At 58.9% G+C, this 115343-nt stretch carries 101 protein-coding genes, 13 tRNA genes and 4 pseudogenes (2 of these 118 only partly in view); 50 read left to right on the forward strand and 68 right to left on the reverse strand.

The genetic code is table 11. The annotated features are described in order from the left end of the window. The 5 genes from ACTG20_RS13050 to ygfK form a co-directional block, all read right to left on the reverse strand. On the reverse strand, window positions 1-188 hold the start of the coding sequence (locus ACTG20_RS13050) for a nucleobase:cation symporter-2 family protein (RefSeq protein WP_194496384.1). 1336 nt of this gene lie to the left of the window's left edge; only the first 188 of its 1524 coding nucleotides appear in the window; it begins with the start codon at window positions 186-188; its stop codon lies off the left edge, out of view. Between the two features lie 95 nt (window positions 189-283). Beyond that, entirely contained in the window at window positions 284-3181 is a 2898-nt protein-coding gene (locus ACTG20_RS13055) for a molybdopterin-dependent oxidoreductase Mo/Fe-S-binding subunit (protein WP_206692018.1), read from the reverse strand. After that, the gene (gene ygfM / locus ACTG20_RS13060; protein WP_194496383.1) at window positions 3178-3954 is read right to left on the reverse strand and encodes a molybdopterin-dependent oxidoreductase FAD-binding subunit; all 777 of its coding nucleotides are present in this window, start codon (window positions 3952-3954) and stop codon (window positions 3178-3180) included. Before ygfM ends, ACTG20_RS13055 begins: the two co-directional genes overlap by 4 nt. 80 nt (window positions 3955-4034) lie before the next feature. Next, a complete protein-coding gene (gene ssnA / locus ACTG20_RS13065; RefSeq protein ID WP_194496382.1) occupies window positions 4035-5363 on the reverse strand; it encodes a putative aminohydrolase SsnA in 1329 nt (442 codons plus the stop codon). 30 nt (window positions 5364-5393) lie between these two features. Beyond that, the gene (gene ygfK / locus ACTG20_RS13070) at window positions 5394-8504 is read right to left on the reverse strand and encodes a putative selenate reductase subunit YgfK (protein ID WP_194496381.1); all 3111 of its coding nucleotides are present in this window, start codon (window positions 8502-8504) and stop codon (window positions 5394-5396) included. A gap of 136 nt (window positions 8505-8640) precedes the next feature. Here ygfK and ACTG20_RS13075 point away from each other — a divergent pair, with 136 nt between their 5' ends. After that, on the forward strand, window positions 8641-8868 hold the full coding sequence (locus ACTG20_RS13075; protein WP_194496380.1) for a hypothetical protein: 228 nt from the start codon (window positions 8641-8643) through the stop codon (window positions 8866-8868). A 109-nt stretch (window positions 8869-8977) separates the two neighbouring features. Here ACTG20_RS13075 and mocA read toward each other — a convergent pair whose 3' ends face one another. Next, window positions 8978-9643 (reverse strand): molybdenum cofactor cytidylyltransferase, encoded by a 666-nt coding sequence (gene mocA, locus ACTG20_RS13080; RefSeq protein ID WP_439987713.1) that lies wholly within the window; start codon window positions 9641-9643, stop codon window positions 8978-8980. Between mocA and yqeC the strand changes: the two genes are divergently transcribed. Together yqeC and yqeB are read left to right on the forward strand one after the other, a co-directional pair. Then, window positions 9642-10490, forward strand: a complete 849-nt coding sequence (yqeC, locus tag ACTG20_RS13085; protein WP_194496378.1) for a selenium cofactor biosynthesis protein YqeC — start codon at window positions 9642-9644, stop codon at window positions 10488-10490. The two genes, mocA and yqeC, sit on opposite strands and share 2 nt — an antisense overlap. Before the next feature lie 27 nt (window positions 10491-10517). Next, complete coding sequence (yqeB, locus tag ACTG20_RS13090; protein ID WP_194496377.1) at window positions 10518-12110, forward strand: selenium-dependent molybdenum cofactor biosynthesis protein YqeB; 1593 nt, start codon at window positions 10518-10520, stop codon at window positions 12108-12110. Between the two features lie 103 nt (window positions 12111-12213). Here yqeB and ACTG20_RS13095 read toward each other — a convergent pair whose 3' ends face one another. The 7 genes from ACTG20_RS13095 to ygeW all read right to left on the reverse strand — a co-directional run bounded on the left by ACTG20_RS13095 (window position 12214) and on the right by ygeW (window position 20989). Beyond that, window positions 12214-13299: a calcium/sodium antiporter gene (locus ACTG20_RS13095; RefSeq protein WP_042011257.1), complete on the reverse strand. Its 1086-nt coding sequence runs from the start codon at window positions 13297-13299 to the stop codon at window positions 12214-12216. A 160-nt stretch (window positions 13300-13459) separates the two neighbouring features. After that, entirely contained in the window at window positions 13460-14383 is a 924-nt protein-coding gene (locus tag ACTG20_RS13100; RefSeq protein ID WP_194496376.1) for a DMT family transporter, read from the reverse strand. Window positions 14384-14554: 171 nt separating this feature from the next. Continuing rightward, window positions 14555-15487 carry a carbamate kinase gene (gene arcC, locus ACTG20_RS13105; protein WP_194496375.1) on the reverse strand — a complete coding sequence of 311 codons (933 nt, stop codon included), beginning with the start codon at window positions 15485-15487 and terminating at the stop codon, window positions 14555-14557. 95 nt (window positions 15488-15582) lie between these two features. Beyond that, window positions 15583-17007 (reverse strand): dihydropyrimidinase, encoded by a 1425-nt coding sequence (gene hydA, locus ACTG20_RS13110; protein WP_194496453.1) that lies wholly within the window; start codon window positions 17005-17007, stop codon window positions 15583-15585. Between the two features lie 114 nt (window positions 17008-17121). Further along, entirely contained in the window at window positions 17122-18339 is a 1218-nt protein-coding gene (locus ACTG20_RS13115) for a YgeY family selenium metabolism-linked hydrolase (protein WP_005336806.1), read from the reverse strand. Window positions 18340-18464: 125 nt separating this feature from the next. Beyond that, entirely contained in the window at window positions 18465-19664 is a 1200-nt protein-coding gene (gene dpaL / locus ACTG20_RS13120; RefSeq protein WP_194496374.1) for a diaminopropionate ammonia-lyase, read from the reverse strand. Window positions 19665-19801: 137 nt separating this feature from the next. Then, window positions 19802-20989 (reverse strand): knotted carbamoyltransferase YgeW, encoded by a 1188-nt coding sequence (ygeW, locus tag ACTG20_RS13125; RefSeq protein ID WP_005336811.1) that lies wholly within the window; start codon window positions 20987-20989, stop codon window positions 19802-19804. A 605-nt stretch (window positions 20990-21594) separates the two neighbouring features. On the opposite strand from ygeW, the gene ACTG20_RS13130 reads away from it, so the two are divergent. Then, window positions 21595-22188 (forward strand): hypothetical protein, encoded by a 594-nt coding sequence (locus tag ACTG20_RS13130; protein ID WP_194496373.1) that lies wholly within the window; start codon window positions 21595-21597, stop codon window positions 22186-22188. Between the two features lie 40 nt (window positions 22189-22228). On the opposite strand, the gene ACTG20_RS13135 is transcribed toward ACTG20_RS13130, so the two are convergent. Next, the gene (locus ACTG20_RS13135; protein ID WP_194496372.1) at window positions 22229-23233 is read right to left on the reverse strand and encodes a Wadjet anti-phage system protein JetD domain-containing protein; all 1005 of its coding nucleotides are present in this window, start codon (window positions 23231-23233) and stop codon (window positions 22229-22231) included. A gap of 212 nt (window positions 23234-23445) precedes the next feature. Here ACTG20_RS13135 and ACTG20_RS13140 point away from each other — a divergent pair, with 212 nt between their 5' ends. Next, a complete protein-coding gene (locus ACTG20_RS13140; protein WP_194496371.1) occupies window positions 23446-24687 on the forward strand; it encodes an esterase/lipase family protein in 1242 nt (413 codons plus the stop codon). A gap of 488 nt (window positions 24688-25175) precedes the next feature. Further along, on the forward strand, window positions 25176-25379 hold the full coding sequence (locus tag ACTG20_RS13145) for a hypothetical protein (protein WP_194496370.1): 204 nt from the start codon (window positions 25176-25178) through the stop codon (window positions 25377-25379). Window positions 25380-25458: 79 nt separating this feature from the next. On the opposite strand, the gene ACTG20_RS13150 is transcribed toward ACTG20_RS13145, so the two are convergent. The 11 genes from ACTG20_RS13150 to cmoM all read right to left on the reverse strand — a co-directional run bounded on the left by ACTG20_RS13150 (window position 25459) and on the right by cmoM (window position 37562). Continuing rightward, entirely contained in the window at window positions 25459-26289 is an 831-nt protein-coding gene (locus ACTG20_RS13150) for a hypothetical protein (RefSeq protein ID WP_194496369.1), read from the reverse strand. A 49-nt stretch (window positions 26290-26338) separates the two neighbouring features. Continuing rightward, window positions 26339-26842 (reverse strand): peptide deformylase, encoded by a 504-nt coding sequence (gene def / locus ACTG20_RS13155; RefSeq protein WP_043850871.1) that lies wholly within the window; start codon window positions 26840-26842, stop codon window positions 26339-26341. Then, window positions 26842-27324 carry a GNAT family N-acetyltransferase gene (locus ACTG20_RS13160; protein WP_194496368.1) on the reverse strand — a complete coding sequence of 161 codons (483 nt, stop codon included), beginning with the start codon at window positions 27322-27324 and terminating at the stop codon, window positions 26842-26844. The genes def and ACTG20_RS13160 overlap by 1 nt, the downstream gene beginning before the upstream one ends. A gap of 138 nt (window positions 27325-27462) precedes the next feature. Beyond that, window positions 27463-28089, reverse strand: coding sequence for a DJ-1/PfpI family protein (locus ACTG20_RS13165; RefSeq protein WP_139402034.1), 627 nt, complete (start codon window positions 28087-28089; stop codon window positions 27463-27465). 118 nt (window positions 28090-28207) lie between these two features. Beyond that, a complete protein-coding gene (locus ACTG20_RS13170) occupies window positions 28208-28705 on the reverse strand; it encodes a GNAT family N-acetyltransferase (protein ID WP_043850873.1) in 498 nt (165 codons plus the stop codon). Window positions 28706-28879: 174 nt separating this feature from the next. Then, window positions 28880-29470: a hypothetical protein gene (locus ACTG20_RS13175; protein ID WP_194496367.1), complete on the reverse strand. Its 591-nt coding sequence runs from the start codon at window positions 29468-29470 to the stop codon at window positions 28880-28882. 104 nt (window positions 29471-29574) lie between these two features. Continuing rightward, window positions 29575-29961 carry a septal ring lytic transglycosylase RlpA family protein gene (locus ACTG20_RS13180; protein WP_194496366.1) on the reverse strand — a complete coding sequence of 129 codons (387 nt, stop codon included), beginning with the start codon at window positions 29959-29961 and terminating at the stop codon, window positions 29575-29577. A gap of 258 nt (window positions 29962-30219) precedes the next feature. After that, window positions 30220-34647, reverse strand: coding sequence for a chromosome partition protein MukB (gene mukB / locus ACTG20_RS13185; protein WP_194496365.1), 4428 nt, complete (start codon window positions 34645-34647; stop codon window positions 30220-30222). A gap of 3 nt (window positions 34648-34650) precedes the next feature. Continuing rightward, window positions 34651-35370 carry a chromosome partition protein MukE gene (gene mukE, locus ACTG20_RS13190; RefSeq protein WP_005345759.1) on the reverse strand — a complete coding sequence of 240 codons (720 nt, stop codon included), beginning with the start codon at window positions 35368-35370 and terminating at the stop codon, window positions 34651-34653. Then, the gene (gene mukF / locus ACTG20_RS13195) at window positions 35351-36685 is read right to left on the reverse strand and encodes a chromosome partition protein MukF (RefSeq protein ID WP_064335976.1); all 1335 of its coding nucleotides are present in this window, start codon (window positions 36683-36685) and stop codon (window positions 35351-35353) included. Before mukF ends, mukE begins: the two co-directional genes overlap by 20 nt. A 100-nt stretch (window positions 36686-36785) precedes the next feature. After that, window positions 36786-37562, reverse strand: a complete 777-nt coding sequence (gene cmoM, locus ACTG20_RS13200; RefSeq protein ID WP_031227571.1) for a tRNA uridine 5-oxyacetic acid(34) methyltransferase CmoM — start codon at window positions 37560-37562, stop codon at window positions 36786-36788. A gap of 101 nt (window positions 37563-37663) precedes the next feature. Here cmoM and elyC point away from each other — a divergent pair, with 101 nt between their 5' ends. The 3 genes from elyC (at window position 37664) to pfkA (ending at window position 40446) form a co-directional block, all read left to right on the forward strand. Beyond that, complete coding sequence (gene elyC, locus ACTG20_RS13205; RefSeq protein WP_194496363.1) at window positions 37664-38434, forward strand: envelope biogenesis factor ElyC; 771 nt, start codon at window positions 37664-37666, stop codon at window positions 38432-38434. 135 nt (window positions 38435-38569) lie between these two features. Beyond that, the gene (gene tpiA / locus ACTG20_RS13210; RefSeq protein WP_005336839.1) at window positions 38570-39325 is read left to right on the forward strand and encodes a triose-phosphate isomerase; all 756 of its coding nucleotides are present in this window, start codon (window positions 38570-38572) and stop codon (window positions 39323-39325) included. Window positions 39326-39474: 149 nt separating this feature from the next. Next, the gene (gene pfkA, locus ACTG20_RS13215) at window positions 39475-40446 is read left to right on the forward strand and encodes a 6-phosphofructokinase (RefSeq protein WP_005336840.1); all 972 of its coding nucleotides are present in this window, start codon (window positions 39475-39477) and stop codon (window positions 40444-40446) included. A 1625-nt stretch (window positions 40447-42071) separates the two neighbouring features. Here pfkA and ACTG20_RS13220 read toward each other — a convergent pair. Continuing rightward, the gene (locus tag ACTG20_RS13220) at window positions 42072-43313 is read right to left on the reverse strand and encodes a dicarboxylate/amino acid:cation symporter (protein WP_005352303.1); all 1242 of its coding nucleotides are present in this window, start codon (window positions 43311-43313) and stop codon (window positions 42072-42074) included. Between the two features lie 270 nt (window positions 43314-43583). Here ACTG20_RS13220 and ACTG20_RS13225 point away from each other — a divergent pair, with 270 nt between their 5' ends. From ACTG20_RS13225 to ACTG20_RS13235, 3 genes are all read left to right on the forward strand, one after another. Further along, a complete protein-coding gene (locus ACTG20_RS13225; protein WP_167556500.1) occupies window positions 43584-43868 on the forward strand; it encodes a pyrimidine/purine nucleoside phosphorylase in 285 nt (94 codons plus the stop codon). Between the two features lie 154 nt (window positions 43869-44022). After that, a complete protein-coding gene (locus ACTG20_RS13230) occupies window positions 44023-45408 on the forward strand; it encodes an L-serine ammonia-lyase (protein WP_113740008.1) in 1386 nt (461 codons plus the stop codon). 275 nt (window positions 45409-45683) lie between these two features. Next, window positions 45684-47054: an L-serine ammonia-lyase gene (locus ACTG20_RS13235; protein ID WP_005336844.1), complete on the forward strand. Its 1371-nt coding sequence runs from the start codon at window positions 45684-45686 to the stop codon at window positions 47052-47054. An 854-nt stretch (window positions 47055-47908) separates the two neighbouring features. On the opposite strand, the gene ACTG20_RS13240 is transcribed toward ACTG20_RS13235, so the two are convergent. Continuing rightward, window positions 47909-48187, reverse strand: a complete 279-nt coding sequence (locus ACTG20_RS13240) for a YcgL domain-containing protein (protein WP_005360946.1) — start codon at window positions 48185-48187, stop codon at window positions 47909-47911. 107 nt (window positions 48188-48294) lie between these two features. On the opposite strand from ACTG20_RS13240, the gene minC reads away from it, so the two are divergent. From minC to mtgA, 5 genes are all read left to right on the forward strand, one after another. Further along, on the forward strand, window positions 48295-49014 hold the full coding sequence (gene minC, locus ACTG20_RS13245; RefSeq protein ID WP_013723728.1) for a septum site-determining protein MinC: 720 nt from the start codon (window positions 48295-48297) through the stop codon (window positions 49012-49014). Window positions 49015-49032: 18 nt separating this feature from the next. Continuing rightward, the gene (gene minD, locus ACTG20_RS13250; RefSeq protein WP_005336847.1) at window positions 49033-49845 is read left to right on the forward strand and encodes a septum site-determining protein MinD; all 813 of its coding nucleotides are present in this window, start codon (window positions 49033-49035) and stop codon (window positions 49843-49845) included. Between the two features lie 2 nt (window positions 49846-49847). Beyond that, window positions 49848-50114: a cell division topological specificity factor MinE gene (minE, locus tag ACTG20_RS13255; protein WP_005336848.1), complete on the forward strand. Its 267-nt coding sequence runs from the start codon at window positions 49848-49850 to the stop codon at window positions 50112-50114. Window positions 50115-50311: 197 nt separating this feature from the next. After that, window positions 50312-50638, forward strand: a complete 327-nt coding sequence (locus ACTG20_RS13260; protein ID WP_194496362.1) for an HI1450 family dsDNA-mimic protein — start codon at window positions 50312-50314, stop codon at window positions 50636-50638. Continuing rightward, on the forward strand, window positions 50623-51414 hold the full coding sequence (mtgA, locus tag ACTG20_RS13265; RefSeq protein WP_194496361.1) for a monofunctional biosynthetic peptidoglycan transglycosylase: 792 nt from the start codon (window positions 50623-50625) through the stop codon (window positions 51412-51414). Before ACTG20_RS13260 ends, mtgA begins: the two co-directional genes overlap by 16 nt. 3 nt (window positions 51415-51417) lie before the next feature. Here the strand turns inward: mtgA and ACTG20_RS13270 are convergent, their stop codons facing one another. Further along, complete coding sequence (locus ACTG20_RS13270; protein ID WP_256689486.1) at window positions 51418-51546, reverse strand: hypothetical protein; 129 nt, start codon at window positions 51544-51546, stop codon at window positions 51418-51420. A 147-nt stretch (window positions 51547-51693) separates the two neighbouring features. Here ACTG20_RS13270 and ACTG20_RS13275 point away from each other — a divergent pair, with 147 nt between their 5' ends. Continuing rightward, complete coding sequence (locus tag ACTG20_RS13275) at window positions 51694-52017, forward strand: HI1450 family dsDNA-mimic protein (protein ID WP_194496360.1); 324 nt, start codon at window positions 51694-51696, stop codon at window positions 52015-52017. 55 nt (window positions 52018-52072) lie between these two features. On the opposite strand, the gene ACTG20_RS13280 is transcribed toward ACTG20_RS13275, so the two are convergent. Then, window positions 52073-52384 (reverse strand): DUF1289 domain-containing protein, encoded by a 312-nt coding sequence (locus ACTG20_RS13280; protein WP_005360950.1) that lies wholly within the window; start codon window positions 52382-52384, stop codon window positions 52073-52075. Window position 52385: 1 nt separating this feature from the next. Continuing rightward, window positions 52386-53246 (reverse strand): CvfB family protein, encoded by an 861-nt coding sequence (locus tag ACTG20_RS13285; RefSeq protein WP_234915352.1) that lies wholly within the window; start codon window positions 53244-53246, stop codon window positions 52386-52388. Between the two features lie 231 nt (window positions 53247-53477). Here ACTG20_RS13285 and ACTG20_RS13290 point away from each other — a divergent pair, with 231 nt between their 5' ends. The 4 genes from ACTG20_RS13290 (at window position 53478) to ACTG20_RS13305 (ending at window position 55861) form a co-directional block, all read left to right on the forward strand. Beyond that, window positions 53478-54692, forward strand: a complete 1215-nt coding sequence (locus tag ACTG20_RS13290; protein WP_194496359.1) for a UPF0149 family protein — start codon at window positions 53478-53480, stop codon at window positions 54690-54692. A 170-nt stretch (window positions 54693-54862) separates the two neighbouring features. After that, the gene (locus tag ACTG20_RS13295) at window positions 54863-55327 is read left to right on the forward strand and encodes a MarR family winged helix-turn-helix transcriptional regulator (protein WP_005336856.1); all 465 of its coding nucleotides are present in this window, start codon (window positions 54863-54865) and stop codon (window positions 55325-55327) included. Between the two features lie 2 nt (window positions 55328-55329). Continuing rightward, a complete protein-coding gene (locus ACTG20_RS13300; protein WP_019445848.1) occupies window positions 55330-55518 on the forward strand; it encodes a DUF4250 domain-containing protein in 189 nt (62 codons plus the stop codon). Between the two features lie 163 nt (window positions 55519-55681). Then, complete coding sequence (locus ACTG20_RS13305; protein ID WP_043820293.1) at window positions 55682-55861, forward strand: hypothetical protein; 180 nt, start codon at window positions 55682-55684, stop codon at window positions 55859-55861. 183 nt (window positions 55862-56044) lie between these two features. Here the strand turns inward: ACTG20_RS13305 and ACTG20_RS13310 are convergent, their stop codons facing one another. Further along, complete coding sequence (locus ACTG20_RS13310) at window positions 56045-56632, reverse strand: FMN-dependent NADH-azoreductase (protein ID WP_162506373.1); 588 nt, start codon at window positions 56630-56632, stop codon at window positions 56045-56047. A 274-nt stretch (window positions 56633-56906) separates the two neighbouring features. Between ACTG20_RS13310 and ACTG20_RS13315 the strand changes: the two genes are divergently transcribed. From ACTG20_RS13315 to ACTG20_RS13330, 4 genes are all read left to right on the forward strand, one after another. Further along, a complete protein-coding gene (locus ACTG20_RS13315; protein WP_232354353.1) occupies window positions 56907-57749 on the forward strand; it encodes a DMT family transporter in 843 nt (280 codons plus the stop codon). A gap of 84 nt (window positions 57750-57833) precedes the next feature. After that, window positions 57834-59012: a formate-dependent phosphoribosylglycinamide formyltransferase gene (purT, locus tag ACTG20_RS13320; RefSeq protein WP_439987715.1), complete on the forward strand. Its 1179-nt coding sequence runs from the start codon at window positions 57834-57836 to the stop codon at window positions 59010-59012. Between the two features lie 126 nt (window positions 59013-59138). Further along, window positions 59139-59798 carry a hexitol phosphatase HxpB gene (hxpB, locus tag ACTG20_RS13325; protein WP_194496357.1) on the forward strand — a complete coding sequence of 220 codons (660 nt, stop codon included), beginning with the start codon at window positions 59139-59141 and terminating at the stop codon, window positions 59796-59798. A gap of 272 nt (window positions 59799-60070) precedes the next feature. Continuing rightward, window positions 60071-60274, forward strand: a complete 204-nt coding sequence (locus tag ACTG20_RS13330) for a CPXCG motif-containing cysteine-rich protein (RefSeq protein ID WP_005336871.1) — start codon at window positions 60071-60073, stop codon at window positions 60272-60274. Window positions 60275-60448: 174 nt separating this feature from the next. Here the strand turns inward: ACTG20_RS13330 and ACTG20_RS13335 are convergent, their stop codons facing one another. Further along, window positions 60449-61066, reverse strand: a complete 618-nt coding sequence (locus ACTG20_RS13335; protein WP_021229990.1) for a riboflavin synthase — start codon at window positions 61064-61066, stop codon at window positions 60449-60451. A gap of 102 nt (window positions 61067-61168) precedes the next feature. Continuing rightward, the gene (locus ACTG20_RS13340) at window positions 61169-62071 is read right to left on the reverse strand and encodes a DMT family transporter (RefSeq protein ID WP_194496356.1); all 903 of its coding nucleotides are present in this window, start codon (window positions 62069-62071) and stop codon (window positions 61169-61171) included. 130 nt (window positions 62072-62201) lie between these two features. Between ACTG20_RS13340 and ACTG20_RS13345 the strand changes: the two genes are divergently transcribed. The 7 genes from ACTG20_RS13345 (at window position 62202) to ACTG20_RS13375 (ending at window position 64573) form a co-directional block, all read left to right on the forward strand. Further along, window positions 62202-62408 carry a YaeP family protein gene (locus ACTG20_RS13345; RefSeq protein WP_005336882.1) on the forward strand — a complete coding sequence of 69 codons (207 nt, stop codon included), beginning with the start codon at window positions 62202-62204 and terminating at the stop codon, window positions 62406-62408. Between the two features lie 148 nt (window positions 62409-62556). Then, entirely contained in the window at window positions 62557-63936 is a 1380-nt protein-coding gene (locus tag ACTG20_RS13350) for an MATE family efflux transporter (RefSeq protein ID WP_040069252.1), read from the forward strand. A 159-nt stretch (window positions 63937-64095) separates the two neighbouring features. Continuing rightward, a tRNA-Val gene (locus ACTG20_RS13355) sits at window positions 64096-64172 on the forward strand. Between the two features lie 11 nt (window positions 64173-64183). Then, window positions 64184-64260, forward strand: a tRNA-Val gene (locus ACTG20_RS13360). Between the two features lie 18 nt (window positions 64261-64278). After that, window positions 64279-64355, forward strand: a tRNA-Val gene (locus ACTG20_RS13365). A gap of 26 nt (window positions 64356-64381) precedes the next feature. Beyond that, a tRNA-Val gene (locus tag ACTG20_RS13370) sits at window positions 64382-64458 on the forward strand. Between the two features lie 38 nt (window positions 64459-64496). Further along, a tRNA-Val gene (locus tag ACTG20_RS13375) sits at window positions 64497-64573 on the forward strand. Between the two features lie 164 nt (window positions 64574-64737). Here the strand turns inward: ACTG20_RS13375 and ACTG20_RS13380 are convergent. The 6 genes from ACTG20_RS13380 to fadR all read right to left on the reverse strand — a co-directional run bounded on the left by ACTG20_RS13380 (window position 64738) and on the right by fadR (window position 70259). Then, window positions 64738-66573: a sigma 54-interacting transcriptional regulator gene (locus ACTG20_RS13380; RefSeq protein WP_047437723.1), complete on the reverse strand. Its 1836-nt coding sequence runs from the start codon at window positions 66571-66573 to the stop codon at window positions 64738-64740. Between the two features lie 283 nt (window positions 66574-66856). After that, window positions 66857-67321, reverse strand: coding sequence for a hypothetical protein (locus tag ACTG20_RS13385; RefSeq protein WP_439987717.1), 465 nt, complete (start codon window positions 67319-67321; stop codon window positions 66857-66859). 175 nt (window positions 67322-67496) lie between these two features. Continuing rightward, window positions 67497-68381, reverse strand: coding sequence for an AEC family transporter (locus ACTG20_RS13390; protein ID WP_005345962.1), 885 nt, complete (start codon window positions 68379-68381; stop codon window positions 67497-67499). A gap of 12 nt (window positions 68382-68393) precedes the next feature. Next, complete coding sequence (locus ACTG20_RS13395) at window positions 68394-68951, reverse strand: YaeQ family protein (protein WP_042055890.1); 558 nt, start codon at window positions 68949-68951, stop codon at window positions 68394-68396. 188 nt (window positions 68952-69139) lie between these two features. Continuing rightward, window positions 69140-69280: a TIGR02808 family protein gene (locus ACTG20_RS13400; protein ID WP_005345965.1), complete on the reverse strand. Its 141-nt coding sequence runs from the start codon at window positions 69278-69280 to the stop codon at window positions 69140-69142. Between the two features lie 265 nt (window positions 69281-69545). Next, on the reverse strand, window positions 69546-70259 hold the full coding sequence (gene fadR / locus ACTG20_RS13405) for a fatty acid metabolism transcriptional regulator FadR (RefSeq protein WP_026034983.1): 714 nt from the start codon (window positions 70257-70259) through the stop codon (window positions 69546-69548). 333 nt (window positions 70260-70592) lie between these two features. Between fadR and nhaB the strand changes: the two genes are divergently transcribed. After that, complete coding sequence (nhaB, locus tag ACTG20_RS13410) at window positions 70593-72173, forward strand: Na(+)/H(+) antiporter NhaB (protein WP_005360973.1); 1581 nt, start codon at window positions 70593-70595, stop codon at window positions 72171-72173. Window positions 72174-72271: 98 nt separating this feature from the next. Further along, entirely contained in the window at window positions 72272-72793 is a 522-nt protein-coding gene (gene dsbB, locus ACTG20_RS13415) for a disulfide bond formation protein DsbB (RefSeq protein WP_005336895.1), read from the forward strand. Between the two features lie 78 nt (window positions 72794-72871). Here the strand turns inward: dsbB and ACTG20_RS13420 are convergent, their stop codons facing one another. The 3 genes from ACTG20_RS13420 to uvrB form a co-directional block, all read right to left on the reverse strand. Further along, on the reverse strand, window positions 72872-73519 hold the full coding sequence (locus ACTG20_RS13420) for a DedA family protein (protein WP_040069761.1): 648 nt from the start codon (window positions 73517-73519) through the stop codon (window positions 72872-72874). Between the two features lie 179 nt (window positions 73520-73698). Next, a complete protein-coding gene (locus tag ACTG20_RS13425; RefSeq protein WP_043820318.1) occupies window positions 73699-73956 on the reverse strand; it encodes a YkvA family protein in 258 nt (85 codons plus the stop codon). Then, complete coding sequence (gene uvrB, locus ACTG20_RS13430) at window positions 73953-75965, reverse strand: excinuclease ABC subunit UvrB (RefSeq protein ID WP_194496355.1); 2013 nt, start codon at window positions 75963-75965, stop codon at window positions 73953-73955. Before uvrB ends, ACTG20_RS13425 begins: the two co-directional genes overlap by 4 nt. 133 nt (window positions 75966-76098) lie before the next feature. Between uvrB and ACTG20_RS13435 the strand changes: the two genes are divergently transcribed. Beyond that, a tRNA-Asn gene (locus ACTG20_RS13435) sits at window positions 76099-76174 on the forward strand. A gap of 471 nt (window positions 76175-76645) precedes the next feature. On the opposite strand, the gene ACTG20_RS13440 is transcribed toward ACTG20_RS13435, so the two are convergent. After that, entirely contained in the window at window positions 76646-76810 is a 165-nt protein-coding gene (locus ACTG20_RS13440; protein ID WP_162515106.1) for a hypothetical protein, read from the reverse strand. A 137-nt stretch (window positions 76811-76947) separates the two neighbouring features. Between ACTG20_RS13440 and ACTG20_RS13445 the strand changes: the two genes are divergently transcribed. After that, window positions 76948-78633 (forward strand): aspartate:alanine antiporter, encoded by a 1686-nt coding sequence (locus ACTG20_RS13445; RefSeq protein WP_005336899.1) that lies wholly within the window; start codon window positions 76948-76950, stop codon window positions 78631-78633. 311 nt (window positions 78634-78944) lie between these two features. On the opposite strand, the gene fabB is transcribed toward ACTG20_RS13445, so the two are convergent. Continuing rightward, window positions 78945-80156 (reverse strand): beta-ketoacyl-ACP synthase I, encoded by a 1212-nt coding sequence (gene fabB / locus ACTG20_RS13450; RefSeq protein WP_194496353.1) that lies wholly within the window; start codon window positions 80154-80156, stop codon window positions 78945-78947. A gap of 90 nt (window positions 80157-80246) precedes the next feature. Between fabB and mnmC the strand changes: the two genes are divergently transcribed. Then, entirely contained in the window at window positions 80247-82265 is a 2019-nt protein-coding gene (mnmC, locus tag ACTG20_RS13455) for a bifunctional tRNA (5-methylaminomethyl-2-thiouridine)(34)-methyltransferase MnmD/FAD-dependent 5-carboxymethylaminomethyl-2-thiouridine(34) oxidoreductase MnmC (RefSeq protein ID WP_194496352.1), read from the forward strand. A 95-nt stretch (window positions 82266-82360) separates the two neighbouring features. On the opposite strand, the gene ACTG20_RS13460 is transcribed toward mnmC, so the two are convergent. Continuing rightward, window positions 82361-82957 (reverse strand): DUF922 domain-containing protein, encoded by a 597-nt coding sequence (locus ACTG20_RS13460; RefSeq protein WP_194496351.1) that lies wholly within the window; start codon window positions 82955-82957, stop codon window positions 82361-82363. 183 nt (window positions 82958-83140) lie between these two features. Continuing rightward, window positions 83141-83605 carry a hypothetical protein gene (locus tag ACTG20_RS13465; RefSeq protein ID WP_194496350.1) on the reverse strand — a complete coding sequence of 155 codons (465 nt, stop codon included), beginning with the start codon at window positions 83603-83605 and terminating at the stop codon, window positions 83141-83143. Window positions 83606-83800: 195 nt separating this feature from the next. On the opposite strand from ACTG20_RS13465, the gene dcuC reads away from it, so the two are divergent. The 5 genes and pseudogenes from dcuC to ACTG20_RS13490 all read left to right on the forward strand — a co-directional run bounded on the left by dcuC (window position 83801) and on the right by ACTG20_RS13490 (window position 90258). Then, entirely contained in the window at window positions 83801-85153 is a 1353-nt protein-coding gene (gene dcuC, locus ACTG20_RS13470; RefSeq protein WP_194496349.1) for an anaerobic C4-dicarboxylate transporter DcuC, read from the forward strand. Between the two features lie 91 nt (window positions 85154-85244). Then, a pseudogene (locus tag ACTG20_RS13475) lies at window positions 85245-86889 on the forward strand (bifunctional metallophosphatase/5'-nucleotidase). 189 nt (window positions 86890-87078) lie between these two features. After that, window positions 87079-88722 (forward strand): hypothetical protein, encoded by a 1644-nt coding sequence (locus ACTG20_RS13480; RefSeq protein ID WP_194496347.1) that lies wholly within the window; start codon window positions 87079-87081, stop codon window positions 88720-88722. A 143-nt stretch (window positions 88723-88865) separates the two neighbouring features. Further along, window positions 88866-89369 (forward strand): M48 family metallopeptidase, encoded by a 504-nt coding sequence (locus tag ACTG20_RS13485; protein ID WP_005333421.1) that lies wholly within the window; start codon window positions 88866-88868, stop codon window positions 89367-89369. Between the two features lie 26 nt (window positions 89370-89395). After that, a pseudogene (locus ACTG20_RS13490) lies at window positions 89396-90258 on the forward strand (DUF2927 domain-containing protein). A gap of 176 nt (window positions 90259-90434) precedes the next feature. Here ACTG20_RS13490 and ACTG20_RS13495 read toward each other — a convergent pair. Then, window positions 90435-90686, reverse strand: coding sequence for a DinI family protein (locus tag ACTG20_RS13495; RefSeq protein ID WP_439987719.1), 252 nt, complete (start codon window positions 90684-90686; stop codon window positions 90435-90437). A gap of 74 nt (window positions 90687-90760) precedes the next feature. Further along, window positions 90761-93196 carry a DNA polymerase II gene (locus ACTG20_RS13500; protein WP_439987720.1) on the reverse strand — a complete coding sequence of 812 codons (2436 nt, stop codon included), beginning with the start codon at window positions 93194-93196 and terminating at the stop codon, window positions 90761-90763. Between the two features lie 204 nt (window positions 93197-93400). Between ACTG20_RS13500 and ACTG20_RS13505 the strand changes: the two genes are divergently transcribed. After that, complete coding sequence (locus tag ACTG20_RS13505; protein WP_439987721.1) at window positions 93401-93892, forward strand: prolyl-tRNA synthetase associated domain-containing protein; 492 nt, start codon at window positions 93401-93403, stop codon at window positions 93890-93892. After that, a pseudogene (locus tag ACTG20_RS13510) lies at window positions 93893-94321 on the forward strand (GNAT family N-acetyltransferase). Window positions 94322-94396: 75 nt separating this feature from the next. On the opposite strand, the gene ACTG20_RS13515 reads toward ACTG20_RS13510, so the two are convergent. The 4 genes from ACTG20_RS13515 to ACTG20_RS13530 form a co-directional block, all read right to left on the reverse strand. Beyond that, a complete protein-coding gene (locus ACTG20_RS13515) occupies window positions 94397-95257 on the reverse strand; it encodes a PA4780 family RIO1-like protein kinase (protein WP_439987722.1) in 861 nt (286 codons plus the stop codon). Between the two features lie 195 nt (window positions 95258-95452). Then, on the reverse strand, window positions 95453-96448 hold the full coding sequence (locus ACTG20_RS13520; protein ID WP_439987723.1) for an LpxL/LpxP family acyltransferase: 996 nt from the start codon (window positions 96446-96448) through the stop codon (window positions 95453-95455). A 150-nt stretch (window positions 96449-96598) separates the two neighbouring features. Further along, complete coding sequence (locus ACTG20_RS13525; protein WP_439987724.1) at window positions 96599-97588, reverse strand: lipid A biosynthesis (KDO)2-(lauroyl)-lipid IVA acyltransferase; 990 nt, start codon at window positions 97586-97588, stop codon at window positions 96599-96601. A 195-nt stretch (window positions 97589-97783) separates the two neighbouring features. Beyond that, window positions 97784-98776, reverse strand: a complete 993-nt coding sequence (locus tag ACTG20_RS13530; RefSeq protein WP_439987725.1) for a TDT family transporter — start codon at window positions 98774-98776, stop codon at window positions 97784-97786. 102 nt (window positions 98777-98878) lie between these two features. On the opposite strand from ACTG20_RS13530, the gene ACTG20_RS13535 reads away from it, so the two are divergent. Then, a complete protein-coding gene (locus ACTG20_RS13535; protein ID WP_439987726.1) occupies window positions 98879-99784 on the forward strand; it encodes a LysR substrate-binding domain-containing protein in 906 nt (301 codons plus the stop codon). Between the two features lie 96 nt (window positions 99785-99880). On the opposite strand, the gene nfo is transcribed toward ACTG20_RS13535, so the two are convergent. The 5 genes from nfo to ACTG20_RS13560 form a co-directional block, all read right to left on the reverse strand. Further along, a complete protein-coding gene (nfo, locus tag ACTG20_RS13540; RefSeq protein ID WP_439987727.1) occupies window positions 99881-100723 on the reverse strand; it encodes a deoxyribonuclease IV in 843 nt (280 codons plus the stop codon). 307 nt (window positions 100724-101030) lie between these two features. Then, window positions 101031-101360, reverse strand: coding sequence for a YbaB/EbfC family nucleoid-associated protein (locus ACTG20_RS13545; RefSeq protein ID WP_005333445.1), 330 nt, complete (start codon window positions 101358-101360; stop codon window positions 101031-101033). Window positions 101361-101474: 114 nt separating this feature from the next. Next, the gene (gene dnaX, locus ACTG20_RS13550; protein ID WP_194496339.1) at window positions 101475-103997 is read right to left on the reverse strand and encodes a DNA polymerase III subunit gamma/tau; all 2523 of its coding nucleotides are present in this window, start codon (window positions 103995-103997) and stop codon (window positions 101475-101477) included. A gap of 172 nt (window positions 103998-104169) precedes the next feature. Then, window positions 104170-104715, reverse strand: a complete 546-nt coding sequence (gene apt / locus ACTG20_RS13555) for an adenine phosphoribosyltransferase (protein ID WP_005352403.1) — start codon at window positions 104713-104715, stop codon at window positions 104170-104172. Window positions 104716-104849: 134 nt separating this feature from the next. Continuing rightward, window positions 104850-105227, reverse strand: coding sequence for a YbaN family protein (locus ACTG20_RS13560; RefSeq protein ID WP_005352406.1), 378 nt, complete (start codon window positions 105225-105227; stop codon window positions 104850-104852). A 123-nt stretch (window positions 105228-105350) separates the two neighbouring features. Here ACTG20_RS13560 and dusC point away from each other — a divergent pair, with 123 nt between their 5' ends. From dusC to ACTG20_RS13575, 3 genes are all read left to right on the forward strand, one after another. Next, window positions 105351-106283, forward strand: a complete 933-nt coding sequence (gene dusC, locus ACTG20_RS13565) for a tRNA dihydrouridine(16) synthase DusC (protein ID WP_194496338.1) — start codon at window positions 105351-105353, stop codon at window positions 106281-106283. A 97-nt stretch (window positions 106284-106380) separates the two neighbouring features. Continuing rightward, window positions 106381-106749 carry a TraR/DksA family transcriptional regulator gene (locus ACTG20_RS13570; RefSeq protein WP_005333451.1) on the forward strand — a complete coding sequence of 123 codons (369 nt, stop codon included), beginning with the start codon at window positions 106381-106383 and terminating at the stop codon, window positions 106747-106749. A gap of 160 nt (window positions 106750-106909) precedes the next feature. Then, window positions 106910-107629, forward strand: coding sequence for a substrate-binding periplasmic protein (locus ACTG20_RS13575; protein WP_194496337.1), 720 nt, complete (start codon window positions 106910-106912; stop codon window positions 107627-107629). A gap of 117 nt (window positions 107630-107746) precedes the next feature. Here ACTG20_RS13575 and yjjG read toward each other — a convergent pair whose 3' ends face one another. The 9 genes from yjjG to ACTG20_RS13620 form a co-directional block, all read right to left on the reverse strand. Next, window positions 107747-108427 carry a pyrimidine 5'-nucleotidase gene (yjjG, locus tag ACTG20_RS13580; RefSeq protein WP_005361017.1) on the reverse strand — a complete coding sequence of 227 codons (681 nt, stop codon included), beginning with the start codon at window positions 108425-108427 and terminating at the stop codon, window positions 107747-107749. A 14-nt stretch (window positions 108428-108441) separates the two neighbouring features. Continuing rightward, entirely contained in the window at window positions 108442-109941 is a 1500-nt protein-coding gene (locus ACTG20_RS13585; RefSeq protein WP_136502211.1) for a M17 family metallopeptidase, read from the reverse strand. A gap of 171 nt (window positions 109942-110112) precedes the next feature. After that, window positions 110113-110189 (reverse strand) — tRNA-Met (locus ACTG20_RS13590). A gap of 88 nt (window positions 110190-110277) precedes the next feature. Continuing rightward, window positions 110278-110354 (reverse strand) — tRNA-Met (locus tag ACTG20_RS13595). 88 nt (window positions 110355-110442) lie between these two features. Then, window positions 110443-110519 (reverse strand) — tRNA-Met (locus ACTG20_RS13600). A gap of 87 nt (window positions 110520-110606) precedes the next feature. Further along, window positions 110607-110683, reverse strand: a tRNA-Met gene (locus tag ACTG20_RS13605). Window positions 110684-110770: 87 nt separating this feature from the next. Beyond that, window positions 110771-110847, reverse strand: a tRNA-Met gene (locus ACTG20_RS13610). An 88-nt stretch (window positions 110848-110935) separates the two neighbouring features. Next, window positions 110936-111012: transfer RNA gene (locus tag ACTG20_RS13615), tRNA-Met, on the reverse strand. Between the two features lie 95 nt (window positions 111013-111107). Then, window positions 111108-111184, reverse strand: a tRNA-Met gene (locus ACTG20_RS13620). 196 nt (window positions 111185-111380) lie between these two features. On the opposite strand from ACTG20_RS13620, the pseudogene glgX reads away from it, so the two are divergent. Then, window positions 111381-113443: pseudogene (glgX, locus tag ACTG20_RS13625) on the forward strand (glycogen debranching protein GlgX). Window positions 113444-113551: 108 nt separating this feature from the next. On the opposite strand, the gene ACTG20_RS13630 reads toward glgX, so the two are convergent. Both ACTG20_RS13630 and ACTG20_RS13635 read right to left on the reverse strand, forming a co-directional pair. Then, window positions 113552-114271: a hypothetical protein gene (locus ACTG20_RS13630; protein WP_194496335.1), complete on the reverse strand. Its 720-nt coding sequence runs from the start codon at window positions 114269-114271 to the stop codon at window positions 113552-113554. 197 nt (window positions 114272-114468) lie between these two features. Next, window positions 114469-115343, reverse strand: the 3' portion of a protein-coding gene (locus tag ACTG20_RS13635) for an ATP-dependent endonuclease (RefSeq protein ID WP_194496334.1). 763 nt of this gene lie beyond the right edge of the window; only the last 875 of its 1638 coding nucleotides appear in the window; its start codon lies off the right edge, out of view; it ends in the stop codon at window positions 114469-114471.

Here is a 115343-nt window from a genome sequence, read left to right on the forward strand (position 1 = left end):
ATGGAGACCAGATAGGCGGTGATCTCGGTAGAGAGGCCCAGGGCGCCACCGACGATCAGCGCCGGGGTCACCATGGGGACAAAAATAGCCAGCAGATGGGTCACTGCGCCCATCAGGGTTTGATAAAACGGGGGTTTGTCTTCCAGCTCGTAAATAAGATCCGAGTGCTTGCGTGTTGTTTTAGACATCGTGTTTGTCCCATCACACAGAATGTAGGCGGATTACTCATTCCGCCGTCAGGCGCTGGGGGCGAGCTTGCGCCCGCCCCTCACCTTTTCTTTTGTTATGCCGACACGTTTTGCTCCAGCTTGCCCAGTTCGCGCAGGATCTGCTCCGGCGTGAAGTGCCACTTGCGCAACCAGACACCACAGGCGTCGTGGATGGCGGTGGCGATGGCGGGCGCCGCGCCGTTGACCCCGATCTCCGAGATGGACTTGGCGCCGTAAGGGCCGACCTTGTCATCACTCGGTACCAGGAAGGCCCGGAAGTCGCGCGGAATGTCGCCAATCTTGGGCGCGCCATAGCTCTTCAGATCCCGAGTGAGCGGAATGCCCTTGCCGTCGTAGCAGATCTCCTCGGTCAATGAGTGGCCGATGGCCCGCATGGTCGCCCCGTAGATCTGGCCGAGCGCCAGTTCCGGGTTGATGGGGGTGCCGCAGTCGAGCAGGGCGTAGAACTTGTCGAGCCGGATCTCGCCGGTTCTGACGTTGACCGCCACCTCGGCGAAGTTGGCCCCGTACGGGAAGGCAAGCTCAGAGGTGATGTAGCTGGCGGTGCCCACCAAGATACCGAAGCCGGTACCGGTCTCGGCCTTATGGGCCAGCTTGGCGAGGCTCACCTCCCCCAGCTTGCCGCGCACCACGCCCGGGAACGCCAGTTCAACATCTGCTACCGGCTCGCCCAGCATGGCGGCGCCGTGGAACAGGATCTTCGCCTTGAGGTTCTCGGCCGCCATCTTGGCCGCATTGCCGGAGAAGCAGGTACCGGACGAGGCGTAAGCCCCCTTGTCGAACAGGGCGTGGTCGGTGTCACCGGAGATCACATGCACATCGCTGAGCGGGCAACCGAGCACCTCGGCGGTCAGCTTGGCGACCACGGTATCGAGGCCGGTGCCGATATCGGCGCCACCGGAGTGAACGATAAAGGTGCCGTCAGATTCCAGCTTGACCATGCAGTTAGCCTGATCGATGTCCGGGATCCCCGATTTTTGCATGATGATGGCGACGCCACGACCGATGCGCCAATCCCCGTCGGCGGGTTTGGGGCTATCCCAGGCGATCAGCTCGCGACCTTGTTTGAGGATGGGTTCGAGGGCGCAGCTGGCGGCGTGGGGCACAGAAGTCGGCATCTTGCCCTCGCCGATGGCCCCCAGCACCTTGAGGATGTCCCCTTCGTGCACCCGGTTGTGCTCCACCATGTCGAGCTGGTCGATACCCAACTGCTCCGCCAGCTCGGCAATCGCCATGGTCAACGCGAAGTTGCCCTTGGGCGCGCCGTAACCCTGATAGGCCCCAGTTGGACAGATGTTGCTGTAGTAGGTGTTGACGGTAAAGCGCACGTTGTCGCACGGATAGAGCGGCAGGGAGAGCGCCGGGCCGTTGCTTGGCACCGTCAATGAGTGGTTGCCGTAAGGGCCGGTGTTGGCACGAAAATCCATGTCGATGGCGGTGATGGTGCCATCTTTCTTGGCCCCCACTTTCACCTTCACCTTGGCCACGTGGCGGGAGGTGTTGCTGATGAACTCCTCTTCACGGGTGTAGCGGAAGGTGACCGGACGGCCGGTGACTTTTGTGGCCCAGGCGCACACCTCTTCCAGCAGGATATCCTGCTTGGAGCCAAAGCCGCCCCCTACCCGCTCCTTGATCACGTGCACCTGATGCTGCTTCATGCCGACGATGCGCGCCACCTGACGGCGCACGTGCCACGGCACCTGAGTGGATGCATGAATGACCAGACGATCCCCATCCATGTAGGTGAAGCAGATGTGCGGCTCGGTCGGGCACTGCTGGGCCTGGGTCGATTCGTAGGTGCGTTCGACTATCTCGTCCGCCTCGGCAAAGCCTTTTGCCACGTCACCAATCTGGCCATGAACGCTGGCGGCCAGGTTCTCGTGGGGGCGGGAGCCGATGGGGAAGTTGATGATCATGTGCTCGTCGCCGCGGCGCACCGAGCAGGCGTTCTGCTGCTCGAGATCCGCAGGCGCACCGGCCATGTAGACAATGGGCTCGTCGTGGACCAGCGGCGCATTGGGAGCCATCGCCTCATCGATGGTCATGACCGCAGGCAGCACCTGATACTCAACCTCGATGAGTTTCAGCGCTGCCAATGCGATGGCTTCGCTCTCGGCCACCACAGCGGCAACACGATCACCGACATGGCGCACCTTGCGGCTGAACATGCGGCGATCGAGCGGTGACGGCTCAGGGGCACTCTGACCACCCGGGGTGTAAAACACATCCGGGCAGTTGAGGTGGGTGATGACATGCACGACGCCCGGCAGCGCCTCGGCGCGGCTCACATCGAGTTTGGTGATCACCGCATGAGGATGGGGACTGCGCAGCATCTTGATGATCAGTGCATCTTCAGTAACCCGATCCTCCACATAGCAGGGCTTGGCCTGCACCATCTTGGCGGCGTCCACTTTTGGGCAGCTCTTGCCGATATGGCGCAGATCGTCGCGAAACTCCGGGGCGATCTGGCACAGGTAATCGGGATCCTTCATCCGTGAGCAGGCAAGTTCGATGGCCTGATAGAACTGCTGATAACCGCCATCGCGGTGAAACAGGCCCGAGAGGGCATCGTCGATTTGATCACGGGTGGGCTCGGGGTGGCGATCAAGCAGGTCGGTGACGATGAGCGCGGCGGCCGGATCGTTGTAGCCGGACTGCACCACGCCCACATCCACCATTGCCTGCTGCACCAGACTGAGCTGGTTCCAGCTGCCCAGCGACTCGGCGGTGCGCACTTCTGATCCATCCAGCTGGGCGGCGATCAGAAGGGAGGCGTTGATCACCTTGCCGTTGAAGAGAATGGCGTCGGAGCCGGCGAAGCCGAAGCCGTCGTCGCTGTTGCGCACCGAGTGCATCCGGCACTGGTTGAACAGCACCCGCTGGGCATTGTCACCGGCCTTGCAGATGACGGTGCGCAGGGCACCGTTCAGGGTAAAGTTGAGTTCCATCATGCTTGCACCTCCTGCTGCTGGCAGTCCACCAGCAGATCCGCCACTACCACACCGGTGATATACCGCTTGTAACTCACGCTGCCCGCCAGATCCTCACGGGGCGCAATCAGCTCGCTCACGGCGGCTTCCAGCGCGGCATCGTGCAGATCGCGGCGCTCCAGATCACGCAAACGCATCGGCTGCGGGGTAACGCCAGCGACGGCCACCCGCATCTCGCCAATGCTGTCGAGGGCCACGGCGGCGGTCATCACCGCCAAGCCATCGGCGTTGCGGCTGATGCGGCGAGTGGCGCAGCGCAATTCAGGCTCCGGCAGCACAACTCCGAGCACCAGGGCATTGCGCTGGCCCGCCAGATAGGCGTCGATGGGTTGCAGCAGGTTGTTCTCCAGCACCACCACGGCTTCGAGTACCAGCAGTACCGGCAGCAAGGGTGAGTCCTGCTGCTGGCAGGCAATTTCGCCGCCGAGGGTGGCCTGATTGCGCAGATGGCGGGAGTAGACAAACCCCAGCGCGTCGCACAGGGCGGCCGGGGTACGGGGATCATCTTTCAGGGTCTGCAGGGTGACGGTGGCGCCGATATGGAGCTGGCCGTGCTGCTGCTCAATCTGGTTCAGTCCCAGCTTGTCCAGTGAGATAGCGACCTTCTTGTCGGTGCGGGTCGGGGCGGCGTTAAGCTTGCTGCCGCCACCCATATAGACGGCGTCGTTGCCGAAGCTGGCCTTGAGTTCCAAAGCCTGACCCAGTTGCTCGGGTCGGAAGAATTGCTCAATCATGTGTCGTCCTTACTCTTGCTGCCCGCCGCCGGGAAAATCCACAGGGCGGGCAATCCGGTCCAAAACTGTGGAAGATGGCTCTAGGCCAGCTGATCCATCCGTTGCCACAGGCGGCTCGCCACCTTGCTGGCCTGCTCATAAATGGGCGCGACATCGAACGGGAACTCGCGATCCTGATAGACCATGCGCCCCTCCACCATCACGCTGTTGACGCTGTTCGATCCCATACCAAAGGCGAGATGGCCGCCGAGGTTGCGCGGCGCCAGCGGGGTCGGTGCGTCGTAGTCGCAAATGGTGAGGTCGGCCTTGTAGCCCGGCTCCAGGCGGCCAAATTTGGCACCGAAGTTGCGCTCCAGCAGGGTGTTGCCGTTCCAGAGGAAGCGGGCAAAGCTGTCGGGCCACAGGGCGCCACCGGCATCCTTGTGCTTGAAGTAGGCGAACTTGAGTTCTTCGAGCATGTCGGAGCCGATACCATCGGTGCCAAGCGCCAGATTGCGATACTCCGGCAGGTGCCTGTTGTAGCCCACATGGTTGTTCATGTTGGAGCGGGCGTTGTGCACCAGGAAGGCATCGCGGCTGTTGAGCAGCTCAATATCGGCCGGGCTCAGGTAGATACCGTGGGCGACAAGCGACTTGCTGTCGATAAGGCCAAACTCGTCCAGCCGGGCGATGGGCTCCTTGCCATAGTGGTGGTGGCCGTGGGCCATGTCGTAGCGGTCTTCCGCCACATGGATATGCAGACCGCGACCGGTGACCTGCACCGCTTCGCGCAGCATGGCGAGCCCCTCGTCGGGCACGGTGAAGGGGGCGTGGGCGCCGATATGGGCCTCCACCAGATAGGGTTCGTTCCCCTTGGCTTTGGCCGCATCGATCTGTTGGGCGAACAAGATGTTCTCCTCCACCCCGGCCTGCAGCTCGGCGAGGCCGCCGTTGCGATCCGTGGTCTCGAAGCAGGTCATGCCGCGCAGTCCCGCCTCTACAAACCCTTTGCGCAGCACGTTCAGGGAGCCCTTGATGAAGTTGGGCGAGGCGTGGTGGTCGATCACCGAGCTGCAGCCGCTCTTGATCGCCTCCAGCGAGCAGATGAGGCCGCTGTAGTAGAGGGACTCCTCATCGAGCGCCCGATCGAGCCGCCACCAGAGGTTTTTCAGAGTGGAGATAAAGTCCGGGCAAGGGGCAATATTGGCCATGATCCCCCGCGACAGGCCTGAGTAGAAGTGGTTATGGGCACAGACGATGCCCGGCATCACCAGCTTGCCCCCCATCTCCCGATAGTTGGCCTCCGGGTAGAGGGCCCGCAGATTGGGCCCCACCGCTTTGATAAGGGTGCCTTCGATGGCGATATCCACCCCTTCCAGCACCCGGGTCGGCTCCAGCTGGACAGCGGTGACGTTCTTCAGAATAAACATGGTTTGCTCCTTCGCTTATTCGTTGTTCGCTCAGGCCTCGACGGCCCCCAGCAGGTAGTGGTGATAGGCATGGACATGGCTGATGATCCGGCACATGTCGCCAAGGGCCGCTGGCGCATCCTTGATCCGGCTCTGGGCGTCGATGGTCAGGCGATAGGTCTCGCCACCCTGACGCACCCGCAGCTCGCCACCGTCAGCCAGATAGAAACCGGGGTTGCGGCTGTTGTCGAAGTCCTCGGGCAGACTGAAGATGGTGACCTTGTCCTGATAGGGCTTGCCCTGCCACGGGCAGAACTGGGCGCAGTTGCCACATTCGTTGCAGTAGGCATCCAGGTGCAGGGTCTGGAACTGATCCTTGAAACCCGGCACCGCAATCGCGACGTTGGCCCGGTTGGGGCAGACATCCACGCACTTGCTGCAGAGGTAGTTGCACTCGAGGCAGCGGTGCGCCTCTTGCGCCACGAAGGCATCGCGCTCGCTCTTGTCAACCATGGTGACGGCGATGCTCCCCTTGCGGCGATAGATCTCATCCTTGCCCGATGGCTGGGTGGTCACTTCACTCTGCTGGCTGGCGATATGCTCGCGAGAGAGCACCAGATCCGCGGCGCGGCGGGCACCACCGATGGCACCGACGATGGAGGACGGGCCGCTCTGCACGTCACCGATGAGGAAGACGTTGCGACGGCTGGTTTCGCCGGTCTGGCTGTCCACCTCGGGCCAGCCATCGCTGCCAAGAGGAATGCCCATCGCTTTCAATACTTCGCAGTCAGGCTGCTCGCCGATGGCGGTGATCAGGGCATCCATCTGCATCACTTCGGTCTGCTCGGTGGGCACCGGACGGCGGCGGCCCTGCTCGTCAGGATCCCCCAGCGCCATCATCCGCACGGTGAGCTTGCCATCTTTCTCAAAACGCTCCGGATTGGTGAGGAAGCAGAAACGTACCCCATCCTCCACTGCTTCCAGATACTCCTCGCGATAGGCGGGCATCTCTTTTTCGCTGCGACGGTAGATCACGGTCACATCGCTGACACCCGGCACCTTGAGGGCGGCGCGGGCGCAGTCCATGGCGGTGTTACCGGCACCGATCACTGCCACATGGCGGCCCAGCGGCAGCGGTTTGCCCTGATTGAAGCTGCGCAGGAAGTTGAAGGACTTGTAGACCCGATCATGCCCCCCTTCGAGGCGCATGCCGCCATTCTTGTCGGCGCCGATGCCGACGAAGACATAGGTAAAGCCCTGGGCGTGCAGCTTGTCGACGGTGAGCGCAGGATCGCAACCAAACTCGAACTTGACCCCGTGAGCGGCGACAAAGTCGATGTCGTGCTGGATAAGCTCAGCCGGAATGCGGAACTCGGGGATGATGTGTTTGACCACGCCACCGGCATCGGCTTCACGCTCGAACACGGTGACCGGATGACCGGCACGGGCCAGGAAGTAACCGGCGGAGAGACCGGCCGGGCCTGCACCTATTACCGCAACCGGGTGCTTGTCACCGCTGCCTGCCGGCTTGTGCCAGCGGGCCTTGTACCCTTCCCAACCGCGCTCCAGCGCCACTTTCTTCAGTTCTCGGATATTGAGCGCGCTGTCGTAGTCGAGACGGGTGCAGTTGTACTGGCACTGGTGATCGCAGATATGGCCGGTGATGGCGGGCAAGGCATTGCGCTGATAGATAAGCTCAAGGGCTGCGACATACTCCCCCTCGCCCATCAGGCGAATGTACTCGGGGATATCCTGATGCACGGCGCAGGCGGTGACGCAGGGTGCCACATAGCAGTCGGTCAGCGGCAGACCACCGCCCACTTCGATCCGATCCTCGGACTTCCACTCCTTCTGGGTGTAATCCATGGTGAGGGCCTTGGCGGCCAGCGCTTCCAGCTTGGCCACATCCACATGAGCCATGCCCCAGCTGTCAGAAGCGTCGATCTCTTTGAGGCACTCGATCTGGCGCAGATAGCCACCCGGCTTGAGCAGGTCGGTGGCCATGGTGATGGGACGAATACCGGTCTCGAAGATCTCCGCGATATTGAACTTGCTGGCACCACCCGAGTAGGAGATGGGCAGCTTGCCATCGAAGGCGCGAGACAGCACGGCCGCCACGTTGATGGAGAGCGGGAACAGCGCACGGCCGGACATGTACATCTCATCCCCCGGCAGCGCCCCTTTGCGGTTGATGGTGCCCAGGGTGTTGGTCAGCTTGACCCCGAAGGTAAGCCCCTTCTCGGCCCCCAGCGCCATCAAACGGGTCAGCATCGCCTTGGCCTGATCCAGCTTGAGGTCGTGATCGAACGACGCTTCGCTCAGACCAATGTAATCAAAGCCACAGGTATCGAGGATCTCGCGCACCCGCGGGTAGCCCAGCAGGGTCGGGTTCAGTTTGACGAAGGTGTTGAGCCCCTTCTCTTCCAGCATGTAGCGGCAGATGGCCTCAATTTCGTTCGGCGGGCAGCCATGCATGGTAGAGAGGGTGACGCCATGCACCAGATTGGCCGGGATACGATCCACCAGCTGTTGCAGGCGATCGCGGCGCGCCCCCAGCCCCAGCTCGGCGATAAACTGCTCGTCGGCCACGATGTCACGTACCACCTGCTGGTACTCGGCAAATTTCGGACTTTGGCTTGCATCCATCAGGCTGTGGATGAACTGCTGCATCGGTGGCTGTTTGATGCCATCGAGGTTGTAACCCACGCTCATGTTGAAGATGAAGGACTTGGCCTCTCCGTCGAGGCGGGGATCGAACACCTCTTCCAGCAGGTAGAGGGCAAACCAGGCTTTCAGATACTCGTCAAACGCCTTGGGCAGGGTGAACTCGGTGGACCACTCAGTGTTGAAGCACTCGTCTTCGGCATCGATGCAGGGCTTTTCCAGTTCGAGACGGTCCAGGATCTGCACCGTCTTGAGCTCGATAAAGCGCCCGCCGGTCAGCCAGGAAGTGACGATGTTCTGGGCCAACTGGGTATGGGGGCCGGCTGCCGGGCCAATGGGGGTCTCGCAGGTTTCACCGAACACCTTGATCTTGCGCTCGTCCTGCTTGCGATAGAATTGCGCGGCGGGAATACCGAAAATGCTCTGACTCTCTTTATATTCCGCAAAAATACGGGTCAGCAGGTTCTTGAACGGAACGGGTCGCATAATATCGCCCATGGCTATCTCCTTGCAGCTGTTCTGCCCATTGGCAGCATGAATAAATGGGGTATCCCGCACGGGCATTACCCCTTGGCAAGGAGAGGAGCAACTATCAGGCCACTCCATCGGCAAAACTATTTTTTAGGGTAAAAGCGTGAGATGGCTCGAATTAATGAAGGCGGTTTGGCATGTCGCCATTATGATTGATGAGAGTGGTTCTCACTCACTTGAAATTTTATTCAAGGCAATGCCAGAGAAAAATGAAAAGTATCAAATCGGCAGCGATAAATATCACTTTGATAGGGTAAAAATCATCCAGCATTATCGCAAGCAAACCCCGGACAATATGGCCGGGGTTTGCTTAAAAGTCACTGCTATATAAAAGGCGGTCGTCGCTATTTCGGTTTATCCAAAGGCTGCGAGATGACTCGGCGTTACCGCCCCGCTGGCTGCCATTGCACGCAGAGGGAGGTGGGCCCCAACGATGCGACTCAGCCCTGCTCGGTCGTAAACTCGTCGGCAGAACGCAGCTCCAGTTCGCCACGGATCAGCGCCTGATATCGCTCGGGGGTATCGATATCAAAGAGGATGGCAGGACTCTCGACCGGTATGGTGCGATGGGGGCGTTGCAGCAACCAGCGGCGCACCGAACCCTGTACCGGCGCAGCTGCCAGCTCCCTTGCGAGGGATTTTGGCAGCAAGACCGGGTGGCCCGCCTCCCCCTCAAAGCTCGGGAACAGGGCGAACTCTCCGCGTGCCTGCCACAACTGTTGGTAGACCTCGCACGGGATACAGGGCAGATCCCCGTGGCTGATAAAGAGGTAGTCAGCATCGCTGGCCGCCAGAGCGCAGCGGATGGAACTGCCCAACCCCTGCTCATAGTCAGGGTTGTGGACGATGAGGATGTCTGGGCGATTTCCATAACAGGCAGCGAGCTCGGCCCCGCGATGGCCCACGACCAAAATAATCCGGGAGCAGAAGGCCAGGGCATTTTTGAGACTTGCATCAAGAATTGTCCCCGAGCCATAAGGTAGCATCATTTTCCATGCCCCCATGCGGGATGACAAACCTGCTGCGGTAATTATACAGTCACACTGTTCACGCCCCCGAGCCTGCACCTTTTCATTCACCTCGCTATTTATTTCGGTCATTGCCATGTCCTTGCCACACTCTGTTATTCACGCGTTTCCGGATATTGGTTCGCTTTTAAATCCACTGCTTGAAAATAGTGACAACCATACCACGCTAATTAGCCTCTGCGGGGCCGGTGGAAAAACCAGCACCCTGTTCTGGCTGGCGGAATATTTTTATCAACAGGGTAAAAGGGTGCTAATTACCACCACCACCCGGATGTTTCTGCCTGCCCCGTCACACTATCGGGAATTGATTATCGAGACGGATCCCGTTCGTCAACTTACCCGCTGTCAGGCGCTACCGGATGGCCCGGCGCTGGTTGCCCTGTTCAGCCATCTCGACGAGCGCACCGGAAAGGTGGCGGGCCCCACGCCCCAGCAGATTGATCTCATCAAGGGGCAGCAGCGCTTCGATCTCATCCTGGTCGAGGCGGATGGCGCCCATCACAAGTTATTGAAAGTGCCCGCTTTGCACGAACCTTGCATTCCTCAGCACAGTGATTGGGTGATCGCCCTGACGGGCGGCGCCATGGTGGGGGCCAAGGCCGACCCGCAGCAGATCCACCGCTGGGCAGAGCTTCAGGCCCTGTGCGGGATAGAGGCCGGTGACCCCCTCGACTGGGCGCTGTTTCACCAGCTGCTCTGCCACCCCGAGGGGCTGTTCAAGGGCACCCCGGCCAGGGCGCGCCGGATCTGGTTTATCAATGGGGATTATCAAAATGAGGCGTCGTGGCTCGATGAATTGATAAAGCTGCATAGCCGCCACCCCGAGATCCACGCCATCTGGCAGGGGGCGGTTCGCGAACCACAACCCATTCGCCTCGCACTCGGTTACTTCGCTCAGGATGAGGCACAGCCGCCTCGCCCATGATGGTTTAAGGATAAGAAGAGGTACCTTATGAATCTGTTTGCACACGCAGCCCGACTGGAACAGGAGAACACGCCGTTTGCCATGGCCCAGATCATCGAGAGCCGGGGCTCTACCCCCCGCCATCAGGCCCAGATGCTGGTGATGGCCGATGGCCAGATCCTCGGCACCATCGGCGGCGGCATGATCGAGCGGCTGGTGATCGAAGAGGCCGTGGCGGCCATTGCCGAGCGCAAGCCGCGCATCTTTCACGGCCGGATGGCCCGCAACGGCGAACATGCGGTCGGGTCGGACTGTGGTGGCGCCATGTCGGTCTATATCGATGTCTACGGCCTGCGCCCCCGTCTGGTGCTCATTGGTGCCGGTCACGTCAACCGGGCGCTGGCCCATGCTGCGGCACCGCTCGGTTTTGATATCCATGTCGGCGACTGTTTTGAAGGGAGCCTCAACCCCGATCACTTCCCCGTCGGCACCCATCTCAAACAGGCCGATACCATCAGCGCGGTGATCGAGGCGCTGGCCATCGAGCCCACCAACTTCGTCATCATCGCCACCAACCATCAGGACAAGGAGGCGCTGGAACGGCTGATAAGCCGTCCCCTCGCCTATCTGGGGCTGCTCGCCAGCAAGCGCAAGGTGCAGACCTTCTCCCAGGCGCTGCGCCAGCAAGGGGTGAGCCAGGAACAACTGCAGCGGCTGCACGCTCCCATCGGCTACAACATAGGTGCCGAGACCCCCGAGGAGATCGCCATCAGCATCCTCGCCGAGCTGCTGCAGGTGAAAAACGGCAAATCGGGTGGTCTGATGCAGGATGACGTGCGCCTCAAGCGGGATCAACTGGTGGTGATGCGTGGCTCCGGCGATATCGCCACCGGGGTGGCGCTGCGGCTGCACAATGCCGGTTTCAAGGTGGTGATGCTGGATCTCGACAAGCCCACGGTGATCCGCCGCACCGTCGCCTTCGCCCAGGGGATGTTCGATGGCGAAACCAGTGTCGAGGGTGTGCGCGCCAAGCGGGTCGAGAGCGTTGAGCAAGCGTTCGAGCAGCTGGATCGGGGCATTATCCCGCTGCTGGTTGACCCCGACTGTGCCACCCTCGCCGAGCTCAAGCCCCGCTATCTGGTGGATGCCATTTTGGCCAAGCAGAACCTCGGCACCCACAAGGAGATGGCCCCCATCACGGTGGCACTCGGCCCGGGCTTTGAAGCGGGGCGCGACTGCGATGCGGTCATCGAAACCAACCGCGGCCACCATCTGGGCCGGGTCATCTATCAGGGCCCTGCCCAACCCAACACCGGCATTCCCGGGGTGATCGAGGGACACTCTGCCCGCCGGGTGGTGCGCGCCCCCGCCCCCGGGGTGATGAAGAGCCTGATCAAGCTCGGTGATCTGGTGCAGGAGGGAGATGTGATCGCCCATGTGGGGGACGCTCCCATTATCGCGCCGCTCTCCGGCATGGTGCGGGGGCTGCTCAGCGATGGCATCGAGGTGCCAGTCGGCTTCAAGATTGGCGATATCGACCCCAGAGGCGAGCGCGCCGATGCCACCACCGTCTCTGACAAGGCCCGCGCCATCGGCGGCGCCGTGCTGGAAGCCATGATGCATCTGGCCCAGCACCGATAACGGCTCTTCGCGTCCCCCTCACCAAGCAAAAGCCCCTCCATGATGGTGGGGCTTTTTTCCGCCTGTCGGTTGATGCAGCTCCTTTACATCAGGGGAACCTGCATCACGACCGGGTTCGTTGCAATCGCCAGGCCCGCACCGCCAGCACAACCAGAGTGATGGCGGTGAGCGGCAATACAAAACCGGTTAGTGCTGCGCTGAACTGACCTTGCAGCGGACTGGATGTAGCGTGGAGGATCAGCCAGCAGGTGTAGCCGATGTAGTAGGCCAGAAACAGCGCCCCTTCCCAGCGGGCGATGGTGTAACCGGTAAAGAAGATGGGCAGGCAGGCAAGCGCCACCGCAATCATTACCGGAATATCGAACTGAAGGGCGGTGGCCGACACTTCAAGCCCACCGGGAGTGACGATGGAGGTAAGCCCCAGCACGCAGAGGATATTGAAGATATTGCTGCCCACCACGTTACCCACAGCGATATCCCGCTCCCCGCGCAGGGCTGCAACGATGGAGGTCACCACTTCGGGCAAGGAGGTACCGGCCGCCACTATGGTCAAGCCGATGATCAGATCGCTCACCCCGAAGTAGTGGGCAATCTCAACCGCACTGCCAACCAGCAGGCGGGAGCCGAGGATCAGCAGACCCAGACCTGCGGCAATAAAGAGCAGATTGCGCAACCAGTTGCCCGCCGTACTCGCTTCACGGGTACCAAACTCCTGCTCGTACTCCGCCTGCACCGCTTTGTTTTCCCGTCGACTCTGGACAAAGAGAAACGCGGTGTAGGCGATGATGCCGGCAAACAGCAGCGCCCCTTCCAGTGGTGCAATACGGCCATCGTAGCCCAGCAACAACACCAGAAAAGAGACCACTATCATCAAGGGCACATCGAGACGTACCAGTTGCTGGGAGACGGTCAACGGTACGATCAGTGCCGAAATACCTAAAATAAACAGCACGTTGAAAATATTGCTGCCGACCACGTTCCCCACAGCTATCCCTGCCTGCCCCTCGAGGCCAGACTGGATGCTCACAGCCAGCTCGGGAGCACTGGTCCCAAAGGCCACTATGGTCAATCCCACCACCAGTGGCGATATCCCCATCATGGTGGCGAGGCGAGATGCGCCCCGCACCAGAGATTCGGCCCCCACCACCAGACACACCAGGCCTACAGCCAACCACACCAGCGTCATCATACGGTCTCATCCTTGCCGTTAGGTTCGTTGAAATAATCACAATAAATCAGATACCTGTGCTCCAGCACAGTCAGACCACGCCATTGTAACGAGGGGCTGGTCCCCTGTCGCGGGCTCTTTTGAGTGCCGTTTATCGTGCCACTGGCAGCCCAGTCACCACTCAACCATGCTTGATGCGAGTCTCCCCCGCCACAGACACCACGGAGCGTTTGCCCTTGCGGCTAATCACCAACAGCGCCAACACGATAAGGGCGATACCGCTCCCCTCCACCGGCCCCGGATTTTCGCCGAGCAGCCACCAGGAGAGCAGCACACCGGTCACCGGCACCGCCAGAGTGCTGAGACTGGCGATACCCGCTGGCAGTTTTTGCAGCACAAACAACCAGAGACTCCAGGCGATGGCGGTGGCGAAGATGGCGCTATAGGCCAGCGCCCCCATCACGTAGGGCTGCCAGTCGATGGGGCGCTCCGGCACCAGCGCCGCCACCAGCGCCATCACTATGGTTGCGTAGATCATCTGCCAGGTGGTGAGGGACATCAGATCCACCGCGGGATAGCGGGCATACATCCGCTTGGCGATGATGGCGCTAATCCCCCAGCAAATGCCGGAAGCAATCCCCAGCAGCGCACTCTTCATGGAATCCAGATGCAATTGCCAGGGCTCGATCACCAGCAGCAGACCGCAGGCAGCCACCCCGACTGCCAGATAGTGGAGCTTGCGCATCCGCTCGCCGAGAAAGAGCGCCGCGAAGATCACCACCCAGAACGGCATGGTGTAGCTCAGAATGGCCACCTTGCCCGCACCGCCGCTGATCAGCGCCCACTGGGCCAACCCCACCATGCCGCAGCTCTGGAACAGGGCGATGGCGAAGGTATAGCGAAACGGGGTGGGTTTGAGATAACGGCGACCGCGCAGGGCCAATACCAGCAGCAGAACCAGAGATCCGCACAGGCAGCGCAGGGCGGTGAACTCGAAGGCCCCCGCGTAAAGCATCACCTGCTTCATCACGATCCAGCTGTAACTCCAGATGGCGGTGAGCAGGATCAATCCCACCAGCGCCGCCATATTGATCTTTCCGCTCATTTGCTTGTTACTCACCTCTTGTCACTCATTGCGCCGGTTCAACTCTCGACGTCTTGCCCGCGCTTGAAGGCGGCCATCTTACGCCGCTCATCCTCCGCTGACCATGGTCGCCCCGAAATGAACAAGGGGGCCAACGGCCCCCGCAATCACACTCAACCCAAGCTGGAACGCCTAGCGGCTGATAAGGGTTCCCGTCTTGCCGGCAATGCCGTCGGCGGCCTTCTCCAGCAAGGTGATCAGGGATTTACGCCCCGGCATGGAGGTCGCGAACGAGAGCGCCGCCTCCACCTTGGGCAGCATAGATCCCTTGGCAAACTGCCCCTGCTCGATAAAACACTGGGCATCTCCCACGCTCAGCTGATCGAGCCACTGCACATCGGGTTTGCCGAAGTTGATGGCCACTTTCTCTACCGCGGTAAGGATGATCAGCATGTCGGCGTCAATCAGTTCCGCCAGCTTGGCACTGGCCCAATCCTTGTCGATCACCGCACTGGCACCGCGCAGGTGATTGCCCTCCCGCAGCACCGGAATGCCGCCGCCACCAACGGTGATCACCACCTGACAGGCAGCCAGCATGGCGGAGACGGTCTCTTTCTCGATGATATCTACGGGTTTGGGAGATGCGACCACCCGGCGATAGCCACGGCCGGCATCCTCTTTGAGCCGCTCCCCCTTGGCCATCAATGCTTCGGCCTCCTCCTTGCTGAAGAAACCGCCGATGGGCTTGCTCGGGTCGAGGAAGGCGGGATCGTTTTTATCCACCTCCACCTGGGTCACCAGAGTGGCGACCGGCTTGTGGATGCCGCGTTCCAGCAGGGCTTCACGCAGGGCATTTTGCAGGTCATAACCGATATAACCCTGACTCAGGGCCACGCAGACCGACATCGGCAGATGGGGGGACTTGGGCTCGTGGCGGGCCGCCACTTCGAACGCCTGCTGGATCATCCCTACCTGCGGGCCGTTGCCGTGGGTCACCACCACCTCATGCCCCTGGGCGATAAGGTCGGCAATGGTGCCCGCCGTGCTCTGCACCGCCTTCATCTGCTCGGGCAGGTTGTTGCCCAGCGCATTGCCACCAAGGGCCAGTACGATTCTCTGTTTCATCTTGTTATCTCCAGTGATGGGACAAGCCGGCGCAATACCGGCCCACCTTTCGTTGTTCAAATAACCTCGTGACTTTGCGGGATGCGAACTGCTTGTCAGCCTGCAACCGCGGGGCAAGGCGAGTGCAGCTCCGGCGCCAACGCCGGATCAAAGGACGCTCTGGCCAGAAAGCGGCCATGCCCCCGTTGTCCGGTAAACTCGCCATCGCGAGCGACTATCTCGCCGCGACTCAGGGTCATTCTGATCTGGCCGGGGCAGCGCATCCCCTCGTAGGGGCTGTAGTCGCCGTTGTCGTGCAGCGCGGCGTGACGGATCAGGGTCTCGCCACAGGGATCCATCAGCACCAGATCGGCGTCGGCCCCCGGTTGCAAGTTGCCCTTGCGCGGCCAGAGGCCAAACAGGCGCGCCGGGTTGGCGCTGGTGAGGGCCACGAAGCGGGACGGCGAGATGCGCCCGCCCAATACCCCGTGGGCAAAGAGCAGCAGCATCCGGTTCTCGACGCCCGGCAAGCCGTTGGGGCAGCGGCTGAAATCGCCCCCCGAGAGGGTCATGCGCTGGGCGTGGGAGAAGTTGCAGTGATCGGTCGCTACCGTATCGATGTCACCCGCAGCGATGCCGACCCACAGCTTGTCCTGCTCGCGGCGCGAGCGCAGCGGCGGGCTGAGCAGATAGTCGACTCCGTTCTCCCGGTAGTAGCAGGAATCATCCAAAAGCAGATATTGCGGGCAGGTCTCCACCCAGACCGGCTGACCCTGACGACGCGCCAGTTTCAGATACTCCAGTCCCAAGCCATTGGAGAGGTGGACGATATAGAGCGGCGCATTGCCAGCGAGCCCCGCCAGATTGATCATCCGGGCCACCGCCTCGGCTTCGCACTCCAGTGGGCGGCTTTGCGGGTGATACCAGGGTTCATGGTGACCGGCGGCCAATAGGGCCGCGCGGCGCGCCGCGATGGCGGCATCGTTCTCGGGGTGGACGGTGGCAAGCGCCCCCACCTCCTTGAGGCGGGCCAGGGCGCGCAGCACGTCGTGGTCCCCCAGCTTGTACTGGTAGGTGAGGTAGAGCTTGAAGCTGCTGATCCCCTCCTCCTGCACCATGGCGGCCATCTCGTGGAGGATGGCGTCATCCACATGCTGGACAACGCCGTGAAAGCTGTAGTCGACCACTGCCTGCTCGGCGGCGTAGTCGTGATAGCGGGCCAGCTGGTGATGCAGGTTGCACCCAGCCGGGCCAAATCCCATGTGATCGACGATGGTGGTGGTGCCACCACAGGCGGCAGCACGGGTACCGCTGAAAAAGTCATCGCAACTGCGGGCAATGCCGACATCGATGTTGAAGTGGGTGTGGACGTCGATGCCGCCCGGCATCACGTAGCAGCCGCTGGCATCGATCACGTCGGTCTCGCCATCGGGCTGGATAGCGGCGGCGCGCTCGAGGATCACCCCGTTCTCGATCAGCAGATCCTGACGATATTCACCCTGCGCATCGACCAACACACCGTTTTTGATCAGCCGTTTCATCCCCACCACCTCGAACATCACTTCAAACAGCAAAACCCCGCCTCAACACAGACGGGGCACTTGCCACACTTGCGACAGCCGGGCGGCGATGGCAGTCACCACCCGGCAGTCCCCTTACTTGTCCAGCTCGGCCAGATAGAGCATGGGGATCACGGCGTACATGGCGGCGCACTTGACCAGATGCTCTTTCCAGGTCTTCTCGTTCGGCGCGTGGGCTTCCGGCTCTTTACCCGGGCCAAAACCGATGACCGGAATACCGTGGCGACCCATGATGGAGACACCGTTGGTCGAGAAGGTCCACTTGTCCACCACCGGCTCCTTGTTGAACAGCTCGCGATAAGCCTTGGAGAGGGTTTTGACGGTGATGTGATCCTCTTCCACCTTCCAGGTCGGGAAGTAGCACTCGGTCGGGTAGACCAGACCGGTGTAGGCCGGACGGTCGTACTGATACATGGAGACCTCGGCACCGGCGGCTTGCACCGCAGGCAGGGCGCGGATCTCATCGAGCGCCCCTTGCCAGGTTTCGCCCCAGGTCAGGCGGCGGTCGATGGAGACGGCGCAGCTGTCTGCCACGGCGCAGCGGCTTGGCGAAGTGAAGAAGATCTCGGAGACGGTCAGGGTGCCCTTGCCGAGGAAGTCGTCATGACCGAGGTTGTGGCTGAGCTCCTGCAGCTCGCCGAGGATCGGGCCCATCTTGAAGATGGCGTTGTCACCGCGCTCCGGTGCGGAGCCGTGGCAGCTCACCCCCTGCACCTCGACGCGGATCTCCATGCGGCCGCGTTGGCCACGGTAGATCTGGCAGTCGGTCGGTTCGGTACTGACCACGAACTCGGGGCGGATCTTGCTCTGCTCGATGATGTACTGCCAGCACAGACCGTCGCAATCCTCTTCCTGGACGGTACCGGTCACCAGCAGGGTGTACTGATCTTCCAGCCCCAGATCCTTGATGATCTTGCCCGCATAGACCATGGAGGCCATGCCGCCTTCTTGGTCAGATGCGCCACGGCCGCCGATGATCTCGTGATCTTCCATCCCCTCATAGGGGTCGAAGGTCCAGTTGGCGCGGTTGCCGACACCGACGGTATCAATATGGGCATCCATTGCTATCAGGTGCGGGCCGTGGCCGATATAGCCCAGCACGTTGCCCATGGGGTCAATCTCGACCTTGTCAAAGCCAACCTTCTCCATCTCCTGCTTGATGCGCAGCACTACGCGCTCTTCATCGCAGCTCTCGCTCGGGATGGCGATCATATCGCGCAGGAACTGACTCATCTCGGCCTTGTACTGGTAGGCCTTCTCCAACACCATTTCAAACGGAATTTGCTTGCTCATTGTGATTCTCCATAACAACTGAGAGTGCGCGGCCTGTTCATCGGCAGCGCCCTGTGCCCGTTACCGCGCCCCGTCGGCGAGGCGCGATCAATGCTTCAATTCGTGTCTCTGCTCTGGCGGGAGAGTTAGTCGCAGGCAGGATGCTTGCCTTCCCACACCACTTCCCGGTAGTGGGTCATATCGGTGTCCCCTTCGGTGTTGATGATGAGTACGACCGAGTTGCTATCCAGCCCCAGACGTTCCATCAGCGCCGCGCGATCCGGGTGGTGACGCACTGCCGCCAGCACGCCGGTACCGACCGAGCCGGATTCGCCGGAGATGATGCGGGGGTCATTACCAAGGGGGTTGCCCAGCACCCGCATGCCCAGCGCCGACACCTTGTCGTGGCAGGAGATAAACTGGGTGGTGCAGCTTCTGAGCAGCGGCCAGCCGAGCGGATTGGGTTCACCGCAGGCAAGACCGGCCATGATGGTGCGCATGTCGCCCCCCACGTTGACCATCTCCCCCGCCACACCGGAGCGGTAGATGCAGTCGGCCTGATCAGGCTCGACCACGATGCTGTGCAGGTTTCTTGCCCCGAAGCAGTCCACCAGATAACCGAGCACACCGCCCGCCAGCGCCCCGACCCCGGCTTGCAGCAGCACGTGGGTCGGCTGCTTGATGCCCATATCCTGCATCTGCTCGACCGCTTCGTCGGCCAGGGTGGAGTAACCCTGCATGATCCAGGTCGGGATCTTGGTGTAGCCCTCCCAGGCGGTGTCCTGCACTATGTGCCAGCCGCGCTCTTCCGCCATCTTCATGGTCAGGCGCACGGTATCGTCATAGTTCATGTCGGTGACGATGCACTCGGCACCGAGATTGAGAATGTGGTCAACCCGCTCTTGAGCGGAGCCCTTGGGCATGTAGACCACCGCATGCTGACCCACCTGCTTGGCGGCCCAGGCAACGCCGCGACCATGGTTGCCATCTGTGGTGGTGGCGAAGGTCATCGGCTCCTTGATGTTGCGTTTGATGAGATCGAAGGAGAAATCCTCGATGGCCACCCCGTATTTTTCACAGAGCAGGTTGGCGATGGCATAAACGCCACCCAGCATCTTGAAGGCATTGAGGCCAAAGCGCTTTGACTCGTCCTTGACCAATATATTTTTCACCCCGATATAGGCGGCCAGCTCTTTCAGGTCGCACAATGGGGTCGGCTCATAACCGGCCAGTTTTTTATGAAAGGCACGAGCCTTTTGTGCTTCAACACGGGAAAACAGCGGTGATGGCTCGGCGGTAAAAAAGCGGTTATCGGCAATATCCATCTTCAGAGAAAATTGGGACATGCTTACCTCACTAGGCGTTACCAGACAAAGAGCTGCCTCGCCGGGAGATCCGTTATTCAGATACCACGGAGAGAAAACTCAAAATAATGGGTTCGACAGTGTGGGCAGGATGAATCTTCACCCTGCCCTGCCGTTATTTATTTCACCCGCTTTTGCGCCTCTTTAATCAGATTTTCCAGGGTTTCTGCCGGGGCGGAGAATTTACGGGCCATGATCATGGCGGCGATAATATAGGGCTTCCAGCTCGCCTCTTTGTAAGTGGCGATACGGTATTTCTCGAATACCCCTTCGGTTACTTCCCCTTCCTTGCAGGAGACACCGGAAATATCGGCCGGCAGGCAGTGCATATAGAGCGCCTCGCCCCCCTTGGTGAGCTTCATCATCTCCTCGGTGCAGTGCCAATCCTTGTGCTTGGCGTTCTGCTCAAGGCAATGTTTCTCCAGCTCTTTGAGGCCGGCGTGGTCATTGGCGCGCAGCAGTTCGGTACGCTGCTCCATCACCTTGTAGGGGGCCCAGGACTTGGGATAGACGATATCGGCATCCTTGAACGCCTCTTCCATGGAGGTGACCTGACGGAAGCTGCCACCGGAGGCCTTGGCATTCTCCTTGGCCACTTCGATCACGTCCGGGATCAGGTCATACCCTTCCGGATGGGCCAGGGTCACGTCCATACCGAAACGGGTCATCAAGCCGATGATGCCCTGGGGCACGGAGAGCGGCTTGCCGTAGCTGGGGGAGTATGCCCAGGTCATCGCAATCTTCTTGCCCTTGAGGCTCTCCAGACTGCCGAAGTGCTCCTGCAACCAGGCCAGATCAGCCATGGACTGGGTCGGGTGATCAATGTCGCACTGCAGGTTGACCAGCGCCGGACGCTGGGGCAGCACCCCCTTCTCGAACCCTTCATCCAGCGCCGCCCCCACTTCGCGCATATAGGCGTTACCGGCACCGAGGAACATGTCGTCACGGATCCCGATGGCATCGGCGCAGAAGGAAATCATGTTGGCGGTTTCACGGACGGTCTCGCCGTGGGCGATCTGCGATTTGCCCTCGTCCAGATCCTGCTGGGCCAGACCGAGTAGGTTCAGCGCAGAGGCGTAAGAGAAGCGGGTTCGGGTGGAGTTATCGCGGAAAACCGAGATACCGAGCCCGCTGTTAAACAGTTTGGTGCAGATATTTTCGGCGCGCAGGGTCTTGAGGGATTCGGCCAGTTTCAATACCAGCTCCAGCTCCTGAGGCGTTTGCTCCCAGGTCAGCAGAAAATCTTTTTCATGCAGGTTGGATTTGAGTGCTCTGATCTCTTTGATTAATTCGTTAACTGCTTTCATCGTTCGCCCCAATCATTGGATGAGATATGGATAGCTCCCCTTTCACTCACGATGTCACCAGCATCCCGGTTGTGGGTGAGCGCGTCGGTTAGCGTCGATATGAGGCAATCAATAACCGTGCCAAACCAATAAAATGCAGGCAGATATTAATAAATGGCGAAAGTGTGTGATGCCACCCACAAAATCAGCGGCTATTTCAGCCGTTTATTCAATAAAAAGATGAGCGGATCAGCCAAGCCAAAAAATAGCAAGGTGATAATAATCAGAGACGATATCTCGGCATCGGTGAGAATTATCATCAAAGGTCAGTTTCAAGGGCTGAAATGATATCAGCGGGGCTGTCGTTATCATTATGATAATGCCGTGCAGCGACTTGCTCTTTTGTTACGACCTCTTCTGCAGAAATGTCTCGGCCATCTCGCCTCCCCTGCACTCCCGTATCACCTCTCGCCTTATCTTCCGGCCACATCGCTGGGCGCGGTTGGCCCAAGGTGCTAACGTGAATACGCCAGCTGTGCATCTGTCGGATGCTCAGGAGAGGCCGACGTTCACTACCGCAACTGCGCGGATGAACCTGCATGACTTACCTCTTTGAGGGATTATCTATGTCCAGGAATGCTGCTCTGCTCATCACCCTGACCCTGCTCGGCATCACCCCTGCCCACGCCATCAGCGCCAAATATGCCGAGCAACTGGAGCACTCCGGCTGCACCCAGGTCACCGAGGCGCAAGGCTGTGACATTCACAAAACCAAAGCGGAAAATGCCAAGGCGGGATTTGGCACGGCCGCCCCGGCCGCGGAGGGCGGTCTGAATCTGAGCTATGAGCAGAAGCTGGAGCGCTCGGGCTGCACTCAGGTGAGCGAGCTTAATGGCTGCGATGTCAACAAAACCAAGGCTGAGAACGCCGCAGCCGGTGTTGGCAATGCTCCGGCCGCGGCAACCAGCGCCAGTCCCTATGCGGGCAACTGGATCGCCACCTTCCCTCAAACCGGCGCCACCGTGGCCAATATCCGCATCGATGGCAAGGATCAGGTGTGGGTCAACGACAAGAAGGTCAATGCCAAGAAATCCGATGGCGCGCTGGTGTTCAAAGATGGCATGGTCATCTACACCATTCAGGGGGATCGCCGCATCAAGGGTGAAGATGGCTGGGTCGATAATGATGCTGGCACCAAGGGGCCCATCAACGCCAAGTAAGCAGCTGACCACAAATGACGGGGAGCGCGGGCTCCCCGTTTCACACCTGATTGCCCATCTCTTCCAATGACCAGCTCCGCCACTGAGGAGTCAGAATTAATACCTCCTGCTCCAGCCAAGTCCCGTCTGTGATCAGTTTCTCGAGCCAGGGAACACCTGCCGGCGTGCTATGACCATCGGCCTGATCAGCCTGCGTCGTCACACGCCAGGGCACCTTGCCACTGTCCGTCGCAAAGGTGCGTACCGGACGGGCATAGTGCTCCAGATAAGGTTGCAACTCACAGGGGAGCCAGAGCATGGCAGGACGCTGTAGCTCGCGCGCCAGCTCGATGGCAATATCGATACCCCGTTGATCGAGATCGCCAAAATGGGCCCACTGCACGCCCGCAGGCAGCAGCGGGATCAGCTGTTTGGCCAGAGTGGTATTGCGACCGGGGGCAAAGAGCAGCAGTTGCCCGGGTTGCAGCGGGTAGTCGACAAAGGCTCCCTTGTTCTCCACCATAATGACCCGCTCCCCCTGCCAGCCGATGGCAGCCAGCGTGCCCAGAGTCCGCTCCGGCAACGCCAACTCCCCCAGCAGCGCCATCATTGCCGTCATATCGTGCTGCTGACCCTGCCGATCGACCAGTGAGAGCGGTTCGAGGGTACGGATGCGGATCACCTCATCCTGCGTGAGCGACAATTCCGCAAGCAGTGGCGCTGCCAGGGGTGCTGACCGCGAATTCTTGCTGTCCCCATGCCAGAGGGCATAAAAACAGGCCTGATTGAGCAGTGTTGGCAAACTCACTCCCAGACGTTGCAGCAGCTCACCCTTGTCCGGTTCGGGGGGCGCTGCCCGTGCCAGTTGTCCGGTCAGATAAGTCCGCCCCGCGTCGGTCAACACATAATGAGCACCTCGGCCAACCGGTTTGATCCCGCCCACCGCCTGCAACAGCTCCTTCAGCTCCCTACCATGCCGACTCTCAAGAGAGCAGCCCTTTCCGTTCTGGCTATCGAGCAACCGTGCACACAAATCCTGTACCCGCACCTCATCAAACAGCGACATCCTCACCTCTCCATATGGCTTCATATGACGAAGTAGAGGTGATTTTCCCTACCATTACCGTGACCGGCTTCGCAAGCGGTTCTTATCAACCCCGCCATGCATGGCCCGTTACTGGTAAACCTGCCACAAAGGGCGCAAGCTGGTTTGATATAGAGATACATTGCGCTCTTCGCGGCACGACAACGCGACACCCGCTTTCACAAGGGCTTGCCATGACCGACGCCACAGACCCATCGCCATCCTCTTCCTGGCATCTTTCGGATATCCGCGAGCTGGCGCAACTGCTGACTCTGGCGCTGCCCGCCGCGGTAGAGATCACCGAAGCGGTACATCAGGCGATACTGAGCGGTATGGGGCTCAAGGGACGAGATGAGGGAAAAACAGCCGGGATCACCGGGCTGGTCTACAAGGGGGTACATGGCGCCGCCAACACCCTGGGCAGTGGTATCAACCAACTGCTCAGCCGGCTGCCAGCCACACCGCCGCCCCACCATATCCCCGAAACCCCGAAACGTGCGGCCCTGATCGCCACGCTCAACGGCGTGTTGGGGGACAAGCTGGTCGAGCACCACAATGCCCTCGCCACCCCTATGACACTGCGCTATCAGAGCAAACCCCTCGATTGGCAAGCGATGCCGGAGGATCTACCCCGCGAGGGACGGGTGCTGCTGATGATCCATGGCCTCTGCATGAACGATCTGCAGTGGCAGACCGAGTATCAAGGCAAGCCGGTCAATCACGGAGAGCAACTTGCCGCCGTGCTTGGCTATCAGCCTCTTTACCTGCGCTACAACTCGGGCCTGCCCATCGCACAAAACGGGCAGCAACTGGCCATGTTGTTGGAGCAACTGCTCGCCCACTGGCCGGGAGAGCTCAAAGAGATAACGATAATGGGCTACAGCATGGGTGGACTGGTTGCCCGCAGCGCCTGCCACCATGCCAACCAGGCCGGGCTTACCTGGCTTGCGCACCTTGCCAACCTGATCTTTCTCGGCACACCACACCACGGCGCGCCGCTCGAACACGCCGGACACTGGCTGGAGCAATTGCTGCCCGCCACCGCATACAGCGAACCCTTCGTCAGGCTGGCGCGGCTGCGCAGTGCAGGCATCAAGGATCTGCGCCACGGCAAGGTGATCGAGACGCTCGTCCCACCCAATCCCGCCGCGCCCTCGCGCGATCCCCGCGTCCCACTCCCCTTGCCCTGTGGCGTCAACTGCTATGCCATTGCCGCGACCACTGCCGCCAAGCGCAGCCTGCTGGCTGATCGGCTGATTGGCGATGGACTGGTGCCGCTACGCAGCGCCCTCGGCCAGCACAACGAAGCGCGCCATCAGCTGGCTTTTCTTCCTGCCCATACCCTGATTGTCTATCGCACCAGCCATATGGCCCTGCTGGCCAACCTGCGGGTTGGCCAGCAACTGCTGCGCTGGCTCAGCCCCTTGCAGTTATAGCGAGCTGGCTATTAAAGCAACAGAGTGCTGGTTCACAAAGGAGCCCTGTGGCACTCTGGGACGTCAAAGGGAAGACCCACACTGACACCTGATGTGTCCCCACTGCAAAGGAGCGCCACCGATGGCCAAAGCAAGCAAGAAAGAGATCAAGAAGAAGATCGCCGCTCGTCTTGAGAAAATTGCCAAGCATGAAGGCAAGATCAAGAAGCTGAAGAAGGCCCTGAAGTAGGGCCCATCGCATAAGAAAAACCGCCAATAGGCGGTTTTTTCATCCTCCTTTAGCCCCTTTAGCCCCTTTACCATCATTTTGATACCAATGGCCTTGATGTAAACGCCTCAAGCGCACCTCAGCAGAACAACCCGACTGAAACCACGCACGTTCTCATCACCGCTATTTGGTCTAACAGCGCCAATCGGGCGCCGCGCGCGCCCATGCCAGCAACTACCTTCAACGGAGTGTTTGATATGAGCCAGCAGTGGAGCGCCATATGTACTCTTACACCCTCACCTTCAAGGAAGATGTCGATCGCCTGACTGCCCCCGAGCAAGAGATCACCTTGCAGAGCCCCGCTCAGGCGGGGGATTTTATTATCCTCTCCGACGGCAGCCGCCATCAGGTGATGTTTGTCACCCACAGGGCCGACTACAGCAGCCTCTATCTCGATAAAGGGGTCAGGGTGCCGCAAAGCTAGCGCAGCTCATCTCTCTATTTTCGAAAGCAAAAGAGCGGCTCCCGGCCGCTCTTTGATCTCTCTTTATGTGGATTTGCTGTCACAGCACCTTGATCACCGGTTGGTGCACTATCTCGACGTCATTTTTATAGACCACCAGCTCACCCGGTGGCACGCCTCGCTCACCCAGCACGGTGACGACGCACTCGTAGCGATAGGGGCCGCTCGTGAAGAGGTAGGTATGATTGCCCCCCGACCCCTCCACCCTGACGGTGCCATTTTTCAGCACCAGATCCGGCTTGTCGGCGAGCGTCTTGCCCTTGGCCCAGGAGGCGTAGCGATAGTGGCCATCGTCCAGCTCGTCGATGCGGATGGTAAATTTCTCGGTCTGCCACATCAGCGCGGGGCTCTTGTACTCCCGCACACTGGGATGCAGACCGCTCTTCTGCCTGGCGATAAGCTCGGCTTTCAATTTGGCGGCCTGCGCCGTCTGATGATTGATACCGATCACCTTGCCATCAAAATCCATCCAGACCTCGCCACTGCCGAGCATGATGCCGCGCCAGCCCATGGTCTGCCAATCCTGCCCGATCCGGGAGGTTGCGATGCTTTTTAATATGGCGTCATCAAATACCTCGTCAAAACGGGTCAGCATCTCCGCCGGGGTTTTGATGGTGGGAATGGGATACTCCTGCTTGAAGGGGTACTTCATCTGGTTGGCAAGTGCCTGATGATCACGGGCTTCTGCCGCATCGACCAACTGCTGCACAAAGGGGCGATATTCGGCCGGCAGCTGCTCTTCGTCGGCTGATACGGGGAGAGCGACCCACAATGTTCCCAGCAACAGCAGGGCCTTCAGCCCATAACGTCCCCGCACCTCATTGCTATTGCGGCCAAACAGTGCCCTGACATTCCATCTTGCCACTTTCATTCTGCCTGCTCTCCACATAACTAAAACGGCCAGCCACTATCCGCAAACATTAGCTGGCGGACTTGAGCGATTTTTTAACTCGTTTGAGTGCCATCTGCCGCTTGAGCGGTGACAGGTAATCAATGAACAAGTTACCATCCAGATGATCAATTTCATGCTGCATGACAATGGCCAAAAAATCGCTGCTCTCGATGGTGATCGGATTACCTTTTCGATCCAGTGCAGATACCACCACCGAGCTGTAACGCTCGACATCCGCATAATAATCCGGCACGGAGAGACAGCCCTCTTGTCCAAGCACCTTTTCAGTACCGCTTATCACTTGTGGATTAATCAAAACCAGCGGCTGATCCCTGCTCTCAGACAAGTCGATAATAACGATCGCCTCTTTACGCCCGACTTGAGTTGCGGCCAAACCAATCCCGTTTTCCGTCGCATACAGGGTCTCCAGCATGTCATCGATCAGCCCCTGTACGGTAGCGATATCCTCAACTCGCTCGGCCTTGATCCTCAACCTGGGGTCGGGAGCCGTCAAAATATTCAAAATCGCCATCACAACTCTCCATTAACCACTTTTTTCAATCCGAGGTCACAGCCCAACGGCCGGGACATGGAGACAAACGCCTGCTCCTCTTCGACCACGCTGTAACCAAGGCGCTCATAAAACCGTATCGCCCCATGGTTCTCTCTGAAGCTGGACAGGGTGACCCGGCATTTGCCCTCACGCTCAGCCTCCTGATGCAGCCGTTCCATCACGGCAGCGCCAAGCTGCCGTCCCTGATACTGAGGGAAAATGATCAGCAGATGAACATGCAGGGCATCCTCATATGGCTTGCGACATAACAGACCAATACGTTCTCCCCCATGCAGGATCCACGAAAACCATTGCGGCAAATATGAGCTGGCTAGCCGTTCGCGTTGAAATTGGTCATCCCAGCCAAAGAGCGCCTCAACATAGGGAAATATTCCCTGTTTCACGGCAGTAAAGACCTGCTCAAATTCACTTTGCGGCACATTAATCAGCTCAATATCCATCTCTTTCCCTGCTCAAGCCATATTGAAAAAATAAACAAACTGATAAATTATTAAGACATACTGATAGCCACAAAGATCTACCCTGAGCACTCAATATAAAGCACCAAGCTATTTTTACTTCAACAAGAACTCGTACATTTAGCAGATACCACCTTCGAGAAACCCCATCCCCTCTTTAATTTTTTCTAGATTGGCTTTTGAGGTAAGCATCTCCACGACAAGAAACGCAACGTCCATTGCAGTGGACGGGCTACGTGAAGTGATAATATTCCCATCGATAACGATAGGTTGATTCAGTACCTGTACACCATACTCTTGCATCTGTTGTTGCCGTTTCTGACTCAGATGATAAGTCGTACCATTGCGACCGCTTAGCACACCACTTTTGGCAATAGGCAATGCCCCCACGCACACCGAAGCAATAACTTTTCCCTTGACATCAAAATCTTTAATCCATGCCAATAGCCTTGGATCATACGCATCATCATAAAAGCCTGCACGGCTCATACCTCCCGGTATTACTAGGGAATCAAACTCTTCGATATCTATTTCATCAAACAGACATTCCGGTTCGATCGTAAAATTCCATGCACATTTAACTCGTTGGTGAAAACCAACTGTAGTTAACTGTATGGGCTCAAGGCCATAAGTTGTCGTCCAACCAAAGGCATCTGTAAATACTGATGCCTCATACTCTTCAACCCCATTACACAAAAATAGAATTACTTTTGAATTTCGCTTCCTTTCTGAGTTCACTCTATCCATCCTGTAATCAACATGAACTAACATTTGCCACAAAACACTTTAATAACCGTTGCATGGTAATATACCATGCTAATTTTTCACGAAGAAAGGCAATCAAAACTCTAAATTGTGACATAACTTAAATCAGCTTAGCCATTAAGTATTCATCAACATATTCACCATCAACTTTCATCGAGTTTCGCTTTATTCCCTCGACCTCAAAACCACAAGCGTGATAAAGAGCACAAGCTCGGACATTATGACACATGACATTTAACTCCATACGGGTAAAGGCCCGCGCGGTTGCCCACTCTTCCAGCGCAGAAAACAACTGTTTACCAAATCCCTGTCCGGTTGTGGATTGTTGAATACCGATAACACAATACAAGACATGTTTGTTACGATTTGCTGGTTGACCAATGCCGACAATAAAGCCAGCAATCTCATCGAGCTCTGCCAGTACCAGCATGACTTTGTTGTTTGCATCAACAAACGATGCCAATATTTGGGCTTGTTCAACCTCTGTCGTAGTGCGCTCTCCCGGCTCATAAAGCATAAAAGTTGTTTCACTGTCGAGTCGGTTCATTAACGCCAAGACATTGTGTGCATCAGATACACATACTTTTCTCACTTCCATCTGATGGCCTCAGATTTAATAGTTAATGTCAAGTTATACATATATTTATGAAGCTTTATCGCTTTTATATCATCTAAAGTTATCCACTTCCAGTTGTTCGATATTAAAGAACCTCAACCTTTACCTTGATAACACCTTCGAGAATATTGGCGATGAACTATTTAAATATGACGATTACTCTGCTGTCGCCCCCTTGTGGCAAGCCAGAGCCACAATAGCTAAGGAGAGGATGGTCAGTATCAACAAGTGCTTGGCCAGCCATTCGTCGCTTGGCCTATAACGCAGTAGGCCTTTGTACGTATTTTCATAACTTATCAAGACCTGCTCACCTTCCTGCACCTGCCACGCCTGTTCGAAATAAAAGGGCCACCAAAATCTGTAATAAAGCTGACTCCAGACCGTGACCCGTTTTCCTTTTGCGGCAAGCAACGCTGCTTTGTTATAGATACTACCTCGATAGGCTATTTCCTCTCCCGAGTCCGTCAGGATCCTGATCGCGGAGTCATGTGCAGTACGGAGGGGCTTATAAACCTGCACAAGCACTCCCTCATTTTTCGTCAACTGTTCCAGCGGCAGGATGGGGTTAAGCAATTCAACGTAAAAAAACACGCTCCAGAAGCCCGCCATGATGGCTATCGCCACCAGAAACTTGGTCCACCATTTCTGCATGGCACGGACGCCGAACACACGCCAGAACCAGGTGGCTTGAATACGTGCCTTCGTCATGCGCCATTGTTTGCGAAACGCGAAAATGTCCATAGTCATGCTTTATTCATCCCTGTGTATGTTTAAAGCCGCCATCTGCTGCAAGGACATTACGATCTGCAGAGCCCATCATATTCCACCAAACTCTGCGACATCGTAAGTGGTCACAGCACCTCAACCTTTACTTTGATAATCCCGTCGCGAATATTGCTGATGGCACTAAACGCAGATTTGGAGAGATCGATAATACGCCCGTTTTTAAAGGCGCCGCGGTCATTGACCTTGACCACTACACTCTTGCCGTTGGCGAGGTTGGTGACCCGCACCATGGCGCCAAAGGGCAATTCCATATGGGCGGCGCTATTGAGGTTGTTGCGATAGAGCTCGCCGCTGGCGGTCTTTTTGCCGTGATAACGGTCAGCATAATAGCTGGCGTAACCGGTTTCGCTATAGCCGCGCCAGCTGCCGCCGTGGCTCTCGTCATAACGGCTGCTACAGGCCGCCAGCAGCAGGCAAAGAGATAACAGCAGCCCTTTCTGGATATATTGCACCTTCCCCTCTCCTCTCTTCTTTTTTCACTCTGCGCTATTTTTGCATCTTCGATACGGCCGGTGACGCTGGCGACACGCTTGCAGGCGGGAGCTCTCACCTTGCCATAGCTCCAAGGCACTCACCATGTTACTCGCCTTGTTGTCAGGCAGCAGCGACGGTGCGGCTACTTTGCCATATCTTCCATGTAAAAAGGGAGGCAAATGCCTCCCTTTAACCTATTTACCGGTCATCCCGTATCGGGATGGGCCAGAGACCTCTCAGGCAATCAGCTTGTCATCGCTAAAGCCGAAGCCGCGCAGACCCACCACATGCACATGCTCGTGCTTGCCCTGCACCTTGCGGATGAGCTTGTAGGTGGTGCCCTTCTCGGGGCTGATGTTCTCCGGCGCCGCGATAAGCAGCTGCATATCCTGCCGCTCGCACAGCTCGAACAGGGTGGCGATGGATTTGCCATCCAGACGGGCCGCTTCGTCGAGGAACAACAGACGGCAGGGAGCGATATCCTTGCCGCGCAGACGGCGGGACTCCTCCTCCCAGCTGATCAGTACCATCAAGAGGATGGCCTGACCGGTACCGATCGCCTCACCGGTGGAGAGCGCGCCGCTCTCGGCCCGCAGCCAGCCATCGGCGCCGCGCTGCACCTCGATCTCCAGCTCCAGATAGTTGCGATAGTCGAGCAGCACGTCGCCCATCACCTGATAGCTGCGATCCCCCTGCTCGATCTGCGGGTTCAGGCGCTGGAACAGCTTGGCCATCGCCTCGGAGAAGCTGAGCTCCTTGTCGGCGAACAGATCGTTGTGCATGGCAGTTTGGTCGGCCAGTGCCGTCAGCAGACGGGTGTGGGCCTCGCGGATATTGACGTTGAGGCGCACCCCGCGCACCAGACCGAAGGCGATGTTCTGCAAGCCCTGGTTGAGCACCCGGATGCGGTTCTGCTCGCGGCGGATGATGTTGGTGATCTTGGCCGCCACCTCGTGGGAGGAGAGCGACAGATGGGTTTCCCGCTGCTTGAGCTCGTCAGCCAGACGGGCCAGCTCGATCTCCATCTCCTCGATCGCCTCAACCGGATCATCGGAGCGGATGATGTCGTTGCGGATGCGATCTTTAAGGTAACGGTAGACCTGCACGTAGAAGGCGACCTTCTGCTCGGTGCTGCGGTTGCCCTCGGAGAGACGCAGCGCATCGCGCAGGGCCTCGTCGTGGGCTACCGCCACCCGCAGGGCGCCGAGGGCCTTGTCTGACATAGAGCGCAGCTCGTCGCTGTCAAGGTACGCCAGCTCACGCTTGTTGAGGCGCTTCTCGACATCAGTCTCCCGCGCCAACCGCACCACCCGCGACCAGCTCGCCTTGTGACCCACCAGAGATTTACGGGCGCTGTAGTAATCCTTGCCTTCCAGCTTGAGACGACCGCCGAGGGATTCGATCTCGCGCTTGGTGACCTGCAACTGGGCCTCGGCGCTGGTGCGACGGGAACGGGTGCGGATCAGCAGCTCTTCAATCTCTTTCTTGTGGGCGCGCGCCTTCTCTTCCATATCGTCAGAGAGGGTCAGCCCCATGGCCGCCAGCTCCTGCTCGAACTCGGTCAGGGTCTGGCGCTTGGCCTCGACGCTGGAGTTAAGCGCAGTGCGCAGCTGCAACGCCTCGGTGTGGCGCTGGGCAATCTGCTTGTGCTGCTCGCCAGCGGTGCGGGCCGCCAGCTCAGCCGCTTTCAGCTTCTCTTTGAGTCGCTCGCTCATCTCGGAGGCCTTACCCAGCAGGTCTTGCGCATCCTGATAGGCAAAGTGCGGCAGGCGGGCCACCAGCTGATCGAGGGCGTAGCACCGGCGTTTCTGCTCGGCCAGCAGGTCGCTCACCTCATCATAGGCGGCCTGCAGCGCGGCCAGATCCTGCGGATCTTGACGCAGCACCTGCACCATGGTTTCCAGCTTCTCCAGCGACTTGCCGTGTTTGGCGATAAAGGCTTCGGCCTGTTTTAGCGCTTCCACATCGGCGTGAGCCGCCTCGAGGCGAGCCGCCAGCTCTGTCTCGGCAAACAGGTGGGCAAACGGCAGCATCCCCTGTACCAGCTGGATATGGCGGGTCAGCTGGGCGGCGGCCGCTTTGGCATCACTCAGCTGCTTGTCGCACTCACCGATGGCCCCTTGCAGCGCGCGCAGCTCGGCCTGTTTGGCCTGCACTTCGGCTTCCGGGTCGGGGCGGAAGGCGATATCCAGATGCTGGCCGATAAAGTCGCGGAAGTGACCGTAAAGACGGTGATACTTCTGCTGCTCGAAGGCGGCCTTGGCGTAGCCCTCGATGAGCCCTTCGCGCTCAAGGTCGAGCTGCTCGATCCGTTTTTCCCGCGCAGCGCGGCCAAACAGCGGCAGCTCGGGGTAGCGGGAGAAGCGCACTTGACGCTTGCTGGTGCGCACCAGCACGGCGTCCCCCAGCTCGTCCGCTTCCACCAGATCTTCGTCAAAGGAGTCGGGGTTGCCCTGAATCAGGTAGATATCTTCCGGGCAATCTTCCAGCTTTTTCAGCCGCTCGATGGCGCCTTCGAGGTCGAGCACCACCAGGGCGCTGCGAGCCGGGCCGTAAAGCGCGGAGTAGTAAGGGGCATCATCGATGGAGATGTCATCATAGACATCGGAGAGCAGCACGCCCCCCACCTGCTCGGCGATGCGGGCAAGGCGGGGATCCGCCTCGCCGGCTCCCAACTGCAGGTTGCGAATTTGCAGCTCCAGCGCCTGTTTCTGCGCCGCGATGCGGTTACTCTCCTGCTCGAACTCGCGCTCCTTGTCGAGCACTGTCTGCATACCAGCCGAAAGCTCTTCGGCTGTGGCGAGCGGCAGGCCGCTCTGCTCGCGCAACTGCTCGAGTTTTTCAAAGGATTTGAGCCAGCGCGGCGCCAGCTTGGTGAGCTCCGCAATATCACGGCCGAGCTGGGTGCCCTGATGCTCGAGGCTGGCGCGGCGCTGGTTCACCTCCGCCTGCTGCTCGGAGAGCTCCTCCTGACGGGTGCGCTGGGCTTCGAGGAAGATCTCCAGCTCATCGCTGCTGGCAATCAGCTGGCCAGAGGCCTGCTGCAGCTCGTCGCGCAGCTTGAAGAGATTTTTCTGGCTTTCGCTCTCTTTCTCTAGGCGAGCCAGCGCGGCGCGCAGCCCCTGCCCCTGGGCAATGCGAGCCTTGTCTTCGATGTGACGCTTGAGCAGCGCCTGTGCGGTGGGCCAGGCGGCCTCGCGCACTGTTTCCGGAGCGATGCTGAGCAGCAGCGCCAGCGCCGCTTCGTGCTCGGCCACCGCCGCCTTGGCCAGCGCCAATTGTTGTTCGGCCCCCAGCACCCGGCTGGTGAGGCTCTGCTCGGCGCTACGGAACTGGTGCAGGGTGTCGCTCGCCTGTTCGGCGGTCAGCCCCGGCAGCTCGCACTGCTCGCGGGCAGCCTCCAGCGCCTGCACCGCCTGACGGTACTGGATGGCGCGGGTCTGCTGGATATCGAGCGCCTGCTGGTAGTCGGCCAGCTGGGTCTTGAGGCTGTCTACCTCGGCCTGCGCCAGCTCCTTGCGCTCTTCCACTTCCAGCAGTTGGCCGTGGATCTCCTCCACCACCGCTTGCTGCTGCTCGAGTTTGTCAGAGAGACCCGCCAGATCGGCGCGGTACATCTCGATCTTCTTCTGCAGGCTGACTGCGGCCATCACCTTGGCCAGATGCTCGGAGGCAGACTCCAGCTCGTCGGTCAGCAATTTCTCGCGGTTGGTGAGCTGCTCCACCTCGTCGGCCAGATAGATGGCGCGCTGCTTCTCTTCGGCCAGAATGCGGCGCTTGTCGGCCAGCTCCTGGCGCGCCTTGAGGGCCAACTCGGAGAGGCGGCTCTTCTCGGCGGCGTTGCGCACATAGTCCGCTGCCACATAGTGGGTGGTCTCGGTGATCAGGTTCTTGAACAGATCCCGCTGACCCTGGGTCTCCTTGATGGCCTCCAGCGTGCGGCGGTTTTCATAGATAGCCGCCTCCATGTCTGCAAACGCCTTGCGCACCCCGGAGTTCTCCGGCAGCAGGTACTCTCGCAGGGAACGGCTGATGGACGAGGAGATGCCGCCGTAGAGGGAGGCTTCGATCAGGCGATAGAACTTGCCGCGATCTTTTTGATCACGGAGCTTCTTCGGGGTGATGCCGAACTCGAACATGAAGTTGTGATAGTCGGTCACCGTATTGAATTTGGCGACTTTCAGCGCTCCCAGCTCGGCGGCCGCCCCTTTCAGGTCGGTAAAGGCGCGTACCCGCCCCTTGCCACCATCGAGCTTCTCCAGCAGCAGATCGGTCGGTGCCAGATTCTCCGGCACATCCACCAGCGCGAACGGGGTGATGTTGACCTTGTTGTCGCGGTTGGCCACCTGTTCGAGGTGAACGCCGACCCAGATCCGCTGCTCGCGGCTGTTCATCACTTCCAGAAGTGAGTAGCAGTGGCCGCGCTGCAGTTTGCCGTAGAGCCCCTTGTCACGGGAGGCGCTGCTCGATCCCGCTTCCGTGGTGTTGCGGAAATGGAGCAGTGACTGGTCGGGGATGAGCGCCGCGATAAAGGCCGCCATGGTGGTGGACTTGCCCGCGCCGTTGCCGCCGGAAAGGGTAGTGACCAGCTGGTCGAGATCGAAGGTCCGGGCAAAGAAGCCGTTCCAGTTGACCATGGTCAGGGATTTGAACTTGCCTCGCACCGGTTATACCTCCAGATCCAGTTGTTCTTCATCGAGATCCGCCTCGATGTCATCAAAGAGCGAGTCGCTGCTCGGCATTTCGTCGTCGTGGAAGATGGCTTCACCCTCCTGGATCATCCGCAGCTGAACGGCGCGCGGATCTTCATCGGAGCGCACATCGGCGGCGAAACGGAACACCGATTCGTTGACCCGGAATTTATCCCCGTTGCCAAGGGCGGTGATCATGCCAAGGCGGCGCAGACGGCGCATGGAGGTACGGATCTTTTCGAGCAGCTTCTTCTTGTCGAGATCGGTACCGCCGGAGCGGCTGTTGACCATCCGCAGCAGCTGCTTCTCGTCGGCGAGGCTCAGCACCTCCTCCTGCAGCTCAGCCATGGCGAATACCCCTTCCGAAGCCAGACGATCCGGGCTCAGGTAGAGATAGCAGAGCACCTTGCCCACCAGCATATCGAGCTCGGAGAGCACAGTGGTGCCGATGTCGGAGCTCGGGCGCGGACGCAGGTAGAAGAAGCCTTCCGGCGCCTTGATCAGCTCCACCTGATAGCGGCCGTAGAAGATCTCCAACTCGCTGTGATATTCGACCAGCGCCGAATGCTGCTCGAACTCGTCGGCACTGATGTGGCGACCGGAGCGCAAGGCGGTGTCGATGCGCGGAAACAAGGGGTTGGCAATCGCCTCTGCGAGCCGCAGCGGCAAGGGAAACTCAGTATTGATCAATGACATAGGCCTGAACCTTGGATCCAGCTTGGTTAATGGGTTTCCATGCGGGTTGGCGATGCAGTTCGCGCTCGCCGCTGGCATGGCCCAGGCGCACGGCCTGGTCGATCAGAAGACGCGCCACATCGAAGTGGGCATGAGCCGGGTAGTCCAGCAGGTATTCCCGCAGCACATCGGCCAAGTCCAGCTGCTGCCCCTGCTCGGGGTAGCGGGCCAGATAGCGCTCGATGCGCTCGGCCAGCTCCTGGTTGATGTCCACCATCTCGACATACTCCATCTCGAGTGGCACCTCACCGGTCACCTCCTCGTCGTGGATAGCGATGGTCTCGTCGCGCAGCTCCAGCAGACGGGGCTCTTCGGCCACCCGCAGCTGCCAGTTGTGCTGCTCGAAATTGCGGATGGACTCGCGCAGCCGTTGGCTGAAGGCGCGGTTCTTGTCCATATCGATGGCGTTGCGGATAAATTTGTGGACGTGTCTGTCGTAGCGGGACCAGAGCTCGATGCACTGCTGACCCCAGCTGGTGATGACGTCAAGCCGCCCTTGCAAGGCGTGAGTCAGCTCCTCGACGTGGAACAGATCATCGCGCCCCTGCGCCGCTTCCTGAATGTTGAGCAGCCCCGCCTGCAGGCGGTGGCCGGCAGCGTCCAGGGTATCCTGCAGCTCGCGCAGGGTCTGGCCGGTCTCGTGCAGCAGTTTTTCGCAGCTGTGAATGGCATCGACCCAGTTCTGGGTCAGAAGGGCCGCGATTTCGCTTTTGACCTGATTCTGCTGCTCATCCATGGCGCGCTGGGTGAGATCAATTCGCCCCAAGGTCTCTTCCAGCGAGAAGGTGAGGCGCGGCAGCACCTCGGCATCCCACTGCTCGCGGGTGTTGGTCTCGAGCGCCGCCTTGCGGGCGGTGTCGAGCTCGGAAGCCAGGTGTTCGAGCAGAATGGAGAGCTTGATGGAGTCAACCTGACGCTGATCCATAAAGAAGTCGACGATGCTCACACCCAGGCGCGACAGACGGTAGAGACTCTCCCCCGCCACCATGTCGGTGTTGAAACGTGACAGCAACTGCTGGCGAATGAGATCGTTGATGGCGTTGTTGGCGCGACCGGTGAGGGTCTCGTCCATCTGGCCGAAGGCGCTGCTGACATAGCCAAAAGCGTCGTGCAGCGCCGCCTCCGACAGGTCCGACTCATCTTCGGACAGGGTCTTGATTGCAATCAGAAAGGCCAGCCGGTCGGTTGGCAGGCTCAACGCCAACCCCTCCTGCCTGACCCACCCTACTAGCTCCGGCAAAGAACGCTCTGGCAGGGTACGGGATGTACTCATCATGATGTTGTCATCTCGTTGTTGTATTGGGCGCAAAATCGTGCGCGCGGCTACATCCGGTAGCATCGAAAACATGGTTCACATCGACCTGAACAGCGAGCAATCAGCTGGCCGGCTTCTGGGCCATCACATGGATATAGCGACCGAGGGCGACAAAAGGCTCCTGACGGCAATATTGCTGCTCCATGGCCAGCAGATCGTCGAACTTCTCCACCTGATCCTGCTTGTGACGCATATAGTCGTGGATCACCCGCACCCCGGTCTTGCCGATGATGCGCAGCCCCCCGCGACCAATCCAGTCATAGACCTGCTCCGGCAGCTGGGGATTGGTGGGCGTAAGCGCAGTCTGGCGCTTCTTGCGAAGGCCAAGGCGCACATAGTCAAAATTGCCCACCACCAGGCTCTGGAACAGCAAACCATGACGGTTGTAGAAAAGCAGCGACAGTATGCCCCCGGCATTGACGAAAGGGAACAGACCCAGCAAGGTCTGGCGCGGCTCGGCGAGCCACTCCAGCACCGCATGGCAGAGCACCAGATCAAAGGTCCCGGTCACGTGTTGCTTCAGATCCTGAATGGGGCAATGGATGAGACGAATTTTGTCTTCCAGCCCCTTCTCGGCGATCTGGCTGCGAGCCAGTTCCAGCATTTCTGCTGACAGATCGCACAGCTCCACCTGATGGCCCATGGCCGCCAGCTTCTGGGCGAAATAGCCAAAACCGCCCCCCGCATCGAGGATGCGCAGCGGTCGGTTGCCAAGGCGGGCCAGGCAGGCTTCGATGTCGCTCCAGACAATGGTGGTGCGGATGCGCCCCTTGGTGGAGTCGTAAATGTTGCGGGCGAACTTGTCGGCGCGCCCGTCAAAACTCTGATCGTGCTTCAAGGAGAAACTCAACATTAGCGCCACAGGGTTGTGGCCATCCCAAAAAAGAGAGGTATTCTGTCACATCCCGAATTTGCTGAAAACTCAAGGAAGTGTCTGCCGTGTTTGTGATTAAAAAGTGGCTGGGTCAGCTGCTGATGCCGCTCCCCTTCTCCCTCTCCCTGCTGCTGGTCGCCCTGCTGCTGCTCTGGTTCACCCGTTTTCAGAAAACCGGCAAACTGCTGGCCACTCTCTCGCTGCTCATTGTGGCCCTGATGGGGATGCGGCCGGTGAGCTATGAACTGGCCCGCGGGCTGGAGCAGACCTACCCGCCGTTCGAGGTGAGCCAGCATCCCAACATCGATGCCATCGTGGTGCTCGGCAACGGTCATGTCAGCGATCCGGCGGTACCGATGCGCAGTTGGCAGAACAATATCTCGCTGGCACGGACTCTCGAAGGGGTTCGCCTCGCCCAGGCCTATCCGGACGCCGAGCTGGTTTTCTCCGGCTATGTGTCGGGGGATACCCTCTCCAATGCCGAGGTCAATGCCCGGATGGCCGAGAGCCTCGGCATATCCCGTTCGCGGATGACGTTGTTTGAAAACAACAAAGACACTCATGATGAGGCGGTCAGTATCAGTCGTCACCTCAAGGGAAAAGAGGTGGCGCTGGTCAGTTCGGCCACCCATTTACCCCGGGCCATGGCCCTCTATCAGGGTCAGGGACTCAATGCCGTGCCGGCCCCCACCGATTACACCGCCAAGCAGAGCCAGGTACCCCAGCCCCTCTACAGTTATTTACCCAAAGGGCGTTATCTGATGTATTCCGAAGCTGCCATCCACGAATGGATTGGGGTATGGTGGGCTCGCTTGCGGGGGCAGGTTAACGAATGAGCGATCAAGCGTTTCATTCCTGATTTGGATCAGGAAAGCGAAAAAAAATTACGTCATTTGCCGCCGGGTCAGCTATCTTGGGCTCGGTTCAATTCATATAATGTCGCGCAATCAAATGCCTAGGAGATATACAAGATGAGACAGCACCTGGTAATGGGTAACTGGAAACTGAACGGCACCAAAGCTTCTGTAGAAGCTCTGATCAAAGGACTGACCCCGGCTGCTGCCGCTCATCCTTCTGTGCAAGTCGCCGTCTGCCCGCCGGTTATCTTTTTGGGTCTGGTTGAGCAACTGACCGCTGGCAGCAAGATTGCCTACGGTGCCCAGAACGCTGACGTTCACGAGTCTGGCGCCTTCACCGGCGAAAACGCCCCCTCCATGCTGAAAGCCTTTGGTTGCACCTACTCTCTGGTCGGCCACAGCGAGCGTCGTACCCTGCACGCAGAGACTGACGACGTGGTTGCTGCCAAGTACGAAGCGATCCAGAAAGGCGGCCTGGTGCCGGTTCTGTGCATCGGTGAAACTCTGGAGCAGTTCGAAGCCGGCGTGACCAAGAACGTGGTTGAGACCCAGCTGAAAGCTGTTATCGACCGTTGCGGCATCGCCTCCTTCAACAACGCCGTTATCGCTTACGAGCCGGTATGGGCCATCGGTACTGGCAAGACTGCCACTCCGGAGATCGCTCAGTCCGTTCACGCTCACATCCGTCAGTACCTGGCCGGTTTTGATGCCGCCGTTGCTGCCAAAGTACAGATCCTGTACGGCGGTTCCGTCACTGGCGCCACTGCAGCCGACCTGTTCGGTCAGCCGGACATCGACGGTGGCCTGGTCGGTGGTGCGTCCCTGAAAGTGGACGACTTCTCCCAGATCATCGCAGGCGCTGCCAAGTAATCGCTGATTACGGCAAAGAGAGGGGCTCGTCCCCTCTCTTGTATCGCTTTTCCTATGGTGGCCCCCGCATCCCATATGAAAGCCGATATAGTAAAAGTGGCTTGTCTATTTAAACATTCGTATTTGACAACTCAGATCCAGAGGCACTCATGACCAAACAAATCAAACGTATTGGTGTTTTGACCAGTGGTGGCGACGCACCGGGTATGAACGCAGCCATTCGCGCCGTGGTTCGCGCCGGTTTGCATCATGGCCTGGAAGTTTATGGTATTTATGATGGCTACCTCGGCCTGCACCAGGATCGCATCGTCAAGCTGGAGCGTCACAGCGTCTCCGACGTGGTGAACCGTGGTGGTACTTTCCTCGGCTCCGCCCGTTTCCCTGCCTTCAAAGACCCCGCAGTGCGCGCCGAAGCAATCGAAAACCTGAAAAAGCACGGTATCGATGCGCTGGTCGTCATCGGTGGTGACGGCTCCTACATGGGTGCCAAGAAGCTGACCGAAGAGGGTTTCCCCTGCATCGGCCTGCCGGGCACCATCGACAACGACATCGCCGGTACCGACTTCACCATCGGCTTTGATACCGCCCTGAACGTGGTGGTTGACGCCATCGACCGCCTGCGCGACACCTGCAGCTCCCACCACCGTATCTCCGTGGTCGAGATCATGGGCCGCCACTGTGGCGATCTGGCCATGTCCGCCGCCGTTGCCGGTGGTGCCGAATATGTGATCGTACCGGAAGTGGCTTTCGACAAAGAGAAGCTGCTCAAGCAGATTAAGGAAGGCGAAGCCAAGGGCAAGAAGCACGCCATCATCACCATCTGCGAGCACGTTACCGACGTGAACGCACTGGCCAAGGACATCGAAGCCCTGACCGGTCGTGAAACCCGCGCCACCATCCTGGGCCACATCCAGCGTGGCGGTGCCCCGACTGCCCGTGACCGCATCATGTCCAGCCGTATGGGTGCTTACGCCGTTGAGCAGCTGCTGGCTGGTCACGGTGGTCGCTGCGTCGGTATCCAGCGCAACGAGCTGGTACACCACGACATCATCGACTGCATCGAGAACATGAAGCGTCCGTTCGATCAGGAGCTGTACAACCTCTCCACCACCCTGTTCTAAGCCACGCGGCTTTTAACCGGCTGTTGATGACAAAAACCCTCCATCGGAGGGTTTTTTAATATCTTGCAAAAACGGGTGCATCGGCACGCTTTGTGCCCCTCACCATACGGGTTGCCTGATCCCCAACCCTTGCGCCATCTGACTGATCGTTAACGTCCACCTCCTCGCACCAACCGATATCAGCCAAAGATACCGTTCCGATATTGCCGTGGATGTTTTATCACTGCGAACCGGATTGTGTTGAACTGTGCTCTGTCGCCCCTGAAACGAGCTTGTTCAGCCTCCTCGTCATACGCCGCTTTTTATATCTCAATCTTGTAGAAAGGATTCAGATATCTTATCCAACCATGCTCCGGCTCTGATCTCGTATTGCAATCACATGACTCACGCTGGTGCATCGCCCACACAAATCGCTGCTCGCGCCCAGCCCAGCCCAGCCCAGCCCAGCCCAGCCCAGCCAGAGAATACGCCTCTGGCCTATTGCGCACCTCACTCTTGCTGCGGCCATGTCTATTCCGAGGCCAACGGGGAAATTGGCGGTGATAAAACAGCCAGCTGCTACTGTGTATCCCCCCGATGTACGGCTCTCATCCCTATGAACCCAGTGTATTGCTGTAAAAATGCTGAGACTCCGGCCTGATAAAGTCATGGTACGACAAGGGCTGGCAACAAGATTTTCTCCATAGACTTCTTTTGGATGGGCTATCTACGTCAGGAATCGTCAAATCATTGCCTTGCGCACTTTTTATGGCCTCAATGACACTATTGCGAGGGTGAAAACTTATAAAACGCCACTTGAGCTCCATACAAAGCCCTTTCACCAAACCAACCAACAGCTCACCAACTAATTGAATTTAAATGAAATAACCATAAAAACAGAATTTTGAATGCCTAACATACAATGGCAGGTGATAAAATAAGCTCAATATGACAAAAATAGCCATCTCAACCAACAACACACATAAAGTAGCTATTTTATCAATTTACACCTTGTTTTACCCCCTTGATATGGTATCTTGACTACATCAACCAACAACTTAGGGAGAGAAAAATGAAAGAGTTTGTCGTTACTGCCGTTTTCACGGTGTTTTTCACCCTGGTTGCTGTCTCTCTGCCCTCACTGTCACAGTTCTGAGCCGGATAGAGAGGCATCAATCCGGACCGACCCTCTTTGCCATGTCTGTTTAATCGCCACCAACTGGCGCTTTTCAGTAATAATGCCGAGATGGTCAACATAGATATGATTTCATCACGTTGACGCTGTTTCTTTCGCCACAAGGGTGTAACCAGGATGGTTTAACCACACTCTGTTTGGATGGAATAGAACTAGCAGCAAATCATATCCGAGGGGAGCAAGGCTCCCCTTTTTGTTACCCGCCGTTTGACAATCCCCTACCCCAGCATCACAACAGGCCGGTTGACGCCATACGGCCCATGTCCACAACTGATGTTTTCCCCTCCTGTACTCTCCATTCAACACAGCTACATCCGTCAGCAATCTCTTGTGCACACCTTTGCTCTGATACTTGTCCAGCAGATATAAAAAAGCCCCCGCTATCATGGCAGGGGCTCGCGTTACGCAGTATCAGCTTAGGGCTGTTATATCTCAGTCCAGCTCAAAGCAATTATGCCTTGTTCCAGCGCTGCGGGTCATATTCCGGGCTGAATCGGTCAACAATGACAGCACAGGCCGCATCGCCGGTGATATTGAGGGAAGTGCGGATCATGTCGAACAGACGATCCAGCGCGAACAGCAGCGGCAACCCTTCGATGGGGATCCCGGCCGCCAGCAGCACGGCAACCACCAGGAAGCTTGGGCCCGGCACACCGGCCTGGCCGATCGCCCCCAGAGTGGAGGTCACAATGATGGCCGCCCAGGCACCAACGCTCAGATCGATGTTGTAAACCTGCGCGAAGAAGATGGCGACCAGACCGTAATAGATGGCGTTGCCGCTCATGTTGATAGTGGCACCCAGCGGCAACACGAATGAGGCGGTCGCGTTGGTCACTTTCAGATCATGCTCGCAGGTCTCCATATTGACCGGCAGGGTCGCCATGGAAGAGGCGGTGGAGAAGGCCACGATCTGCGGCTTCTTCATGGCAGAGAGGTACTTCATCACCGGCGTGTTGGAGAACATCATCACCAGCAGCGGATAGACCACGAAGCCGAAGATGAGGATGGCAGCCACATAGACCACGAACAGCTTGAGTACCAGGGTCAGCACATCGAAGCCATAGGTTCCGATGGCTTCCGCCATCAGACCGAACACCCCGAGCGGCGCGATGATCATCACCTTGTTGATCATCCAGACGAAGGCATCCACCAGGGTATTGAGCCCATCGACCAGCGGCTTGGCCCGCTCGCGCGGTTGTTTGGCCAGCGCAATGCCGAGGAACATGCAGAATACCAGGATCTGCAGGATGTTCGCTTCGTTGAGTGAGTTGAATACGTTGGTGGGGATCATGCCAAGCAGGGTGGCGACTGCATCCGGCAGCGCCCCTTTATCGGCGTAGTCACCGCCAAACATGGAGGCAACGGAAGCGAAATCGACCCCGACACCCGGTTTGAAGATCTGCCCCATCACCAGCGCCAGCAACACGGCCAACGCGGAGGTCACGAGGAAGAAGGCCAGCGTAGCCGCACCGATCTTGCCCGCAGCCGGGCTGGCGCCCAGATTGGCGGCGCCGGAGAGGATGGCTACCGCCACCAGCGGGATTACCAGCATCTTGATCAGCTGGATAAACAGGGTACCGAGCGGTGCAAACACGGTGGCTTGTTCACCCATGAACGCGCCGACCACTGCGCCCAGTACCATGGCGACCACAACCTGGAAGCCGATGTTTTTAATGAGTCCTTTAGTTAACACAATATGTTCCTTTATGTAGCAAAATTCACACTTTTCCCAGTGCAATTAACCAAACAGGGGAATGAGCGGCTGCCCATTCCCCTGTTTGCGCGTGTTATCTCACATTTAATTGCTGTTTTAAATCAGCAAATCATTAACCTTGGCTATTAATAAGTTTGCGAAAAAGTGAAGATTCAAAGCGGTCTCGGCGATTTTTACCTCATCCCCCATGACAACTGGCAAAAGATTGTGCTAGTTTGGCTGCACAAACGTACACACAGGGATGTAAAGATGCTGAAAGTTAACGAGTATTTCGACGGAAATGTAAAATCCATCGGTTTCGAACAAAAAGGCGAGAAATCAACCGTCGGGGTGATGAACGTCGGTGACTACCTGTTCAACACCGCCGCCCCCGAACGGATGACAGTGATCAAGGGCGCCCTCACCATCCAGCTGGCTGATGAAGATGAGTGGCACACCTACAGCCAGGGTGAATCCTTCCTGGTGGCCGGTCACTCCTCCTTCAAACTGGAAGTGAAAACCCCCACAGCTTATCTGTGCGAATTTCTCGACTGATCAGGCCGGTTGAAGGGGATCAGCCCCTTCAACCTTCTTGGGCAATCCCCAGCCCCATTATCTGTGTCCATGTCACAGCACCGCACATCCCCGCTTTCCATCCACGTCAAAAATCCTAGAATAAACAGACATAAACCATCACCGGATTGATGTCATGATCAGCGTGTTTGACCTGTTTTCCATCGGAATTGGCCCCTCCTCTTCCCATACTGTCGGCCCCATGCGTGCATCCTATGCTTTCGTCCAGCAGCTCAAGCTGCAAGGCCATCTGCCACAGGTCACGCGGGTCGAAGTGGAGTGTTACGGCTCGCTGGGCCAGACCGGCAAAGGGCACGGTACCGGCAAGGCAATCATTCTGGGGCTATCGGGCTTTGAACCGGAATCGGTCGATATCGATGCCATCCCCGCCATTCTGGCTCGAGTGGAAAAGGAACAGAACCTGCAGCTGGCAGGCGAACAACCAAGCCATTTTCCCCGCACCGGTGCCATCATCTTCAACCGCCGCAAGACCCTGCCAGCCCACACCAATGGCATGACTCTGCGCGCCTTTGATAAAGAGGAAAACCTGCGCTTCAGCCAGACCTACTACTCCATCGGGGGCGGCTTCATCATTGAAGAGAGCCACTTTGCCACGGCCAAAGAAGAGGCTGCCAAGTCCGATGCCGAACACCCAGTTCCCTACCCGTTCGACAGCGGCGCCCAACTGCTGGCCCACTGTCAGGAGAGCGGCCTCTCCATCTCGGGGCTGATCCTGGCCAATGAGCGGGTCTTTCGCAGCGATGAGCAGATAAAAGCGGGGCTGCGCAAGATCTGGCAGGCGATGCAAGGCTGCGTCGAGCGAGGCTGCAAGAGCGAAGGGGTGCTGCCGGGCGGCCTCAAGGTTCGGCGCCGCGCCCCGGGGCTGTTCCGCCAGTTAAGCTGCGAGACCAACTTCAACAAGGATCCGCTGATGGTGATGGAGTGGGTCGATCTCTTTGCGCTGGCGGTCAATGAAGAGAACGCCGCCGGTGGCCGGGTGGTCACCGCCCCCACCAATGGCGCTGCGGGCATCATCCCCGCCGTGCTGCACTACTACGATCGCTTCGTGCACAAGGTGGATGACGAGACGCTGATCCGCTACTTCCTCACCGCGGCTGCCATCGGCATCTTATATAAGAAGAACGCCTCCCTCTCCGGGGCCGAAGTGGGCTGTCAGGGTGAAGTGGGCGTGGCCTGCTCCATGGCGGCCGGCGCGCTGACCGAACTGCTGGGGGGCAGTCCGGCCATGGTGGAGAACGCCGCCGAGATCGGCATGGAGCACAATCTCGGCCTCACCTGTGATCCCATAGGCGGACTGGTGCAAGTGCCCTGCATCGAGCGCAACGCCATGGGGGCGGTCAAGGCGATCAATGCCGCCCGCCTCGCCCTGCGCGGCACCGGCGAGCACAAGGTGTCGCTCGACAAGGTGATCAAGACCATGTGGGAGACCGGCAACGACATGAAGACCAAATACAAGGAGACGGCCCGTGGCGGCCTCGCCGTTAACATTACCGAATGTTAAAAAACGGCAAATGACTCCATTTGGTTCCGAAATGCCCGGCATCGCCGGGTATTTTTATGGGCAAACGCTTAACAAAATGGATAAGCACAAAAATAAATTTTATACTCGCGCCTCAGATTCAACAAAAATAGATCTATTTCAACTTTTTTTAGGTCCGGAGCCGTTACACTACGGTTATCTGGTTCTGTGACCTGCGCTGACAAGCGCGTTCCATGGATCTCCCAAATTTCTGTGAGTGGGCATGCCGCCCCCTTCTACCCTGAGGTAATAGTGACATGATCAGCGTTTTTGATATCTTCAAAATCGGTGTAGGCCCCTCTTCTTCCCACACTGTTGGCCCGATGAAAGCGGCCAAACAGTTTGTTGACGAGCTGCGCGCGGGCGGCAAGATCCGCGATGTAACCCGGATCAATGTCGATGTCTACGGCTCCCTCTCCTGGACTGGCAAAGGCCACCATACCGACACTGCCATCATCATGGGCCTGGCTGGCAACCTGCCGGAAAATGTCGATATCGATGCCATCCCCGAGTTTATCTCCCGTGTTGAACAGACCGAGCGCCTGCCGATCGGCCTGCACTGCCACACCGTCAGCTTCCCGCGTGACGCCATGGTATTCCACGACGAAGCCCTGCCGCTGCACGAAAACGGCATGAAGCTGACTGCCCTGATCGAAGATGAAGTGGTTTACAGCAAGACCTACTACTCCATCGGTGGCGGTTTCATCGTTGACGAAGAGAACTTCGGCAAGGCTGACAGCGGCGACATGTCCGTACGCTATCCGTTCAAGAGCGCCGCTGAGCTGGTTGCCCACTGCAGCCAAACCGGTCTCTCCATCTCTGCCCTGATGATGGAAAACGAGAAGTGCTTCAACACTCCGGAAGAGATCTACAAGAAGTTCGGCAAGATCTGGAACACCATGCGCGAAGGTATCGAGCGCGGCTGCCGTACCGAAGGCGTTCTCTCCGGCCCGCTGCGCGTACCCCGTCGTGCCGCACCGCTCTACCGTCAGCTCAACACCAACGAGAACCTCTCGAGCGACCCGATGAACATCGTTGACTGGGTCAACATGTTCGCTCTGGCCGTGAGTGAAGAGAACGCTGCCGGTGGCCGCGTGGTCACTGCCCCGACCAACGGCGCTGCTGGTATCATCCCGGCCGTACTGGCTTACTACGACAAGTTCATCCAGCCAGTTGGCCGCGACGAATACACCCGCTTCTATCTGGCTGCCGGTGCCGTCGGTATCCTCTACAAGATGAACGCCTCCATCTCCGGCGCCGAAGTGGGCTGTCAGGGTGAAGTGGGTGTCTCCTGCTCCATGGCCGCTGCCGGTCTGACCGAGCTGATGGGTGGTAGCCCGGAGCACGTCTGCGAAGCTGCCGAGATCGGCATGGAACACAACCTGGGTCTGACCTGTGATCCGGTTGCCGGTCAGGTACAGGTGCCTTGCATCGAACGTAACGCCATCGCAGCCATGAAAGCGGTCAACGCCTCCCGTATGGCCCTGCGTCGTACCTCCAAGCCGCGCGTCTCCCTGGACAAGGTGATCGAGACCATGTACATCACCGGCAAGGACATGGACTCCAAGTACCGTGAAACCTCCCGTGGCGGTCTGGCCATCAAGGTGATGCAGGTTGCCTGCGAATAAATAGGGTTTGCGACCCTCATTTGAACAAAGGCGGGATATCCCGCCTTTTTTATTGCCCGAATGGGATGCTGGGTACTGATACCGGCATACCGACCATTTCACTGTAGGGCGTCGCTGATATACCCCTGCTACGCCACCGCAATGCGGATTGCCTTGTCTGCATACCTCTCTAATTACATACCTTGATTAACTCTTCTCAATGCATTGAGAGAGACATTACGCCCCTACATGAAACCTGTACCTGCTATCTTGCCCCAGCCACGATTTCACAACTAATCGATATCGAGATGGCCCCTCATCTCAATATCCCCCTTTGGTCATACCCTTGTTTGGCAAGACGCGGTTACCACTCCCCCTGCGGATTATCACGCCGCCACATTGATTGCCTCCTATGTGGCACTTTCGTGATCAGGGCAAACAATCAAGTACACAAACAGGGGGTTAGCTCATCATTTTGGCCACAGCACATCGCGCAAACTGGTTTTAGCACCGTTATCACCGCCCTCTTTACGCGCCCTTTGATGGACAACTCATCACGCAGTGGAGGCCAAAAAAGCGCCCAAGGAAGAGGCTGAAAATAATCGATGAATGAGCCAATAGCCGTTGAAATGGAGGATATGAGTACGCGCCACTCGCTATTTTTGTGAGCGCCAGCAAAGGTTGAGGATATGGTGTTGGGAGCAGATTGACTTTCTATTTAAACAGCGAAAAGTGAATATCACCAAAGGGAGGGTTTAATTTGGCCAGATCCTGTCACGGGATTATCGCAGGCCACCTCTCCGGGGCCGGAATGCGTCATGCAGAGTCACAAAGAATTAGCCCCGCAGGGCAGAACACACAACGGGGCTGGATATTCAGGATGGTTTTTTCAGGCTGGCCTTGTGCTGCTCCAGCAAATTCTCGGGGGGCGGCGGCACCTGCAGGTAGAACCCCTGGTTGGTCAGCGCGGCCATCACCTTGCCGACATCAGCCAACCCCAAGGGCTTGGCCGGATCCAGCTTAGTCATCAGCACCAGCTCGGGACGCCCGAATGCGCTCAGCAATGGCTCGGGAACGCGGGAGAAATCCTCTCTTTTTTCAACAAAAAGGTAGGTCTCGGCTTTTTTGCGACTTTTATAGACTGCACACAACATGGAAATTGATATAATCCGACGAGTTTATTGCCTCTGATGGGGGCAAACTATAACATCAGGAATTGAATAACAATAACGGATTAGCATCTCTGCCTCGGGGAAGATTCATGGTTGAGCGCGATAACGAATTGAAAGGGACCACCTTCACTATTTCTGTGTTGCATATCAGCGATGGCGAGCCTGAGCGGATACGTCAGTTGTTGGCCGAAAAAGTGGCCCAGGCACCCTACTTTTTTAATTGTGCGCCGCTGGTGATCAATGTTTCCCGACTGGAACATATTCCCGATTTCGAACAGCTCAAGGAGCTGGTGGAGTCCGAAGAATTTGTGCTGGTCGGCATCACGGGGGCGCGCAGTGAAGAGATGAAGACAGCCGCCAAGGCGGTGGGACTGGCCGTGATGGCCTCGGGCAAGAGTCGCAAGAGCGAACCGGAACCCGAGCCTGCCCCCGCGCCAGCCGCCCCTGAGGTGGTTCCCGAGCCCGAACCCGCCCCCTTGATCCCGAGCAAGGTACATGTGGGACCGGTTCGTTCCGGCCAGCAGATTTACGCCGCCGGCACCTCGCTGGTGGTGCTGGGGTCCGTCAGTCCGGGAGCCGAAGTACTCGCCGACGACAGCATTCATATTTATGGCACCCTGCGTGGCAGAGCCATTGCCGGTGCCCGGGGCAACACCCAGGCCCGGATCTATTGCCAGCAATTACAGGCCGAGCTGCTCTCCATCGCGGGCACATTCCAGCTGAGCGATGCATTGCCGGCAGGCCTGATCCAGCAACCGGTACACGTCCGGCTGGACAACGAACAACTCCGAATAGACCGTATCAAATAGAGTTACAAGGAAGCGAGAATGGCGCGAATCATAGTCGTTACATCGGGTAAAGGTGGCGTTGGCAAGACCACAACCAGTGCGGCCCTGAGCACCGGCTTAGCCCAGCGTGGTCACAAGACAGTGGTCATTGACTTTGACATCGGTCTGAGAAACCTGGATCTCATCATGGGCTGCGAGCGGCGCGTGGTGTATGACTTCGTCAACGTCATCAACGGGGAAGCAAACCTCAATCAGGCGCTGATCAAGGACAAACGCTCGGAAAATCTGTTTATCCTGCCCGCCTCCCAGACCCGGGACAAAGATGCCCTCACCCGTGAGGGGGTCGAGAAGATCCTGGATCAACTGGCAGAGATGAAGTTCGATTACATCGTCTGCGACTCCCCGGCGGGGATCGAGGCGGGCGCGCTGATGGCGCTCTATTTTGCCGACGAAGCGATCGTCACCACCAACCCGGAAGTCTCTTCCGTGCGTGACTCCGACCGCATCCTTGGCATCCTGGCCTCCAAGTCCCGCCGCGCCGAGCGTGGCGAAGACCCCATCAAGGAGCACCTGCTGCTGACCCGCTACTGCCCGACCCGCGTCAACCGCGGCGACATGCTGAGCGTGCAGGATGTGCAGGAGATCCTGGCCATCCCGCTGCTCGGGGTGATCCCGGAGTCCCAGGCGGTGCTGCGCGCCTCCAACTCCGGCGAACCGGTCATTCTGGACAAGGAGTCCGATGCCGGTCAGGCCTACGAAGATGCGGTGTCACGCCTGCTGGGCGATGCCAAGGAATTTCGTTTTCTGGAAGAAGAGAAGAAGGGCTTCTTTAGCCGACTGTTCGGGAGTTAAACATGTCATTATTGGATTATTTTCGTTCCAACAAGAAACAGAACACCGCACAACTGGCCAAAGAGCGGTTGCAGATCATTGTTGCTCACGAGCGTTCATCCAGAGGGGGGCCGGATTACCTGCCCCAGCTCAAGCAGGACATCCTCGATGTGATCCGCAAATACGTCAACATTGATCCGGAGAAGATAACCGTCCAACTGGATCAGAAGAGTGATGAGCTGTCGGTACTGGAGCTCAACATCACCTTCGCCGATGACAAGAAGGGATGAGCTGACGCCCTATGCGTGACCCCTTCCCCCAATGAAGACCGGATCCTGTCACTGGATCCGGTTTTTTATTGGCACAAAAACAGGTCACAGCGGCTCGCCTCATCTCGCCAAGGGGTCTGCCGACCGCTAGAATAGCGCCGCCCCGCAGGCAGTGATCTGCGCTGGCACCTTTTTCTCTTTTCTGGAACAGACCGCTTATGTCTATGAATGACGAAATGCACAGCGTCGAGGAACTGCTCGATACCGCCCTCGAACTCTTTATGGAGCTGGCCTCTGACAACCTGCCGGAGCAGGAGATCGCCCGCTTCAATCAGGAGTTCAACGATCGCGGCCTGCTGGCCGAAACCGACCCGACCGATGACTGGGAAGCGGACGTGGGTTTTGCCGTGAGCGACACCGACTATGCCGAGATCTGGGTTGGCCTTGGCAATGAAGAACAAGAGTATGAGCACTTGTTTGCCCGCATGCTGCTCTCCCGCCGTGTTGACGAGAAGTTCTGCCACATCGAATGGCTGCCCCAATAATTCCGGATCCCGATGATCCCAGCCACTATCAGTGGGAGTCTGGCCCTGACGCCGTGGCCCCCGTGCGCGCATCTGCATCGTTTGGGCGCCGGGTGTTGAGGTGGGCAGGCAAGATCGCGCTGGCCGGGCTGCTCTGCTCGGTCGGCTCGGTCGCCTTGCTGCGTTTTATCGATCCGCCGATGTGGAGCTGGCGTATCGAGCGGGCCCTCTTTCCGCCCGCCAAGATCACCCAGGTGCGCCATGAATGGGTAGATCTGGAGTCCATCTCCAAAGAGCTGCAACTGGCGGTGATCGCAGCCGAGGATCAGCGCTTTGCCGATCACAACGGCTTTGACATGGATGCCATCAACGCCGCGCTCAAGCACAACCAGCACAGCGAACGGGTGCGCGGTGCCAGCACCCTCAGCCAGCAGACCGCCAAGAACCTCTTTATGTGGAGTGATCGCAGCTTCCTGCGCAAGGGGCTGGAGGCCTGGTTTACCCTGCTGATGGAGCTGGGTTGGGACAAGGCCCGTATTCTCGAGGTCTATCTCAATATCGTGGAGTTCGGCCCCGGCATCTATGGCGCCGAAGCAGCTGCCCGCACCTACTTTGGCAAACCGGCCAGCCGCTTGACCCGCTACGAGTCATCCCTGCTGGCCGCCGCCCTGCCCAATCCGTGGCGTTATCGGGTCAAGCCCCCTTCACCCTATGTGCAAAAGCGCTCGGTCTGGATCCGCCGCCAGATGGGACAACTGGGCCAGATCACCCTCAATCGGGTGCATCAGGCCGACTGATCCTCAGGGCTCATCGGGTTTCTCCGGTGGGCCCAGATGGCCGCCCACCATCTCGCGGTGAAGCGGCAGATAGTGCCACCACCAGGCCTCGCGCCGTCGCTTGATCTGTTGCCGCCGTCCCCGCTGCTTCATCCCCTTACTCCCTGCCAGCTGATCCGCGCCTTAACCATACTCCCCCAACGGCAACTTGGACAGGTCAGGCACGCCCGGCGCACTGGTCTGGCCGCCACAGCCAATAATTGTTACAGTAGCGAACCTCGATGTATCTGGAGTGATTTCATGGAACAGCGTACCCCGGATCAGCTGGTCGAATGGGCCTATGATCAGTTTCTTGAGCAGGCCGCCGATATGCTGGCCCCCGAACAAATAGTCGACATCACCCTGGAGTTTGAGCAGCGTGGCGCCGTGGAGGCGACCCTGCCCAATGCCGACTGGTCGACCGAGCTGGGTGAGCCGGTCGATATGGAGCGCTGGGTCGAAGTGTGGGTCGGTTTGCTGGATCATCAGGATGAGTTTGAGGTGATCTTCGCCACCTTCCTGCTGCCCCGTCTGCTGACCGAAGATCAAGTGCATGTGCGCTGGAATCGCCAGCAGCAGGCATAAAAAAGGCGCCATCGGCGCCTTTCTTGTTTCTGTGCACTCTTATTGCTGTTCTCTGCTAATCCTGCGCCGCGATGGCCTTGGCCAGACAGCGGCGGCACCAGCAAGCGCTGGCCTCCTGCATCGGCAATACCGGCAACTGGCTGCACCAGCACTGGGCGATGGTCTGACCGGCAGAGACGGCGCAATAGGCCGGTTCGCCACAACCCGGACAGCGGTGGGTGCTTTTCGAGCCATTCAGCTCGGCCATCACCGCCAGCTGGGCCTTGCTATCCATCGCCGACCAGTGGCCGATCTCGGTCAGGGTGCGGCCACAACCAAGGCAAAGCCCATCTTTCGCCTTGCAGAGGCCAACACAGGGGCTCGGCATCTTATTCGTTATCCACTGCCGAGTCGGTCTCTGTGGCCACCAGAGTGATGGCGTTATCTTCGATGACGATCTTGCCCTGCTTGTAGAGGCCGCCGATCGCCTTCTTGAAGGTGCCCTTACTCATGCTGAACAGCTTGTAGATGAGCTCGGGTTCGCTCTTGTCACCCACCGCCAGACTGCCGCCCTGCTTTTTCATCCGGCTCAAAATGCGTTCACCGGCGTCATCAACCCGCGCCAGACCCGGCTTTTGCAGGGTCAGATCGAGCTTGCCATCTTCGCGTACCTGCTTGACCCAGGCGGTTTGCGGCCGACCGGTCATCACCCGGCCAAACACTTCGTTCTTGAACAGCATGCCGGGATACTGACCGTTGACGATCACCTTGATGCCAAGGGGCGAGTGCTCCCCCGGCAGCGCGGTCACTTCGTCACCGACCTTGAAGTTGCTGCCGGCCGGGGTCAGGAAACGCTCGATGCGGCTGGTGCCGACCATGCGCCCTTCGTTATCCAGTTGCAGACGCACCAGATAAACGTGGCCCACCTGCATCGGCTTGTTCTGCTCGCGGCTCGGCACAAACAGATCCTTTTTCATGCCCCAGTCGAGGAAAGCACCAATCTTGTTGGCATTGACCACTTTCAGACCGGCAAATTCGTCCACCATGGCAAATGGCTTGTCGGTTGTGATCACCGGTTCGCAATCGGCATCCAGATAGAGGAAGACCTGCACGCTATCCCCCTCTTTCACCCCTTCCGGCAGTTGACGCTTGGGCAGCAGCAGTTCACCGTACTCATCGGCCGCAAGCCAGGCGCCACGGTCTTCGAGTTCAACAACGGTGAGGGTGTTCATCTTGCCAATCTGTATCATGGTGCTCTCTTTTTTCATTACCCGGATGGGCCAACTGAACATGGCCCCTATGGGCGCGCATGTTACCTCAAGAGCGGTGATCCGGCCTAGTCCCCAAGCCACCACGAGCCGCCCTTTCGCCCTTATCTTATCCGCCAATGGTGATTAAATCGCCAAACAGGCGGCCATTTGCTGCAAATAACCCCACTTTTAGGTAGACTTCGCGGCTGTTCAAATCCAGAGGAACTGTCGATGAACCCATCCACTCGTACCCGCCATCTTAATCAATGGATCCAGAGCCACAGCGATCAGGATATGACCTACCCGGCCCTGCACGGTTTTCTCTGTGCTCGTCTGGTGGGGCCGGAAAGCCCTGACTGGCAACGCCCGCTGGCTGGTTTGCTGGAACAGGATGCCGAGTTGGATGAAAAAAGCGCAGAAGCCCTCAACCACCTGATCGCCGAGCTGGAATCCCAAGCCGACGACGCCCAGCTGGCCCTGCCGAGTCAATGCCGCCTGCCCAGCGATAACCCCGAGCAGGTGTTCGAACAGAGCCACCCCCTCGGTCAATGGTGTTATGGCTTCAGCATAGGTTTTGCCACCTGGCCCAAGCCGAAGGATTTGAACGACCCGACCACCCAGTACCGCTTCAGTCTGGCCGCAGAGCTGAGCCTGTTTCGCGACAAGCAGATGGCCCAGATGCTCTATAGCGCAGCCGCCAGCGAACTCCCCTTTGTCGAGTTCTGCAAACGACAGCGCCAGAACATGAAAACCGCCCTCAACCAGTTGCTCAACCTCGACCAGTATCAGGCCACCCCCAGTGCCGATGTGGCCCTCAATGGCGAGCAGGCCCAACAGTGGCAGACCTGGTTCGAGCTGGCCGACAGCTGCCGCGATCATCAGGCCCGCCTCGGCTGGTTCGAGAAGATCATCGCCGATGCCACTCCGCTCTTTGATGAAGCCTTCTGGCAGCAAATCGCCGGCCACGGCTGGAGTGCCCCCGAGCTGCGTCCTCTGCTGGCCGCCAGAGCCGGCCGCGCCGACTGCCTGCTGCGCCTTGGCAAGCTGGGCGAGGCCAAAGCGGAGTATCTGGCGCTGCTGACAATCTGCGTGGCCGATGAGCTGGGTTGCCGCTACAACCTCTCCACCCTCTATGCACTGCAAGGGGATTGGCAGGCGCTGGCCGCCCTGCTGGTGCGCTTCGATGAAGCCTCCAGCTGGTTGCTCTATAACAAAGCGCTGATGGTCTTTGCTACCGAGGGTGCCGAGGCAGCCAAGCCCCATCTGCTGGTCGCCATCGAGGCCAACCCGCACATTCCGGCCTGCCTGCTGGGTCAGCGCAAGCTGCCCAAACAGGAGCCACAAAGCTGGCAAGCGGGCAGCCGCGACGAGGCCGCACTCTACGCCATCCACACACGCGAGGCCTGGCTCAAGCAGAACGCCCTCATCTGGTTGCGTAAAGGCTGAACAGCGTTGGCTTAAAATCCCGTCGGTCAGACCCGGTTTTTCCTTGAGGGCGTGCGCCACCGCACATTTCATCGCAACCGGGTCAGACAAATCAGCTTGAGTTTCGTATCATCAATGTCAAAGTATCAAAAGAAACTGCATCTGATGCAGCCGTCACAGCAGGGTGTAATATGTCAAAAATCATAGCGTTACTCGCTCACTACCCGCCCTATCAGTTGGTACATGCCGCCGAGATGCTACGGGATACCTTCGAACAGTTTTATGAACAGCGTTACCAGCTGACCGTGCCGCAATGGCGCCTGATGATGGTGCTCGGCCCCAACTACCCCATCAGCCAGAAAGAGCTGGTCGAGGCGAGCGGCATGGACAAGGTGCGCATCTCCCGCGAGATCCGTCGTCTGGTCGAAAAAGGGATCATCTTTACCGAGAGCAGCGAGCAGGACAAACGCATCAGCCTGGTCTCCCTCACCAATGCCGGGCTCGCCCTCTTCCTGCAGCTCAAGAGTGAAGCGGGCAGCTGGCAACATACCCTGACCGACTATCTGCCAAGCGAATCCCGCGAGGCGATCCGTCAGCATCTGCACAGCGTCAGCGCCGCCATCGAGCAGCTGCAATCACTGGATCGGGAGAAATAATCATGGATTTGAAAAAGTTCGCCACCATGGACATCAACATGCTGCTGAGTGTCGTCAATATGCAGCTGCGTGATCGCTATGACGATCTGGATGATCTCTGCAAAGCGCAGGAGATCGATCAGGCGGCACTGGAAGCGCGGCTCGCCAGCGGCGATTTTCACTACCAGCCAGCGCAGAAACAGTTCAGATAAAGAGAGCTAGCGGGATCGGGATCACAGCGCCAGTGATGGCGCTGGCTCTGCGGTAAAAACCTGATATGGTCTGAAGAGCCCCAACAGGGTGATGCACGGATACATCACCCTGTCACAAGAGGGCATTAAAATCGTTTCAGGTGAGCAAACCAAGGATGACCCCATGATATTGATGACCCGACAGAGCCTGTTGATCACGCTCTGTACCCTGTTGATGATCAGCCTCTTCACGCCCCACATGCCGCAAAGTACCGAACAGTGGCTGACCACCCTCTTGCTTGGCCTGCTGGTCGCGGTGGCATTGATGCTGGTGCGTGGTTGTCGCCGCTTTATGATGGAGTAGTGACTCCGCCAGAGCGTCTATACCGACCGCTTGCCGCGATACTCTCTGTAGCAGCAACGTCTATCGCAATCATATCGAGCCAAAAAACAAACGCAGCCTGATGGCTGCGTTCTTGTATCTGGTGGGGCAACCCCTTGAAGAGATAACCCCTGACGGGATAGATAGCCCTTATAGAGAGAGCCCTTAGATAGCCAGAGCCTCAAGCTGCGCTTTGGCCGCTTCCATCCCCTTGCTCTGGGCATCCGGGCCCATCCCCATCCCTTCGGCGTAGATGAAATCCACCTCTTTGATACCGATGAAACCTAGCACGGTACGCATGTAGGGAGTGACCAGATCGGTAGCACTGCCAACGTGCATGCCGCCGCGAGGGCTGATCACCAGCGCACGGGTATTTTCAACCAGACCGACCGGACCGGTCTCGGTATAGCGGAAGGTGACGCCGGCACGGGCAACCAGATCGATCCAGTTTTTCAGCTGGGTCGGGATGTTAAAGTTGTACATGGGGGCCGCAATCACCACCAAGTCGCTTGCTTTGAGCTCGGCGATCAGCTCGTCGGACTGGGCGATCACCGCCAGTTGACGTTCATTGAGGTTATCACCACCGCGCAGGCCGGAGGCCAACTCGCCATCCAGCACCGGCAGGTTGAGGGCTGCCAGATCACGTACGGTGACGACATCATCCTGATGGTCAGCCAGGAAGCCGTCGATCAGGGCGTTGGATTGGGAATATTGACCCAGGATGCTGGATTTGAGTACGAGGATATTGGCCATGGTGAAACTCCATTTGGTTGTCGGTTGAACAGCGTTGCTGTCGATGGAGGTCACTCTAAACATTGTGCTTATTTGCTGATAGCGAAAATAGATGCTCAACTTGTTCAAAATTTTTGATGAGAGGCCACTTCCTCGCCAGCCAACCCTGCGGCCGCGCTTCAACCCTTGGCAGAACAAACGATTGCCGTTATGATCCGCCGCACTTTTTTCCAGCGACCCGGATCCCATGATACCCTCGCGCAGGCACTCTCCTTTGGCAGGTGCAGTCTGGATGATGGTGGCAGGACTCTGCTTCGCCGCCGTCAACAGCCTGAGCCAGTATGTCAGCTTCAAACTCGGCCTTGCCTCTACCCAGGTCGCCTTCCATCAATACCTGATCGCCCTGATCTGCCTGTTGCCCTGGCTGGTTCGTCATGGCTTGCGCCAATCCCTGATGACCAATCAGTTCCGGTTGCACCTGTTGCGGGTATTGCTGGCGGTAGTCGGCATCCAGCTCTGGCTCTGGGCACTGGCGTACCCTGTACCTATCTGGCAGGGGATCGCTCTGCTGATGACCTCACCGCTGTTTGCCACCCTGGGCTCCGCCCTGCTGCTCAAGGAGCAGGTGAGCCGCACCCGCATTCTGGCCACCCTGGCGGGCTTTGCCGGCGCCATGCTGATCCTTGCCCCCTGGACTGACGAATTCAACTGGGCCTCCCTGCTGCCGGTGGCGGCGGCGCTGTTCTGGGCAGGTTACTCCCTGATGGTGCGCTATCAGGCGGCCAACGAATCATCCCACACCATAGTGGTGTATCTGCTTATCTTCAGTACCCCGTTCAACGTCATGCTGGCCCTGCCGGAGTGGCAGTGGCCAAGCGAGAGCCAGTGGCTGCTGGTTGCCGCCTCCGGCGTGCTGACAGCACTGGCCCAGATGTCCATCGCCCGCGCTTACAGCGTGGCGGAGGCCTCCTTCGTACAACCTTTCGATTTTGCCAAGCTGCCGATGAACGTGCTGGCGGGCTGGCTGGTATTTGGCTGGGCGCCCCCCGGCCGTCTGTGGCTTGGCGCCGCCATCATCATTGGCGCCATTACCTTGCTGACTCATCTGGAGCAGCGCGCTCACAAACCCGTTTCCTGAGGTACGCCATGCGTGCCTCTTTTTTGTCCGCTATTTGTGTAATAGCGATCATCAACAATGACCATCGACATCAGGAGAGATCGTATGTTTGGAACCGCAACCCGCCCCGGCGCCACCCGTGCCCTGCTGCTGGGCTCCGGCGAACTTGGCAAGGAGGTCGCCATCGAGTTGCAACGGTTCGGGATCGAAGTGATCGCCGCCGACCGCTACCCCAATGCCCCCGCCATGCAGGTGGCCCACGCTGCCCACGTGCTGGACATGCTCGATGGCGCCGCCCTGCGTGCCCTGGTCGCCGAGGTTAAACCCGACCTCATCATCCCCGAGATTGAAGCGATTGCCACCGATACCCTTGCTGCCCTTGAGCAAGAAGGGGTCAAGGTAGTGCCCAACGCCCGCGCTACCCAGCTCACCATGAACCGGGAAGGGATCCGCCGTCTCGCCGCCGAGACCCTGGGTCTGCCCACCTCCCCCTACCGTTTTGCCCAAAGCAAAGAGGAGTTTGTCGCCGCCGTCGAGGCTATCGGCCTGCCCTGCGTGGTGAAACCTGTGATGAGTTCGTCCGGCAAGGGACAGAGCGTGCTGCGCGATCTCGCCAAGCTGGATGAGAGCTGGACCTACGCCCAGGAGGGTGGCCGCGCCGGTCGTGGCAAGGTGATCGTCGAAGGCTTCGTCCCCTTCGAGTACGAGATCACCCTGCTCACGGTACGCGCCGTCGACGGTATTCACTTCTGCGAGCCGATCGGCCACCGTCAGGAAGATGGCGACTACCGCGAATCCTGGCAGCCGCAGGTGATGAGCGAGCTGGCGCTGGCCCGATCCAAAGAAGTAGCGGCCAAGGTGGTCGAGGCGCTCGGTGGTTACGGCCTGTTCGGGGTCGAGCTCTTTATCAGGGGCGATGAGGTGTGGTTCAGCGAAGTATCGCCGCGTCCCCACGATACCGGCATGGTGACCCTGATCTCGCAAGATCTCTCCGAGTTCGCCCTGCATGTGCGCGCCATTCTGGGGCTGCCGGTCGGCACAATCACCCAGTACGGGCCGAGTGCCTCCGCCGTGGTGCTGCGCGAAGGGCACAGCCAGGACATCCGCTATCAGGGAATTGGTGAGGCATTGGCACTGGTGCCGGGCGCCCAACTGCGGCTATTTGGCAAGCCAGAGATCGCCGGTCGCCGCCGTCTTGGCGTAGCGCTGGCCCGCGCAGAGGATTGCCAGGATGCGGTAGAGAAAGCCAAAGCCGTGGCCGCCAAGGTCGATGTACTGTTCTAAGGGCTTTTTTGCCATAGCAAAACAAACGTTTGCCGATGTGATCGGGCGCAAGGGGCATGGCAATGCCCCTTTTGCATTTTCCCGTCAGGCTTATAATCCCCTCTTCAAATTTGTCAGGAGTACAAGATGTTAGCTGCCGTGATCTTCGATATGGATGGTGTTCTGATCGACTCGGAACCCTTTTGGCAACGGGCCCAAATCGCCGTTTTCTCCGAACTGGGTCACCCCCACACCGTCGAGGATTGTGAGTCGACCATCGGCGTGCGCATCGATCAGCTGGTTGCCCACTGGTATCGCCTGCGCCCGTGGAGCGGCCCGACTCAGGAAGAGGTAGTACAGCGCATTCTGGATCAGGTCAACGCCCTGATCCTCTCCGAAGGTCAGGCCAAAGCCGGTGTGCTGGAGGCGCTCGACCTTATCGAAGCCCGCGGCCTGAAAGTGGGTCTGGCCACCTCCTCCCCCTTTGCGATGGTAGAAGCGGTGCTCGGCAAACTTGGCATTCGCGATCGCTTTATCGCGGTTCACTCCGCTGAAGTAGAGCGTTTCGGCAAACCGCACCCGGATGTCTACATCCACGCCGCCGAAAAGCTGGGGGTAGAGCCGGTTCATTGTCTGGCCATCGAAGATAGCTTTACCGGTCTGCTGGCGGCCAAGGCGGCCTCCATGACAGCGTTGATCGTGCCGGATCCCGCTTTAGTGGGTGACCCACGCTTGGCCATCGCCAACTACCAGCTGAGCTCGCTGGCCGAGCTGAATAGCGAGATGCTGGCCAGCTGGGTCAAGTAGCGCCTGTCGGCGCCTTGCTGCGCTCGCGTTCTCATATCCGCAGGGGGCATCCAGCCCCCTGTGATTGCCAAACAACCGTTGGCAATTCCCCTCTTTTCACCTGTCATTCACAACCAGATTGTTCCTCTCGCACACGACCAGTCCAACCAGTTGCACCTTGCCATCCCTCAGGCTTGATCTCTGTCATAAACGTGCGTTTGCTCGCGGTTAACCTCCTGCAGCCCGACTAGAATCAGGGTAGATAGGCGGCCTCAGGGCCCGAGGAGGTTATCATGATCGAGTACACCAGCAAGCGCATCGTCTGCCCCCACTGCGGTCACCATACCCGGGTCGAGCTGGATGCCAGCCAGGGTGATCAGGAGTTTTACGAAGATTGCATGGCCTGTTGCAATCCGATCCACCTGCGGCTTCACCGCGACGAAGCCCGCGACTGTTTGCAGTTGTTTGTGGATGCAGACGACGAGCAACTGTTTTGATTGCGAGTCACAAAAGGCCGAGCAGTTGCTGTGCCTGCAAGTCGCAAAGAGCTGAGCAGATGTTGTGACTGCGAGTCATAAAAAGTTGAGTAGATATTTTCACCATGTAAATAACAAGGGCCTGCACACTGCAGGCCCTTGCTTATGAGGCGATTAACACCGAGCCGTTTCCTTTCAGTGACCCCCGCGCGCCGCCAGTACCCGCTCCACCGTATCGACGATGGCCTGGGTCTGGGGATCGATCTCGATATTGGTCTGCCAGCCCGCCTTGACCCAACCCAGGTTGGTGCGGGCCAGGGTCTCGGGGATCAGGTGGACGCAGAACTCCCGCTCGCGCACCTCGCCGATGGTCAGACTGATGCCGTCGATGCCGATGTATCCCTTGGTCAGCACATATTTCATCAGCTCGGGAGCAAGGCGATACCACACTTGACGGTTGTTGGGGGTGTCGATCACCGAGGTAACCTCTGCCATGCCGATGATATGGCCAGACATGGCATGACCGCCGATCTCGTCACCAAAGCGGGCAGCCCGCTCCACATTGACCTTGTCCCCCACCTTTAACAGGCCGAGGTTGGTCAGGCGCAGGGTCTCCTGCATCAGATCGAAGCTGACCAGCTCCCCCTCGACACGGGTGACGGTCAGGCAGCAGCCGTTGTGAGCGACTGAGGCGCCGAGGGCCAGCCCTTCCCCCCACTCCCGGCTGGGCATGCGGATCACGTGGGTACGAAATGAAGCACTCTCTTCGATGGCGACCAGCTCGGCCACACCTTGCACAATTCCGGTAAACATCATCACCTCTTTGTTTCTGGTAACACGCTCTGTTTTTTATCGCGGCCTGTGGCCGCTTCTTTTACATAATCCGTTTTTACACAATTCGTTTCGTACAAACTGTCACACCTGCTCCGCCGCCTCAGACCGCGCCAGCACACGAGCCCGGCGCTGGGAATGGATGACCACTATGCCAGCCAGCACGATGAGCAGACACCCCGCCATACTACTGAGAGTCGGCATTTCACCAAACATCAGATAGCCGCAGAGGGTAGAAAAAAAGATCTGGAAATAGAAGAAGGGCGCCAGAGTAGAGGCCTGCGCATACTGCATCGCCTTGATAAGGCAATATTGGGAGAGCAGGGTCACCACTGGTAGCGCCAGCAGATAGGGCAAGTCAGCAAGCCCAGGGAAGTGCCACAGTGCAGGCTGCCAGCAGAGTGCAACCATTGCCACCATCCCCAGCATGAAGCAGGTGACGATCAGGATATCGAGGGTGGTCAAACGTGGATCCACCAGCTTGGTGATAAGGTTGTAGCCGGTGTTGGCCAGCACAATGACCAGTGGCAGCAGATAGTAGAGGTTCGCGTCGCCCCCGTCAGGATGGGTCACCACCAGCACGCCAAACAACCCCAGCAGCACGGCCGCCACCTTGGTCCGGGTCAGACGCTCCCTGAAAAAGATCACGCCCGCCACCACGAAGGCCAGCGACCCAAGCTGGCAAATGATGGTGTAGACGTTGAGCGGTACATGGGCCAGCGCAATCACCGAGACCAGCGCACAGACCAGAAACAGCAGCGAGCGCAACAATAGCCATCGATCCACCGCCAGCAGCGCCGACATGGTGCGCCTTGGCAACAACAGCAGCAGACCGAGGAAAGGAACAAAGAAGCGAAACCAGACCATCTCCATCACGGAGTAGCCATGGAGTACCAGATATTTGTCCGCGCCATCCTTAAGCGTCAGGGCGAGAAGTGCAAACAGCGTCAGAAAGATCGCCAGTGAGTTGCGCGAAGAGAACTGCATCAAAGAGGCCGAAACAGGAAAAGGGGGTAACCAAACTAACGGGCTTGCCGCAAATTACAACCGCGATACTGACAAAATGGGAGCAAAACCGCTATATTTGCTCGCCTTTTTACTTTCAAGGAAGCAAATCATGATGGTTTATGAGTGCTGTGAAGCGATCCGTATCGCCTATAACCAGATTGGCTCCGGCGAGCAGGGCTATGTGCCAAACGCCATCGCCGCCACCATCCGCGCCCTCAACGCGGTCGCCGCCGATGAGCGGGTGCCCGCCGAGCTGCGCGAACAGGCCGCCTATGCCGCTGCCAACCTGCTGATCAGCGATCACGAAGACGCCTGATCCTGCCCCCCGGGGTGGCAACTATTTCGTCCTGGCTGAATTTCAGGCTAGAATGCCTCCCCCACCCTTTGCACTTTCGTCCGAAAGTGCAAAGGCTCTTCCCGATTTCCGCTCTTTTTACTCTTATCTGATCCACTCGGAGGTGTCAGTGCAACGTTATTGGTCCGAGGCGAAGCAGCTCGTCCGTCTAGCCAGCCCCATTCTGGTCGCCCAGGTGGCCCAGGTCGCCATGAACTTCGTCGATACCGTAATGGCGGGTCAGGTGAGTGCGGTCGATCTGGCTGCCGTGTCGGTGGCGTCCAGCTTCTGGCTACCGGTGATCCTGCTGGTGCAGGGGATCATCATGGCGCTCACCCCCATCGTCTCCCAACTCAATGGCGCCCGTAAACGGGAGGCCATTCGCCCGGCCGTTCATCAGGGTTTCTGGCTGGCACTGATCGTCACCCCGCTGGCGATGATTGCGCTTTATTACAGCCCGCTGGCGTTGCAGTTCATGGATGTGGAGCCGGTGATGGCGGCCAAGACCACCGGCTATCTGCACGCTATCCTGTGGGGCCTGCCCGCCTTCGTGATGTTCCAGGTGCTGCGCAACTTCAGTGAGGGGCTCTCCCACACCATGCCCACCATGGTGATCGGCTTTGTCGGGCTGGCGGTCAATATTCCCGCCAACTACATCTTCATTCACGGCCACTTCGGCATGCCGAAACTGGGCGGGGTGGGTTGTGGCGTGGCCACGGCAATCGTGCTGTGGGCCATGCTGCTGGCGATGATCCTCTATGTGAAGCTCTCCCGTCACTTCACCGAGATCCGGCTCTTCTCCCAGCTGGCTCGCCCCAACGGCAGCCGGATCTGGCGCTTGTTCCGCTTAGGGTTCCCCATCGCCATGGCGATCTTCTGCGAGGTGACCCTGTTTACCGTGGTGGCCCTGATGCTGGCCCCCTTCGGCGCCGAGACGGTGGCGAGCCACCAGATTGCCCTCAACTTCTCCAGCCTGGTCTTTATGCTGCCCCTCTCCATCGGGGTGGGTGTCACCATCCGGGTCGGTCACAGCATCGGCGAAGGGCAACCCCATCACGCCCGGGTGGCGGCTCGCACCGGCTTGATGCTGGGGATGGCCATCGCTGCTGCCACTGCCGCCATGACGGTACTGCTGCGCGAGCAAATCGCCTCCATCTATACCGATGATCAGCAGGTGATCGTCCTGGCGGCCATTTTGCTGTTCTTCGCCGCCATCTATCAAATCTCCGACTCGGTGCAGGTGGTCGCGGCCGCCGCACTACGCGGTTACAAGGATACCCAGGCGATCTTCTACGTCACCATCGTCGCCTACTGGGGACTGGGGCTGCCCACCGGCATGATCCTGGGTCTCACCGACTGGCTGGTGCCACGGATGGGGCCGCAGGGTTTCTGGATCGGCTTTATCGTCGGCCTCACCAGTGCGGCCCTGATGCTGGGGGCGAGATTGCGCTACATCTACGGCCGTTTTGCCACTCCGGAAGCCTGCACTACCCTGTCGCGATCTCAGTAACAGGGCTTGGCAAGCGACAACTCGCCTGCAAAATCAACAGGCTGCGCAAGAACTGGGCAAACAGTCTCCTTTGTGCATATGGCCTGTTGACAGCCTTGGGGGGCATGGGTAGTATGCCGACCACGTCAGCAGCGCTGGCGTAGTTAAGTAAGAGAAAGTGGGTTTATAGCTCAGTTGGTTAGAGCACTACCTTGACATGGTAGGGGTCGTTGGTTCGAATCCAATTAAACCCACCACTTTCTGTGATGCGTCCTTAGCTCAGCTGGTTAGAGCACCACCTTGACATGGTGGGGGTCGGTGGTTCGAATCCACTAGGACGCACCATTACAGAACACTGATTATGCGTCCTTAGCTCAGCTGGTTAGAGCATCACCTTGACATGGTGGGGGTCGGTGGTTCGAATCCACTAGGACGCACCATTCAGCATTGAAAGAAATGCAGATGTGGGTTTATAGCTCAGTTGGTTAGAGCACTACCTTGACATGGTAGGGGTCGTTGGTTCGAATCCAATTAAACCCACCACTTCTGCATAAAGAAATAAAAGCCGCATTGCGCACCCTGCGTCCTTAGCTCAGCTGGTTAGAGCATCACCTTGACATGGTGGGGGTCGGTGGTTCGAATCCACTAGGACGCACCAGATTAAAAAAGCCCGCTCATCGAGCGGGCTTTTTGCATTCTGTCCGCCCTCCCTTCCCCGCCAATCTGTTCATCACCGACCGGGCAATGGCGCAGAACCTTGTTCCCATAAAAAACCCGTGCCATCCGATAAACGACACGGGCCAGATCGATGCCGCCAGCGCCTCAGCTCTGCACGGCAATCTCGTACTTCTTTATCTTGCGATAGAGGGTGGCAATCCCAATCCCCAGCGCCTGTGCGGCCAGTTTTTTGTTGCCGAGCCGCTGCAGGGTCTCTTCTATCATCTGTTTTTCCATGCTCTCAAGGCCGCTCTCACCCGGAACGGGTTCAGGCAGCTTCTCCGGCGTGGCGGCGAGCGGAGCGGTGGCAGGCACATTGAACGACGCATCCAGATTGGTCACCGGGATCGACTGGGCCGCCACGCGATGGGGCTCCTGATTGCGGATGATGTTGGGGGGCAGCAGACTGGCGTCAATCACTTCGCCCGCCTGGCTGACGTTGACCAGATATTCGATGAGGTTGCTGAGCTCGCGGACGTTGCCCGGCCAGCGATACCCCTTGAGCAGCGCCATCACCTCGGGAGCCAAACCGGGATAGACAATGCCAATGCGGCTGGTGTGCAGGTTGAGGAAGTAGTGGGTCAGCAGCTCCACGTCCCCTTCCCGCTCCCGCAGTGGCGGCAGGTTGAGGGGGATGACGTTGATGCGGTAGTAGAGATCCTCGCGAAACTTCCCTTCGACGATGTATTGATCGAGATGCTGGTGAGTAGCGGCGATGATGCGAATATCCACCGGCACCGGTCGGCTGGCCCCGATGGGGGTCACCTCCCGCAGCTCCAGCACCCGCAGCAGCTTGGCCTGCATGGTGAGCGGCATGTCGCCAATCTCGTCAAGGAACAGGGTGCCCTGATGGGCTGCCTGGATCAGGCCCTGCTTGCCACCGCTGGAAGCACCGGTAAAGGAGCCCTTCACATAGCCAAACAGCTCGCTCTCCAGCAGTTGTTCGGGAATGGCGGCACAGTTGATGGCAATAAAAGGCTTGTCCTGACGGGGACTCAGGCGATGGACAGCGCGGGCCACCACCTCTTTACCGGTGCCGCTCTCGCCACAAATCAGCACGCTGGAGGGGCTCTGGGCGATGCGGTGCAGCAGTCGCTTGAGGGTGCGCATCGGCTTGCTCTCGCCGATCAGCTGATCGATCCGCACATCCGGATCCGGCTCCTGAACCTGACCGGAGTGGGACTGGTGAAACGCCATCAGAAAGAGCTGCTGGCCCTGCACATGATGTAGCTGGCCGATGATCAGCTCCTGACGACCTTCAAAGGTGATGATGTGCTGAAGATGACCACTCAGCCCCTGCTGGGAGAAGGTGAGCGGGCGGATCCCCACTTCGCGCCCCTGCAGCTGTTCCTGCTGGCAACCCAGATGATGGAGCGCCGCCTCGTTGGCGTAGAGCAGTTGACTCTTGTCATCGAGCAGCAGGCAGCCCTGATCCATGTTGGTCATCAGATTGAGGAACACCTTGTTGACCCCGTCCGACAGCCCGCGCGAATCGAGCAACTTGGCCACAAAGATGGTGGAGATGTGGCGCACATAGTCGCACACATCCTGCAGATTGTTGTTGAGGCGCGCCTGCTGCTCGTCGCTGAAAGCCACCAAACTGATCACCCCGATGCAGCGCTCGTCCACCATGATGGGCACCCCGAGGAAGGCGCGCTCACGGCAGCTCTCCTTGCAGGTACAACCGTCACACACGGGATCATCACTGGTGTGGGTAACGATCTTCTCCCGCTGGTTATCAATCACATAGCGCAGCAGGCGGGAGTCGCCCTCCAGCTGACGTCCGAAGAACTTGCCATAGGGCCCGGTGCCAGCCACCCGAACCATATCGGCATCCACAATTTCGACCTCAAGCTGCAGCACACTCGCCAGCATCTTGGCAAAGCGCAAGATGGTCGGCTGGATCTGCATCAACAGACACTGGTTGCTCACGGATCTCATCCATCATTCCTTTTTGTTCTTGTTATCCTCCCCCGAAAGGGAGTCATGCTGGCCAGATACTAAGGGATATCAGGGGGAACTACTTCGGGGGGGATCACGAAAAGGGAAAATGATCCGTATCCTCCGTGACTTCAGAGGCACAGATAAAATTCAATAAAAACATGAAGATGAAAACACATGCAGCAAGATAAACCACTCGGGACAGCCAAGCCTGCTGATCTGCGGAATCCATCGACAAATCATGCTGAAGGTGGGGAAAACAGCCACTGAAATGGCATCTGGCTCACGCGCCGCGTACCTGTTTCAAGACTTGGCACTCATGGTCGAAATCCGCTTTATCTTGCGGCTGAATGTAACTTTGCCAGCGGGCAAACAGCTCGGCCGTTGGATAACGATGCAGACGAATACCGGTGCTATAGAGTTTGGGAAAGAGTGGGTCTGGCTGGGATCTCACGACCAGACCGCGCAGTTTCTCGCCAGAGGGAATGGCAATCACCAGCTCATCCCCCTCTTTCAACCGTATGGCCCCCAGAATACCGATGCCGCCGATGGCTATGTCGCGCACTACCACATAGGGCACCGGGTTGAGCAACTCCAAAAACCAGTTGCGACGGCTGCATTCTGCCTTGTAACCACCGCCACTGAGGATAAAACGGCGGTGTCTGCGCCAGTCATAACCGGTAGGCAATGCCGGGTCATAGCGCGATTTTGCCTGCCCCACAGGATCAGATTGCTCACTTGTGCCCATCCGGTTTCCCTCACTGGCATTGGTTAAACAGTGTCAGTCAGCTCTTTTTCATACTATAGCTGTCGCCGTTAGCCCTGGGGCTCAGGGCCGGATACGGGGACGACAGATGTATCACGGAGGCAATGATTTGGTACGAACCGTTTCCACGAGAAGAGCCGCAGCGATGCAATCTGACTTAGCCGGGCAGATGAAGTGCCAGCCAGACCGCCAGCGGGATCACCAGCACAGAGAGGGCATTGCCGCCGAGCACGATACTGGCCACCTTGTCCGGCTGACAGTGATACTGCTCGCAGAGCATGTAATTCAAGACCGCAGGGGGCAAGGAAACCGACAACATCAACAGCGGGATCCACTCCGTCTTGAGGGGCAACAGCCAGATCGCCAGCAGCAGCGACAATCCCCCCGCCAGCAGATAGAGCAGGTTGCACTTGAGCGCGAGGCCAAGGTGATCAAGCTCCCCCTCCATCAGGCGAATACCCAGCGCAAAGAGCATCAGGGGCACCGAGATCTGGCCGAGCAGCGAGGCCGTGGTCACCACATATTCCGGCAACGTGATATGCAGGTTGGCCACCAGCAAACCGGCCAGCGCGGCCCACAGCACCGGGCTTCGCAGCCACAGCCAGCGGGAGGTATTTGCCGAGAGGATAAACATGCCGACCGAAAAGTGCAGCAGATTGGAGAGCACAAAGAGGATCACGATGGCCCCCAGTTGCTGCTCGCCAAACGCCAGCACCATCAAGGGGATACCGAGATTGCCGGTATTTCGGAACATGGCGGGCAAGATCAGCGCTGCCCGCTCAATTCCTTTGAGTTTGAGCAGCGCGAGCAGCAGACCGGGTAACAGAATAACCAGCGCCCCCGCCGCAATCAGCGGCAGATGCTCCGCCAGCGCCAGCGGATACTTGACCAGCGCGGAGAAGACCAGCGCAGGGGTAAACAGCTCGATATTGGCCCGATTGACGTAACCGAGCGCAGCCCCCGGTCGCAATCGCCCGTAGAGTGCACCGAGCCCGACCACACCGAACACCGGAATGACGATATTTAGCAAGGCGCTGAACATGGGCTGCGTCCGTTACAGTTCGCGGGCCGGTTTGCCCATCAGCACCACCGGATCCAGCGTCACTTCCAGTGCGCCGTTACTGACCCAGAGCTGACCATCGGAAATGGTGCAAGTGAGTTGCATGGTGCGCTCGACCATGGCGGTCAGCGGCAGGGTCTGGCTGTCGGAGAGTTCGATGATGCTGAGGTTGTCATGCTGGCTCAGCTTGCCCTGGTTCTGCTTCCACCAGACGCTGGTGCCACGACCACCGTAGAGGTAGAGCACCACCTGACGGGCACGGTTACAGGCCTTTTTCAGCCGTTTTTCATCGGGTTGGCCCAGCTCGATCCAGAGCTCTATGTCGTCCGAGTAGTTCTTGCACCAGAGCTCGGGTTCGTCATCGGCGCTCAATCCCTTGGTGAACTCCAGTCGCTCGGCAGCGTGCCAGGCAAAGGCCGCCAGCCGGATCATCATCCGCTCATCGGTTTCGGAGGGGTGGCGCGCCAGCGTGAGGGAGAAGTCCTGATAAAGATTGCGATCCATATCAGACAAACTGATCTGGGCCTTGAATACGGTTGCCTTGAGAGCCATAGAAAACCTTGAACACCTGATAAGAGAAGGGTGAGTGGGAAATACGGGCGCCAGTGTAATCAAAATCGGCGGCAGGTTCGACCATCCTGACCAAAGATTTCCCCTTCCCTGCCGGGATAAGTGCTTTAAAAGACACAAAAAACAAATGCCAGTCCGAAGACTGGCATTTGGCGGCATGGAGAAGCGACTCACTTCTCGGCGGACTGTACCCCGAACGCGTTCAGCAGCATGCAACAGGTCACTGCCACCGCCACGAATCCGCTCAGAAAGATAAAGGGCATGGCCCCATATCCCAGTACTGTCCAGATGGTGTGTTCAAGAAGACTCATTGTTGTGTCCTTCATCCGGTGAAAGGTGTGTTCCTTCTGGCGGATATTGGCTCCGCTCTTGATGACACCATTTGACCTCAATCAGCGGTTGGGTCCTATGCCACCAAAGTGATAAATGCAGGGTTCATTTGCGCTGGATCAAGCTTTTTGGCCAAATATCCATGCAGTTCAAGCAATTACCACCGCCAATCAAGGATAGACACAAACTCGGCAGAATAAAGAAACGCGCCGGATGGCGCGTTTCTTGGACAGCACAGGCAAGGGATCAGTTGTCGCACAGATCGCTTGGCATGTCCTGACGCAGGCGAGTCCACAGCTTGCCGGACTCGATACCGTACTGACGCACCGTCATGAAAACGGCTTCGTGGTTCTTGGTCTCCGCCAGATTGAGCAGGGTCTTGTAGTAGGCATCTGCGGTCTCGCGAGCTTGCTTGTCGGAGAAGTAGTAGCTGCCGACTCTGCTATACAACCCTTTGAAACCATTCAGGATCAGGGCGTAGATCGGATTGCCGGAAGCAAACGCCAGCTGGTGGTGCAGGCGATAATCGAACTCGGCATAAGCCTGGGCGTTGTTCTCGACCCCATCGGCGCCACGCAGGATCTCGGCGGCCTGCTCCGGATTGTGACGGATCGCCCCGCGGATAAAGATGGTGCAGATGTGGGTACGGGCGGAGAGCAGCTGAGCTATCAGATCAGGTACCTTGTCCTGATCCAGACGAGCCAACGTCTCCAGAATATTGAGGCCGGAGGTTTCCCAGAAATTGTTCACCTTGGTCGGCTTGCCATGCTGTATGGTCAACCAGCCATCACGGGCCAGTCGCTGCAGCACTTCGCGCAAGGTCGTCCGCGTCACCCCGATCAACTCGGATAATTCACGCTCGGCGGGCAGAATAGATCCGGGAGGAAAGCGATTGTTCCAGATGGACTCGATGATGTATTCCTCGGCAAACCCAGCTGGGCTCTGCGCTTTTATAACCATGAATTGACTCTGTTGTAATGCGTAAAAAGGCTGACGAATGATATCAAAGCGATGATGGCTGGCAAGCATAAGGTCAGTCCTCTGCTCACATATGGCAAATATAGTGTTGGGAATATGTATCTAATCGCCGCAGGGGAGCCAGCCAACCCCGACAAGGTGGTTATAAAACAGACACATGGGCAGAGATCCATCGGCTATCATTTATAATCGTCACGCTTTTTGATTAAAATCACGAGGAATCAGACAGATAAAGGCCAACATCGGGAGGCACAGGTCGAATCATCCTTGACTGCATAGAAGCAGATCCTAACAACAAAGTTGAGACCCATTATCATGCCAATAAGCCTAGGGCAGGCATTCGCCAAGAACTTCTTGGGCAATGCACCACAGTGGTATAAAAGCGCCATCTTGCTATTTCTGGTGATCAATCCGATTGCCTTCCACCTTGATCCTTTCATTGCGGGCTGGTTACTGGTCGTTGAGTTTATCTTCACCCTGGCCATGGCCCTCAAATGCTACCCCCTGCAACCGGGTGGTCTGCTCGCGATCGAAGCCGTGCTGATTGGCATGACCTCCGCCGATCAGGTCAAGCACGAGCTGGTCGCCAATATCGAGGTGCTGCTGTTGCTGGTGTTCATGGTGGCAGGTATCTATTTCATGAAGCAGCTGCTGCTCTATGTCTTCACCAAGCTGCTGATCGGCGTACGCTCCAAGATCCTGCTCTCCCTCTCCTTCTGTCTGGTCTCCGCCTTCCTGTCAGCTTTTCTCGATGCCCTGACCGTGATTGCCGTGGTGATCAGCGTTGCCACCGGTTTCTATGCCATCTATCACAAGGTCTCGTCCGGCAAGGAGTTTGGTCACAGCCATGACCATACCGATGATAAGGAAGTCGCCGAGCTCAATCGCCAGGATCTCGATGATTTTCGTGCCTTCCTGCGCAGCCTGATGATGCATGCCGCCATCGGTACCGCGCTGGGTGGTGTCTGCACCCTGGTGGGCGAGCCGCAAAACCTCATCATCGGCGAGCAAGCCAGCTGGAACTTCGCCGAATTTGCCATTCGCATGTCTCCCGTCACCATCCCCGTCTTTATCTGCGGTCTGCTGACCTGCGTGCTGGTGGAACAGTTCCGCTGGTTTGGCTATGGCGCCCGCCTGCCGGACACTGTGCGTGCCATCATGGAGGAGTACAACCGCTACGAAGAGGCAAAACGCAGCCCGCAAGACAAGGCCAAGCTGATTGTTCAGGCGTTGATTGCGGTCTGGCTGATTGTCGGCCTGGCCATGCACCTGGCAGCCGTTGGTCTGATTGGCCTCTCGGTCATCGTGCTGGCCACCTCCCTGACCGGGATCACCGAGGAGCACTCGCTGGGTAAAGCCTTCCAGGAGGCACTCCCCTTCACCGCCCTGCTGGCAGTCTTCTTCAGCGTGGTCGCCGTCATCATCGATCAGCAGCTGTTCAAGCCGGTGATCCAGCTGGTACTGGCAGCAAAACCGGAGAACCAGCTGGCCCTCTTCTATCTGGCCAACGGGGTGCTCTCCATGGTCAGTGACAATGTCTTTGTCGGCACCGTCTACATCAATGAGGTGAAGACGGCCATGCTCAATGGTGCCATCGACCGCGCCCAGTTCGATCTGCTGGCGGTAGCCATCAATACAGGTACCAACCTGCCATCGGTCGCCACCCCCAATGGTCAGGCCGCCTTCCTGTTTATGCTCACTTCGGCATTGGCGCCGCTGCTGCGTCTCTCCTATGGCCGCATGGTCTGGATGGCGCTGCCCTACACCCTGGTGCTGGGGCTGATCGGCTTTTTCTCTGTCGAATTGCTGCTTGGTCCTGCCACCGAGTGGTTCTATCAGCACGGATGGCTGGTGATGGAGAGTGCGCTGCCAGCGGTACAGCCGGCGCTGCATTAATCAATTGAGATGGTTTCCGAGGGCCCTTTCAGGGCCCTTTTCTTTTCGGTTCCGCTCTGCTCTAATTCAGCCACTGTTTTTTCTGAGAGATCAATGAGATGATCGAGTTTCTCCGCCGTATTGCCGCCCATCGGCTGGCTTGGGGCTTGTTGGCAGCATCAGCCCTGTTCCTCGAGTTGTGCGCCCTCTTCTTCCAGCATGTGCTGGGCCTCTCCCCGTGCGTGATGTGTGTTTACGAACGGTTGGCGACCCTGGGTGTGCTGGCCGCTGGTCTGCTCGGCATGGTGGCGCCGGATAAGTGGTATGTTCGCTGGAGTGCCATGTTGCTGTGGGGCTACAGTGCCTTCCGCGGCTTCCAGCTGGCCCTCAAGCATGTGGACTATCAGGTTAACCCCTCCCCGTTCAACGTCTGCAGCCCGTTTGCCGACTTCCCGAGCTGGGCTCCGCTCGATCAGTGGCTCCCCTGGCTCTTTATGCCGGAAGGGGATTGTGCCCAGATCACCTGGCAGTTCTTCGGTTACTCCATGCCCCAGTGGCTGGTTGTCATCTTCGCCGCTTACCTGTTGGTCTTCACCGTGGTGGCCATCGGCAATCTGGTGAAAGGGCGCTGCTGCAACTGAGTGTCATGCCCGTGTGGAGATAAAAAGGGGGAGCCATGATGGCTCCCCCTTTCTCGTTCTGGCTTACCGTATTTCTGGTTACGCCCTGGCAGTACTCATCTTGGCCTTGACCGCGCCAATTACCATGGGCAACAGGGAGATACCAATGATGCCGAAGATCAGCAGGGTAAAGTTGTGACGCACCACCGGCAGATTGCCAAAGAAGTGGCCGGCATAGACGAAGGAGAGTACCCACAGCAGGCCGCCAACCAGGTTGAACGCCAGGAAGCGCGGATAGGTCATGGCCCCCATCCCTGCCACAAACGGCGCAAAGGTACGCACAATAGGCAGGAAGCGGGTGATGATGATGGTCTTGCCACCATGCTTGGCATAGAAGGCGTGGGTCTTCTCCAGATAGTCGCGGCGGAAGATTTTTGAATCCGGGTTGCGGAACAGCTGCTCGCCGAAGAAGTGACCAATGGTGTAGTTGACCACGTTGCCCAGCACGGCAGCGATGATCAGCACGGCCGCCAGGGTATGGACGTCCAACACGCTGCCCACGGTAAGTGCACCGGCGGCAAACAGCAGGGAGTCACCCGGCAGGAACGGCGTCACTACCAACCCGGTTTCACAGAAGATGATCAGAAACAGGATGGCGTAAACCCAGACGCCATAGTTCTCGAACAGCTCTTTCAAATGCACGTCAACGTGCAGGATGAAGTCGATTGCAAAGAGGATCAGATCCATTTTTTCCATACCCATAAAGTGAACGGCGTGGAGTCTACGCCAATGCCATTCGGGCGACAATCACCGAGGCAGCCTCTTTTTCATCCCGCAGTGCCCACCTTCAAATGAAACCGTTTTTCCGCTTCCTTCGAGGGTGGGATCACAAAGAGAGATGCCGAGCACCGTGTTGAAAAGGTGAACTAGGAGGCCTGTTCCAGCTCGCTGCGCACTGCAGGGGGCAGACAACGCTCCCAACCCCATAGCAACACCAGCAGCAGGGTCACATCATCGAACCAACCCAGCAAGGGCACCACGTCAGGGATAAGATCCACCGGACTGATGCCATAGAGCAGGATAAGGATCACCAGCCCCCTCGCCCACCAGGGGGTACCGGGATGGCGAAAGCCCTGATAGAGACGACGCAGTCGTTGCCAAATTAGCCAGCGTTTGCGGCTCATGATTCGATCAACTCGCTGCGCAACTGCTGGATCTGATCCCGCAGTGCCGCCGCCTGTTCGAACTCCAGATCCCGGGCATGCTGGAACATCTGCTCCTCCATCCGCTTGATCTCTTTGGCAATCTCGCTGGCAGAGCGGACATGGTACTCCCCTTGCAGCTCGGCCGCCTTGCGCATCCCCTTGCCAGGTTTGCCTGCCGTGCGGCTGCCTCCCATGTCCATCACATCGCCAATGGACTTGTTGAGCCCTTTGGGGGTGATCCCATGCTTGAGGTTATGGGCATGCTGCACGGCGCGGCGCCGCTCGGTCTCCTCAATGGCTACCTTCATCGAGTTGGTGATGGTATCGCCGTAGAGAATGACCTTGCCGTTGAGGTTACGCGCCGCCCGGCCGATGGTCTGGATCAGCGAGCGGGTCGAACGCAGGAAGCCCTCTTTATCTGCATCCAGAATCGCCACCAGCGACACCTCCGGCATGTCGAGACCTTCCCGCAACAGGTTGATGCCCACCAGCACATCGAACTTGCCAAGGCGCAGATCGCGGATGATCTCCACCCGTTCGACCGTGTCGATATCGGAGTGGAGATAGCGCACCTTGACGTCGTGCTCCGCCAGATACTCGGTCAAGTCTTCCGCCATCCGCTTGGTCAGGGTAGTAACCAGCACCCGTTCCTCGACGGCGACCCGCTTGCGGATCTCGGAGAGCAGATCGTCCACCTGCGTGGTCACAGGACGCACCTCGATCTCCGGATCGAGCAAGCCGGTTGGGCGCACCACCTGCTGCACCACATCGCCGCCGGACTTCTCCAGCTCGTAGGTGCCGGGAGTCGCCGAAACAAACACAGTCTGCGGCATCAGCGCTTCAAATTCGTCGAACTTGAGCGGCCGGTTGTCCAGCGCAGAGGGGAGCCGGAAGCCGTACTCCACCAGAGTCTCCTTGCGGGAGCGGTCCCCTTTGAACATGGCGCCGATCTGCGGCACCGTGACGTGGGACTCGTCGATGATGAGCAGGCCGTCCCCCGGCAGGTAGTCAAACAGGGTGGGCGGCGGCTCCCCCGGCGCACGGCCGGAGAGGTAGCGGCTGTAGTTCTCGATGCCGGAGCAGTAACCCAGCTCCTGCATCATCTCCATGTCGAACTGGGTGCGCTGGCTGATGCGCTGCTCCTCCACCAACTTGTTGAGAGACAACAGTTGCTCGCGGCGACTGCGCAGCTCCTCCTTGATATGCTCGATAGCCCCCAGAATGGTCTCGCGCGGGGTGGCGTAGTGGGTCTTGGGGTAGATGGTGTAGCGCACTACCGTCTGCTCGATGGCGCCGGTCAGCGGGTCGAACTGGGAGAGGCGCTCCACCTCTTCATCAAACAGCTCTACCCGCAGGGCCAGCTTGTCCGATTCGGCAGGGTAGATGTCGATCACTTCACCGCGCACCCGGAAGGTGCCGCGTTGAAACGCCATGTCGTTACGGGTGTACTGCAGCTCGGCGAGACGGCGCAGGATATCCCGCTGGTTGATCACATCCCCCACTTTTAGATGCAGCATCATGCTCAGATAAGCTTGGGGATCCCCCAGACCATAGATGGCCGACACCGAGGCGACGATCACCACGTCGCGCCGTTCCAGCAGCGCCTTGGTGGCCGACAATCGCATCTGCTCGATGTGATCGTTGATCGAGGCATCCTTCTCTATAAAGGTGTCGGTGGTCGGCACATAGGCTTCGGGCTGGTAATAGTCGTAGTAGGAGACGAAATACTCCACCGCGTTGTCGGGGAAGAACTCCTTCATCTCACCATAGAGCTGGGCGGCCAGGGTCTTGTTGGGAGCCAGGATCATGGTCGGGCGGTTCAGGGTGGCGATGACGTTGGCCATGGTGAAGGTCTTGCCCGAACCGGTCACCCCGAGCAGGGTCTGGTGGGCCAGCCCCGACTCGATGCCATCCAGCAGTTGGGCAATCGCCGTGGGCTGATCCCCGGCGGGTTGAAACTGGCTGGCTAACTTGAACAATTTGCTCATGAACACTCCCGACACAAAACAGCAGAGGAGCAGTGTAACCGAGGGTTTGGCAGCGGTACACCCGTGCCATCATCCCGCGAATGGCTTGACCACCCCTGACACCTTCTGTATGATGCTCCTCCTTGCCTGATGTTCCCCCGTAGTTCAGTCGGTAGAACGGCGGACTGTTAATCCGTATGTCACTGGTTCAAGTCCAGTCGGGGGAGCCAATTCCTCACCATCTCGGTGCAAGTTATCCACTTTAGTGCCCTCCTCTGCCAATTTTAATGCACAAGATCCTTCTTGCTGCTGACGCTCCCTTTTGTTACCCGTCCCGGCTCGACAGAGTTTTCTCCTGTCGCATCTAACTATTTGATTTTTATACAAACATTTTTCTTCCGGTATTTTTTGAACAGCCCTTGTATCCCAGTGCTGGCGCGGCTTTCAGGGCGATGAACAAGTTTCATAAACAGGGTTATCCACAGATTCTGTGGGTAAGTGCAGCAAGCCCTGTCAGGACGCGGGATTGCCCTTGATGGCCCCCGGCGAAGAGTCATTTTGCTGGCCAACCTGATTTTATGCTGTTTTTTTGCTCCCTCCGGAACCACCTAGTGACAGGCTCTATTGGCACTTTTCAGAAGCATCTTTTTGCCAACCCATGCCCCGTGGGCGAACGGGTAAATATCAAGCTGATTTGCCCCTCAGCCAACCATGGTGGCCATCGGTTGAATCTGCTGAAACTGATCCCCGCCAAGCGGCTGAACAGCAGAATCTAAAATATCGGCCTGCGCCAGAGCACTTCGGTCGCGGGCAGCAGATTTCACTAATTGACAACGACGGTTACAGCAAAAATTGCCAGATTTCATCCGCTTGTCTCCCTATCACGCCGCCGGTTCCACAAATAGCGTCCGATAACATCCGATTAATCGCTCCCTTGCGCTTCTTTATTGGGGATAGATCCGGCACAATATCGACCCCACTTTTTTCCTCGGTTTTTCCGGGCATGACCATAGATTTCGTGACACTGCTACATCAAAGCGACTCCCTGCTGCTGTTCGTGGTATTGGCCTTCGGCCTGCTGCTTGGCAAGGTGCGAATTGGCAACTTTCAGATTGGCAACACCATCGGCGTGTTGTTCACCGCCCTGCTGTTCGGCCAGATGGGCTTCGAATTTGCTGCCACCACTGAAAACGTCGGCTTTATGCTGTTCATCTTCTGTGTGGGGATCGAGGCGGGCCCGCACTTCTTCAGCGTCTTCCTGCGCGACGGCATCCACTACATCACCCTGACGCTGGTGATCTTGCTGACCGCTCTGCTGCTGACGGTGGGGCTCGCCAAGTTCTTCAATCTGGGGCCGGGCATGGCGGCGGGGATCCTGGCGGGTTCCCTCACCTCGACCCCGGCGCTGGTGGGTGCCCAGGATGCCTTGCGCAGTGGTCTGCTCAATCTGCCCCATCAAACTGATATGCAGGCGGTGCTAGACAACATGGGCATCGGCTACGCCCTGACCTATCTGGTGGGTCTGGTAGGCCTGATGCTGGTGGTGCGCTACCTCCCCTCGCTGGCTCGCCTCGACCTCAATACCGAGGCGCAAAAAATCGCCCGCGAGCGGGGGCTCTCCGACAGCGAGAGTCGCAAGACCTATCTGCCCATCATCCGCGCCTATCGGGTCGGCCCCGAGCTGGCAGCCTGGATCGGTGGCCGTACCCTGCGGGAGACCGGCATCTATCCCCATACCGGCTGCTATGTAGAGCGGATCCGCCGCAACGGCATTCTGGCCAGTCCCGATGGTGATGCCGTTATTCAGGAAGGGGACGAGATCGCCCTGGTGGGCTATCCCGAGAGCCACGAGAAGCTGGACGTCAACTATCGCAACGGTAAAGAGGTGTTCGACCGCAACCTGCTTGACCTGCAGATCGTCACCGAAGAGATAGTGGTAAAGAATGACTCCGTGGTAGGCCGCCATCTGGTGGAGCTCAACCTCACCGAGAAAGGATGCTTCCTCAATCGGGTGGTGCGCTCCCAGATCGAGATGCCGTTCGATCGCAACATCATGCTGCAAAAGGGCGACGTGTTGCAGATCAGCGGCGAGAAGCAGCGGGTCAAACTGCTGGCCAACAAGATCGGCTTTATCAGCATCCACAGCCAGACCACGGATCTGGTGGCCTTCACCACCTTCTTCGTACTCGGCCTGCTGATCGGCTCCGTTTCGCTGGTGTTCGGTCAGATCGAATTCGGCCTCGGCAACGCCGTCGGCCTGCTGCTGGCGGGCATTTTGATGGGTTACCTGCGGGCCAACCACCCGACGGTCGGCTACGTGCCGCCAGGCGCGCTCAGATTGGCCAAGGATCTCGGTCTGGCGGTCTTTATGGTGAGTACGGGCCTGAAAGCTGGTGGCGGCATCCTCGACCACCTCAGCGAGGTGGGTACGGTAGTGCTCTTCTCCGGCATGCTGGTGACCACCTTGCCGGTGCTGGTAGGCTATCTGTTCGGGGTCTGGGTGCTCAAGATGAACCCGGCACTGCTGCTCGGTGCCATCACAGGTGCCCGTACCTGTGCCCCGGCGATGGATGTGGTCAACGAGGCAGCCAACAGTTCCATTCCGGCGCTCGGTTATGCCGGCACCTACGCGGTGGCCAACGTGATGCTAACGCTGGCGGGCTCCTTTATCATCGGCTTCTGGTTCTAGCAGCCATCACATTACCGCTAACAAAGAAGGGAGCCTCAGGCTCCCTTCTTGCTATCTACCCCACTAGAGAGATGTAGATCAGGCTCATTGATGTGGCGTCACCTCCCCCCCACCATCTGCGCTGACATCTGCCCCCCCCTATTCCACAATGGTCGATCTCTGCTCTGCTCTGCTCTGCTCTGCTCTGCTCTGCTCTGCTCTGCTCTGCTCTGCTCTGCTCTGCTCTGCTCTGCTCTGCTCTGCAACGATTGATGGCAGCTCCCGAAGACAAAAAAAGCGCCCTGAGGCGCTTTTTTCATATCAACCGGATATCAGCCTTTGAACTTGCTGAACACTAGGGAGGCGTTGGTACCGCCAAAGCCGAAGCTGTTGGACATGACGGTATTGAGCTCGGCCGCTTCGTACTCACGCACGATGGGCAGACCTTCGGCCTTCTCGTCCAGAGTCTCGATGTTGATGCTGGGAGCGATAAAGCCGTGTTCCATCATCAGCAGGGAGTAGACAGCCTCGTGCACGCCCGCAGCGCCCAGCGCATGGCCGGTCATCGCCTTGGTGGCAGAGATCTTGGGACCGTTGGCGCCAAACAGCGTCTGGATAGCTTCCAGCTCTTTGGTATCACCGACCGGAGTGGAGGTACCGTGGGTGTTGATGTAATCAACCTTGCCGACACCCTGCATCGCCATCTTCATGCAACGCACCGCGCCTTCACCGCTCGGCGCGACCATGTCATAGCCATCGGAGGTAGCACCGTAACCGGTCAGCTCGGCATAGATGTGAGCGCCACGGGCCAGCGCATGTTCCAGCTCTTCGATCACCAGAATGCCGCCGCCACCGGAGATAACGAAACCGTCGCGGTTCGCATCATAGGTACGGGACGCTTGTTCCGGCGTGTCGTTGTACTTGGTGGAGAGGGCACCCATGGCGTCAAACTGGATGGTAGAGGACCAGTCCAGCTCTTCACCGCCACCGGCGAAGACCACATCCTGTTTGCCAAGCTGGATCAGCTCAAGCGCGTGACCGATGCAGTGCGCAGAGGTGGCGCAAGCTGAGCTGATGGAGTAGTTGACACCCTTGATCTGGAACGGGGTCGCGAGGCAAGCAGAGGTGGTGGAAGACATGGTGCGTGGCACCATGTAAGGACCCACACGCTTGACCCCTTTCTCGCGGGCGATATCCACAGATTCCGAGGTGTTCTTGCCGGAGGCACCACCTGAACCGACCACCAGGCCGGTACGCTCGTTGGAGACCTGATCTTCCGCCAGACCGGCATCTTCAATGGCCTGCTGCATGGAGAGGTAGGCGTAGGCCGCAGCGTCGCCCATGAAACGCATGACTTTACGGTCGATCAGTTCAGACGGATCGAGTTTGATGTTACCCCAGACACGGCTGCGCAGGTTGTGCTGCTCGAACTGCTCGGAATAGGTGATGCCGGATTTACCTGCTTTCAGGGAGGCCAGCACTTCTTCCTTGTTGTTGCCGATACTGGAGATGACGCCGATACCGGTGATCACTGCTCTTCTCATTAATTCATCTCGTCTGGAAAAACTGGCGCCAAGTCTACCCGCTTTCGGCTGCCAAACTGGTCTGCTTTCACGTAGAATGCCCGCGATTTTGTGACACGAGCAGAGGAAAACGTGAGTCAAACATCCTTACATCATGCCCGATTGGACTGGAATGAAGCGGGAACTCCTGTCTCCAGTGACTTCGGGGATGTGTACTTTTCCAATGATAACGGTCTAAGTGAAACCCGCTACGTCTTTTTGCAGCAAAACCGGCTACCTGCGCGATTTTCGCACCACGATAGTGACAGTTTCGTGATAGGTGAAACAGGTTTCGGCACAGGCCTTAACTTTCTGGCGACAATGCAAGCCTTCCTGGAACAGGCGCCTCAATCCGGCAACGGCTCCCGTCTGCACTTCATCAGTTTCGAGAAATACCCCCTGACCCAAGACGATCTGCGCAAGGCGCTGGCCGCTTGGCCTGAACTTGGCCACTTGAGTCAGGATCTTGTCGCCCAATGGCCGCTGCCGGTCTCCGGTTGCCACCGCCTGCATTTTGCGGGTGGCCGCATTCGCCTCGATCTCTGGTTTGGCGACATCAAGGATATGCTGCCGCAGGTACCTCACCGGGCAGAGGGGCTGGTGGATGCCTGGTATCTGGATGGTTTCTCCCCGGCCAAGAACCCGGAAATGTGGACACAGGAGCTGTTTGATGGTCTCGCTCGCCTCGCTCGTCCCGATTGCTCCATTGCCACCTTTACCTGTGCCGGTTTTGTCCGTCGCGGCCTGATTGCCGCCGGTTTTGCCATGAAGAAGGTGAAGGGCCACGGTAGCAAGCGGGAGATGCTGGTGGGGGAGCGCTCCGACAAGCAGCCGCAGCAGACCATCGCCCCCTGGTATGCCCGTCCTGCCGGACGCGCTGGCGAGGTAGTGATCATCGGCGGCGGCATTGCCTCGGTCATGACGGCGCTCTCTCTGGTGGAGCGGGGTCGCAAGGTGACGTTGCTGTGTGCAGATGGCGAACCGGCCACCGGCGCCTCGGGCAACCGCCAGGGTGCCCTCTATCCACTGCTTAACGGCGAGCACGATGCCCTGTCACGCTTCTATTCCCTCGCTTTTGGCTATGCCCGCCAACGGCTGCTGGCGTTGGCCGAACGCCATCCTATCGCTTTCGAATTATGTGGAGTGACCCAGCTCGGCTATGACGACAAATCGGCAGCCAAGCTGACCAAGATGAGCCAGGGCCCCTTCCCGTCCGAACTGATGCATCCCCTCTCTACATTAGAGGTAGAGCAGGTGGTTGGCCTGCCCTGTGGCCACAGCGGCGTCAGTTACCCACAGGGGGGCTGGCTCTGTCCGGCCGATCTCACCCGAGCCGCCCTGAAAGAGGCGCAAGCCAGCGGCCTGCTTGAGGTGGTGTTCAACACCGAGGTGGTTGCCATTGCCGAGCAGACAGATGCTTGGCACATAGAGAGCCAGGACGGCCGCCACTGGCAGGCCCCCAATCTGGTGGTCGCTGCCGGTCACCAGTTGCCAGCACTGCTCCCCTTTGCCGAACTGCCGCTCTATCCGGTGCGCGGTCAGGTGAGCCATGTGCCGACCTCAGCCAGCCTGAGCCGGCTCAATACCGTGCTCTGCTACGATGGCTACCTCACGCCAATGCACAACGATCAACACTGCATCGGCGCCAGTTATGGCCGCAACCAGAGCAGCCTTGAGTTTCGTGCCGAGGAGCAAATCCAGAATCAGGTGCGGTTGCAAGCCTGCCTGCCGGAGCAAACCTGGCCCGCCGAAGTGGATGTGAGCGGCAACGAGGCACGCATAGGGGTGCGTTGTGCCAGTCGAGATCACCTGCCGGTGGTGGGGCCAGTGGCCAGATTGCAAGGTCTGGCGAATCACTATGCGCAGCTGCAGCATGATCAGCACAACGCCCAGCCACTCCCCCTTCACCCCGGCCTCTATGTGCTGGGGGCGCTCGGCTCGAGGGGCCTCTGCTCGGCGCCGCTCGGTGGTGAGCTGCTCGCCAGCGAGATCTGCGGCGATCCCCTGCCGCTGGCCGCCGATCTGCTGGAAGCGCTCCACCCTGCCCGTTACTGGGTACGCAAGCTGCTCAAAGGCAAGGCGCTGGTCTGAACCGGACTCTGCAAGCAAATAGAATGGCCGCCCATCGGGCGGCCATTCTATTTATCAAATCGTGCGATGCTGGATATTGCGTCTTGAGATAGCGCTTACTTGGGCCAGTGCACCCCGAGTTGTTCGCCGTAACCTGTTTGACGCTGGAATCCGTCGAGCCGTCCCTTGATCTTGTTCAGCTCGCCACTGCCTGCTGCCCACGCGGCATAGCGCAGCGCCTGGCAATCTGCATGGCCGGGTAATCCCGCAATCGCGCCACCCACCTGATTGGCCCCCTGCAGCACCATCTCCTTGAAGCGGGATTCGTAGTCAAACATGCTGGAGAGCAGCCGCCCCCAGCGCTGGCGGGCAGGAGCGTTACTGTTCGCGCTCTGACGCCAGCGGGGCAGCAACACGGTCGCGTTGGTGGATACAGTCACCCGGTTGAGCTGGCAGCGCCCCGGCAACTGCTCGGTATCCAGCTGCCAGTCCACCTGATAACTCGCCTTGCCGAGTACGGGCTTGCCATTCACCTTGGGAGCACTCTGGGCAATCGCCCGGGCAAGCTGCTCCGGACCGGTTGCATTGACCTCATAAAAACGGACATTGATGCGGGACTCTGGCACCACTTGCGGCCGGCTCGGCTGAGCCTGACTCATCAGGGGCAACAGCAACAACCCGACCCCCACTACTCCATAAACCTTGCTGACCATGCCAGACTACCTTCCTTGATTGCACGGGCGGAGTACCAACCTTGGTGAACCCCACCGCCACACAGATGACGGGTATAGCCTATGTGTGACGACGAGGCGGCGCAATACAATGATGCGCCCAGAAATCAGAGCACGCTCACAGGTTGCGTGAGCAGAGTATGGCACAAGGCCAAAACTGTATTTTTATTGAGCATGACGGCTGATGCGCTGCCAGTCGAGGTGATAGTTTTTCACATTGATGTCATGACCATCTATCTGAATAAAATGATCATTTTTAAGGCGGTTGGCAAAAAAGTCCTGATCTGCCCCCTCATTGAGCCACAGCTCGCAAAGTCCCTGTTTTCCCTCTTTGGCATAGAATCTCGGAGTGACCAGCAGCGCGACCCCATCTACCCGGATGGCATGACGGGCCAGGCAGTTTGCTTCGGTGGTTTTGGATGCCAGCGCGGCAAAACGGGGTCTGTTCCCCTCGGCAACCACCAGTACGCCGTAAGAGTGAGGAGCCATGAGACGCCGCATGGCGACCGCCTGATGAGGACCGGTTTGATGAAAACCGTCATTGGTTACCGCAAACACGCAAGTAGGTGAAAATAGCATCGCAAGCAGGAAAATAGAGCGTTTAATGCCTAAAAAGTCACCAATTGCCATATAAAAGCCTCAAAAGACAACCAAGGCTGGCAAGGGTAGGTAGCCAAACCCGCTGGGTAAAGTACCTTTACCTTTCTTTAATTCTGTTCATGGGGTTAAACGTTGATTTAGCTCACACAACATCCTGTTTCCAGTCGCCACTCTACCCCTATCGGAATAGACTCCCTCCACTCTCATCCAATCAGAAGGCAACATATGCTGGAACTCATCGTTGGCACCCTGGTCACCCTGGTGGTGGGCCGTGCCATTTTCAAAGGATACTCCGCGACCGGGGTGCTGCTGAGCGGCGGCTTGCTGCTGCTGGTCATCACCGCCATGATGGGCAAGCCGGTACTGCCGAGCAAGGTGGTCAGCACCGGTTACATTGCAACCGATATCTTCGAATACGTCCGCTTCCTGCTCAATGACCGTGGCGGTGGACTGGGGATGCTGATCATGGTGCTGTGCGGCTTCGCCGGCTACATGAGCCATATCGGCGCCAACACCATTCTGGTCAAGCTGGCCAGCAAACCGCTCGGCATCATCAAGTCCCCCTATATTCTGCTGGTGGCTGCCTATCTGGTGGCCTGCGCCATGTCGCTGGCGGTCAGCTCCGCTACCGGCCTCGGCGTGTTGTTGATGGCAACCCTGTTTCCGCTGATGGTCAACATGGGGATCTCCCGTGGCGCGGCTGCGGCCGTGTGCGCCTCGCCAGCCGCCATCATTCTGGCACCGACCTCCGGTGACGTGGTGATGGCCGCTCAGGCCGCCAACATGCCGCTGCTGGACTTTGCCTTCAAGCTGACCCTGCCCATCTCGCTGGTGGCGATCGCCTGCATGGCGGTGACCCACTTCTTCTGGCAGCGCTACCTTGACCAGAAATCCGGTGAGCACAACGAGCCGGTCGCCCCGGGTGATCTGGTGACGAATGCGCCAGCCTTCTACGCCATCCTGCCCTTTACCCCCATCATCGGGGTGCTGGTATTTGACGGCAAATGGGGCCCGCAGCTGGATATCGTCACCATCATCGTCATGTGCATGGTGCTGGCCAGCCTGCTGGAACTCGTGCGGATCCGCAATGGCAAGGAGCTGCTGGACGGTCTGCAGGTCTGCTGGCGCAACATGGCTGACGCCTTTGCCGGTGTGGTCATGCTGCTGGTTGGTGCCGGTGTCTTCGCCCAGGGTCTGATGACCATCGGCTTTATCGACACCCTGCTGGCTCACGCGCAGGATCTCGGTTCGGGTGGCCTGATCATGATGCTGTCACTGGTGGTGATCACCACCCTGGCCGCCTTCACCACCGGCTCGGGCAATGCCCCCTTCTACGCCTTTGTGGAGCTGATTCCCAACCTGGCCAGCAGCCTTGGCATCAACCCGGCCTATCTGGTGATCCCGATGCTGCAAGCCTCCAACCTGGGTCGCACCATTTCTCCGGTATCCGGGGTGGTGGTCGCTTGTGCCGGGATGGGCAAGCTCTCGCCGTTCGAGGTGGTCAAGCGCACCAGTATGCCGGTCGCCGTCGGCCTGCTGGTGGTGATTGTCGCCACCCAGATCATGGTACCCGCCTAATCGTTGACCAGCCCGGCACCCTGCCGGGCTGGTATCTTCCCCCCCCTTTGCAGTAGACTCGGTGCTCATTTTCCCCCTAAGGAGGACCGAGATGAGTATTACGGTTCAACTTGCCCATTTCAGTGATTGCCACTCCCACTTCGATGGCGCGCCCATGAGCTTCTCCCCTGTCGGTGAAGGCCAGTGGCGCACCCAGTGCGGCGGTTATGCCCGGATCCTGACCCGACTGACCCAACTGCGTGCCAAAGCCGCAGCAGCTGGCCAGCGTTTTCTGTTTCTGCATGGTGGCGACTCCTTTCAGGGCTCTCTCTATTTCAACCGCTTCAAAGGGCGCGCCAACGCCGACCTGCTCGCCATGCTGGCCCCCGATGCCATGGTACTTGGCAACCACGAGTTCGATCTGGGCAATGGCCCGCTGGTGGAGTTCTTGCGCCAGCTCGATTTTCCGGTGCTGGCCGCCAATCTGGACAACAGTCAGGAGCCAGCCGACACGCCGCTCGGGCTGTGGGATATTCCCCACCTCTACGACGCCCATCAGCCCTGGCATCGCCGGGTGATCGACGGCATTCCCTTTGCGCTGCTCGGCATCACCCTCGCCCAGATGGCTGCCATCGCCAACCCGGATCCCCACACCCGTTTCCACGCGGTCACCGAGACCCTCACCCGGGTGCTGCGGGAGATCAAGCGCGAAGGGATCCAGCATATCGTGCTGCTGAGCCACCTCGGGCTGGATCAGGACAAGCTGCTGGCCGAGCGCTTCCCCGAGCTCAGCCTCATCATTGGCGGCCATACCCACAGCCTGCTCGGCGATCTCGCGCCGCTGGGTCTGCCAAGCGAAGGCAGTTATCCGCTGATGAACAACGGGGTGGCTATTTTGCACGCTGGCCACAGCGCCCTCTGCCTCGGTGTCTGCGAGCTCACCTTCGATGAGGCAGGCCGCGTCGTGCAAAGTGAGGGGCAGCTGGAGTGGCTCCCCTGGCAGCCCTGGCCATTTGCCTCCACGCCACCTGTCGGGCTCACCTTCTGCGAGCCGGATCCACAACTGGAACTACATCTGGCCAAACGCTATCGGCCTGAGATAGAAACCATGAGCCAGCGCATCGTCACCCGACTGGCGGCGCCACTGCCCCATCAGCGGCTGCCGGATGCCACCCTGCCCCACGGCAGCCAGCTCGCCCCGCTGGTGGCCCGCGCCATGCTGACCGCCGCTCGTGAACAGGTAGGCGAGGTGGACTTTGCCCTGCACAATGCTGGCGGCGTGCGCTGCTCGCTGGAGCCGGGCCCCCTGAGCGAAGCAGATATCGCCGGTCGCCTGCTGCCGTTTGCCATTCCCCTCACCCTCTATCGGGTGCACGGTCACGTTGGCGGAAGCGCTGGAGAATGCCATCGACAACGCCACCAACAACGGCGTGGTCGGCAATGGCAACGGCAGCTTCCCCTACACCGCAGGGGTGCGATTCACCTATCAGGCCGATCGGCCCAAGGGTCAGCGCATCACCCGACTGGAGTGGGAAGCCGCCCCCGGCCAGTGGCAAGCGGTCAATGCCGAACAGGTCTATCGCGGAGTGTCGAGCGCCTATACCGCCTCCGGCAAGGAGGGCTACACCGCACTGGCGCGGACCCTGACCCAGCACAATCAGGAGCTCGGCATCACCCTGGCCGACGCCTTTATCCGCTGGGCCCGTCACCTGCCGACACTGGAAGCGCAGCCGCCCCTGCTTGAGTACATCCATTGATGCAGAGGGGGAATGGCTTTGCCACATCCCCCTGACGGCCAATATTGCCGCAGCCAGCGCCCGGTTCCCTGCAAGAACCGGGCTTTTTCGAGAATATTTGCCCCACACGGGCCCGCCCCATTGCATCGCACTCACTAGCTCGGCAAGATAGGCCCGCTTTCAAGACCAGCTGCAGGAACAGGCGACTTCATGAATCACTCCATCCGTTTCACTCCCCCTCGCGTCAACCCGGGTATCAAGCCAGCCATTGTGCTGCTGACCGCCTTGCTGGCGCTGCTCTTCTGTCTGCGCAACCCGCTCTTCCACGCCATGGCACCGGGCTTTGATGCCTCGCTGTTCGCGGTGATGGGCAAGATGTGGAGCGAAGGGGGCGTGCTCTATCGCGACATGATCGACATCAAGGGGCCGATGATCTTCGCCCTCGACGCGCTGGGTTATCGAATGGGGGGATTTGTCGGGATCTGGGCGCTGGAGTGGGTGCTCTGCTGGCTCGGACTGCTGGCCAGCTGGCAAGCCTTTGCCCAGCTCGGACTCTCGTTCAAGGCGCGCCTTGGCGCCATGCTGGCGGTGTTGGCTCTCTACGGCACCCGTTACTACTACGGCAACATGACTGAGGACTGGACCTTCCACCTCGCCCTCATCGCCCAGTGGGCCTTCATTACCCTGCTGCTGGACAAGGGATTTCGCTGGTGGCCCGCGCTGGTGGCGGCCCTTACCTTCGCCATCGTAGCCTGGATGCGCACCAACAACGGCGCCTTCTGGGGGGCCTGGTATCTGGTGCTGTTCTGCCACTGGTGTCTGCATGAGAAGTGGCGTGATGCCATCTTGCTGCTCATCTCCAGCCTGCTCGGTTTGGCGCTGATTGGCGGCCCGCTTTACGCTTACTTCCAGCAGCATGATCTGCTGGCGGCCTTCAAATACTACGCCTTCGACATCTTCTTCGAAGGGAGCTACGGCAATGGCTTCTCCCCCATGGTGGGCGCCGTCGGCCTGCTGCGCACAGGCCTTGTGATGCTGCTGCCCGCCTTCATCATTCTGATGCTGAGCCGCCGTCAGGAGTGGTATCTGCCCGCCCTGCTGGCAACCCTGTTTGGGGTGCTGTTTACCCTGATCGCCAACTCGGTCTCCGGCCATGTGTTCGATCACTACGACGTGCTCTATCTGCAACTGGCGGTGCTGCCGCTGGCGGTATTGCTGGATCGCAGCGAACAGCAGGCAGATGCCATCGGGCTGCTCTGCATCTCGCTGGTGGTGCTCACCGCCAGCTGGCTGCTGGCCCAGCAGCTGGTCTTTGGCTGGAGCACCAAGGAGTGGTCCCTCGAGCGGGTCAACGAGGTGCTCGGCACCAGCCTGCTGTGGGCGCTGCCGGTGCTGATCCTCATCCCCCTCTGGCGCGCCTGGGATGTGCGCAGTGCCACCCCCTGGCTGGCAACGCTGGCCATGCTGCTGCTGATGATCAACAACGCCTGGGAAGGCACCCTCAAGGGTCGCCCTTTCAATCCGGCCGCGCAGGTACGGGTTGACCGCATCAAGGCCGAGACAGTCCCGAGCGACAAGATCTGGGTCGATGGCATCCAGCCGCAATATTATCTCTGGACCGATCGCCAGCCAGCATCCGCCTACCTCTTCTTTGCCAACGTCAATCCGCCCTATGACGTACGCGAACGGGTGCTGGCCGATATCCAGCGCCAGAATCCGAAGTTCATCATCGCCAAGCCGGATCGGGTAAGCGAGGAGCTGAAAAAGCCGAGCGCCCCTTCCCATCTCGCCTTCTATCAATACCTGACCAGCCACTATGAAGAGGTGGATCCGGGTCTCTATCGCCGACGCTGATCGTCAATACGCCCCGCAGGGCGGCCATTGTTGCAATGGCCGCCCTTTTTCTTGCGCCAGAGCCCTTGCAGCGGCGGCCCGCAGTAGGCAAGCCCGCCCGAGATAACTACAATGACGCTCTTTTTGATGTAACGAGTGACACCATGGCGGAACTGACTTATCTGGGCGGCTATCCAGACCCTCTCAAGGCACAGGTACAGCAGCTGATTGCGGCAGGCAAGCTGGGGGAGATGCTGGCCAAACGCTATCCGGAGAGCCACCAGATCCAGAGCGACAAGGCGCTGCTCGCCTACACCATGGAGCTGAAGAACCGCTACCTCAAGAGCTCGGCGCCCCTGTCAAAGGTGGTGTTCGATGGCAAGATCAACGTGATCAAGGATGCCCTCGGCCTGCACACCTACGTCAGCCGGGTGCAGGGCAGCAAGCTCAAGGCCAAGAACGAGATCCGCATCGCCGCCCTGTTCAAGGAGGCACCGCCCCCGTTCCTGAAAATGATCGTGGTGCACGAGCTGGCCCATATCAAAGAGAAGGATCACAACAAGAGCTTCTACCAGCTCTGCCAGCACATGGAGCCCGACTATCATCAACTGGAGTTTGATCTCAGGCTCTGGCTCACCTGGCGCGATATCGACAAGGCCAACCGCTAGGCTGACAACCGTTTCAGGGAGGAAACATGTCATTTGCCGCAACCCCCTTTGGTGCCACCCGCTTTATTGCCACTTTGGTAATGGCCAACTTGGGCTGCGCTGCCCGTCCCCGCTGCTCGTCACACGGGCTGCTGGCGCTGCTGCTTTTGCTCGCGGGCCACAGCGCCCGTGCCGATGAGCGCTGGCAGAGCGACAGCTATCTTGTCGAGAGCTTTATGGCCATCGCCATGGAGCGGGAGTATGGCGAAGCCAGGCAGACCCGTTTTGCCCGCTGGCAGCAGCCGATCCGGCTGCAACTTATCAACGAGTCGGGTGACAAGCCGCTGCAGGCAGACGTGGTGAAGGTACAGGCGGCCCATCTGGCTCGCATCACCGGCCACTCCATCAGCATGGTGGCCGCAAAGCCCAACCTCACCCTGATCATGACCGACTACAACAAGATGAAGAGCTGGGCCAACCGCACCATGGGGGGGATCCATCGGTCAAGATGGCGCTCAAGGAGGGGCTCTGCCTTGCCAACTTCGCAACCAATGCAAAACACGAGATCAGCCGTGCCACCATCATCATTCCGGTAGACTACAGCCGGGCCAAGGGACGCTTTCTCGACTGCGTGGTGGAGGAGTTCACTCAGGTGATGGGGCTGCCCAACGACTCGGACAAGGTGTTTCCCTCCATCTTCAATGACAACAGCATCGACAGCTTTTTGACCGGGCTGGACTATGTGCTGCTAAAGATGGCCTATCACCCGGCCCTCAAAGCCGGAATGAGCAGTGACGAGATCCGCGCCACACTGCCTATCGCACTGGCCGATCTGCGTGCCAAAGGGGAGATCCGCGAAGCCAATCGCCGGGTGCAACAGCAGAGCCTGAAAAGCTGGGCGGGACTGTAACGGCATGGCTCAACCCAGAGCCAGACAAGCCACCGCGAGCCTCTCACCACCCACAAAAAACGCAGCCACTTGGCTGCGTTTTTTGTTATCCGGGGATCTGCGGAGCGTTAACGGGCATGCCCGTTTATCCGCCGCCCATTTATCGAACGCCCGAGTTATCCACTGACCGTGCGGGATCAGGAGGCGACGTTCTCTTCCGGCATCCAGCTGTCGGCGTTCTCCCACACCTCCTGCACCATGGCTTCGGCCAGCTCTTTGTCTTCCTTGCTGGCTCGGCTGACGGTCAGGGCCATGGCGCTGCCCGGCGCGACCCGGACATGGAGGTCGGGGAATTTTTCGCCCAGCTGCTTGAGCAGCTCCTGACGCAGCGCCTCCATGGTCGAGGTCGGGATCTGATGTTTTCTGTCGATGATGATTTCAAGACGCATAGGAAACTTCTCCATGATTTATAGCTGTATTTTTATCCAGTATTCATGGGAAGTAAAGGGCCATCTTGCAGCAATCAGAAAAGATCCAGCTGCTGGCCGCAGATCCGGTCAAACGACTCGCCGATAAAGGGCAGGATGGCGTCGGCGATAGGCCGCAACTGCTTGTCGATATAGTGTTCGTAATCGATGGCACTGCGCCGGTACTCCTGCGGTTCGGGGCCATTGAGAGTCATCAGATAGGCGATGGAGCCCCGATGCTGATAACGCAGGGGCAAACCGCGACGCAGGTTCTCCTCATCGGCCAGACGAGCCGCCCGCACATGGGGTGGCACGTTCTTCTGATACTCCTCAAGTTTCTGGCGCAGTCGCTTTCGATAGACCAGCAGATCGTCGTGACGACCGGCGCGAGTCTCATCCACCATGGTACGCACATAACCGCTGGGATCCTGGTCATGAAACACCAGCTCGTAGAGGTGGGTCTGAAACTTCTTGGCCAACATGGTCCAGTCGGTGCGCACCGATTCGAGCCCCTTGAACACCAGCTGTTCACTGCCCTCACTGGCCTTGCCAACCAGCCCGGCATAGCGCTTCTTGCTGCCCTTCTCCAGCCCGCGGATGGTGGGCATCAGAAAGCGGCGGTAGTGGGTCTCGTACTGGATCTCCAGATAGCTCGGCAGGTTGAACTCGCGCCTGATCAGTGCAGCCCAGTTATCGTTGATCATTTGCGCCAGTCGCTGGCCAATCTTGTCCGCCTCATCGGGGCTGGTCTCGCGCCCCAGATGGACAAAGGTGGAGTCGGTGTCGCCATAGATCACCTCGAATCCCTTCGCCTCAATCCACTCGCGGGTCTGCTGCATGATGCTGTGGCCACGCAGGGTGATGGAGGAGGCAAGGCGTGGATCATAGAAACGGCAGCCTCCCGACCCCAGCACGCCGTAGAAGGAGTTCATGATGATCTTGATGGCCTGGGAGAGCGCCTTGTTGCTGGCCGCCTTGGCCCGATCCCGCGCCGCCCACAGGGTGGCGATAAGATCCGGCAAGAAGTGCCGCTCGCGGGAGAACAGGGCGCCGCGAAAGCCGGGAATCGCGTGCTCGGGGTGTTGCAGCCCCTCGATGAGCCCCATGGGGTCGATGCAGAAGGTGCGGATGATGCTGGGATAGAGGCTCTTGAAATCGAGCACCAGCACATGGCGATAGAGACCGGGTTTGGAGTCCATCACATAGCCGCCAGGGCTCGCCAGCCCACCATCGGCCGGCAGATTGGGGGCCACGTAGCCGCCACGATGCAGCCGCGGCAGATAGAGGTTGGTAAAGGCCGCCACCGAGCCCCCTACCCTGTCCAGCTCAAGACCGGTGAGGGAGGCGCGCTCGATGGCAAAGGGGATGAGGTGGCAGTAGTCAAAGATCTCCCACACCAGCTTGCAATCTTCCAGGTTATAGCGAGCCAGCGCCTCCTTATCGGAGTGGAACAGCTCGGTGATCTTCTCCCCCCGATTGGCCACATCCTCGATATCCTTGCCACGGCCAAGCAGTTCGCTCGCCACCGCATCCAGGCTGTAGCTGGCAAACTGCCAGGTGGCGCTTTTGAGTGTATCGATGCCATCGAGCACCATGCGCCCGGGGATGATGACGTTGCCGGTCTGGGGATCGCCCCGTGACGAGCGCCAGAAACAGAGCTCGCGCCCCCGTCCGAGCCGCAGCCGCCGCTTGTTAAGCTCGGCGCGGCGCAGCAGAAGACGAAAGTCGAAGTTGACCACGTTCCAGCCAATCACCAGATCGGGGTCATGCAGGCTGAACCAGCACTCCAGCGCACTCAGCAGGGCGCTCTCGTCCTCTACCCACTGGACCTGAGTGCCCCAGCTGTCGGCATCCGCCTCCGGGGTGCCGATCATGATGACCCGCGCATCCTGTTCGCTGTAAAGACCGACCGAGAAGAGCGCCCCGTCCATGGCGCACTCCACGTCCAGCGATACCCAGGAGAGAGTCGGCGTCACCACCTGGGGTGCGCAGCGCGCCTCGTTCACCTCCCAGTAGCCGTGTTTGCCACCCTTCTTCACCGCCCGGCCATCGAAACGCACGCCGGCGGTGATGAAGCGCTCCATCAAAAAACGCTCTGGCAGCCGGATATCTGCCTCGAAGTGCTCCAGCCCGCGAATGAGCAGCAGCTCGATGGCGCGGTGAAAGGCGCTCAGGGTAGCGAAATAGCAGCCCACCACAGGGCGACCGTCGAAGGTATGCATCGGCAATCGGCGAAACCGCCCGCTCACCCCGGCCCCTTTAAACAGCTCGGCGGCTTCTGCCATATGGCTCTGTGGCAAAAAGAACACCGGCTGCTGCCCCGACAACACCAGTCGCACTGGCCCCTGCGCGCTCCAGAGCCACATCACGATCTCGGTCGTGGCAGCCTGCCCGTTGCGGCCGCGCACATCCCGCCCGTGACGGGTCAGAATAAAGCCGTCTCGCGGCGGTGTAGTGGATGGGATGGGCAGGTGATCGGTCATGCAAGTCATCGGATCAACATGGAGATGGGAGTATTGTACGTTCATACAGTGCTTTGCCGCAATCGGCACGCCCAGCCGCCATGGCCACGCCAGGCTGCGAGTCGAGCCGCAAACTGGTAAGCTCGGCCAAAGTGGCAGCTACTGCCGGTGGCGGCTTTATTCGCTACACCATTCATCCAACACCCCACTCTTCACCCAACATCAGGAGGTCATGTGGCGCTCTACTCTCTGCTGGATCAGCTGGCCATTCCCTATCAGCGCATCGAGCACGCCCCCGTCTTCACCTGCGAGGAGGCCAGCCGGCTGCTGCCCGACCTGCCTGCCGCCAAGAGCAAGAATCTCTTCCTGCGCGATCCGAAAAGCGAGCGGCTGTTTCTGGTGGTAACGCCGGAGGAGAGCCGGGTCGATCTCAAGGCGCTGGCAACCGCCCTTGGCGTCAAGCGACTGAGCTTTGGCTCGCCAGAGCGGCTGGAGGCCGTGCTTGGCCTCACCCCGGGTTCGGTCACCCTGCTCGCCATGGTGCGCGACAGGGAAAACGCCGTAGAGTTGGTGGTGGACGAAGCCATCTGGCAAGCAGAGCAGATGCAGTGTCACCCGATGGTCAATACGGCCACCCTGCTGATCCGCCTCGACGACGTGCGTCGCCTGCTGGCCCACCTCGGCCGGGAGGCCAATGTCATGACACTGCCGGTCGTGGCAGATTAAATGGCAGATGCCCCAGCCTATCACCGTTATGTCACCAAGTGTGTCAGAGGTGGGATGCCGCTCTATCAAGGGGCGCAATATGACTCGGAGAGCTGGCTACAGAGTCTGCAAGCTCATGCAGGGGGAGACCATTTACCCGATGGATACCCGCCTACCACGACCTATTATGCTCTCGATGCCGTGGCGAAGGGGCTGCCGCGGTGCTGCTTGGCTGGGACAACAACACATGTTGAGCAAGCCAGTGCTGATCAACTGTGGCAAAGAGAATCTGGCCTCCCACAAGGTGATTGCAACGGCAGGCGGCTGGAGCGTCGTCGCTACCATCCGGGAGATCGCCGCTGGCTGGAGATGTACCAGCTAGTTCCCCGGCCCCGTCTGACGACAACAGCAGTATTGGCAACTGTAACAAGCGATCCGTTGCAAGGATGACACCACCAAGCGACTGCAGCCAGACTTGCTGATGTAGCAATAAAAAGAGCGCCCCAAGAGCGCTCTGGCCATCCCTCAGTAACTGTCTTCCTGCTCTGCCTTCATCCGTGCCTGACGGGCGTAAGCCTCCTCTTCGGCACTCTCGATCTCTTGCAGCACCGAATCGAGATCGATGGTGGCGCGGCTCTCTTCAAAGTGCCCGGTCAACTCACGCTCTGGAGTGAGTTTGCCATCTTCAAACAGTGCCCATATCTCCTGGGCATAACGGGTCTTGAGCAACTCGGGGGCATACATGCCGTAGTAGTTGCGCATGTTGTTGACGTCCCTCTCCAACATAGCCCTGGCCTGGTTGTTGGCGGCAGCATCCACCACCTGGGGCAGGTCGATGATGACGGGGCCCTGGCTATCCACCAGCACGTTGAACTCCGAGAGATCGCCGTGGATAAGGCCAGCGCAGAGCATGCGTACCACATAGCGGATTACCTTGGCGTGATCGACCAGCGCCTGCTCCGGGCTCAGCACCACATCGTTGAGGCGCGGCGCGACATGGCCATCTTCATCGGTGATGAGCTCCATCAAGAGGACGCCATCGAGACAAACATAAGGCTGTGGCACCCGCACACCCGCCGCAGCCAGCTTGAACAGAGCGTCGACTTCGGTGTTCTGCCACACCTCTTCATGCTGCTTGCGACCGTACTTGGAGCCCTTCTCCATGGCACGTGCATCGCGGCTGCTCCGCACCCGGCGCCCCTCCTGATAGACCACCGCCTGTTTGAAGCTGCGCTTGGACGCCTCTTTATAGACTTTGGCGCAGCGAATATCGTCACCGCAGCGCACCACGTAGACATCGGCCTCTTTGCCGCTCATCAATCGGCTGACAACCTCATCGACCAGGCCGTCATCAACCAGTGGTTGGATTCGATTTGGAACTTTCATGGCCGCCCTTTTACCCTATTTCCGCTCTCGAAGATAGCTCCGCGCACACTCACCTGCCTCTCCCTTTCATAAGACACCCTGTTATCCCCTGTTTGCGCTGTTTTTGTCCACACGTTCGCCTTAAAAACCACCAGCAGCAGACCAAATACGAAAGGCGCCTGTGCCAACAAAAATGGCCCGCAAGCGGGCCAATTTTCAAGGTTCGGGCGGCAAGCCCTGACGAATGCGCTGGATCCCCGCTTCATAGAGGCCGTCATCCCCCTCCTGATGCTCCAGGGTTTCGAAGATCTTGAGAAACCACATGTACTGCTCGGGATGGCGGGCCACCTGCATCTCCACCACCCGGTTCATGGCATTGACGTCCGCCAGCAAATCGGCGGTAGGATAGGGATCAAAAGGCGGCTCGATCTCCAGCAGATAAGATCCCTCCTCCTCGTCATAGCTGGCGAAGATGGGCACCGCTCTGGCACCGGTCAGCTTCACCAGCTTGGGCAGGGCAGGCAGGGTTGCCTTGGGGCGGCCGAAAAAGGGAACAAATACGCTCGCCTCGCGGCCGTGATCCTGATCCGGCAGATAGAAGAAGCTGGCTCCAGCGCGGATCGCCTTGATCGCCGGCTTGATACCGACGCTGCGCTCATACACCTTGCCTGCTTTGGCTCGTTCGCGGTTGATGTACCAGTCGAACACCTGATCCTTGGGGCTCTTCATCATGGTGCACATATTGATGCCCATCATGGAGAAGTAACGACCAATCATATCGACCGCCCAGGTATGAGGCACCACCAGGATCACCGGTCGGCCAGCGGCCTGCTCCGCTTGCACATGCTCCCAGCCGCTCACCTTGACGCGGCGAGCAAGATGCGTTTTGCTGCGCCAGCTAAGCTCGCCAAAACCCATAAAGGTCTTGAGCCCGACCCGGATCGACTTAAGCAACAACGCCTGTCGGGCGGCGGCATCCAGCCCAGGAAAGCAGATCTTGAGGTTGGTATCGGCGATATAGGCCTGCTTTTTCGAAAAACGCAGCAGGGTCGGCGAAACCAGATCGGCAAAGCGATCTCGCACCCTCGCAGGGGTAAATGCCAGCAAAGAGAGCAGGCCCAGCGCACACCAGCTGCCCCACCATTTGGGATGCAGCAGGCGAGTATGAAATGAGGTATCAAATACCGGATCTAATGCGGACATGGCGGCCATCAAGTCATCAAAAACAAACGGTTATTGTAGTTATCCTGATATTTTTTTCTAGCCTAAGGTGCCAGACCGCCGACCTGCTAAGCACTGATCAGACGAGCCATCACAATAAATGACTCTTTTGACGCCACACCAATAAATGCAGAGCAAGGGTCAGTCGTGAGGCAATAATCCCTTGCGGATCCGTCTAATCCCCTCTTCGTAGAGGCCATCCATTCCCTCCTGCTCCTGACGGGTATCGAAGATCTTGAGGAACCACATGTACTGACCCGGGTGGCGCGTCAGTTGCTGTTGCACCATGTCGTTCATCCGACAGGTATCGGCCAGCACATCCCCGGAGGGATAGTTGTCGAACGGAGCCTCGATCTCCAGCCGATAGCAGTGGCTCGCTTCGTCATAGCAGGCGAGCAACGGCACTGCCTTGGCACCACTCACCTGGACCAAACGGGGCAAGGCTGGCAGGGTCGCCTTGGGATAGTCAAAGAAGGGGGCGAAGATGCTCTTCTCGCGGCCATGATCCTGATCAGGCAGATAGAAGAAGCTGCGACCGCTCTTGATGGTTCTGATCACGGCCTTGATCCCGGCGCTGCGCTCATAGACGCGGCAACCGTTCCTGGCCCGCGCCCGGTTAAGGTGCCAGTCAAACACCGGATTGCGCGCCCGTTTCATCATGGTGCACATAGACACCCCGCGCTGGGTAAAGCAATAGCCTGCGGCATCAACCGGCCAGGTGTGGGGCACCACCAGGATCACCGGACGACCGGCGGCACGTTCCGCCTCGATATGTTCCCAACCGCTCACCTGCATCCGGCTCATCAGATAACGCTGGCTGCGCATGGTGAACTCGCCAAATCCCAACAAACTCTTAAGGCCGACCCGGATCGAGGTCAATGCGATGGCGTCGCGCTCGGCCAGGCTCTTGTGCGGAAAGCAGACCTCCAAGTTGATTCTGGCGATATAGAGCTGTTTTTTCGAAATCCGAAACACCAGCGGAGCCAGCCAATCTGCCAACCGGTCACGCAGACGCACCGGAACAAACGCAAGCACCATCAGCACGCCGAGTGCCAGCCAACTGAACCAGTAACGGGGGTAAAGGAAACGAGACTCAAAAATGGGGTTGAACAGGGGATCTTGGGGCGGCATGATTCACGGCTTACATCAAAATGGTGGTGCATTGTAGTCACCCTGACAGGTAATACCAGTTAAATCCGCACTCTCACGCGCAAAAGACGGAACCATATGACAGAAGTGGCGAAAAGGTAAAAAAATGCCCCGCATTGCGGAGCATTTTGTTTGCTGATTAATCCGTTGAACGACCAGCCAGGTCAGGCGTCTTGCTTAACGGTGGCCACCCTGATGGGACATACCGTGACTTACCACGACCTCTCGCTGCGGCAGAAAAAACATCAGATAACGCAGTGCCACATAACCGACGATGATGGTAGCCACTCCCAGCTCAAGGTGGGCAAGCAGGCGGATCTGCTCGGCATAGTGAGCGCTCTGCTCAAGCCCTTCCACCAGATGAGCCACTTTGAACAGGGCGGTGGCACCGATCACCAGCGGGAAGGTGAAGGCGGCATAACCCGGCGAGAAGGGCAAACGCAGCAGCTTGATGAAGGCCAGATAGATGATACCGGTCATCAAAATCGCGATACCGAACAGTATGGCCACCAGCAGCAGGGAGGGATCCTGGCTAACGGTCAGATAACCGGCCAGAGAGAGACTGGCTGGGGCCGCCAGAATGGCAATAGTCGGTTTGGCTGCATCCGGCACTTCATGGCTGAAGATGAGGCGATAGAGCATCAGCGGCAGCATCAGGCCGTAGCAGATGATCCCGAACCAGAGCAGGCCGTTGGCCAGCGAGGCAAACTGACCGCCCGGGAAGGCGACGTCAGCTACAATAATCCCCACCGGCGGCACAAACCAGCTCGGCACCATGTGGTGAATTTCAAACTCTTTGGCGCGATGCCAGATAAAAGTGGCCAGGAACAGCAGGTGAACAGCTACGGCAAACAGCCAGAGGGCCTCGCCCGCTTGCGGCGCAATCATACCGAGCGCTTTGGAGACCACCATGGTACCCATGGCATAGGTCGGTACCACACTGCCGACTACGGGGTGAGCGAGATCCTGCAACAGCAGGCGGGGGTGAAGCAGAAACTTGAAGGTCAGGATCACCAGCAGCACGGCAGCAATGGCAGCGCCCAGCAGTTGCATCCGGCCATCGAAGTGACCGGCATTTTCCCAACACCAACCAAGGCTGGCGATGCCCAGCGCCAAACCCGCCATGGGGGTTGGGGCGGCAGCCAGTGATTTACGGGTTCTTGCGATCATGATGACACCTTTCTATTGATGACTATGGCGATAGGATAATGCCCCCTTATCGTTTACGATATCTAAATGAATTAAATCAATCATTCAGGAAAACCAAACACGATGAAACTGACCCTGCAGCAGCTGAAAGTGTTCGCCACCATTGCCCGCTATGGAAACCTTGGCCTTGCCGCCAACGAGCTCTGCCTGAGCAAGGGGGCCGTTTCCCAGTCGCTACAGGAGTTGGAGCGCCAACTCTCCACCCCGCTGTTTGACCGTATTCACCCCAGATTACAGCTCAACAACGAGGGGCGCTTGCTGCAACCGGCCGCCGAAGAGCTGTTGACCCGGATGCAGGATATCGAGAACCTGTTCAGTCCCGATGCCGAGTCGAGTGGCCAACTACGCCTTGGCGCCAGCCAGACCATCGGCAACTACCTGCTACCGAACCTGCTCGCCAGCAGCAAACAGGAGCTGGGGCTCCCCCCCAAGGTAACCATCAACAACACTCACCTGCTCTGCCATGCTCTGGCCAACTTCGAACTGGATATGGCACTGATCGAGGGGGATAACCACCACCCCGACCTGCTCGCCGAACCCTGGTTGCAAGACGAGATGTTGGTAGTGGCCCCACCTGGTCACCCTCTTGCCGACAAGATGAATCTCCCTCTCTCCCGACTGGGTGGCGAGACCTGGGTGCTGCGTGAAGCACAATCGGGCAGCCGCGAGCAGTTTATCCAGCAGATCCAGCCCGAGCTGCCCCGCTGGCAAGCAGGGCTTGAGCTCAACACCCTGGAGGCGGTGATGCTGGCGGTGGAGAAAGGGCTCGGTATCTCCTTTATCTCCCGGCTGGCAGCCTCCGATCGGCTCAAAAATGGTCGGCTGATCGCCCTGCCCCTCTCCCGCCGCTTCCCGCGCCAGCTCTCCCTTATCTGGCATAAACAGAAGTACCACTCCACCTCCCTGCGCCACTTTATCCACTTCTGCCGGGCTCAGCTGAACGATGCCGAGGTGATCAGCTTAGAGTAACGCCTGCTCGGAGCGCCACTGACAGCCCCGCACGCTCATGAAGGAAAAAGCAGAGAGGGGGACACGGCACCCTCTCTTTGATTCGCTTGCTCGGTATCACTGCGCCAGACTGCGCAACCAGCTGATCTCCTCGCCCCAGATGGACTCATCGATGGTCTCGAGGATCAGCGGAATGCGATCGAAGCGATCATCATTCATGATGTGGTGGAATACCGCCTCCCCCAGATTGCCCTCCCGCAGGCTGTGGTGGCGATCGACCCGGCTGCCGAAGGTGCACTTGGCGCCGTTGATATGCATCCCCTTGAGATAGTGAAAACCCACCGTGCGGTCGAACTCGGCAAAGACGGCAGCACAACTCTCTGCGCTACGCAGATCGTAACCGGCAGCAAAGGCGTGGCAGGTATCGAAACAGATCCCGACTCGGCTCTTGTCCTCCACCCCCTCGATGATGGTGGCGAGATGCTCGAACGACCAGCCGAGGTTGGTCCCCTGCCCGGCGGTGTTCTCAATGACTGCCGTCACCCCTTCACTGCGCTCCAGCGCCCAGTTGATGGACTCGCTCACCAGCTTGAGGCTGGCCGCCTCTGGGATCTGCTTGAGATGGCTGCCGGGATGGAAGTTCAGATAACAGAGCCCCAACTGCTCGCAGCGCTTCATCTCATCGAGAAACGCGTCACGGGATTTGGCCAGACCATCGGGATCGGGATGACCCAGATTGATGAGGTAGCTGTCGTGGGGCAGGATCTGCTCCGGCAGAAAACCGGCCTTGTCACAGGCCGCCTTGAAGGCATGGATGGTGACATCCGACAAGGGCGCCGCCTGCCACTGACGTTGATTCTTGGTAAAGAGGGCAAACGCGTTGGCCCCGATGGCCTGGGCGCGGGCGATGGTATTCTCTACCCCGCCGGCCGCACTGACGTGGGCTCCGATATATTTCATACAATCTCCTCAATACGGCAAGCCGCCATTATGCCGATCCCACCCGGCCACGCCAAACCGGGATATCCGATAGCGGGTATCGACAAATAGCGCAAGGCGCTGCGTTTCATGGCGCAATCGGCCTGTGCTGTAGCAACCTCGACCCAGAAGGGATAGTTAGAGCCCGTCCACGCCAGCATGGCGCCCATAAAAAACGCAGCGTATAGCCTGAGCAATAACGCTGCGTCTTTGGGTCTCTCGGCCGTCCTCCTTACCGTGACCCGAATGGCCAGCGACAAGGGAGCAAGAATGCGCGGGGAGAGTCGCCTTAGAACGGCATCTTGAAGCCTGGCGGCAATTGCATGCCACCGGTCAGTTCGCCCATCTTGGCTTTGTTCTGCTCTTCCACGCGACGCACGGCATCGTTGCACGCGGCGGCGACCAGATCTTCCAGCAGTTCCTTGTCATCTTCCATCAGGGAGGGATCGATCTCGATGCGACGGACACTGTGGCTACCGGTCATGGTGACCTTGACCATGCCAGCACCGGCTTCACCGGTCACTTCCATCTGAGCCAGCTGCTCCTGCGCCTTCTGCATACGCTCTTGCATCTGTTGGGCCTGTTTCATCAGGTTCCCCATTCCACCTTTACCAAACATATGTCGTCTCTCGTCTTGAAATCCGGCATCCAGCGCCGGGCTGTGGGCTTGTCTGTCCTAGATGGGGACAGCCAAACTACTTTTCAACCGGAAGCAAGCTCCCGGCCACGGAATTTAGCGGTTGAGGGGCTCGATGCTCTCGTGATGAAGCACGGCACCAAACCGCTGAACTAAAAACTGCACGTTGGGATCCTGCTCCAGATCCCGGGTCACCTGCTCCCGCACCCCGAGATAAAGGCGATGTTCGATCTCGAGGGGGGTCTCCTGGTCAGGCACCACACCAAGCGTCACCTCGACCTGCACCGGTTGCCCCAGCGCTGGCCCGATGATCTCGGCCAGATCGGCGCGCGCCTTGTCGCTCACCAGATGGCGCTGCTCGGGCTTGAGGGTTAGCAGTACCTTGTCCCCTTCCCGCGTCATCACCGAGTTGATGGCCAGCTGGCGCAGCCGCCCTCCCACCTGAGTGTGAGCGATCAACTCGGCCCAAGGGTCGCCGCAACCATTGAGCAGCGAGGAGGGGATAAGGCGAGTCGCCTCTCCCTCTTGCGGCTCGCTGTCGCTCTCGAGCTCATCCCAGTCGATGGTCTCCATCACCGGCTGAACGGGCTCATCCTGCGTCACAGGGGTAGCAGCCACCGCCGTGCTTGCAACGGGCGGCTGGGTCGCAGGGGCTGGCGTCACCGCAGGCGCCGCAGCGCTGCGCTCGCCGGGTCGATAGCTCGGCTGCCCGTCGAGATCCCAAGGTGGCAGATCGGTTGGCTGGGCCGGTGCCGTGACAGGGGCGTGGCTCATCACCTGAGTCTGCTCGGCAAAGCCCTGATTGAGGTACTCCTCGTATTCCCCGTTGTCACCCTGCGGCTCGTAACCGTCGCCATAGAGATCCACCGGCGGCAGATCATCATAGTGACCCATCGCCGCCATCCCCTGCCCGACCGATTGGCTGACCGGAGCAGGTTGTTGGGTGACGGCCGGTGCAGCAGCGGGCGCAACAGGGCGAGCTGGCGCAACCGGCACCGCGCGCGGCGCGGGCGCCGCCGGGGCATCCTGACCACGCTGGCGGCTGCGCAGCATATTGCGCTTGCCGAGCAGGCTCTGCATGCTCGAGACCGTCGAAACAGGTTCAAGTTCGGCTGTTGGCTCAGGTGTCGCAGTCAGCGGCTCGCCACCCAGGGCAGGCTGCACAGCCAGCTCCTGCACCGCAGGCTGGGTTGACTCGGGTTGATAGCCCATGTCGGCGGCCTCGCGCAGCAGCTCATCCTGCTGACTGAACAGATCGGCGGCTTGCGCCTCCTCCTCGCTGTCAGCGGGGTTACCGATGTCATCCACCATCGAAGGCAGGGAGACATCAACCGCGGGCACGGCACTGGTGGCAACAGGGCTGGCTAGCGGTGCAGGCACGGCGCCGCTGATCGGTGCAGGCACGGCGCCGCTGATCGGTGCCACTGCGGCCGATTCAGCGGCCGGGCGCTTTCCCGGCAAGGAGGCTACCGGCGTGGCACTGCTCGTCATTGACGGGGGCAGCGCCGTGAGGCTGGCCGGATGCAGGGCATCGCGCCTTGGGGAGAAGGCGAGCATCCGCAGGCAGGTCATCTCCAGCGCGGTGCGGCCATCGGGGGCCCAGGGCAGATCTTTACGACCACCCAGCACAATCTGGTAGCAGAGCTGCACCTCTTCCGGGCTCATCGCCTTGGCCAGTTGCAGCAGGGAATCGGCATCCGCCCCCTGCTCCTGCACGCTGGCAGGCAGCAGCTGCGCCATAGCGATGCGATGGAGCAAGCCTTCCAGCTCGGCGTGGAGCTGATCAAAATCGGGGCCCAGGGTGGCGATCTCGGTGATCTTGGCCATGGTCGCGGGGGCATCTTGCCGCAAAATGGCTTCCAGCAGCTGGTGCAGATGGCGGTGATCGAGCGTGCCCAGCATCGCCAGCACACTCTCGAGGCGCACGCTGCCGTTACCGTGGGCCAGCGCCTGATCGGTCAAGCTCAGGGCATCGCGCATACTGCCGTCAGCGGCTTTGGCCAAAGCCAGTAGGGCGCGGGGCTCGAAGGGCTGCCCCTCCTGATCCAGCACCCATTCGAGCTGCTTGGCAATCTGGGTCTGATCCAGACTCTTCAGATGAAACTGCAGGCAGCGCGAGAGAATGGTAATGGGCAGCTTCTGCGGATCCGTGGTGGCCAGCAGAAACTTCACATAGGGAGGCGGCTCTTCCAGGGTTTTCAGCAGCGCGTTGAAGCTGTGGCGCGACAACATGTGCACTTCATCGATGAGGTAGACCTTGAAGCGGCCGCGGGCCGGACGGTACTGCACGTTGTCGAGCAGCTCGCGGGTATCTTCCACCTTGGTTCGCGACGCCGCGTCAATCTCCAGCAAGTCGACAAAGTTGCCCTGATCGATCTCGCGGCAGGTATCGCAGACGCCACACGGGTGGCTGCTGATCCCCTGCTCGCAGTTGAGGCTCTTGGCCAGAATACGGGCGATGGTGGTCTTGCCGACCCCGCGGGTACCGCTCAGCAGATAGGCGTGATGCAGCCGTCCCTGATCCAGGGCGTTGGTCAAGGCGGTCAGCACATGTTGCTGGCCTACCACTTGTTCAAACGTATGGGGGCGCCATTTACGCGCCAGAACCTGATAGCTCATAAATCCATCATGCTGGGAAGACAGGGCATTGAGTCCGGATGCTAACACAAATGGCGGGCTGGCTGTATCGGCTATCGGTGAGAGCGGGAGGGATCGCTTGATTTTCAAACCGATGCCCGCAAGGGCACCGGTTCAATGCAGGCCCGATGCAGAGGATCGGGCCGAAGAGGCATTACTCGCCGGCCAGCTCGACCAGTGAGACCACCTTGATGCCAGCGGCAGTCAGGCGGGCATCGCCCCCCAGAGACGGCAGGGAGATGATGAAGGCCGCATCGGCAACTTCACCACCGGCACGGCGGATCAGCTTGACGGTCGCATCGACGGTACCACCGGTCGCCAGCAGATCGTCCACGACCAGCACCTTGTCACCGGGCACTATGGCATCGGTGTGCAGTTGCAGGGTGTCGGTGCCGTACTCAAGGGCATAGGACTCCTCGATCACTTCGCGCGGCAGCTTGCCCGGCTTGCGGACCGGCACGAAGCCCAGCCCCATGGCATAGGCAACCGGCGCGCCAAAGATGAAGCCGCGAGCTTCGGTGCCAACAATCTTGGTGATCCCTTGATCACGATAATGATTGGCCAGCAGATCGATGGTGGCCTTGAAGGCCTCGGCGTTCTCGATCAGGCTGGTGATGTCACGAAACAGAATGCCCGGCTTCGGATAGTCGGGAATGGTCTTGATGCTTGCTTCGATAAATTTCAGGGTTTCCGGATTCATGTGTTGACCGCTTATTTTTTTGACCCAGGGGTGGCCATTTTTTCTCAATTCCCTTCTGCGGGAAATAAAAAAGCCTGTCACGCAAAAATGACAGGCCGACTCCATAGCATTATTGCTGCAATAGCTTAGGGACTTCACTTCACCATTGCAACTGGCTCCAGCACCGGCAGGCGCATTAACCAGGTGAGCAAGATCACCATTATGACAACCAGCAACCCCTTTACCCACAGCAGTGGCACCACCGCCAGTGACACCGAAAAGGTGAGCAAAATAAAGATAATGGCGCGCCGTCTGGCCTGACGACGAATGCCGCGATACTGCTGCCAATCCACGATGGGCGGGCCAAACCAGGGATGGGTCAACAGCCAGCGATGAAAACGGGGCGATGAGCGGGCAAACAGGGCAGCGGCCAGCAACATGAAGGGGGTAGTCGGCAAGAGCGGCAGCACAATGCCCACGATACCAGTGGCAAATGCCAGCCACCCGAGCGCCATCAGACACCAACGCTTCATTCATTCTCCTTGCGTGATTTATCTCCCTCTAGCCTAACAGAGTTTGAGCGGGTGCTGACAGCGGGCCGCAACCCCACTACAATCTGCGCTCTTTTTTCTTGCCACTCTCGTCGGAAAGCCGTTATGCGCGTTATTTTGGCCCCCATGCAGGGGGTACTGGATCACCTGATGCGGGAGGTACTCACCTCCGTCAATGATTACGATCTCTGCGTGAGCGAGTTTATCCGGGTCGTCGATCAGCTGCTGCCCGCCAAGGTGTTCTACCGCCTCTGCCCTGAACTGCTGCAAGATGGCAAAACCCGCGCAGGCACCCCGGTGCGGGTCCAACTGCTGGGGCAACACCCCGAGTGGCTGGCCGAGAACGCCTTGCGCGCCATCGAGCTGGGCTCCCCCGGCGTCGATCTCAACTTCGGCTGTCCCGCCCCAACGGTCAACAAGAGCAAGGGCGGTGCGGTGCTGCTCAAAGAGCCCGAGACCATCTACCGCATCGTCAAGGCGGTGCGCGAGGCGGTGCCCGCCCATCTGCCGGTGAGCGCCAAAATTCGCCTCGGTTACGATGACAAGGATCTCTATCTGGAGAACGCTCAGGCGGTCTTCCAGGGGGGCGCCAACGAGCTGGCCGTTCATGCGCGCACCAAGCGCGAAGGGTACAAGGCCCCCGCCCACTGGGAGTATGTGGATGCCATTCGCCGCGCCCTGCCCATCCCCGTCACCGCCAACGGCGAGATTTGGGATCATAAAGATGCCCTCGCCTGCGCCAGGGTCTCGGGTTGCGATGCCCTGATGGTCGGGCGCGGCGCCATCTCCCTGCCCAATCTGGCCAACGTGATGAAAACCGGCTGCCCGCACATGAGCTGGGCCGAGGTGCTGCAGTTGATGGTGAGCTATACCGAGCAGGATCTGGCCAGCGAAAAAGCCGACTACTACCCCAGCCGCATCAAACAGTGGTTCAGCTATCTCAAGCGGGAATATCCCGAAGCGGACCTGCTGTTTCAGGAGATCCGGGTGCTCAAAGAGACGGATCCGATCCGCGATGCCCTGCTAAGCCACAGCTAACCACGTTTAACTTGACGCATATCATCTTGATAAAGTTATCGGATCCCTATACTGCCCCGAATCTGTCGTCTGTCCTGTGGGGGATAATGTGTGTGAAATGACGCAAGCACAGTTGACTGTCTGGCGTAATCGCCTGCTGTCAGACTGGGCCCAAGTACGAGAAACGCTGATCGGTCAGCTTAAAGCCTGCCGCCGTGACGAGTGGGCCGAGCAGGTCGGTCACTGCGAGCAGGATCAACTGGTGGAACTGACCAGCCGGCTGGATCTGCCGAAGGTTGAGCAGAGCGTGGCCCGCCTCAAGCGGATCGATGCGGCACTCTGCCAGATGGATCTTGGCCTCTATGGCCTCTGCTCCGATTGTGAAGAGCCACTGTCCATCGAACAGCTGGAACAGGATCCGACCCTGCAACGCTGCCCGCGCTGTGAAACCCGTTATCGCAAGGGATTCCACGCCCACGAACTGTGAGGGATGCACATCTGTGCATCCGCTCAACCCTCAGCACTGGTTACTCCGTCGTTCCTGTCCAATACTCACCGTATCAGCCTGTTCGAGGGTATGCGTTGTGTACAGACTCTTGTTGTTATGGTGTTTGTGTTGCCAGGCTACGGCACAGGAGTCATTGGTCGTGGGCTGGGTCGACTGGCAGCCCTTCAGTTATCGCAATGAACAGCAACAGCTCCGCGGACTGGATGTGGAGCTGCTCAACGCCATCTTCCTGCGGGCCGGTTACCGGGCCAAATTCAATGAAATGCCTTGGGCTCGCGTGCTGCACGAGCTGAAATTCGGCACGGTTCAGCTGACCATGTCAGCCAATATCACCGCCGAGCGGCAGCAATATGCCCGCTTCAGCCACCCCTATCGGGAAGAAGAAACGGCCATCGTCATCCGTCGGCAAGATGCCGATCGCTGGCGCGGGATCACCACCCTGGAGCAGTTGATCAACACCCCTGACTTTCATATCGGGGTGCTCAAGGGCTTTGATTACGGCAATACCTTCCGCCAGTTGATGGCAAGGCCCGAGCTGCAGCCCCGTCTGCAGATGCGCCTGCGGCTGGACCAGTTACTGAAGATGTTGCAAGGGGGTCGGATCCAGGGGTTTATTCTGGATCCCCACGGACTGCAGGAGTGGCAGGGTAAGGATGGCGTACAGGACAAGCTGTATATTCTGCTGCATATCGAACTGACACCAGTTCACCTGATGCTGAGCAAAGAGAGCACCACAGAGGCGCAACTGCAGCGGATCAATCAGGCTATCGATCAATTGAAACAGAGCCCCGACTATCAGCAGATCCTCGATCGTTACCAGTTCAGATCCCTGCATTCACAGGAAAACACCCACAAGTAAGGGGAGCATCTGCTCCCCTTACTGTCTCAAGCAAACCCAATCCTGTTTCAAACAACCCTGGTTGCAACTTGCCAGGACGTTTTGGTCACCGATAACGTGATGGGTTAAGCCTGGCTATCAGCGTCCCAGCACAATGTCTGCAAGGTGGGCGAAGTGGTGGATTTCGTGGGTGGCATCGCACTCGCCCGCTTGCCGCGCCGGGTTGTACCAGCAGGTTGCCAGCCCCTGCGCCGCCGCCCCGGCAATATCGGTTTTCGGGTTATCCCCCACCATCAGCACCCGGGCCGGATCTGGCTGCCCCATCAGGGAGAGGGTGTGCTGGAAAATAGCTGGCGCCGGCTTGGTCACCCGGATCTCGTCGGAGATCACCAGCGGCTCGAACCACTCGCTCCAGCCCAGTTTGCCGAGCCGCCCCCGCTGAGGCACGCTGAAACCATTGGTAATGATCCCCATCCGCACCTTGCTGCGCAGCTGCTGCAGGGTCTCGACCACCCCTTCGAGAGGCATGCTAAGGGCAATGATTTGCTCCAGAAAGGTGTTGTTCATCGCCATGGGATCGGCGGAAACCTGCTGGGCAAAGAGGGAGAAGCGGGTCTGCTGTAACGCCGTTGCATCGATCTCGCCGTCGTTGTACTGCTGCCAGAGCCCATGGTTGAGGGCGTGGTACTGCGCCATGCTGGCGTCATCAGCCTGTACACCATAGATCTGCAGGGTGTGCGTCAGCGCAGAGGCGACCGGAAAATCGAGCAGGGTTTCATCCAAATCGAACAGCACCCAGTCATAGCTTGGTTGTTTCACAGAAATCCTTGTAATCATTCAGATTGTTCAGAGGCTTGGCGACCAACTCTGCCAAGCGGGCTGGCCAGCAGATCCAGCGTGAGACGCACGCCGAAGCCGGTCACTTCGCTGGAGACCACCCCATTGCCCCCCTTGTTGCGAAAACCGCTCAGGTCGAAGTGCAGCCAGGGGGTCTGCTCGGGCACGAAGTGGGCGAGGAAACGGGCCGCATCGATGTGATCCGGCGAACTGCCCGGCGCACACTGCAACAGATCGGCCCACTCGCTCTCGATGTTGTCGTCGTAATCGTCATCAAGCGGGAAGGGCCAGATCCGCTCACCGCTGCGCTGACCCAGATTGACCAGCGATGTCATCCATTCGCTGCGATTGGTAAAGACGCCGCTGTAGCGGCTACCCAGCGCCCGTTTGCAGGCCCCGGTCAGGGTCGCGTAATCGAGCAGCAGATCCGGGGTATCCTGCACCGCCATCGCCAGTGTATCGGCCAATACCATTCGCCCTTCGGCATCGGTATCGACCACCTCGATGGAGGTGCCATTGATGGCAGTCACCACCTCGCCGGGGCGATAGGCATGAGGGCCGATATGGTTCTCGGCAATGGCCAGCCAGCAGTGTACCTCGTAGGGTAGCTGAGCTCGGCTGATAGCGTAGAGGGCCCCCAGCGCCACTGCACTCCCCCCCATGTCCAGATGCATGCCATACATGCTGCCGGAGACCTTGAGGTTGTAACCGCCAGAGTCGTGGCAGATCCCCTTGCCCACCAACGCAATGCGGCGCACCGGCTTGGGTGGATAGTAGCTGAGCTTGACCATGGCCCCCTGATTGTCTTCCGAGCCACGAGCAACGGCCAGAAACGCCCCCGCCCCCAACTCGGCCAGCTGCGCCTGATCATAGTGATGGCACTGCCACCCCTCATCTTGCGCCAGCTTGCTGACAAACTCGCGATAGCTGGCGGCAGTCAGCTCGGAGGCAGGCAACACCGCCAGATGGCGAGCCAGCCCGTTGCCCCCCGCTTCGCTGTAAAGGCGTGCCAAGTCCAGCACCACCGCGGGTGAAACCTTGATCTGCTGATAGCTCCAGCTGCTTTCACTGCGGCGCTTGCTGGTGGGCAACGAAATATTGGCGGCAAGCAGGGCCGACAACATCACTTCGGCCAGCATCACTCGCTCGGAGGGAGAAAAACCTTCCAGATGCAGCCCGAGCCGCTCCACATTGAGCCCCGAAAGAGGAGCAATCCAGCCTCTGATCTGTTTATAGAGGCGGTGATCCCGCGTCACACTGCCGGCCACAAACATCACCTGCAACAGGGTATTGCCATGCATCAGGGTAAAGGGCGCTTTTTTCCCCAGCGCAAGCTGGGTCTGGAGACCCGCAAGAGCGGGGAGCGAAAGCAAGGACTCCTTCTGCTCTTCGGCGATCAGCAGCAGTTGCAACGGCAGCCCCTGGGCAAGGGCTTCGGCCAGCGTGGCATCCCGGCTTTCAATAGCAGGAGGAAGATAGGTGAAGGGAGTGATCACAGGCGCGTGCCTCATCCATGAAGAGATACCTGATGATACCCAACAAATGGTTGATACGACCAGTTTTGGTCTTGAAAAAGCGTCAGAAATAACAGCAATCACCAGATGGTGACGAGCATCAAGAAGGATTGTTCAATGATTGGCAATGCAGGAAGGGAACATACAGAAAGTTGGTTGCGGGGGCCGGATTTGAACCGACGACCTTCGGGTTATGAGCCCGACGAGCTACCGAGCTGCTCCACCCCGCGTCCGAATTGTCACCCTCAAGCCGAGCAGTAGCTTGGTGGCGTTTGTCTGCTTTCGACTGTTTACACAATCACAAGCTGACGAAAGAGTTGGTTGCGGGGGCCGGATTTGAACCGACGACCTTCGGGTTATGAGCCCGACGAGCTACCGAGCTGCTCCACCCCGCGTCCGAATTGTCACCCTCAAGCCGAGCAGTAGCTTGATGGCGTTTGTCTGCTTTCGACTGTTTACACAATCGCACGCTGACGAAAAAGTTGGTTGCGGGGGCCGGATTTGAACCGACGACCTTCGGGTTATGAGCCCGACGAGCTACCGAGCTGCTCCACCCCGCGTCCGAATTGTCACCCTCAAACCGAGCAGTAGCTTGATGGCGTTTGTCTGCCTTCGACTGTTTACACAATCGCAAGCTGACGAAAAGTTGGTTGCGGGGGCCGGATTTGAACCGACGACCTTCGGGTTATGAGCCCGACGAGCTACCGAGCTGCTCCACCCCGCGTCCGAATTGTCACCCTCAAGCCGAGCAGTAGCTTGATGGCGTTTGTCTGCCTTCGATTGTTTACGCAATCGCAAGCTGACGAAAAGTTGGTTGCGGGGGCCGGATTTGAACCGACGACCTTCGGGTTATGAGCCCGACGAGCTACCGAGCTGCTCCACCCCGCGTCCGAATTGTCACCCCCAAGCCGAGCAGTAGCTTGTTGGCGTTTGTCTGCCTTCGACTGTTTATACAATCGCAAGCTGACTAAAGAGTTGGTTGCGGGGGCCGGATTTGAACCGACGACCTTCGGGTTATGAGCCCGACGAGCTACCAAGCTGCTCCACCCCGCGTCCGAATTTTTTCTCGAAGTGGCCGAGCAGTAGCCAGTTCGATTTCTCCTTTCCCACCAACCGGTTACACCGACTTGACTGGTCAGGATCTCAGATGGTTGCGGGGGCCAGATTTGAACTGACGACCTTCGGGTTATGAGCCCGACGAGCTACCGGGCTGCTCCACCCCGCGTCTGAGGTCGCCAATAATAGGCGCCAGCGCACAGATTGCAAGTAAATATCTCAAAAAAAGTTTATTCGTAGATTAATCGGACAAATAGTGCGGTCATTAGCAGCATCATGCTGTTTTTTCAGGCAATCGAGTCCTTGCCAGGCATCCGGCACTACACTCAATAGGGTGAACACTCCTCATTTTGGGTAGGTAGAATATGCGCATCTCCGCCGGTCACTGCCGTCAGTTGGGGGCCACACCCGACAGTAACGGCGTCAACTTTGCGATCTGGGCACGCCTCGCCAGCCGGGTCGAACTGCTGCTCTTCGCAAGCGCAGACGATGCGACCCCCAGGTGATCCCCCTCTCCCCGCGCCTTAACCGCACCGCCTACTACTGGCATATCCATGTTGAGGGGATCTCGGTCGGGCAACGTTATGCCTATCGCATTCAGGGCCCGTGGCGCCCATATGGCGGCACCCGCTTCGATGCCGAGAAGGTGTTGCTCGACCCTTACGGCCGCAGCATCGAGCTTGGCGCCAATTACGATCGATGGGCGGCGGCCCATCCAGGCAGCAATCTGGCTTGTTGCGCCAAGAACAAGGTGGTCGATACTCGCCACTACGACTGGGAAGGAGACAAACTGCCCGCTCACTCCCTCTCCCGCTCGGTGATCTACGAGCTGCATCTGGGGGGCTTTACCAAGTCCCCAAGCTCCGGGGTCGATCCGGCGCTGCGTGGCACCTATCTCGGATTGATTGAGAAGATCCCCTACCTGCAATCTCTCGGCGTCACCGCCGTCGAGCTGCTGCCGGTGTTCCAGTTCGATCCTCAGGATGCGCCCAAAGGACTCTCCAATTACTGGGGTTACAGCCCCATGTCCTTTTTCGCTCCGCACGCCCAATACGCCTGCGGAGATGATCCATTGACCGAATTTCGCGACATGGTCAAGGCGCTACACAAGGCCAATATCGAGGTGATCCTGGACGTGGTTTACAACCACACCGCCGAGGGGGGTGATGATGGCCCCACCTTCTCGTTTCGCGGCATCGACAACGAGGCCTACTACATCCTCGACAACAACCAGAAGGACACCAACTATTCGGGCTGCGGCAACACCTTCAACGGCGCCCATCCGGTGGTGCTGCGGATGATCATGGACAGCCTCCACTTCTGGCGTCAGGAGATGCACGTCGATGGCTTTCGGTTTGATCTGGCTGCCATTCTGTCACGTGATGAATCGGGTCAGCCGCAGGCCAATGCGCCTACCCTGCGCACCATAGATACCGACCCCAACATCGCCGACATCAAGCTGATTGCCGAAGCCTGGGACGCGGGGGGGCTCTATCAGGTGGGGTCACTGGCCGGCGCCCGCTGGCGTGAGTGGAACGGCCAGTTCCGGGATGATGTGCGCCGCTTTCTGCGCGGGGATGACAACAGCGTCACCGCCTTTGTCGAGCGGCTCTGCGGCAGTCCCGACATCTACCACTATCACCACGCCGATCCCGAGAAAAGCATCAACTTCGTTACCTGCCACGACGGTTTTACCCTGTGGGACTGGGCCAGTTACAACAGCAAACACAACGAGGCCAACGGGGAGGAGAACCGTGACGGCTGCGATCACAACTTCAGCTGGAACCACGGCCACGAAGGGGTGACGGAAGATCCCCAGATCAACGCCCTGCGGATGCGTCAGGCCAAAAACATGATGGTGGCGACCCTGCTCTCGGTGGGCTCCCCCATGCTGCTGATGGGAGACGAGCTGCTGCGCACCCAGCGGGGCAACAACAACGGCTACTGTCAGGACAACGCCACCTGCTGGATGAACTGGCTGCCCAATGCCCGCAGTCAGGAGATGTTCCGCTTTATGAAGGAGCTGATCCAGTACCGCAAACACCTGTTCCAGCGCCCGGAGCAGGAGAGCATGCCGCTGTCGCTCACCGAGATCCTGCGCCACAGCGAGATCTGCTGGCACGGGGTCAACGCCGGGCAACCGGATTTCAGCCCCCACTCCCACGCCATCGCCATGTCAGCGCTGTCGAGCGAAACCAAGCTGGCGCTCTATGTGCTGTTCAACGCCTACTGGGAGCCCCTCACCTTCAACCTGCCGAGCCCGCCCAAGGGGGTCGGCGGCTACTGGCGGCGGATCCTCGATACCGCCCTCCCCTCGCCGCAAGATATCTGCACCTTCGGCATGCCGCTGGAGGGATTGACCCGCGAATATCTGGCCCAGCCGCGCAGCAGTTGCCTCTTTATCTGCGGGGCCGACGACTTCTATTGATCGATAGCTGCTGCTTGATTGCTGCTAATGGATTGCTGCGATTCCAGCAAACCAGATATGCAAAAGCCCCGAGCCAAGGCTCGGGGCTTTCTCTTTTCAACGCCAGTGTCAGATCAGCTGGTGCAACACGCTGGTAGCGGCAATCTGGGCGATCAGCAGGCCACACAGGGAGGTGGAGACCACAACAGGCGCGGTATCACGCTGCAAGTAGAGTGGGCTGAACCAGAGCAGCAGAGAGGCCACCAGCAGCGCTGCCTGGGTCACCACCGCCGGGATCAGGGCATCGAGATTGGCCTCACCCCCTTGCCAGCCCACCAGCACTGCCAGCCAGACAAGGCTGGCCATCGCCCCCACCAGACCGGCCAGTGGCAACAGGGTGTTGAATGCCTTGAGACGATGACGGGCCCGCAGCAGCATCAGGTGGGCAAAGGCCGCCCCCAGCATCGCCATCTGCAGCAGACCACTCACCCAGCCCTGCAGTTGCAGCAGCCCGAAGCCATAGAGAGCGAGCGGCAACCCTGGTAGCCAGAGCAGTGTCGAGGGGACTGAACGCTTGCCCTCCAGCCGTGACTGAGCCAGTGACAAGCCGACTCCGAGCACCAGTGCGCCCCCACCACTCCAGATGAGCCAGCTGGCCGCCTTGGCCTCTACCGCCAGCATCAGGGAGAGCGCGGTAATGACCCAGATGGAGAAGAGCTGCTGACTGATGCGCGAGCGCTGGCCAGGGCAGATATCACCGCGCCACAGCACGATGCCGAGGGCGATCAGGGCGCCAAGCGCCATCAATCCGGTGAGAGGAAAGAGCCAAAAAGGGAGTTGGACGAACACGACGCCTCCAGCAGTAAAGATTCGAGGTGCGCCACCGGGGCGCCAGAGAGGGGCGAGTATACCCAAACCGAGGGCTATCCCCAATCGCGACAAACAATCGTGGGCAAACAATCCGGGGCAATTTCCGCCAGCAGGGCCCACCTTGAAGGGCGCCCTGCTGGCAGCCATGCCCATAGTGACGGGATGCGGTGGTGGCGTTAGCCCTGACCGCGGGCCAGCGCCACCACCCGGGCAAACATCTGGCGGATCACCGGCGGAATATGTTCGGCGCCGAGCCGCTCCGCCTCTTCCACCACCGCCAGCGCCATTCCCGGCTTGCTGCGGTGATGGATCGCCTTGTTGATGATGTGACTGGCGCTCCACATGGCGCGCCCGCCCACCCCCGCCTCGCGACGAAACACAGCTTCAAAACCGTTGTGATAGAGGTAGTGCTCGATGTCGGCGGCAGGGAGCTGGGTCAGTCGGTCCCGCTCCCGCTCTCCCTTGAGCTGGCCCCGGGCCGAGGTGGCATACTTGAGCCCCGCCTCGTCGCCATCGGTCAGCAGGTGCCACTCGATGCCAAAATCCCGCGCCACCTTGATAAGCGGCGACTGGCCGCACTGGGCAAACTCGATAATCCGCACCCCTTCGGCCCGCAAACTGTAACCGCAGATCTGGGCCAGCTCGGAGAGCAGCCAGATCTCGGTCTCCCCCTCCACCAGCAGCCAGCAGCGGGCAAACAGCGACATGGGGCGGTTGATCCGCACGTGGAAGGCGATCTTGCGCAGATCGTCGCTGCTGTAACGCTCGCCCCCCAGCTGGTGACAGAGGATATCCTGCTGACGGCGCACCAGCCGCCGCACCTGATTGAGCGGCAGGGAAGAGAGCAAGTCCCCCGAGTTGGTGGTGAGCAACTTCTGGCCCGGCAATTGTTCCAGCAGCCCCCACGCCAGCGCCAGCATGGTCGGATGCAGCCGGCTCTCCGGGTCCTCCAGGATCATGATGGGACGGGCCCCCTCCTCCAGCTCGCGGTTGCCCCGCGCCTGCAGCAGGGTGGCCGCCATCCCCGCCATCGCCAGTTGCAGTGCGCGGT

The sequence above is a fragment of the Aeromonas sp. 84A genome, assembly GCF_051919345.1.
Lineage (GTDB): Bacteria > Pseudomonadota > Gammaproteobacteria > Enterobacterales > Aeromonadaceae > Aeromonas > Aeromonas veronii.

Excerpts from the sequence above, each read along its gene's own strand:
- arcC (WP_194496375.1), bottom strand. The coding sequence starts at position 15,487 with ATGAAACAGAGAATCGTACTGGCCCTTGGTGGCAATGCGCTGGGCAAC.
- nhaB (WP_005360973.1), top strand. The coding sequence starts at position 70,593 with ATGCCAATAAGCCTAGGGCAGGCATTCGCCAAGAACTTCTTGGGCAAT.
- ACTG20_RS13240 (WP_005360946.1), bottom strand. The coding sequence starts at position 48,187 with ATGTTGTGTGCAGTCTATAAAAGTCGCAAAAAAGCCGAGACCTACCTT.
- ACTG20_RS13345 (WP_005336882.1), top strand. The coding sequence starts at position 62,202 with ATGATGGTTTATGAGTGCTGTGAAGCGATCCGTATCGCCTATAACCAG.
- ACTG20_RS13140 (WP_194496371.1), top strand. The coding sequence starts at position 23,446 with ATGACCGACGCCACAGACCCATCGCCATCCTCTTCCTGGCATCTTTCG.
- ACTG20_RS13095 (WP_042011257.1), bottom strand. The coding sequence starts at position 13,299 with ATGATGACGCTGGTGTGGTTGGCTGTAGGCCTGGTGTGTCTGGTGGTG.
- ACTG20_RS13520 (WP_439987723.1), bottom strand. The coding sequence starts at position 96,448 with ATGGCCGCCATGTCCGCATTAGATCCGGTATTTGATACCTCATTTCAT.
- apt (WP_005352403.1), bottom strand. The coding sequence starts at position 104,715 with ATGAATCCGGAAACCCTGAAATTTATCGAAGCAAGCATCAAGACCATT.
- ACTG20_RS13100 (WP_194496376.1), bottom strand. The coding sequence starts at position 14,383 with ATGAGCGGAAAGATCAATATGGCGGCGCTGGTGGGATTGATCCTGCTC.
- ACTG20_RS13285 (WP_234915352.1), bottom strand. The coding sequence starts at position 53,246 with ATGATACAGATTGGCAAGATGAACACCCTCACCGTTGTTGAACTCGAA.
- ACTG20_RS13300 (WP_019445848.1), top strand. The coding sequence starts at position 55,330 with ATGGATTTGAAAAAGTTCGCCACCATGGACATCAACATGCTGCTGAGT.
- ACTG20_RS13465 (WP_194496350.1), bottom strand. The coding sequence starts at position 83,605 with ATGGCAATTGGTGACTTTTTAGGCATTAAACGCTCTATTTTCCTGCTT.
- tpiA (WP_005336839.1), top strand. The coding sequence starts at position 38,570 with ATGAGACAGCACCTGGTAATGGGTAACTGGAAACTGAACGGCACCAAA.
- hxpB (WP_194496357.1), top strand. The coding sequence starts at position 59,139 with ATGTTAGCTGCCGTGATCTTCGATATGGATGGTGTTCTGATCGACTCG.
- ACTG20_RS13305 (WP_043820293.1), top strand. The coding sequence starts at position 55,682 with ATGATATTGATGACCCGACAGAGCCTGTTGATCACGCTCTGTACCCTG.
- mtgA (WP_194496361.1), top strand. The coding sequence starts at position 50,623 with ATGGCTGCCCCAATAATTCCGGATCCCGATGATCCCAGCCACTATCAG.
- dusC (WP_194496338.1), top strand. The coding sequence starts at position 105,351 with ATGCGCGTTATTTTGGCCCCCATGCAGGGGGTACTGGATCACCTGATG.
- ACTG20_RS13425 (WP_043820318.1), bottom strand. The coding sequence starts at position 73,956 with ATGAGCCGCAAACGCTGGCTAATTTGGCAACGACTGCGTCGTCTCTAT.
- def (WP_043850871.1), bottom strand. The coding sequence starts at position 26,842 with ATGGCGATTTTGAATATTTTGACGGCTCCCGACCCCAGGTTGAGGATC.
- dsbB (WP_005336895.1), top strand. The coding sequence starts at position 72,272 with ATGATCGAGTTTCTCCGCCGTATTGCCGCCCATCGGCTGGCTTGGGGC.
- ygeW (WP_005336811.1), bottom strand. The coding sequence starts at position 20,989 with ATGAAAGCAGTTAACGAATTAATCAAAGAGATCAGAGCACTCAAATCC.
- pfkA (WP_005336840.1), top strand. The coding sequence starts at position 39,475 with ATGACCAAACAAATCAAACGTATTGGTGTTTTGACCAGTGGTGGCGAC.
- ACTG20_RS13225 (WP_167556500.1), top strand. The coding sequence starts at position 43,584 with ATGCTGAAAGTTAACGAGTATTTCGACGGAAATGTAAAATCCATCGGT.
- ACTG20_RS13295 (WP_005336856.1), top strand. The coding sequence starts at position 54,863 with ATGTCAAAAATCATAGCGTTACTCGCTCACTACCCGCCCTATCAGTTG.
- ACTG20_RS13420 (WP_040069761.1), bottom strand. The coding sequence starts at position 73,519 with ATGGATCTGATCCTCTTTGCAATCGACTTCATCCTGCACGTTGACGTG.
- hydA (WP_194496453.1), bottom strand. The coding sequence starts at position 17,007 with ATGAAACGGCTGATCAAAAACGGTGTGTTGGTCGATGCGCAGGGTGAA.
- fabB (WP_194496353.1), bottom strand. The coding sequence starts at position 80,156 with ATGAGAAGAGCAGTGATCACCGGTATCGGCGTCATCTCCAGTATCGGC.
- ACTG20_RS13445 (WP_005336899.1), top strand. The coding sequence starts at position 76,948 with ATGACCATAGATTTCGTGACACTGCTACATCAAAGCGACTCCCTGCTG.
- ACTG20_RS13385 (WP_439987717.1), bottom strand. The coding sequence starts at position 67,321 with ATGGGCACAAGTGAGCAATCTGATCCTGTGGGGCAGGCAAAATCGCGC.
- ACTG20_RS13530 (WP_439987725.1), bottom strand. The coding sequence starts at position 98,776 with ATGATCGCAAGAACCCGTAAATCACTGGCTGCCGCCCCAACCCCCATG.
- ACTG20_RS13145 (WP_194496370.1), top strand. The coding sequence starts at position 25,176 with ATGTACTCTTACACCCTCACCTTCAAGGAAGATGTCGATCGCCTGACT.
- ACTG20_RS13115 (WP_005336806.1), bottom strand. The coding sequence starts at position 18,339 with ATGAGCAAGCAAATTCCGTTTGAAATGGTGTTGGAGAAGGCCTACCAG.
- ACTG20_RS13390 (WP_005345962.1), bottom strand. The coding sequence starts at position 68,381 with ATGTTCAGCGCCTTGCTAAATATCGTCATTCCGGTGTTCGGTGTGGTC.
- ACTG20_RS13170 (WP_043850873.1), bottom strand. The coding sequence starts at position 28,705 with ATGGAAGTGAGAAAAGTATGTGTATCTGATGCACACAATGTCTTGGCG.
- ACTG20_RS13315 (WP_232354353.1), top strand. The coding sequence starts at position 56,907 with ATGGTGGCAGGACTCTGCTTCGCCGCCGTCAACAGCCTGAGCCAGTAT.
- yqeB (WP_194496377.1), top strand. The coding sequence starts at position 10,518 with ATGAATCTGTTTGCACACGCAGCCCGACTGGAACAGGAGAACACGCCG.
- ACTG20_RS13280 (WP_005360950.1), bottom strand. The coding sequence starts at position 52,384 with ATGCCGAGCCCCTGTGTTGGCCTCTGCAAGGCGAAAGATGGGCTTTGC.
- minC (WP_013723728.1), top strand. The coding sequence starts at position 48,295 with ATGGTTGAGCGCGATAACGAATTGAAAGGGACCACCTTCACTATTTCT.
- ACTG20_RS13055 (WP_206692018.1), bottom strand. The coding sequence starts at position 3,181 with ATGATGGAACTCAACTTTACCCTGAACGGTGCCCTGCGCACCGTCATC.
- ACTG20_RS13290 (WP_194496359.1), top strand. The coding sequence starts at position 53,478 with ATGAACCCATCCACTCGTACCCGCCATCTTAATCAATGGATCCAGAGC.
- ACTG20_RS13440 (WP_162515106.1), bottom strand. The coding sequence starts at position 76,810 with ATGAAATCTGGCAATTTTTGCTGTAACCGTCGTTGTCAATTAGTGAAA.
- ygfM (WP_194496383.1), bottom strand. The coding sequence starts at position 3,954 with ATGATTGAGCAATTCTTCCGACCCGAGCAACTGGGTCAGGCTTTGGAA.
- ACTG20_RS13545 (WP_005333445.1), bottom strand. The coding sequence starts at position 101,360 with ATGTTTGGTAAAGGTGGAATGGGGAACCTGATGAAACAGGCCCAACAG.
- ACTG20_RS13130 (WP_194496373.1), top strand. The coding sequence starts at position 21,595 with ATGTCCAGGAATGCTGCTCTGCTCATCACCCTGACCCTGCTCGGCATC.
- ACTG20_RS13235 (WP_005336844.1), top strand. The coding sequence starts at position 45,684 with ATGATCAGCGTTTTTGATATCTTCAAAATCGGTGTAGGCCCCTCTTCT.
- ACTG20_RS13135 (WP_194496372.1), bottom strand. The coding sequence starts at position 23,233 with ATGTCGCTGTTTGATGAGGTGCGGGTACAGGATTTGTGTGCACGGTTG.
- minE (WP_005336848.1), top strand. The coding sequence starts at position 49,848 with ATGTCATTATTGGATTATTTTCGTTCCAACAAGAAACAGAACACCGCA.
- ACTG20_RS13260 (WP_194496362.1), top strand. The coding sequence starts at position 50,312 with ATGTCTATGAATGACGAAATGCACAGCGTCGAGGAACTGCTCGATACC.
- ACTG20_RS13570 (WP_005333451.1), top strand. The coding sequence starts at position 106,381 with ATGACGCAAGCACAGTTGACTGTCTGGCGTAATCGCCTGCTGTCAGAC.
- dpaL (WP_194496374.1), bottom strand. The coding sequence starts at position 19,664 with ATGTCCCAATTTTCTCTGAAGATGGATATTGCCGATAACCGCTTTTTT.
- purT (WP_439987715.1), top strand. The coding sequence starts at position 57,834 with ATGTTTGGAACCGCAACCCGCCCCGGCGCCACCCGTGCCCTGCTGCTG.
- yqeC (WP_194496378.1), top strand. The coding sequence starts at position 9,642 with ATGTCCTTGCCACACTCTGTTATTCACGCGTTTCCGGATATTGGTTCG.
- ACTG20_RS13150 (WP_194496369.1), bottom strand. The coding sequence starts at position 26,289 with ATGAAAGTGGCAAGATGGAATGTCAGGGCACTGTTTGGCCGCAATAGC.
- ACTG20_RS13480 (WP_194496347.1), top strand. The coding sequence starts at position 87,079 with ATGAATCACTCCATCCGTTTCACTCCCCCTCGCGTCAACCCGGGTATC.
- ACTG20_RS13560 (WP_005352406.1), bottom strand. The coding sequence starts at position 105,227 with ATGAAGCGTTGGTGTCTGATGGCGCTCGGGTGGCTGGCATTTGCCACT.
- ACTG20_RS13395 (WP_042055890.1), bottom strand. The coding sequence starts at position 68,951 with ATGGCTCTCAAGGCAACCGTATTCAAGGCCCAGATCAGTTTGTCTGAT.
- ACTG20_RS13335 (WP_021229990.1), bottom strand. The coding sequence starts at position 61,066 with ATGTTTACCGGAATTGTGCAAGGTGTGGCCGAGCTGGTCGCCATCGAA.
- ygfK (WP_194496381.1), bottom strand. The coding sequence starts at position 8,504 with ATGGGCGATATTATGCGACCCGTTCCGTTCAAGAACCTGCTGACCCGT.
- ACTG20_RS13310 (WP_162506373.1), bottom strand. The coding sequence starts at position 56,632 with ATGGCCAATATCCTCGTACTCAAATCCAGCATCCTGGGTCAATATTCC.
- mukF (WP_064335976.1), bottom strand. The coding sequence starts at position 36,685 with ATGATGAGTACATCCCGTACCCTGCCAGAGCGTTCTTTGCCGGAGCTA.
- ACTG20_RS13340 (WP_194496356.1), bottom strand. The coding sequence starts at position 62,071 with ATGCAGTTCTCTTCGCGCAACTCACTGGCGATCTTTCTGACGCTGTTT.
- ACTG20_RS13380 (WP_047437723.1), bottom strand. The coding sequence starts at position 66,573 with ATGAGATCCGTGAGCAACCAGTGTCTGTTGATGCAGATCCAGCCGACC.
- ACTG20_RS13460 (WP_194496351.1), bottom strand. The coding sequence starts at position 82,957 with ATGGTCAGCAAGGTTTATGGAGTAGTGGGGGTCGGGTTGTTGCTGTTG.
- ssnA (WP_194496382.1), bottom strand. The coding sequence starts at position 5,363 with ATGTTTATTCTGAAGAACGTCACCGCTGTCCAGCTGGAGCCGACCCGG.
- nfo (WP_439987727.1), bottom strand. The coding sequence starts at position 100,723 with ATGAAATATATCGGAGCCCACGTCAGTGCGGCCGGCGGGGTAGAGAAT.
- mukE (WP_005345759.1), bottom strand. The coding sequence starts at position 35,370 with ATGTCATTGATCAATACTGAGTTTCCCTTGCCGCTGCGGCTCGCAGAG.
- ACTG20_RS13500 (WP_439987720.1), bottom strand. The coding sequence starts at position 93,196 with ATGACTTGCATGACCGATCACCTGCCCATCCCATCCACTACACCGCCG.
- ACTG20_RS13160 (WP_194496368.1), bottom strand. The coding sequence starts at position 27,324 with ATGGATATTGAGCTGATTAATGTGCCGCAAAGTGAATTTGAGCAGGTC.
- ACTG20_RS13165 (WP_139402034.1), bottom strand. The coding sequence starts at position 28,089 with ATGGATAGAGTGAACTCAGAAAGGAAGCGAAATTCAAAAGTAATTCTA.
- ACTG20_RS13330 (WP_005336871.1), top strand. The coding sequence starts at position 60,071 with ATGATCGAGTACACCAGCAAGCGCATCGTCTGCCCCCACTGCGGTCAC.
- ACTG20_RS13525 (WP_439987724.1), bottom strand. The coding sequence starts at position 97,588 with ATGCCGCCCCAAGATCCCCTGTTCAACCCCATTTTTGAGTCTCGTTTC.
- ACTG20_RS13270 (WP_256689486.1), bottom strand. The coding sequence starts at position 51,546 with ATGAAGCAGCGGGGACGGCGGCAACAGATCAAGCGACGGCGCGAGGCC.
- ACTG20_RS13485 (WP_005333421.1), top strand. The coding sequence starts at position 88,866 with ATGGCGGAACTGACTTATCTGGGCGGCTATCCAGACCCTCTCAAGGCA.
- mocA (WP_439987713.1), bottom strand. The coding sequence starts at position 9,643 with ATGGCAATGACCGAAATAAATAGCGAGGTGAATGAAAAGGTGCAGGCT.
- dnaX (WP_194496339.1), bottom strand. The coding sequence starts at position 103,997 with ATGAGCTATCAGGTTCTGGCGCGTAAATGGCGCCCCCATACGTTTGAA.
- dcuC (WP_194496349.1), top strand. The coding sequence starts at position 83,801 with ATGCTGGAACTCATCGTTGGCACCCTGGTCACCCTGGTGGTGGGCCGT.
- ACTG20_RS13400 (WP_005345965.1), bottom strand. The coding sequence starts at position 69,280 with ATGAGTCTTCTTGAACACACCATCTGGACAGTACTGGGATATGGGGCC.
- ACTG20_RS13175 (WP_194496367.1), bottom strand. The coding sequence starts at position 29,470 with ATGACTATGGACATTTTCGCGTTTCGCAAACAATGGCGCATGACGAAG.
- fadR (WP_026034983.1), bottom strand. The coding sequence starts at position 70,259 with ATGGTTATAAAAGCGCAGAGCCCAGCTGGGTTTGCCGAGGAATACATC.
- ACTG20_RS13535 (WP_439987726.1), top strand. The coding sequence starts at position 98,879 with ATGAAACTGACCCTGCAGCAGCTGAAAGTGTTCGCCACCATTGCCCGC.
- ACTG20_RS13275 (WP_194496360.1), top strand. The coding sequence starts at position 51,694 with ATGGAACAGCGTACCCCGGATCAGCTGGTCGAATGGGCCTATGATCAG.
- minD (WP_005336847.1), top strand. The coding sequence starts at position 49,033 with ATGGCGCGAATCATAGTCGTTACATCGGGTAAAGGTGGCGTTGGCAAG.
- ACTG20_RS13495 (WP_439987719.1), bottom strand. The coding sequence starts at position 90,686 with ATGCGTCTTGAAATCATCATCGACAGAAAACATCAGATCCCGACCTCG.
- ACTG20_RS13230 (WP_113740008.1), top strand. The coding sequence starts at position 44,023 with ATGATCAGCGTGTTTGACCTGTTTTCCATCGGAATTGGCCCCTCCTCT.
- ACTG20_RS13515 (WP_439987722.1), bottom strand. The coding sequence starts at position 95,257 with ATGAAAGTTCCAAATCGAATCCAACCACTGGTTGATGACGGCCTGGTC.
- uvrB (WP_194496355.1), bottom strand. The coding sequence starts at position 75,965 with ATGAGCAAATTGTTCAAGTTAGCCAGCCAGTTTCAACCCGCCGGGGAT.